116 protein-coding genes, 1 tRNA gene and 6 pseudogenes are annotated in these 113539 nt (G+C 42.5%); 105 read left to right on the top strand and 18 right to left on the bottom strand.

Features of this window, described 5'->3' with window-relative positions:
- Window positions 1-10: 10 nt before the first annotated feature.
- From rpsI to HMPREF9960_RS06335, 9 genes and pseudogenes are all read left to right on the top strand, one after another.
- Window positions 11-403, top strand: coding sequence for a 30S ribosomal protein S9 (rpsI, locus tag HMPREF9960_RS06375; protein ID WP_002902303.1), 393 nt, complete (start codon window positions 11-13; stop codon window positions 401-403).
- Window positions 404-651: 248 nt separating this feature from the next.
- Window positions 652-1101: a CopY/TcrY family copper transport repressor gene (locus tag HMPREF9960_RS06370; protein ID WP_005591732.1), complete on the top strand. Its 450-nt coding sequence runs from the start codon at window positions 652-654 to the stop codon at window positions 1099-1101.
- A gap of 19 nt (window positions 1102-1120) precedes the next feature.
- Window positions 1121-3271 (top strand): heavy metal translocating P-type ATPase, encoded by a 2151-nt coding sequence (locus HMPREF9960_RS06365; protein ID WP_005591733.1) that lies wholly within the window; start codon window positions 1121-1123, stop codon window positions 3269-3271.
- Between the two features lie 706 nt (window positions 3272-3977).
- Entirely contained in the window at window positions 3978-4592 is a 615-nt protein-coding gene (locus tag HMPREF9960_RS06360; RefSeq protein WP_005592283.1) for a CadD family cadmium resistance transporter, read from the top strand.
- A gap of 11 nt (window positions 4593-4603) precedes the next feature.
- Window positions 4604-4942: a Cd(II)/Zn(II)-sensing metalloregulatory transcriptional regulator CadX gene (gene cadX / locus HMPREF9960_RS06355; protein WP_005592288.1), complete on the top strand. Its 339-nt coding sequence runs from the start codon at window positions 4604-4606 to the stop codon at window positions 4940-4942.
- 739 nt (window positions 4943-5681) lie between these two features.
- Window positions 5682-6122: pseudogene (locus tag HMPREF9960_RS06350) on the top strand (FtsX-like permease family protein); the annotation flags it as partial.
- Between the two features lie 58 nt (window positions 6123-6180).
- Window positions 6181-6486: pseudogene (locus HMPREF9960_RS06345) on the top strand (DUF898 family protein).
- A 276-nt stretch (window positions 6487-6762) separates the two neighbouring features.
- Complete coding sequence (locus tag HMPREF9960_RS06340) at window positions 6763-7812, top strand: DUF389 domain-containing protein (protein ID WP_005592299.1); 1050 nt, start codon at window positions 6763-6765, stop codon at window positions 7810-7812.
- A 5-nt stretch (window positions 7813-7817) separates the two neighbouring features.
- The gene (locus HMPREF9960_RS06335; RefSeq protein ID WP_005591739.1) at window positions 7818-8336 is read left to right on the top strand and encodes a GNAT family N-acetyltransferase; all 519 of its coding nucleotides are present in this window, start codon (window positions 7818-7820) and stop codon (window positions 8334-8336) included.
- Window positions 8337-8707: 371 nt separating this feature from the next.
- Here the strand turns inward: HMPREF9960_RS06335 and HMPREF9960_RS06330 are convergent, their stop codons facing one another.
- The 3 genes from HMPREF9960_RS06330 to HMPREF9960_RS06320 form a co-directional block, all read right to left on the bottom strand.
- Window positions 8708-8911 (bottom strand): CsbD family protein, encoded by a 204-nt coding sequence (locus HMPREF9960_RS06330; protein WP_005591741.1) that lies wholly within the window; start codon window positions 8909-8911, stop codon window positions 8708-8710.
- Window positions 8912-9047: 136 nt separating this feature from the next.
- Window positions 9048-9677, bottom strand: coding sequence for a DUF421 domain-containing protein (locus HMPREF9960_RS06325; protein ID WP_005591742.1), 630 nt, complete (start codon window positions 9675-9677; stop codon window positions 9048-9050).
- Window positions 9677-10129, bottom strand: coding sequence for a DUF3290 family protein (locus HMPREF9960_RS06320; RefSeq protein ID WP_005591743.1), 453 nt, complete (start codon window positions 10127-10129; stop codon window positions 9677-9679). The genes HMPREF9960_RS06325 and HMPREF9960_RS06320 overlap by 1 nt, the downstream gene beginning before the upstream one ends.
- Window positions 10130-10341: 212 nt before the next feature.
- On the opposite strand from HMPREF9960_RS06320, the gene HMPREF9960_RS06315 reads away from it, so the two are divergent.
- Window positions 10342-10414 (top strand) — tRNA-Thr (locus tag HMPREF9960_RS06315).
- A 53-nt stretch (window positions 10415-10467) separates the two neighbouring features.
- On the opposite strand, the gene HMPREF9960_RS06310 is transcribed toward HMPREF9960_RS06315, so the two are convergent.
- Entirely contained in the window at window positions 10468-10731 is a 264-nt protein-coding gene (locus HMPREF9960_RS06310; RefSeq protein WP_005591744.1) for a SemiSWEET family transporter, read from the bottom strand.
- A 403-nt stretch (window positions 10732-11134) separates the two neighbouring features.
- On the opposite strand from HMPREF9960_RS06310, the gene HMPREF9960_RS06305 reads away from it, so the two are divergent.
- The 18 genes from HMPREF9960_RS06305 to HMPREF9960_RS06225 all read left to right on the top strand — a co-directional run bounded on the left by HMPREF9960_RS06305 (window position 11135) and on the right by HMPREF9960_RS06225 (window position 25502).
- On the top strand, window positions 11135-11581 hold the full coding sequence (locus HMPREF9960_RS06305; RefSeq protein ID WP_005591745.1) for a LytTR family DNA-binding domain-containing protein: 447 nt from the start codon (window positions 11135-11137) through the stop codon (window positions 11579-11581).
- A 5-nt stretch (window positions 11582-11586) separates the two neighbouring features.
- Window positions 11587-12252, top strand: a complete 666-nt coding sequence (locus HMPREF9960_RS06300; RefSeq protein WP_005591746.1) for a LiaF transmembrane domain-containing protein — start codon at window positions 11587-11589, stop codon at window positions 12250-12252.
- Between the two features lie 135 nt (window positions 12253-12387).
- Window positions 12388-12576: a 50S ribosomal protein L28 gene (rpmB, locus tag HMPREF9960_RS06295; RefSeq protein WP_001140948.1), complete on the top strand. Its 189-nt coding sequence runs from the start codon at window positions 12388-12390 to the stop codon at window positions 12574-12576.
- Between the two features lie 145 nt (window positions 12577-12721).
- Window positions 12722-13087: an Asp23/Gls24 family envelope stress response protein gene (locus tag HMPREF9960_RS06290; RefSeq protein ID WP_005591747.1), complete on the top strand. Its 366-nt coding sequence runs from the start codon at window positions 12722-12724 to the stop codon at window positions 13085-13087.
- A gap of 2 nt (window positions 13088-13089) precedes the next feature.
- Complete coding sequence (locus HMPREF9960_RS06285; protein WP_005591748.1) at window positions 13090-14754, top strand: DAK2 domain-containing protein; 1665 nt, start codon at window positions 13090-13092, stop codon at window positions 14752-14754.
- Between the two features lie 263 nt (window positions 14755-15017).
- On the top strand, window positions 15018-15614 hold the full coding sequence (locus tag HMPREF9960_RS06280) for an SP0191 family lipoprotein (protein WP_005591749.1): 597 nt from the start codon (window positions 15018-15020) through the stop codon (window positions 15612-15614).
- Between the two features lie 147 nt (window positions 15615-15761).
- Window positions 15762-15938 (top strand): hypothetical protein, encoded by a 177-nt coding sequence (locus HMPREF9960_RS10665; RefSeq protein WP_005592309.1) that lies wholly within the window; start codon window positions 15762-15764, stop codon window positions 15936-15938.
- Between the two features lie 2 nt (window positions 15939-15940).
- Entirely contained in the window at window positions 15941-16135 is a 195-nt protein-coding gene (locus HMPREF9960_RS06275; protein ID WP_005591751.1) for a hypothetical protein, read from the top strand.
- Window positions 16122-16997: an ABC transporter ATP-binding protein gene (locus tag HMPREF9960_RS06270; protein ID WP_005591752.1), complete on the top strand. Its 876-nt coding sequence runs from the start codon at window positions 16122-16124 to the stop codon at window positions 16995-16997. Before HMPREF9960_RS06275 ends, HMPREF9960_RS06270 begins: the two co-directional genes overlap by 14 nt.
- A gap of 12 nt (window positions 16998-17009) precedes the next feature.
- Window positions 17010-17744 carry an ABC transporter permease gene (locus tag HMPREF9960_RS06265; RefSeq protein ID WP_005591753.1) on the top strand — a complete coding sequence of 245 codons (735 nt, stop codon included), beginning with the start codon at window positions 17010-17012 and terminating at the stop codon, window positions 17742-17744.
- A gap of 4 nt (window positions 17745-17748) precedes the next feature.
- The gene (locus HMPREF9960_RS06260; RefSeq protein WP_005592311.1) at window positions 17749-18855 is read left to right on the top strand and encodes a sensor histidine kinase; all 1107 of its coding nucleotides are present in this window, start codon (window positions 17749-17751) and stop codon (window positions 18853-18855) included.
- Window positions 18852-19451: a response regulator transcription factor gene (locus HMPREF9960_RS06255; protein WP_005591755.1), complete on the top strand. Its 600-nt coding sequence runs from the start codon at window positions 18852-18854 to the stop codon at window positions 19449-19451. The genes HMPREF9960_RS06260 and HMPREF9960_RS06255 overlap by 4 nt, the downstream gene beginning before the upstream one ends.
- A gap of 161 nt (window positions 19452-19612) precedes the next feature.
- The gene (locus tag HMPREF9960_RS06250) at window positions 19613-21313 is read left to right on the top strand and encodes an acetolactate synthase large subunit (protein WP_005591756.1); all 1701 of its coding nucleotides are present in this window, start codon (window positions 19613-19615) and stop codon (window positions 21311-21313) included.
- Window positions 21306-21782 (top strand): acetolactate synthase small subunit, encoded by a 477-nt coding sequence (gene ilvN, locus HMPREF9960_RS06245; RefSeq protein WP_005591757.1) that lies wholly within the window; start codon window positions 21306-21308, stop codon window positions 21780-21782. The genes HMPREF9960_RS06250 and ilvN overlap by 8 nt, the downstream gene beginning before the upstream one ends.
- A 64-nt stretch (window positions 21783-21846) precedes the next feature.
- Window positions 21847-22869, top strand: a complete 1023-nt coding sequence (gene ilvC / locus HMPREF9960_RS06240; protein WP_005591758.1) for a ketol-acid reductoisomerase — start codon at window positions 21847-21849, stop codon at window positions 22867-22869.
- 66 nt (window positions 22870-22935) lie between these two features.
- Entirely contained in the window at window positions 22936-24186 is a 1251-nt protein-coding gene (gene ilvA / locus HMPREF9960_RS06235; RefSeq protein ID WP_037586260.1) for a threonine ammonia-lyase IlvA, read from the top strand.
- Between the two features lie 93 nt (window positions 24187-24279).
- A complete protein-coding gene (locus tag HMPREF9960_RS06230) occupies window positions 24280-25176 on the top strand; it encodes an SPFH domain-containing protein (protein WP_005591760.1) in 897 nt (298 codons plus the stop codon).
- Window positions 25177-25286: 110 nt separating this feature from the next.
- Window positions 25287-25502 (top strand): capsule biosynthesis transcriptional regulator, encoded by a 216-nt coding sequence (locus HMPREF9960_RS06225; RefSeq protein ID WP_001130035.1) that lies wholly within the window; start codon window positions 25287-25289, stop codon window positions 25500-25502.
- Window positions 25503-25595: 93 nt separating this feature from the next.
- On the opposite strand, the gene HMPREF9960_RS06220 is transcribed toward HMPREF9960_RS06225, so the two are convergent.
- Complete coding sequence (locus HMPREF9960_RS06220) at window positions 25596-26336, bottom strand: amino acid ABC transporter ATP-binding protein (protein ID WP_005591761.1); 741 nt, start codon at window positions 26334-26336, stop codon at window positions 25596-25598.
- A complete protein-coding gene (locus HMPREF9960_RS06215; RefSeq protein WP_005592314.1) occupies window positions 26333-27898 on the bottom strand; it encodes an ABC transporter substrate-binding protein/permease in 1566 nt (521 codons plus the stop codon). The genes HMPREF9960_RS06220 and HMPREF9960_RS06215 overlap by 4 nt, the downstream gene beginning before the upstream one ends.
- Window positions 27899-28064: 166 nt before the next feature.
- On the opposite strand from HMPREF9960_RS06215, the gene HMPREF9960_RS06210 reads away from it, so the two are divergent.
- The 9 genes from HMPREF9960_RS06210 (at window position 28065) to sufB (ending at window position 38159) form a co-directional block, all read left to right on the top strand.
- Window positions 28065-29924 carry a DUF2207 domain-containing protein gene (locus HMPREF9960_RS06210; RefSeq protein WP_231913450.1) on the top strand — a complete coding sequence of 620 codons (1860 nt, stop codon included), beginning with the start codon at window positions 28065-28067 and terminating at the stop codon, window positions 29922-29924.
- Between the two features lie 88 nt (window positions 29925-30012).
- Window positions 30013-30855, top strand: a complete 843-nt coding sequence (locus HMPREF9960_RS06205) for an undecaprenyl-diphosphate phosphatase (RefSeq protein ID WP_005591764.1) — start codon at window positions 30013-30015, stop codon at window positions 30853-30855.
- 111 nt (window positions 30856-30966) lie between these two features.
- Window positions 30967-31710, top strand: coding sequence for an adaptor protein MecA (mecA, locus tag HMPREF9960_RS06200; protein WP_005591765.1), 744 nt, complete (start codon window positions 30967-30969; stop codon window positions 31708-31710).
- On the top strand, window positions 31701-32873 hold the full coding sequence (locus tag HMPREF9960_RS06195) for a glycosyltransferase family 4 protein (protein ID WP_005591766.1): 1173 nt from the start codon (window positions 31701-31703) through the stop codon (window positions 32871-32873). The genes mecA and HMPREF9960_RS06195 overlap by 10 nt, the downstream gene beginning before the upstream one ends.
- A gap of 83 nt (window positions 32874-32956) precedes the next feature.
- On the top strand, window positions 32957-33727 hold the full coding sequence (gene sufC, locus HMPREF9960_RS06190) for a Fe-S cluster assembly ATPase SufC (RefSeq protein ID WP_005591767.1): 771 nt from the start codon (window positions 32957-32959) through the stop codon (window positions 33725-33727).
- A gap of 41 nt (window positions 33728-33768) precedes the next feature.
- On the top strand, window positions 33769-35031 hold the full coding sequence (sufD, locus tag HMPREF9960_RS06185) for a Fe-S cluster assembly protein SufD (RefSeq protein WP_005591768.1): 1263 nt from the start codon (window positions 33769-33771) through the stop codon (window positions 35029-35031).
- A gap of 41 nt (window positions 35032-35072) precedes the next feature.
- On the top strand, window positions 35073-36305 hold the full coding sequence (locus tag HMPREF9960_RS06180; RefSeq protein WP_005591769.1) for a cysteine desulfurase: 1233 nt from the start codon (window positions 35073-35075) through the stop codon (window positions 36303-36305).
- On the top strand, window positions 36292-36729 hold the full coding sequence (gene sufU, locus HMPREF9960_RS06175; protein WP_005591770.1) for a Fe-S cluster assembly sulfur transfer protein SufU: 438 nt from the start codon (window positions 36292-36294) through the stop codon (window positions 36727-36729). The genes HMPREF9960_RS06180 and sufU overlap by 14 nt, the downstream gene beginning before the upstream one ends.
- A gap of 17 nt (window positions 36730-36746) precedes the next feature.
- On the top strand, window positions 36747-38159 hold the full coding sequence (gene sufB / locus HMPREF9960_RS06170) for a Fe-S cluster assembly protein SufB (protein WP_005591771.1): 1413 nt from the start codon (window positions 36747-36749) through the stop codon (window positions 38157-38159).
- Between the two features lie 192 nt (window positions 38160-38351).
- On the opposite strand, the gene pbp3 is transcribed toward sufB, so the two are convergent.
- Entirely contained in the window at window positions 38352-39629 is a 1278-nt protein-coding gene (gene pbp3 / locus HMPREF9960_RS06165) for a D-alanyl-D-alanine carboxypeptidase PBP3 (RefSeq protein WP_005591772.1), read from the bottom strand.
- Window positions 39630-39908: 279 nt separating this feature from the next.
- Between pbp3 and HMPREF9960_RS06160 the strand changes: the two genes are divergently transcribed.
- The gene (locus tag HMPREF9960_RS06160) at window positions 39909-41867 is read left to right on the top strand and encodes a peptide ABC transporter substrate-binding protein (RefSeq protein ID WP_005591774.1); all 1959 of its coding nucleotides are present in this window, start codon (window positions 39909-39911) and stop codon (window positions 41865-41867) included.
- Window positions 41868-42157: 290 nt separating this feature from the next.
- Here HMPREF9960_RS06160 and serS read toward each other — a convergent pair whose 3' ends face one another.
- The 5 genes from serS to HMPREF9960_RS06135 form a co-directional block, all read right to left on the bottom strand.
- Window positions 42158-43435, bottom strand: coding sequence for a serine--tRNA ligase (serS, locus tag HMPREF9960_RS06155; protein WP_005592303.1), 1278 nt, complete (start codon window positions 43433-43435; stop codon window positions 42158-42160).
- Between the two features lie 213 nt (window positions 43436-43648).
- On the bottom strand, window positions 43649-44020 hold the full coding sequence (locus HMPREF9960_RS06150) for a DUF956 family protein (RefSeq protein WP_005591777.1): 372 nt from the start codon (window positions 44018-44020) through the stop codon (window positions 43649-43651).
- Between the two features lie 70 nt (window positions 44021-44090).
- Window positions 44091-45002, bottom strand: coding sequence for a PTS system mannose/fructose/sorbose family transporter subunit IID (locus HMPREF9960_RS06145; RefSeq protein WP_005591778.1), 912 nt, complete (start codon window positions 45000-45002; stop codon window positions 44091-44093).
- A gap of 18 nt (window positions 45003-45020) precedes the next feature.
- A complete protein-coding gene (locus HMPREF9960_RS06140; RefSeq protein WP_005591779.1) occupies window positions 45021-45824 on the bottom strand; it encodes a PTS mannose/fructose/sorbose transporter subunit IIC in 804 nt (267 codons plus the stop codon).
- Window positions 45825-45868: 44 nt separating this feature from the next.
- Entirely contained in the window at window positions 45869-46858 is a 990-nt protein-coding gene (locus tag HMPREF9960_RS06135) for a PTS sugar transporter subunit IIB (protein ID WP_005591780.1), read from the bottom strand.
- Between the two features lie 610 nt (window positions 46859-47468).
- On the opposite strand from HMPREF9960_RS06135, the gene glyQ reads away from it, so the two are divergent.
- The 3 genes and pseudogenes from glyQ to HMPREF9960_RS10090 all read left to right on the top strand — a co-directional run bounded on the left by glyQ (window position 47469) and on the right by HMPREF9960_RS10090 (window position 50705).
- Window positions 47469-48386 (top strand): glycine--tRNA ligase subunit alpha, encoded by a 918-nt coding sequence (gene glyQ, locus HMPREF9960_RS06130; RefSeq protein ID WP_002911276.1) that lies wholly within the window; start codon window positions 47469-47471, stop codon window positions 48384-48386.
- Between the two features lie 2 nt (window positions 48387-48388).
- Window positions 48389-50428: a glycine--tRNA ligase subunit beta gene (gene glyS, locus HMPREF9960_RS06125; RefSeq protein WP_005591781.1), complete on the top strand. Its 2040-nt coding sequence runs from the start codon at window positions 48389-48391 to the stop codon at window positions 50426-50428.
- 20 nt (window positions 50429-50448) lie between these two features.
- A pseudogene (locus tag HMPREF9960_RS10090) lies at window positions 50449-50705 on the top strand (DUF896 family protein).
- Window positions 50706-51020: 315 nt separating this feature from the next.
- Here HMPREF9960_RS10090 and HMPREF9960_RS06120 read toward each other — a convergent pair.
- Window positions 51021-51983 (bottom strand): asparaginase, encoded by a 963-nt coding sequence (locus HMPREF9960_RS06120; protein WP_005591783.1) that lies wholly within the window; start codon window positions 51981-51983, stop codon window positions 51021-51023.
- Window positions 51984-52049: 66 nt separating this feature from the next.
- On the opposite strand from HMPREF9960_RS06120, the gene HMPREF9960_RS06115 reads away from it, so the two are divergent.
- The 11 genes and pseudogenes from HMPREF9960_RS06115 to HMPREF9960_RS06070 all read left to right on the top strand — a co-directional run bounded on the left by HMPREF9960_RS06115 (window position 52050) and on the right by HMPREF9960_RS06070 (window position 58434).
- Window positions 52050-53456, top strand: coding sequence for a Cof-type HAD-IIB family hydrolase (locus tag HMPREF9960_RS06115; RefSeq protein ID WP_037586256.1), 1407 nt, complete (start codon window positions 52050-52052; stop codon window positions 53454-53456).
- A gap of 66 nt (window positions 53457-53522) precedes the next feature.
- Complete coding sequence (locus HMPREF9960_RS06110) at window positions 53523-54584, top strand: M24 family metallopeptidase (RefSeq protein WP_005591785.1); 1062 nt, start codon at window positions 53523-53525, stop codon at window positions 54582-54584.
- 61 nt (window positions 54585-54645) lie between these two features.
- Window positions 54646-55206: an elongation factor P gene (gene efp / locus HMPREF9960_RS06105; RefSeq protein ID WP_005591786.1), complete on the top strand. Its 561-nt coding sequence runs from the start codon at window positions 54646-54648 to the stop codon at window positions 55204-55206.
- 30 nt (window positions 55207-55236) lie between these two features.
- Entirely contained in the window at window positions 55237-55626 is a 390-nt protein-coding gene (locus HMPREF9960_RS06100; protein WP_005591787.1) for an Asp23/Gls24 family envelope stress response protein, read from the top strand.
- Window positions 55619-56056, top strand: coding sequence for a transcription antitermination factor NusB (gene nusB / locus HMPREF9960_RS06095; RefSeq protein WP_005591788.1), 438 nt, complete (start codon window positions 55619-55621; stop codon window positions 56054-56056). Before HMPREF9960_RS06100 ends, nusB begins: the two co-directional genes overlap by 8 nt.
- A gap of 571 nt (window positions 56057-56627) precedes the next feature.
- Window positions 56628-56921: pseudogene (locus HMPREF9960_RS06090) on the top strand (transposase); the annotation flags it as partial.
- A gap of 159 nt (window positions 56922-57080) precedes the next feature.
- A complete protein-coding gene (locus tag HMPREF9960_RS11070) occupies window positions 57081-57167 on the top strand; it encodes a hypothetical protein (protein ID WP_345908511.1) in 87 nt (28 codons plus the stop codon).
- Between the two features lie 28 nt (window positions 57168-57195).
- Window positions 57196-57732 (top strand): GNAT family N-acetyltransferase, encoded by a 537-nt coding sequence (locus tag HMPREF9960_RS06085; protein ID WP_005591790.1) that lies wholly within the window; start codon window positions 57196-57198, stop codon window positions 57730-57732.
- A 34-nt stretch (window positions 57733-57766) separates the two neighbouring features.
- On the top strand, window positions 57767-57955 hold the full coding sequence (locus HMPREF9960_RS06080; RefSeq protein WP_005591791.1) for a hypothetical protein: 189 nt from the start codon (window positions 57767-57769) through the stop codon (window positions 57953-57955).
- A 2-nt stretch (window positions 57956-57957) separates the two neighbouring features.
- Complete coding sequence (locus HMPREF9960_RS10820; RefSeq protein ID WP_005591792.1) at window positions 57958-58173, top strand: hypothetical protein; 216 nt, start codon at window positions 57958-57960, stop codon at window positions 58171-58173.
- A gap of 54 nt (window positions 58174-58227) precedes the next feature.
- The gene (locus HMPREF9960_RS06070) at window positions 58228-58434 is read left to right on the top strand and encodes a hypothetical protein (protein WP_037586275.1); all 207 of its coding nucleotides are present in this window, start codon (window positions 58228-58230) and stop codon (window positions 58432-58434) included.
- Window positions 58435-58784: 350 nt separating this feature from the next.
- Here HMPREF9960_RS06070 and HMPREF9960_RS06065 read toward each other — a convergent pair whose 3' ends face one another.
- Complete coding sequence (locus HMPREF9960_RS06065) at window positions 58785-59750, bottom strand: LacI family DNA-binding transcriptional regulator (protein WP_005591794.1); 966 nt, start codon at window positions 59748-59750, stop codon at window positions 58785-58787.
- A complete protein-coding gene (locus HMPREF9960_RS06060) occupies window positions 59731-61185 on the bottom strand; it encodes a sucrose-6-phosphate hydrolase (RefSeq protein WP_005591795.1) in 1455 nt (484 codons plus the stop codon). Before HMPREF9960_RS06060 ends, HMPREF9960_RS06065 begins: the two co-directional genes overlap by 20 nt.
- Before the next feature lie 199 nt (window positions 61186-61384).
- Here HMPREF9960_RS06060 and HMPREF9960_RS06055 point away from each other — a divergent pair, with 199 nt between their 5' ends.
- From HMPREF9960_RS06055 to HMPREF9960_RS05890, 34 genes and pseudogenes are all read left to right on the top strand, one after another.
- Window positions 61385-63271, top strand: coding sequence for a sucrose-specific PTS transporter subunit IIBC (locus HMPREF9960_RS06055; RefSeq protein ID WP_005591796.1), 1887 nt, complete (start codon window positions 61385-61387; stop codon window positions 63269-63271).
- Between the two features lie 159 nt (window positions 63272-63430).
- Complete coding sequence (scrK, locus tag HMPREF9960_RS06050; RefSeq protein ID WP_005591797.1) at window positions 63431-64330, top strand: fructokinase ScrK; 900 nt, start codon at window positions 63431-63433, stop codon at window positions 64328-64330.
- Window positions 64331-64410: 80 nt separating this feature from the next.
- The gene (locus HMPREF9960_RS06045; RefSeq protein WP_005591798.1) at window positions 64411-64821 is read left to right on the top strand and encodes a peptide deformylase; all 411 of its coding nucleotides are present in this window, start codon (window positions 64411-64413) and stop codon (window positions 64819-64821) included.
- Window positions 64822-64850: 29 nt separating this feature from the next.
- Window positions 64851-65420, top strand: coding sequence for a hypothetical protein (locus HMPREF9960_RS06040; protein ID WP_005591799.1), 570 nt, complete (start codon window positions 64851-64853; stop codon window positions 65418-65420).
- Between the two features lie 238 nt (window positions 65421-65658).
- Window positions 65659-66117 carry a MarR family winged helix-turn-helix transcriptional regulator gene (locus tag HMPREF9960_RS06035; RefSeq protein ID WP_005591800.1) on the top strand — a complete coding sequence of 153 codons (459 nt, stop codon included), beginning with the start codon at window positions 65659-65661 and terminating at the stop codon, window positions 66115-66117.
- The gene (locus HMPREF9960_RS06030) at window positions 66110-67876 is read left to right on the top strand and encodes an ABC transporter ATP-binding protein (RefSeq protein WP_037586253.1); all 1767 of its coding nucleotides are present in this window, start codon (window positions 66110-66112) and stop codon (window positions 67874-67876) included. The genes HMPREF9960_RS06035 and HMPREF9960_RS06030 overlap by 8 nt, the downstream gene beginning before the upstream one ends.
- A complete protein-coding gene (locus HMPREF9960_RS06025; protein WP_005591802.1) occupies window positions 67866-69623 on the top strand; it encodes an ABC transporter ATP-binding protein in 1758 nt (585 codons plus the stop codon). The genes HMPREF9960_RS06030 and HMPREF9960_RS06025 overlap by 11 nt, the downstream gene beginning before the upstream one ends.
- Window positions 69624-70034: 411 nt before the next feature.
- Window positions 70035-71129: a DUF4352 domain-containing protein gene (locus HMPREF9960_RS06020; RefSeq protein WP_005591803.1), complete on the top strand. Its 1095-nt coding sequence runs from the start codon at window positions 70035-70037 to the stop codon at window positions 71127-71129.
- 105 nt (window positions 71130-71234) lie between these two features.
- Entirely contained in the window at window positions 71235-72371 is a 1137-nt protein-coding gene (locus HMPREF9960_RS06015; RefSeq protein WP_005591804.1) for an amidohydrolase, read from the top strand.
- 204 nt (window positions 72372-72575) lie between these two features.
- Entirely contained in the window at window positions 72576-73409 is an 834-nt protein-coding gene (locus HMPREF9960_RS06010; RefSeq protein ID WP_005592302.1) for a transporter substrate-binding domain-containing protein, read from the top strand.
- A gap of 86 nt (window positions 73410-73495) precedes the next feature.
- Window positions 73496-74371 carry a MetQ/NlpA family ABC transporter substrate-binding protein gene (locus tag HMPREF9960_RS06005; RefSeq protein ID WP_005591806.1) on the top strand — a complete coding sequence of 292 codons (876 nt, stop codon included), beginning with the start codon at window positions 73496-73498 and terminating at the stop codon, window positions 74369-74371.
- A gap of 195 nt (window positions 74372-74566) precedes the next feature.
- Window positions 74567-75943, top strand: a complete 1377-nt coding sequence (locus HMPREF9960_RS06000; protein ID WP_005591807.1) for a M20/M25/M40 family metallo-hydrolase — start codon at window positions 74567-74569, stop codon at window positions 75941-75943.
- Window positions 75933-76997 (top strand): methionine ABC transporter ATP-binding protein, encoded by a 1065-nt coding sequence (locus tag HMPREF9960_RS05995; RefSeq protein ID WP_005591808.1) that lies wholly within the window; start codon window positions 75933-75935, stop codon window positions 76995-76997. The genes HMPREF9960_RS06000 and HMPREF9960_RS05995 overlap by 11 nt, the downstream gene beginning before the upstream one ends.
- Window position 76998: 1 nt before the next feature.
- Entirely contained in the window at window positions 76999-77691 is a 693-nt protein-coding gene (locus HMPREF9960_RS05990; RefSeq protein WP_005591809.1) for a methionine ABC transporter permease, read from the top strand.
- Between the two features lie 512 nt (window positions 77692-78203).
- On the top strand, window positions 78204-78797 hold the full coding sequence (locus HMPREF9960_RS05985; protein ID WP_005591810.1) for an MptD family putative ECF transporter S component: 594 nt from the start codon (window positions 78204-78206) through the stop codon (window positions 78795-78797).
- 228 nt (window positions 78798-79025) lie between these two features.
- Complete coding sequence (locus HMPREF9960_RS05980; RefSeq protein ID WP_005591811.1) at window positions 79026-79871, top strand: SAM hydrolase/SAM-dependent halogenase family protein; 846 nt, start codon at window positions 79026-79028, stop codon at window positions 79869-79871.
- 11 nt (window positions 79872-79882) lie between these two features.
- Window positions 79883-80446, top strand: a complete 564-nt coding sequence (locus tag HMPREF9960_RS05975; protein ID WP_005591812.1) for an ECF-type riboflavin transporter substrate-binding protein — start codon at window positions 79883-79885, stop codon at window positions 80444-80446.
- Between the two features lie 134 nt (window positions 80447-80580).
- Window positions 80581-80772 (top strand): hypothetical protein, encoded by a 192-nt coding sequence (locus HMPREF9960_RS05970; RefSeq protein ID WP_005591813.1) that lies wholly within the window; start codon window positions 80581-80583, stop codon window positions 80770-80772.
- Window positions 80756-80953 carry a helix-turn-helix transcriptional regulator gene (locus tag HMPREF9960_RS05965; protein WP_005591814.1) on the top strand — a complete coding sequence of 66 codons (198 nt, stop codon included), beginning with the start codon at window positions 80756-80758 and terminating at the stop codon, window positions 80951-80953. Before HMPREF9960_RS05970 ends, HMPREF9960_RS05965 begins: the two co-directional genes overlap by 17 nt.
- Window positions 80954-80972: 19 nt before the next feature.
- Entirely contained in the window at window positions 80973-81467 is a 495-nt protein-coding gene (locus tag HMPREF9960_RS05960; protein ID WP_005591815.1) for a DUF6773 family protein, read from the top strand.
- Between the two features lie 44 nt (window positions 81468-81511).
- On the top strand, window positions 81512-81988 hold the full coding sequence (locus HMPREF9960_RS05955; protein WP_005591816.1) for a DUF6773 family protein: 477 nt from the start codon (window positions 81512-81514) through the stop codon (window positions 81986-81988).
- A complete protein-coding gene (locus tag HMPREF9960_RS05950; RefSeq protein ID WP_005591817.1) occupies window positions 81985-82662 on the top strand; it encodes a CPBP family intramembrane glutamic endopeptidase in 678 nt (225 codons plus the stop codon). The genes HMPREF9960_RS05955 and HMPREF9960_RS05950 overlap by 4 nt, the downstream gene beginning before the upstream one ends.
- Before the next feature lie 9 nt (window positions 82663-82671).
- Window positions 82672-83163, top strand: coding sequence for a DUF6773 family protein (locus HMPREF9960_RS05945; protein WP_005591818.1), 492 nt, complete (start codon window positions 82672-82674; stop codon window positions 83161-83163).
- A gap of 136 nt (window positions 83164-83299) precedes the next feature.
- The gene (gene trhO, locus HMPREF9960_RS05940) at window positions 83300-84286 is read left to right on the top strand and encodes an oxygen-dependent tRNA uridine(34) hydroxylase TrhO (protein ID WP_005591819.1); all 987 of its coding nucleotides are present in this window, start codon (window positions 83300-83302) and stop codon (window positions 84284-84286) included.
- 157 nt (window positions 84287-84443) lie between these two features.
- Entirely contained in the window at window positions 84444-85247 is an 804-nt protein-coding gene (locus HMPREF9960_RS05935) for a helix-turn-helix transcriptional regulator (protein WP_005592268.1), read from the top strand.
- Window positions 85248-85303: 56 nt separating this feature from the next.
- Entirely contained in the window at window positions 85304-85717 is a 414-nt protein-coding gene (locus HMPREF9960_RS05930) for a VOC family protein (protein WP_005591821.1), read from the top strand.
- Between the two features lie 9 nt (window positions 85718-85726).
- Window positions 85727-86086 carry a TfoX/Sxy family protein gene (locus HMPREF9960_RS05925; protein ID WP_005591822.1) on the top strand — a complete coding sequence of 120 codons (360 nt, stop codon included), beginning with the start codon at window positions 85727-85729 and terminating at the stop codon, window positions 86084-86086.
- Window positions 86087-86512: 426 nt separating this feature from the next.
- Window positions 86513-87121 (top strand): DJ-1/PfpI family protein, encoded by a 609-nt coding sequence (locus HMPREF9960_RS05915; RefSeq protein WP_005592293.1) that lies wholly within the window; start codon window positions 86513-86515, stop codon window positions 87119-87121.
- A 162-nt stretch (window positions 87122-87283) separates the two neighbouring features.
- Complete coding sequence (locus HMPREF9960_RS05910; protein WP_005591825.1) at window positions 87284-88195, top strand: DUF4299 family protein; 912 nt, start codon at window positions 87284-87286, stop codon at window positions 88193-88195.
- A 332-nt stretch (window positions 88196-88527) separates the two neighbouring features.
- The gene (locus HMPREF9960_RS05905; RefSeq protein ID WP_005591826.1) at window positions 88528-89289 is read left to right on the top strand and encodes a nucleoside phosphorylase; all 762 of its coding nucleotides are present in this window, start codon (window positions 88528-88530) and stop codon (window positions 89287-89289) included.
- 6 nt (window positions 89290-89295) lie between these two features.
- Window positions 89296-90150, top strand: a pseudogene (locus HMPREF9960_RS11130) (ATP-binding cassette domain-containing protein); the annotation flags it as partial.
- Between the two features lie 27 nt (window positions 90151-90177).
- Window positions 90178-90981: pseudogene (locus HMPREF9960_RS11125) on the top strand (energy-coupling factor ABC transporter ATP-binding protein); the annotation flags it as partial.
- Window positions 90974-91810 (top strand): energy-coupling factor transporter transmembrane component T family protein, encoded by an 837-nt coding sequence (locus HMPREF9960_RS05895; RefSeq protein ID WP_005591828.1) that lies wholly within the window; start codon window positions 90974-90976, stop codon window positions 91808-91810. The pseudogene HMPREF9960_RS11125 and the gene HMPREF9960_RS05895, both read left to right, overlap by 8 nt.
- A gap of 45 nt (window positions 91811-91855) precedes the next feature.
- Entirely contained in the window at window positions 91856-92440 is a 585-nt protein-coding gene (locus tag HMPREF9960_RS05890) for a hypothetical protein (protein ID WP_005591829.1), read from the top strand.
- 51 nt (window positions 92441-92491) lie between these two features.
- Here the strand turns inward: HMPREF9960_RS05890 and rsmG are convergent, their stop codons facing one another.
- Window positions 92492-93205, bottom strand: a complete 714-nt coding sequence (gene rsmG, locus HMPREF9960_RS05885) for a 16S rRNA (guanine(527)-N(7))-methyltransferase RsmG (RefSeq protein WP_037586271.1) — start codon at window positions 93203-93205, stop codon at window positions 92492-92494.
- Between the two features lie 276 nt (window positions 93206-93481).
- Here rsmG and HMPREF9960_RS05880 point away from each other — a divergent pair, with 276 nt between their 5' ends.
- Together HMPREF9960_RS05880 and htpX are read left to right on the top strand one after the other, a co-directional pair.
- Window positions 93482-94039: a LemA family protein gene (locus tag HMPREF9960_RS05880; RefSeq protein WP_037586270.1), complete on the top strand. Its 558-nt coding sequence runs from the start codon at window positions 93482-93484 to the stop codon at window positions 94037-94039.
- A 9-nt stretch (window positions 94040-94048) separates the two neighbouring features.
- Entirely contained in the window at window positions 94049-94945 is an 897-nt protein-coding gene (htpX, locus tag HMPREF9960_RS05875; protein ID WP_005592282.1) for a zinc metalloprotease HtpX, read from the top strand.
- A 58-nt stretch (window positions 94946-95003) separates the two neighbouring features.
- On the opposite strand, the gene HMPREF9960_RS05870 is transcribed toward htpX, so the two are convergent.
- Window positions 95004-96227, bottom strand: coding sequence for an MFS transporter (locus tag HMPREF9960_RS05870; RefSeq protein WP_005591833.1), 1224 nt, complete (start codon window positions 96225-96227; stop codon window positions 95004-95006).
- Between the two features lie 245 nt (window positions 96228-96472).
- Here HMPREF9960_RS05870 and rsmH point away from each other — a divergent pair, with 245 nt between their 5' ends.
- The 13 genes from rsmH (at window position 96473) to HMPREF9960_RS05800 (ending at window position 109599) form a co-directional block, all read left to right on the top strand.
- Entirely contained in the window at window positions 96473-97423 is a 951-nt protein-coding gene (rsmH, locus tag HMPREF9960_RS05865; protein WP_005591834.1) for a 16S rRNA (cytosine(1402)-N(4))-methyltransferase RsmH, read from the top strand.
- Between the two features lie 5 nt (window positions 97424-97428).
- A complete protein-coding gene (ftsL, locus tag HMPREF9960_RS05860; RefSeq protein ID WP_005591835.1) occupies window positions 97429-97749 on the top strand; it encodes a cell division protein FtsL in 321 nt (106 codons plus the stop codon).
- Window positions 97742-100027: a penicillin-binding protein PBP2X gene (pbp2x, locus tag HMPREF9960_RS05855; protein ID WP_005591836.1), complete on the top strand. Its 2286-nt coding sequence runs from the start codon at window positions 97742-97744 to the stop codon at window positions 100025-100027. Before ftsL ends, pbp2x begins: the two co-directional genes overlap by 8 nt.
- 1 nt (window position 100028) lies before the next feature.
- A complete protein-coding gene (mraY, locus tag HMPREF9960_RS05850; RefSeq protein ID WP_005591837.1) occupies window positions 100029-101012 on the top strand; it encodes a phospho-N-acetylmuramoyl-pentapeptide-transferase in 984 nt (327 codons plus the stop codon).
- A 101-nt stretch (window positions 101013-101113) separates the two neighbouring features.
- Window positions 101114-102457 (top strand): DEAD/DEAH box helicase, encoded by a 1344-nt coding sequence (locus HMPREF9960_RS05845; RefSeq protein ID WP_005591838.1) that lies wholly within the window; start codon window positions 101114-101116, stop codon window positions 102455-102457.
- A 208-nt stretch (window positions 102458-102665) separates the two neighbouring features.
- Window positions 102666-103472, top strand: coding sequence for an amino acid ABC transporter permease (locus HMPREF9960_RS05840; protein WP_005592287.1), 807 nt, complete (start codon window positions 102666-102668; stop codon window positions 103470-103472).
- The gene (locus HMPREF9960_RS05835; protein WP_005591840.1) at window positions 103472-104215 is read left to right on the top strand and encodes an amino acid ABC transporter ATP-binding protein; all 744 of its coding nucleotides are present in this window, start codon (window positions 103472-103474) and stop codon (window positions 104213-104215) included. Before HMPREF9960_RS05840 ends, HMPREF9960_RS05835 begins: the two co-directional genes overlap by 1 nt.
- Before the next feature lie 94 nt (window positions 104216-104309).
- Complete coding sequence (locus tag HMPREF9960_RS05830) at window positions 104310-104534, top strand: DUF4059 family protein (protein WP_005591841.1); 225 nt, start codon at window positions 104310-104312, stop codon at window positions 104532-104534.
- A gap of 68 nt (window positions 104535-104602) precedes the next feature.
- Window positions 104603-105514, top strand: coding sequence for a thioredoxin-disulfide reductase (gene trxB, locus HMPREF9960_RS05825; protein WP_005592292.1), 912 nt, complete (start codon window positions 104603-104605; stop codon window positions 105512-105514).
- Window positions 105515-106560: 1046 nt separating this feature from the next.
- Window positions 106561-107940 carry a bifunctional UDP-N-acetylglucosamine diphosphorylase/glucosamine-1-phosphate N-acetyltransferase GlmU gene (gene glmU / locus HMPREF9960_RS05815; RefSeq protein ID WP_005591844.1) on the top strand — a complete coding sequence of 460 codons (1380 nt, stop codon included), beginning with the start codon at window positions 106561-106563 and terminating at the stop codon, window positions 107938-107940.
- An 8-nt stretch (window positions 107941-107948) separates the two neighbouring features.
- Window positions 107949-108500: an NUDIX hydrolase gene (locus HMPREF9960_RS05810; RefSeq protein ID WP_005591845.1), complete on the top strand. Its 552-nt coding sequence runs from the start codon at window positions 107949-107951 to the stop codon at window positions 108498-108500.
- A gap of 12 nt (window positions 108501-108512) precedes the next feature.
- Window positions 108513-108824 carry a cell wall synthase accessory phosphoprotein MacP gene (gene macP / locus HMPREF9960_RS05805; RefSeq protein ID WP_005591846.1) on the top strand — a complete coding sequence of 104 codons (312 nt, stop codon included), beginning with the start codon at window positions 108513-108515 and terminating at the stop codon, window positions 108822-108824.
- A gap of 82 nt (window positions 108825-108906) precedes the next feature.
- A complete protein-coding gene (locus HMPREF9960_RS05800; protein ID WP_005591847.1) occupies window positions 108907-109599 on the top strand; it encodes a 5'-methylthioadenosine/adenosylhomocysteine nucleosidase in 693 nt (230 codons plus the stop codon).
- Window positions 109600-109651: 52 nt separating this feature from the next.
- Here HMPREF9960_RS05800 and HMPREF9960_RS05795 read toward each other — a convergent pair whose 3' ends face one another.
- A complete protein-coding gene (locus tag HMPREF9960_RS05795) occupies window positions 109652-110539 on the bottom strand; it encodes a YitT family protein (protein WP_005591848.1) in 888 nt (295 codons plus the stop codon).
- A 180-nt stretch (window positions 110540-110719) separates the two neighbouring features.
- On the opposite strand from HMPREF9960_RS05795, the gene tmk reads away from it, so the two are divergent.
- From tmk to rsmI, 4 genes are read left to right on the top strand one after another with little or no spacing between them, the layout of a single operon-like run.
- Window positions 110720-111358 carry a dTMP kinase gene (tmk, locus tag HMPREF9960_RS05790; RefSeq protein ID WP_005591850.1) on the top strand — a complete coding sequence of 213 codons (639 nt, stop codon included), beginning with the start codon at window positions 110720-110722 and terminating at the stop codon, window positions 111356-111358.
- Window positions 111355-112257: a DNA polymerase III subunit delta' gene (locus HMPREF9960_RS05785; protein ID WP_005591851.1), complete on the top strand. Its 903-nt coding sequence runs from the start codon at window positions 111355-111357 to the stop codon at window positions 112255-112257. The genes tmk and HMPREF9960_RS05785 overlap by 4 nt, the downstream gene beginning before the upstream one ends.
- Window positions 112258-112266: 9 nt before the next feature.
- Window positions 112267-112584 (top strand): DNA replication initiation control protein YabA, encoded by a 318-nt coding sequence (gene yabA / locus HMPREF9960_RS10485; RefSeq protein WP_005591852.1) that lies wholly within the window; start codon window positions 112267-112269, stop codon window positions 112582-112584.
- Window positions 112585-112586: 2 nt separating this feature from the next.
- Window positions 112587-113453, top strand: coding sequence for a 16S rRNA (cytidine(1402)-2'-O)-methyltransferase (gene rsmI, locus HMPREF9960_RS05775; RefSeq protein ID WP_005591853.1), 867 nt, complete (start codon window positions 112587-112589; stop codon window positions 113451-113453).
- Window positions 113454-113539: the final 86 nt, after the last annotated feature.

Raw genomic sequence — 113539 nt, 5'->3', positions numbered from 1 at the left:
ACAATAAAGTATGTCACAAGCACAATATGCAGGTACTGGACGTCGTAAAAACGCTGTTGCACGCGTTCGCCTTGTTCCAGGAACTGGTAAAATCACTGTAAACAAAAAAGATGTTGAAGAGTACATCCCACACGCTGACCTTCGTTTGGTTATCAACCAACCATTCGCAGTTACTTCAACTGTTGGTCAATACGACGTTTTCGTAAACGTTGATGGTGGTGGCTACGCTGGTCAATCAGGAGCTATCCGTCACGGTATCGCTCGTGCCCTTCTTCAAGTAGACCCAGACTTCCGCGATTCATTGAAACGCGCAGGCCTTCTTACTCGTGATGCTCGTATGGTAGAACGTAAGAAACCAGGTCTTAAGAAAGCTCGTAAAGCTTCACAATTCTCAAAACGTTAATCGAACCGATTATATCAACGTTTACAGACATTCAAGAATTTACTCTTGGATGTCTTTTTTGTATAAAAAATAGTTGTTTTTCGGAAAGTTAGCTATTAATATTTATCAATGATAAAAATAGCATGTTTTAAGGGACTGACCCCAAAAAGTGAGAATTTAATAAAAAGACTTGACATAATTCGTTTACAATGGTAAACTTATTTTGAACATATTTGTTTACATTTGTAAACGACGAGGAGGAAAGGAGAATGAGCACAATAGAACTTAATACTTATATCACAGATGCAGAATGGGAAGTCATGCGTGTAGTTTGGGCAAATGATCGAGTAACTAGTAAAAAAGTCATTTCCGTATTGCAAGAAAAAATGGACTGGACACAATCCACTATCAAAACGATCTTAGGTCGATTAGTTGGAAAAGGCGTACTAAATACAGAGCAAGAAGGTAGAAAGTTTATTTACACTGCCAATATTGAAGAGAAAGAAGCCGTAAGGAATTATGCAGAAGATATTTTTAAACGGATTTGCAATAAGAAAGTCGGAAATGTAATAGGAAGCATCATTGAAGATCATGTTTTAAGCTTCGATGATATAGATAGACTAGAAAAAATATTAGAGATGAAAAAATCTTTCGCAGTAGAAGAAGTGGATTGCAATTGTCCAGAAGAACAATGCGAATGTCATTTGCATCATCATTAAGCATAAGGAGGAATTTAAAATGAATAATGACAACAAATATTCGTCCCATAATCACCATGATTATGACGACATGGATAAGTTAAAACACGAGCATGGAATCACAGATGAACATGGATACCATAAGGATCAACATCAAGTACATCATGCTGGGCATGATCACTGCGGGCACAGTGGACATGATCACAGCGGGCACAGTGGGCATAATCACAGCGGACACAGTGGGCATGCCCACCATCATCACGGAAGCTTTAAGGAACTTTTCTTAAAGTCATTGCCACTAGGAATCATTATTATGCTCTTAGTCCCTTTGCATGGATTTGAACTACCATTCCAGTTTACTTTTCCATATTCTGATATTGTAGTAGCTATTTTATCTACTATATTAATTATTTATGGTGGACGTCCATTCTATCAAGGTGCAGTTGACGAATTTAAACAAAAAAAACCTGGAATGATGGCACTCGTTTCTTTAGGTATAAGTGTTTCATATTTATACAGTATTTATGCTGTGATCATTACCTACGTAACGGGTGAACACGTGATGGACTTTTTCTTTGAATTTGCTTCATTACTATTAATCATGCTATTAGGTCACTGGATTGAGATGAAAGCTATTGGAGAAGCAGGAGACGCACAAGCAGCATTGGCTAAGTTAGTGCCGAAAGATGCTCACGTTGTATTAGAAGACGATTCAATTGAAACACGACCAGTTGCTGACTTAAAGATAGGTGATTTAATTCGTGTTCAAGCCGGAGAAAATGTGCCAGCAGACGGGATTATCGAGCGTGGCGAATCACGTTTAAATGAAGCTCTTCTAACTGGGGAGTCAAAAGCAGTAAAAAAAGGCCCTGGCGATGAAGTAATCGGGGGCTCAACAAATGGAGAAGGGGTTCTTTATATTAAAGTGCTTGAGACAGGTGATCAATCCTTTATCTCTCAAGTACAGAATTTAATCAGCCAAGCTCAAAGTCAGCCTTCCAGGGCAGAAAATATTGCGCAAAAGGTTGCAGGGTGGCTCTTCTATATTGCTGTTATTGTCGCGCTAATTGCTTTTGTAGTGTGGATGATTATTGGAGATATCCCAACGGCAGTTATATTTACTATTACTACATTAGTTATTGCTTGTCCGCACGCATTGGGTCTGGCTATTCCATTGGTAACCGCCCGTAGCACAAGCTTAGGAGCTAGCCGTGGCTTACTAGTAAAAGACCGCCAAGCCTTAGAAATAGCTCAAGATGCAGATGTGATGATTTTAGATAAAACGGGTACTTTAACAACTGGTGAATTTAAAGTATTAGATGTAAAACTTCTTAATGACAAATATACAAAAGAGGAAATCATTGCCTTATTGGCAGGTATTGAAGGAGGATCTAGCCACCCAATTGCTCAATCAATTATAAGTTTCGCCGAGCAGCAAAATATACGTCCAGCATCTTTTGATTCGATTGATGTGATTTCCGGTGCTGGAGTAGAGGGTAAAGCAGGTGGGCACCGTTACCAATTAATCAGTCAAAAAGCCTATGGACGTAATCTTGATATGGATACTCCAAAAGGAGCAACTCTTAGTGTCTTAGTAGAAAACGATGATGCCATTGGTGCTGTAGCTTTAGGGGACGAATTAAAACCAACGAGTAAAGAGTTAATTAAAGCTCTTAAAAAGAACAATATTCGACCAATTATGGCAACAGGTGATAATGAAAAAGCGGCTCAAGGCGCGGCAGTAGATTTAGGGATTGAATATAGATCAAATCAATCTCCACAAGACAAATATGAGTTAGTTAAAACACTTAAAGATGAAGGAAAGAAAGTTATCATGGTAGGTGATGGTGTAAATGATGCTCCTTCTCTTGCCTTAGCAGATGTTGGTATAGCTATAGGTGCTGGAACTCAAGTTGCGTTGGATTCAGCTGATGTCATATTGACTCAATCTGATCCAGGAGATATTGAATCATTCATTGAATTAGCACACAAAACAACTCGTAAAATGAAACAAAACCTATTTTGGGGAGCTGGTTATAACTTTATAGCTATCCCTCTAGCTGCAGGAATTTTGGCTCCTATTGGTATCACATTAAGCCCTGCATTAGGAGCAATCCTAATGTCTGTGTCAACAGTCATCGTCGCCATTAATGCTATGTTATTACGTTTAGATCCAAAAAATAACGGTTAACAGATCGAATGATTGAAACTCCTTAAAGTATCAAGATACAATAGTTTTACAGGAGAAAAAGAGATGTAAGTAATGGCTCTTTGTAAAATCGTGTTGGTAGAAGTAGACGATTTTTCTGCCAACACGATTTTTAATTTATTATAGAACTGATTTCTGTTAAAATCCTAAAAGCCACCTATTTCGACAGTTTTATAGCTTGTTATTCTATTTTCTTGACAATAATACCACCGTCTCCACACGTTTTTTAACCATAAAAAGACACCTCCATGAGCATTTGATTATATTGTACCAAATCCAACTTGGAGGTGTTTTTATTTAATTCTCATTTACGGGGGTCAGTGCCAATTAAAATTGCGTATTTTTTATTTAAAATGTATTAGAATTAAATTCATATAAAATATGCACGAAAAATAAATCAAAATTAAAAAGTACAAATTAATGAAGAGATTATTGATAAAAATAGTTAATAATTGGTTAAACAAAATATATAACTCGTTTATAAATTTATAGAAATGAACCATTATAAATCTCCTCTTAAATATTGAAAAAACCATTGGCAGTGGACATACTTTAAGACTATATATTTCTGAAACTAGTTTCACAATACAAATATTGACATGCAATTATTAATTGGTGGATTTTAAGTTGACATCTACAAAGTTTAATGTTAGAATACATTCAAAAATATATTTGAATGAGGTATTTTATGATTCAAAATATTGTTACTTCAATAATCCTGTATTCTGGGACAGCCGTAGACTTACTTATTATTCTAATGTTATTTTTTGCCAAAAGAAAAAGCAGAAGGGACATCATTAACATCTATTTAGGACAATTTCTAGGCTCTGTTAGTCTAATATTGCTAAGTTTGCTTTTTGCATTTGTCTTAAATTATATTCCTAGTAAAGAGATTTTAGGTTTACTCGGTTTGATTCCAATTTTCCTAGGCCTCAAAGTTTTGCTTTTAGGAGATTCTGATGGAGAAGCTATTGCAAAAGATGGTTTGCGAAAAGACAATAAAAACCTGATTTTTCTAGTCGCTATGATTACTTTTGCAAGTTGTGGCGCTGACAATATTGGTGTCTTTGTCCCATATTTTACCACCTTAAATTTAGCGAATTTGATAGTGACTTTACTTACTTTTCTAGTCATGATTTATCTCTTGATTTTTTCTGCCCAAAAATTGGCACAAGTCCCTTCTGTTGGAGAAACTTTGGAAAAATATAGCAGATGGTTTATTGCCGTTGTCTATTTAGGATTGGGGATGTATATCCTGATTGAAAACAACAGCTTTGACATGCTATGGGCTGTGTTGGGCTAGGAGAAAAAATTATGAAAAAAGATAGTATCTGTCAAGTGGATGTTATTAATCAACAAAATGTTACAACCGCAACGAACTACCTTGAAAAGGAAGAAGTCCAAAAATCACTTCGCATTTTATCAAAATTTACCGATAATAAACAGATAAATATCATCTTTTATCTCCTTGCCGTCGAAGAACTCTGTGTCTGCGATATAGCCTGTTTATTAAATCTCAGTATGGCATCTGCCTCCCACCATCTTCGTAAACTAGCCAATCAAAACATCTTGGACACTAGAAGAGAGGGGAAAATTATATATTATTTTATAAAGGATGAGGAAATCAGAGATTTTTTTAATCAACTAGGATAACAACTATTTTTACTACTTTTCCATGATTCTAGGGAGCTACTCTATGAAATTTTTTGATGAAAATTACTCACAAGAAATAATATATAGAACTGTTTAAATATCTTCAGGATAGAAAAAGAAATTGTCCAGGCACGAAGAAACTGTATATTTGTTGCTAAACTGTACATCATCTTTATGATACAGTATTTCGTATTTCTCAACTACATAAGCTCCGAAAACTAAAAAGTGATAACCCTTTGATAACCTCTCGATTTTCAAAAGGATTATATATGTAAAGATTGAGGATTTATCTCTTAAAATTACTTGATTTTAGTGATAATTTACCATAAATATCATAATGTAGAAAAAATCAGGTCTTAAGAAAGCTCGTAAAGCTAGCCAGTTCTCAAAACGTTAAGAAACGGCTACAATACAGCATTTACAACACTTCATGGTTCACACCATGGGGTGTTTTTTGACGTTTTTTAACAAAATTCACACCACTTTTCACACCAAATTCAGGCTCTTTTCTACCATTTGTCAAGTCTATCAAGGCTTTAAGTAAAAAAAGAGTTAAGACAGTAGCTATTCTGAGGTTACTGTCTTATTTTTAACACTTTTTGATCCATAAAGGGCATGCTAAAAAACACCTCATCTGGTATTTTTGTCAACTGTAGTGGGTTACCAAAAAGTCATACTCTGGAGAGGACAAGATTTGTTCTCTCCTTATAAACAATCGCTTCATTTTGAAAATCAGAAAAGCGTTGTTTACGGATCTAGTAAAGCAAATAATAGCCAAGAAGGCAATGCAATGTTTGGTGGCTTCTTCTTTATAGGTATCTTCCTATCCATTATCTTTATGGTCGATACTGTATTAGTCATCTACTACAAACAAATCTCTGAAGGATATGAAGACCGCGAACGCTTTGTAATTTTGCAAAAGGTTGGTTTGGATCAAAAGCAGATCAAGCAAACTATTAACAAGCAAATCTTGACCGTTTTCTTTCTTCCTGTAATCTTTGCCTTCCTCCATCTGGCCTTTGCTTATCATATTTTGAGCTTGATTCTAAAGGTCATTGGAGTAGTCGATGCGACCATGATGTTGACGATAACCTTATCAATCCGTGGAATCTTTGCACTCATCTATGTTTTAATCTTTATGATTACTTCAAGAAGTTATCGTAAGATTGTTCAAATGTAAAAAATAATAATGCAATAGAGTGCCTAGAATATAAACATATAAAAATAAAGGAGATAATATGAAATCTGAAAGTTATTTTGACGGAGGAATCCTAGATTATATTGGCTACTCTATCTTAGTAGCCATAATTTGCGGGCTTACCTTGGGGATCGCAACACCTTGGGCGGTTTGCATGATGCAAAATTGGAAAACCAAACACACAGTAGTGGATGGGCAACGTCTATACTTTGACGGGAATGGAGCACAACTGTTCGGTAACTGGATCAAGTAGTTTCTTCTAACCATTATCATGTTTGGAATCTATGGCTTCTGGTTGAACATAAAAATGGAGCAATGGATTGTCAAACACACTCATCATGTTTAAAGATTAAAACGGCATCTTCTTTCAGAGGAGATAACGTTTTTTCATCTTCGGATAAGGAAACAAAAATTACTTCCTTTCTCTATCTTTTAGATTAATTGATTTCTTCAGAGAAAGACTGTAAAATTTTTGATATAATGTTAAGGATGGATTGATGGATATTTAAAGGATAATTTTCAAAAGAATGACAGATGAGCATTAAAAATATGTAAGATTGGACAGAAGTCTCTCTACCATCATCCAGGCAGAAAAAATTATATGAAATAAAAGGAGTAACCAATGTCCGGAAACTATTCAACTCGTGAATACCGTGAGAAATTATATGATGATCTTCATGTTCGATTAAGAGATACAGTGATTTTGATGTGTGCGATTTTTATTGCCTCTATAGGTTTAAATATGAATTCAACTGCTGTCATTATTGGAGCCATGCTGATTTCCCCTCTTATGACATCGATTGTTGGACTCGGATTTGGTTTAGCTATTTTTGATACGCGTTTAATCAAGCAATCTCTAGAGGTTTTATTTACTCAAGTATTGGTCAGTTTACTTGTCTCGACTCTGTATTTCTGGATTTCTCCTTTATCTTATGCAAGTAGCGAGCTGATCGCACGAACCTCTCCAACCATTTGGGATGTCCTCATTGCCATTGCTGGTGGAATTGCTGGTGTGATCGGTTCAAGGAAAAAAGAAGCAAACAATATTGTGCCAGGAGTAGCCATTGCTACAGCTCTTATGCCGCCGATTTGTACAGCAGGTTATGGTTTGGCTAATGGGAACTTCCGCTTTTTATTTGGAGCTTTCTACCTCTTTTTAATCAATTGTGTTTTTATTATGCTTGCCAATATTATTGGGACAAGAATTTTGATGAGAAAATCTCCCTTATCTTCATTTAAAGAATTGAACATAAAAATGAGAGTTGTTTTACTTTCTTTGATAGCAATATTGGTTCTTCCAGCCAGCTATTCGGCAGTTACTCTGACTATAGAACAAGCGCGAAAAGAAGGTGTCAAACAGTTTGTAGGAAAAGAGTTTGCCAATTATACGGTCATCAATCAAGTCTACAAGTCAAGGGACAATGAATTGGTCTTGACAATTGTTGGTGACCCGATTTCAGAAGAAGAATTAGAAATAATTCACCAAAAACAAGCCTCTTACGGTATTCAATCTGTTCAATTGAAAGTCAATCAAGTCCATAATTCGACAAAATTAGATAGTGAAGCGACCAAGGAATTTTATGAAATCATTAACAAGTATATCGATCAAAAACTCTCTGAAAAAGATTCACAAAAAGATCTCGTAAAAGAAAATGAAGCAGACAAGGATTGAGGGCAATGAACAGAATAGGTTTAGAGTTGCTGTCTGAAGAAAATAGTCTAGATGTCTATTCTTTTGAAAAAGAAAATCGGGAGTATTTTGAGCGAAATTTACCTCCCAGACCAGCTAACTATTTTGATCTAGAAGGTTTTAAAAAAATTACAGCGGAATTGTTAATGGAACAAGAAAATCATGACACCTACATGCATCTTATTAGAGATTCGCAAGGCATGATGGTCGGAAGAATCAATTTAAGTGTTTTAGGGAGCGATAGAAAAACAGCAGAACTTGGATATAGGATTGGAGAAAATGTTACTAATTTAGGCTATGCAAGCGAAGCGGTTAAACTTGTTTTAGACAAGGCATTTCATACTTATGGTTTAAATAGAATCATTGCGGGAGCGGCAACGGATAATCTTGCCTCTAAGAGAGTGCTTTTAAAAAATGGTTTCACCTTTAGTAGGATCATAGAAAATGACCTACAAATGAATAATGAGTGGGTTCATACAGCGGTATTTGAGATAATGAATCGATAACATCATCATTCCCAGTTTAGTGACAGGACCAATGGACTCATCAATCTTTGCAGGCATTCAAGAATTTTCACCAACTGTTTGATTAGCGAATCAGCTGTAATTACATATGCTTTTGTGATTTCTTTATCACTATGAGCTAAGGTTTTAGAAATAGGCCGTAGTGAGACTCCAGCTTGTTTTGTTAACATGGCCCTTGTGTATCTCGATTTATAAGAGGATCGTAGAAAAAAATCTTAGTTTAACATTAATGAGATATTTTTATTATATTTTGAAAAATCAATGCTTTAACAATATAGAAAAACACCCTTGTCCCTAGTTCTGCTAGAAGCATAGGATAAGAGTGTTTTTTCTATAAGAACGATAGACGATGATTATTCTTCGTCTTTTTTGATAATGTTTTTAACGCCTGCGATGGCACCTTCAACAGCGCCTTTTGCGTCTTCAGCGCCTTCTTTCACTTTAGAAGCTACTTTTTCAGCAGTTCCTTCTGCTTGAGTTTTTGTATCACCAGTAAGTTTACCGAAGCCTTCTTTGAGAGAACCTTTAGCTTGGTTGAATTTTTCTTCGATTGACATGGAAATTTCCTCCCTTTATTAAGTATATTATCTAAGTTGGATGCGGTTTGATACTCATTCAACTTAGATAATAGATATAAGTATAGACTCTTTACGAAGAAAAAGCAAATAACTGCTACGAAATGACAACTAATTTTTAATAGGTCACCACATTAATTTCGCCCTTGTCATACTCTGCAATGAAGATATCGGAGACATTTTCAAAGCCTTCTTTTTGGAGTTCGGTCATCAACCATTCTTCTGACTTGCCGATAGTTTCTAAGATTTCAAGTTGGACAACTCCATCGGTAATGATTGGATATTTCGGATTTTCATCGCCAATTCTTACGATAATCAACTGACCATTTTGCTCGATAACGGCTCTTTTGACTTCTTTCAGTTGGAAGACTCCTTGGGAGCGTAATTTCAGAGCGACGTCTGATGCGGATAGCCCTTTTGAACGACAGGCTTCAGGATCTAGTTTACCGTTTTTGATGATAATGGTTGGCTTCCCGTCAATCAGATGTTTGATATAGGAAACGTTGGTGTTCAGCCATTTTAAGAGCAAAATCAGAATGGTCCAGATGATTAGGATGACTGCATATTGAAGGATAGTAATGGAGCTATTGTAGATGACCCCGCCGATAATGCCACCGAGAACAAAGTTTTGTACTTGGTCTGTTGCAGAGCTTGGTGCTAAATTTCCTTTACCTGTCACATTGATGACAAAAACGAGGGAAACAAGTCCTAAAGCTAACTTAATTGCAATTGTAATAAAAAAGCTCATTATTTTTCAACCTCCACGAGTTCAACGTCTGATTTGTACAGTTCCATTTTTTCTAATAAATAGCTATCTTGGTCGGTTCCGCTAATAGCCCGATAGAATTGTTTGCCAACCTTGATAATAGCGCCATCTGTCGTAGCTGAAGTATTGACGTAGACTTCTTCCTTCTCAACGCCTAATTTTTTTGAGACAACCTCAATAAAATGTAAGGAGCTACGGAATTGATTGTCATTTGATTGATTGTTTTGGAAATTAGTAATGCTAATCAAAACAGTGGCTACTAGGGTTAAAATAGAAATAATGGACAGTTCACGGAACTTACTTCCTCGCTTGTCTTTATAGGCCTTAAAGGCGAAAAATCCCGTCACCAAAACCAAGCAGGCTGATACAATCACCATAACCCAATTCTGCTGGCTAATCTGACTCAGTACATAGTCATATGAATAGAATTTCATAAGATCCCTCACTTTTTTGTATTCAAGCTATTATAAAATAAATCAGCAGCTACATCAATAGCTTTATCTTGAAAAATAAGTTTTTCTAGAACTTGTTTGAAATATGGAAGCTGTATCTTCTTAAGTAGAATATTTCACTTCATTCGAGTTTCCAAACTACCAATAGCACTTGACAAAATCATTCAGAATGCTAGAATAAGAGACAGGTAGAGGCCGATTTAGCTCAGTTGGTAGAGCAACGCACTCGTAACGCGTAGGTCACAGGTTCGAACCCTGCAATCGGCAAAAAGAAAACCAGCACCTTTTTTATGGGGTTGCTGGTTTTGTTTATATAATTCTTATAAAGAAGTAAGAAAAGTTAGGCCACCTAATATCACCCCCGCAGCATTGGGAATAATGAGGATCCAGTCTTTTTTAGGTTCTTTTGTCCAACCGTAGATAACCCAAATCAGGCAAGAAACTGCTGCAAATAGTGGTTGGAAAGGTTGAGCTTTGGATCCTTGTAAGTTTGCGATAATTTGTGGAATATAAGCGACGAATACAAGAATTCCAATAAAAGCTCCAATAGATCCGACAAAACGATTAATTTTTTGTTTTGACATACGATACCTCCTGAGAGTCCATTATATCAAAACGGAAAAAATTGTCAAATGAGACGTAAGCCAGTATGGAGAATAAGTTTTAGTTTTTATCTAAAACTAAGAGAAAGAGCCAAGTGTGGTTTGAGAAGGAGCGTTAGAATTCTTCATACCCGATTTATCCATTGTTAGGCTGGATAGAGAGCTTATGATCATAGAAATAGTAGTAAATCAGTATTGTCGTGTTGAAAAAATAGGTAATGATCAATTTCTTTGAAGCCTTATGTTTGGAAAATTCAAGATTTTTTATTTCATTTTAATCTTTTAAAACAACCACTTACTAGCCTATATTGACCACTTACTGAAAGTCCCTTGTTTCTTTTCAAGAAATTGTTATAATGAAGATAGAAAGAGGGGAGGAGTGCTTATGAAGATTCGGATTGAGCTAGACGATCGTTTGGCTGATACAGAATTGGTGATTCGAGTATCGCGGATTGATGAGAGGATTCAGAAGATTCAAGATGCTTTGAATGAAGCGACTGCTCCAGCTATTCTTTTTTATAAGGAAAATAGTGAGTTTTTTGTGGACTTGGCGGAGATTCTCTTTTTTGAGACTGATGGAGCCAAAATCTTTGCCCACGCGCGCAATGATGCCTATGAGGTCAAGTTGAAACTCTATGAGTTGGAGGAATTGCTGCCTCGCTATTTTTGCAGAATTTCCAAATCAACCATTGCTAATGCTAGGGCGATTTATTCTTTAGAAAAGTCTTTCTCGGGTACCAGTTCCGTCCAGTTTTCTGAGACACATAAGAAAGTGCATGTTTCAAGGCATTATTATCAACTACTAAAAGAAAAGTTAAGTGAAGTGAGGTAATCATCATGAAAAAAACAATTCTAGGCGTCGGTTTTTTGGTTTTAGCCGGCTGGATTTTGCTTCAGGGAAACTTTGGTATTCCTATGTTCAATTTTAATATCTGGCCTCTGCTTTTGGTCGGCATGTTTGCGTATTTTGCTTTGGAGAATTTCTTGGAGCGAGATTTTGGTGCTGCTCTGATCATGACGATTATTGCTCTGATAATTGCTAATTCTGTCTATCACTTCTTAGCAATCTCTACAGGCACCTTGGTAATGGGTGGTGTTTTGGCCTGCATTGGGCTTAACATGATTTTTAAACCGAGAAGGATCTGGGGTGTTCGTTATTTGTCTAGCAAGGGCTTGTCTACAACAGAAGGAGAGATTTCCTTTGGCAGCGGGACTCGCTATATCAACTCGGATAATTTTATCCATGATAAAGTAGAGTGCGCTTTTGGCAGTGCGGCCGTCTATTTTGATAATGCCAGAATTTTAGGTGATTCTGCTAGTTTTGATGTGGAAGTATCCTTCGGTAGTGCGGTGCTTTACATCCCAAGTAACTGGCGAGTAGAGCTAAATGTGGACAATGCTTTCGGTACGGTTGTCAATCCGCATAATGTCAATGAGAAAGACAAGACTTTATATGTGCGCGGTAACGTCGCCTTTGGATCTTTGAAGATTGTTTACATTTAAGAAAACGGATTATTGGTCAGAAATTGCAAAGTTTGGGAAAATTTACTTGCCAAAAGCTAAGTTTTTTGATAATATAGTACGGTATGTGGTGCTAGCACATCCGTAATATTAGATCTAATAGGAGGAAACACACTAATGGCTAAAGTATGTTACTTTACAGGTCGTAAGACTGTATCTGGAAACAACCGCTCTCACGCGATGAACCAAACAAAACGCGCTGTTAAACCAAATCTTCAAAAAGTTACTGTTTTGATCGACGGAAAACCTAAAAAAGTTTGGGCTTCAGCTCGCGCGCTTAAGTCAGGTAAAGTTGAACGCGTTTAATACATGAAAGGGATTGGAAAGATTTATTCCTTCCCTTTTTTGTTGTTGAATTTTCAGACTAGACAGTTTATTTCTGTCCTTCCTCTTTTACACCCTGTCTAAAATATGGTAAAATAAACTATAAAATACTTTTGAGGTACAAGTGATGACTGTAAAAATCAATACAAAAGATGGTCAAATTGAGCTGACTGATGACGTGATTGCAACCATCGTTGGCGGCGCAGCAACCGAAATTTTTGGTGTGGTTGGAATGGCCAGCAAAAATGCAATTAAAGATAACTTTCAAGCTCTTTTGGGTAAAGAAAACTATGCCAAGGGTGTGGTAGTAAAAACGTCTGAGGATGGTGGTATTGCAGTTGATGTTTATACCGTTTTGAGTTACGGCATTAAAATCAGTGAAGTTTCCAAGAATATCCAAGAACGCGTTAAGTTTAGTTTGGAAAATCAACTTGGGATCACTGCCCACACAGTGAATGTCTATATCCAAAATATTAAAGTTGTAGGAGAATAATCGTGTCAAATATTACTACTAGTTTATTTCAAGAAATGGTGCAGGCGGCATCAACTCGTTTAAATAAACAGGCTGAATATGTCAATTCTTTAAATGTTTTCCCAGTTCCAGATGGTGACACAGGAACCAATATGGGCATGACCATTGAAAATGGTGCCAAAGAAGTAGCTGATAAGTCAGCTTCAACAGTTGGTGAAGTGGCCGCTATCTTTGCCAAGGGCCTCTTGATGGGTGCGCGTGGGAACTCTGGTGTTATTACGTCTCAGCTCTTCCGTGGTTTTTCACAAAGCGTAAAAGGCAAAGATGAGCTTGATGGACAAGCTTTGGCCCTTGCCTTCCAGTCTGGTGTAGAAGTGGCCTATAAGGCTGTTATGAAGCCAGTTGAGGGAACGATTTTGACCGTTTCCCGCGGTGCGGCTATCGGTGCTAAAAAGAAAGCTGAAGCGACAAATGATGCTGTCGAAGTTATGAAAGCGGCTCTTGAAGGAGCAAAGACTGCCCTTGCTAAAACGCCAGATATGTTACCAGTTCTCAAGGAAGTTGGTGTTGTGGACTCTGGTGGTCAAGGTTTGGTCTTTATCTATGAAGGTTTCCTTTCTGCCCTGACTGGCGAATATATCGCATCAGAAGATTTCCAAGCGACTCCAGCTACGATGAGCCAGATGATCAATGCTGAACACCACAAATCTGTAGCAGGCCATGTGGCGACAGAAGACATAACTTTTGGTTATTGTACAGAAATCATGGTGGCTTTGAAGCAAGGACCAACCTATGTCAAGGACTTTGACTACGATGAATTCCGTAATTATTTGAATGAGCTTGGAGATTCCTTGCTGGTAGTTAATGATGATGAAATCGTGAAAGTGCACGTCCATACAGAAGATCCAGGTCTGGTTATGCAAGAAGGACTGAAGTATGGTAGCCTTGTCAAGGTAAAGGTGGACAACATGCGCAACCAGCACGAAGCCCAGCTTGAGAAGGAAGAAAAAGCTACCAAGCCAGCTGAAGAAAAAGAATACGCTATTATCGCCGTAGTAGCTGGTGACGGTCTTGCTGAAATCTTCAAGGCTCAGGGTGTGGACTATATCATTTCTGGCGGTCAGACTATGAACCCTTCTACAGAGGACTTTATCAAGGCTGTTGACCAGGTGAATGCGCGCAATATCATTTTCCTACCTAACAATAAAAATATCTTCATGGCGGCCCAATCTGCAGCAGAAGTGCTTGAGCAACCAACGACAGTGATTGAAACACGCACGCTTCCTCAAGGTTTGACAAGTCTTTTGGCCTTTGATAGTGGAAAAACCATCGAAGAGAACCATGAGCGAATGACAGCTGCCTTGAGCGACGTGGTCAGCGGTAGCATTACTACTGCAGTTCGTGATACGACCATTGATGGCCTCGAAATCCATGAAAATGATAACTTGGGTATGGTTGATGGCAAAATCCTTGTGTCAAATCCAGATATGTTAACAACTCTGAAGGCAACCTTTGCGAAGATGTTGGATGAAGACAGTGAGATTGTTTCCATCTATATCGGTGAAGATGGTGACGAGGAATTAGCAAATGGCTTGGCTCAAGATCTGATGGAAGAATATGAAGATCTAGAAGTTGAGATCCACCAAGGAAATCAGCCAGTTTATCCATATATTTTCAGTGTAGAATAATTTATTTGGGAGTGGGACAGAAATCGGTAATTCGTTAGAATTCGATTTCGTCGTCCCACCTCCGCACAGTTGAGTAGGGCTGTAAAAGCTGATGAAATCAGCGTAGTAGAGCCCACTCAACCACTGCGTCTTTGCTCGACAATCCAAAGACAATTGAGAGGCTAGGACTTTTGCCCCAGCCTCTTTAATTTTTTTATATGTAAGATTTAGACAAGATAGTGGCATTATGGTATACTGGAAAAAATAAAAAGAAAAGGTGTACTATGAAAAAGTTATTTATTCTTGTTATTTCTGCTTCTGTGTTATTGACAGGTTGCGTATTTCCAAAATCTGGCAAGCATCGTCCGAAAGTTCCAGCTGAATCAAAAGTTGCTAAAACAAGTTCTAGCTCGAGCTCAAGCTCAAGTGACTCCTCTACGAGTGCTTCTTCTGAAAGTACAGCTATTGTTTCTAAGACCTTGGTCGGAGACCTCAAAGGCATCCATCATCGTGATACGGTGACCTATCGAGGAGATAAACTCTTGAAACTTCGAATGGAGCTGTTGAGTAATTTGCCAGAAGAAGCCAGTGGTGCTGCAGCTACTATGAGCCCAGAGGAAATGACAGCTATCATTCGAGAAGGAATGGAATCAGAACCAAACTATGTGGAAGCTAAGAATATGGAGGGAGTGACGATTGAATACTCCGTAACAGCTGATAAGAAATTACAGGCCATAGTTGATCTGGATTTTGAGAAAATGGATGTAGCGAAAGCAGCAAGCCTATCTTTCTTTAAAGACTTGGGACTTAATGACATAAAAGACACCTCTCCTTCAATGTTTATTTTAGGTATGAAATTAGGCGGATTGAAAGAAGAATAAGAGTGTATAAAGGCGAGTCATCTCGTCTTTTTTTGCTGCCTAGAAACCATGACATTTGTCATATAGTCTAGTGACAAAATCATCTAGTCGGAAGAGGCAGGAAGGTCTATAATACAAGTAAGAAATGAAGAAATCAGGAGTAGTTGCATGAAAATATGGTTGATAAAAGTAGCAGTCTTGAGTCTTGTTGGGATGATATTTTATCAGTTGGCGAGAATTAGCGGAGCAGCTCTTTACCGCTTTCCTTGGGAGATTTTTGCTAGCTTGGGGCTGGCTAGCTACGTCCTAAAGGAAGTGGCTAAGTTAAGCAAGAGGAGAAAGTAGAAATGAAAAAGTACTTGTCCATCTTATTCATTGGAGTTGCAATGGATGTATGGTGTTTTCAGATGATACCGGGTTTTCTGTTAGAATTTCTACCCCAGCAATTTTATATAGGAGTAGGGGGAGTGATTCTAGTTGTCTTTGTCATCTGGCCGCTCATCTATGATTTTATTAAGGAGGAAGATCATGAAATTGATTGAAGTGAAAAAGCTATCTAAAAGCATTCGGGGGAAAGAGATTTTGCGCCACATTTCCTTTGACATTGAAGAAGGGGATTGTGTGGCTTTGATTGGCCCCAACGGAGCTGGCAAAACAACTCTGATGGACTGTCTCCTAGGCGATAAATTCCTGACTTCTGGCCAAGCGCTGGTTCAAGGCTTAAAGCCAACGGATAATCGTTTGAAAGAGATGGTTGCCATTTTACCTCAGGAAAATACAGTGGTGGGGGATTTGAAAGTCAAGGAACTCCTCTCTTTCTTTCGATCTATCTATCCTAATAGCCTGTCTGAAGAGGAAATCAATGTCTTGTTGGGCTTTTCTGACAAGCAGAAGAACCAGCTAGCTTCCAAGCTCTCTGGTGGTCAAAAACGCCTCTTCTCCTTTATTTTAGCCTTGATTGGCCGTCCAAAGATTCTTTTCTTAGATGAACCGACTTCGGCTATGGACACTTCGACGCGCCAGCACTTCTGGGAAATTGTGGATCAGCTCAAGAAGCAAGGTGTGACCATTGTCTATTCTTCCCACTATATTGAAGAAGTGGAGCATACGGCTGACCGTATTTTGGTGCTTCATAAGGGAGAACTCATCCGCGATACCACGCCTTATGCCATGCGCAAGGAAGAGCAGGAAAAACACTTCACACTGCCTCTTTCCTATAAAGAAGTTGTGGAAAAGATAGCTGGTGTGACAGAGATTGAAATCAAGCAAAAGGCCTTATCCTTTGCGACCAAGGACGCCAGTCAGGTCTGGCAAATTCTGCAGGAGCATGGCTGTACGATTGAAGAAATCGAAGTCCGCAATCGCACCCTGCTGGATAGTATTTTTGAGACGACACAAGAGTAAAGGAGCAGCATTATGAAAAATATGGTTAGTTTAATGAAAATGGAGTTGATTTTGATGAAGCGGCAGGCGGCTTACTACCTGCTCTCTATCGGGCTACCCAGCGTATTCTATCTGATCTTTTCAGGAATGATGTCAGGTTCTGATGTACCGACGCTTGTGCTCCAGACCTATCTCTTTTCTATGACCGTTTTTAGTATCATGTCCAGTGCTTTTTTCAGTATTCCCAGTACCTTGCAGTCGGATAAGACCAATAACTGGCAAAAATTGATTCAGCATTCGCCCGTTTCTATGGTAGAATATTATATATCCAAGCTTTTCAGTACTTTGCTGACCTTTCTGCTTTCCATCATCGTAGTCTTCTCTGTTGGACATTTCGTTCGTGGAGTCAATATGCCCATGATGGACTGGCTCGTGATTGCCCTAATTCTTTTGGTTGGCAGTATGGTCTTTATCGCCATGGGCGTCTTGGTTAGTCTCCTGCCCAGTGCCCAGCTCATGTCTGTTGTGGGCAATATCGTTTATATGGCTTTAGCAGTCTTGGGCGGGCTTTGGTTTCCGCTAACTATGTTTCCAGACTGGTTGCAATCTATCGGCAAGCTAACTCCGAGTTACCAGCTCATGCAGGTGGTTTCTGCCTATTTGGAACACCATGACTGGAATGTCTCTGCCATGCTAATCGTCCTAGCCTACACCATTTTCTTCAGCATTTTGGTCCTTCAGCTCAAAAAACGGATTGAGGTTAAATAATTCTATGTGGGAAAAGTTCAAAAACATACATCATATGTTTCATATTTCTCTGGTCTTTATCATCTTTCCAATAGCGGGTGTCATCAGCGGTGAATACCCGCTTTTGACTTTGCTTTGGACAGCATTGTTTATAGTGGCTTACTATACCATCCTCACAGAGAAAAAGCCTTTCTATCAGGCTCTGTCCTGGTGGGTCATGCTTGCCTACATTTTTTATACTTCCATTTGGCTGAATGGGGGATTTGTGTGGTATATTTTTTATTTATCAAATCTTCTAATTTATCATTATAAGGAAATTTCCTTTACATCTTGGCGCTTCTGGAGTTTCTTAGCTATCCAACCGGCTATTTTGTTTGGGGTTTCTATTCAAAATCAAATAAGTATAGGTGATTTGATTCTTTTCTCAACGACCTTTCTCTTTTCGGATTTCTTGACCCTGGGTCTGCATCGTATCCAAGTTGCTGAACAGCTCAAGGAAGAAAAAAGCAAGCAGAATGCCCAGCTTAATCTTTTCCTAGCGGAAAATGAGCGCAATCGAATCGGACGGGATTTACATGATAGTTTGGGCCATACCTTTGCCATGCTCAGCGTCAAGACAGAGCTGGCCCAGCAATTCCTGCAAATGAAGGCCTACGAGCAGGCGGAGAAAGAGATGGAGGAAGTGCGGCGGATCAGTAAGCAGGCCATGGCAGATGTTCGACGGATTGTAGACACTCTCAAGACGCGGACGCTGGATGAAGAATTAGCAACAATCCGAACCATGCTGGAGATGAGCGATATTGACTTGGAGCTTCATAATCAGCTCAATGTAGCCAGTATCCCTACGGAAATGCAGTTTACCATTAGTATGATTTTGTTGGAATTAGCAACCAATATTATCAAGCATGCGGAGGCCAAGAAATCCAGGATTGATTTGTATAGTCAGGATCGAGATTTAATCTTGGAAGTTGAAGATGACGGCCGAGGCTTTAGGCAAGTGACGGGCCAAGACTTGCATTCGGTACGTGAGCGCTTGGAGGGGCTTGACGGTAGCGTGGAGGTCATCAGCAATCACAAGCCAACCATTATTCGCGTGCACTTGCGATATAGGATTAGAGGAGACGAGCGATGAAGATATTATTAGCAGAAGATCAGAGTATGCTGCGGGATGCCCTTAGCCAGCTCTTGCAATTGCAGCCGGATGTTGCTAGTGTTTCTCAAGCGGCAGATGGTCGTGAAGCTATTGAGCTACTTAAGACCAATCCAGTCGATGTGGCTATCTTGGATGTAGAGATGCCCTATCAGACAGGGCTGGATGTTCTAGAATGGGTGAAAGAGCATCAGCCAGCTGTCAAGGTCATCATTGTGACGACTTTTAAGCGGCCAGGCTATTTTGAGCGAGCGGTTAAGGCGGATGTTGATGCCTATGTGCTCAAGGAGCGCAGCATTGCGGATCTGATGAAGACCATCCATACTGTCTTGGCTGGACAAAAAGAATACTCACCTGAACTCATGGAAGTGCTGATGACTCATAAAAATCCCCTCTCTCATCAGGAGCTTCTAGTCTTAGAAGCAGCAGCAACTGGGCTTTCTAATAAAGAAATTGCTGAAAAACTCTATTTATCAAATGGAACTATTCGCAACTATATGTCGACCATCCTGACCAAGCTAGCAGCAGACAATCGTACGGAAGCTGTCCGAATTGCTCAAGAACAAGGATGGATATAAAATAATTATCTCGCTACATTCGGATTTAGCGGGATTTTCTTATCTTTTTCAATCAGAATGAAAAAAAACATCCGCGATACTTGCAATTTTTTTCAAAAATGTTATCATAGTAGAAAGCTTTTTGAATTTTTAGAAAATTGTAAATAAATGAAAGGGGAAATATGGAAAGAATCCAATTAGAAACTCCTAAGTCCGGCTCGCAGCTGGTCTTGGAAACCTTGAAAAATCTTGGTGTTGATACTATTTTTGGCTATCCTGGTGGTGCAGTCTTGCCCCTCTATGATGCTATTTATAGCTTTAAAGGTATCCGCCATATTCTTGGTCGCCATGAGCAGGGGTGTGTTCATGAAGCAGAAGGCTACGCTAAGTCTACTGGGAAAATTGGTGTGGCCGTTGTAACCAGTGGTCCGGGGGCAACCAATGCCATTACTGGGATCGCCGACGCGATGAGTGACAGTGTTCCCCTTTTGGTTTTTACTGGGCAGGTAGCGACGCCAGGCATTGGTAAGGATGCCTTTCAAGAAGCCGACATTGTCGGTATTACTACTCCCATCACTAAGTACAATTATCAGGTACGGGAGACGGCAGACATACCAAGAATCATTACGGAGGCTATTCATATTGCGACCACAGGTCGTCCAGGGCCAGTCGTTATTGATTTGCCAAAGGATGTCTCAGCTCTGGATACGGACTTTATCTATGACACTCAGTTGCATCTGCCAAGCTATCAACCAACAATTGAGCCTAATGAATTACAGATTAAGAAGATTCTTAAACAGCTTTCCAAGGCTAAAAAACCTGTTCTTCTTTCTGGTGGTGGTATTAGCTATGCAGGGGCAGCAGCGGAGATGGTTGCTTTTGCAGAGCGGTATCAGATTCCAGTAGTGACCTCGTTGTTGGGGCAGGGAACGATTGCGACAGATCATCCTTTGTTCTTGGGTATGGGTGGCATGCATGGTTCTTTCGCGGCTAATATTGCGATGACGGAAGCAGACTTCATGATTAGCATTGGATGTCGTTTTGATGACCGCCTGACTGGTAATCCTAAGACCTTTGCTAAAAGTGCTAAGGTGGCCCACATTGATATCGATCCAGCAGAAATTGGCAAGATCATCAGCGTGGATATTCCTATTGTAGGAGATGCCAAGAAAGCTTTGCAAATGTTGCTTGAAGAAGAGCAAGTGCACAACAATACCAGCAAGTGGATAGAAAAGGTGACACGAGACAAGGAGCGGGTGCGCTCCTATGATAAGAAGGAACGAGTTGTCCAACCTCAGGCTGTTATTGAGCGCGTGGGGGAGTTGACCAAGGGCGATGCCATTGTGGTAACGGACGTCGGCCAGCACCAGATGTGGACAGCCCAGTATTATCCTTATCGAAACGAACGTCAGTTAGTTACGTCTGGTGGTCTTGGAACCATGGGCTTTGGTGTTCCAGCAGCGATTGGGGCTAAGATTGCCAATCCAGATAAGGAAGTAGTTCTCTTCGTTGGAGACGGTGGCTACCAGATGACCAATCAAGAGATGGCCATCCTTAATATCTACAAGATTCCGATTAAGGTTATCATGCTCAATAATCATTCGTTGGGGATGGTTCGTCAGTGGCAGGAAGCCTTCTATGATGGTCGTACCTCCGAGTCAGTCTTTGACAGTTTGCCAGATTTTCAGCTGATGGCTCAGGCTTATGGTGTCAAATCCTATAAATTTGATAATCCAGAGACCATTGCTCAAGATTTGGAAGTCCTGAAAGACGACATACCGATGTTTATCGAGGTAGATATTTCCCGCAAGGAGCACGTGCTTCCAATGGTGCCGGCTGGCAAGAGCAATCATGAGATGTTGGGGGTGAAGTTCCATGCGTAGAATGTTGACAGCTAAACTCCAAAATCGTTCAGGTGTTCTGAACCGCTTCACTGGTGTGCTTTCCAGACGTCAGGTCAATATCGAGAGTATCTCTGTCGGTGCGACCGAGGATGAAAATGTCTCTCGGATTACCATTATCATTGATGTAAATTCCCTCAATGAAGTGGAGCAGATTATCAAGCAGCTCAATCGCCAAATTGATGTGATTCGAGTGCGAGATATTACAGATCATCCTCATCTAGAGCGAGAAGTTATTTTGATCAAGGTATCGGCACCTGTTGCAAAGCGTGCAGAAATCTTGGCCATTATCCAGCCTTTCCGGGCAACGGTAGTCGATGTGGCGCCAAGCTCAATCACTATCCAGATGACGGGCGATGCAGAAAAGAGCGAAGCGCTCTTACGAGTCATCCGTCCTTACGGCATTCGAAATATCGCACGGACTGGGGCAACTGGCTTTACCCGTGATTAAACGAAACCTTTAATTTGTTAAACCAGCCTAAGAGGCAATAAAAATAGAAAAGAGAGTAAACATTATGGCAGTAACAATGGAATACGAAAAAGATGTAAAAGTAGCAGCACTTGACGGTAAAAAGATCGCCGTTATCGGTTATGGTTCACAAGGTCATGCTCATGCACAAAACTTGCGTGATACAGGTCATGATGTGATTATCGGTGTTCGTCCTGGTAAGTCATTTGACAAGGCTAAAGAAGATGGCTTTGATACATACACAGTAGCAGAAGCTGCTAAATTGGCTGATGTTATCATGATTTTGGCTCCAGATGAAATCCAACAAGAACTTTACGAAACAGAAATCGCTCCTAACTTGGAAGCTGGAAATGCCGTTGGATTTGCTCATGGTTTCAATATCCACTTCGAATTTATCAAAGTGCCTGCAGATGTAGATGTCTTCATGTGTGCACCAAAAGGTCCTGGTCACTTGGTTCGTCGTACTTTTGAAGAAGGCTTCGGTGTTCCAGCTCTTTACGCGGTATATCAAGATGCAACTGGAAATGCCAAAGACATCGCGATGGACTGGTGTAAAGGTGTTGGTGCAGCTCGTGTTGGTTTGCTTGAAACAACTTATAAAGAAGAAACTGAAGAAGATTTGTTTGGTGAACAGGCTGTACTTTGTGGTGGTTTGACTGCCCTGATCGAAGCAGGTTTTGAAGTCTTGACAGAAGCAGGCTACGCACCAGAATTAGCTTACTTTGAAGTGCTGCACGAAATGAAACTGATTGTGGACTTGATCTATGAAGGTGGATTCAAGAAAATGCGTCAATCTATTTCAAACACTGCTGAATATGGTGACTATGTATCAGGTCCACGTGTGATTACTGAGCAAGTCAAAGAAAACATGAAAGCAGTTCTTGCAGATATCCAAAATGGTAAATTTGCAAATGACTTTGTAAATGACTATAAAGCTGGACGTCCAAAACTCACTGCTTACCGTGAACAAGCAGCTAACCTTGAAATTGAAAAAGTCGGTGCGGAATTGCGTAAAGCAATGCCATTCGTTGGTAAAAACGACGACGATGCCTTCAAGATCTACAACTAAGATTGTGTGGAAAACTCAGCTGGAATCCCAGCTGAGTTTGTTTACCTCATTTGGAAAGGAAAAGGAATGTTAACAGCAAAAGATATCGTCCGTGCTCATAAGGTGTTAAAAGATGTTGTTGTCAATACACCGCTTGATTATGATCATTACTTGTCAGAGAAGTACGGGGCAAAAATTTATCTTAAAAAGGAAAATGCCCAACGTGTTCGTTCTTTCAAAATCCGTGGTGCTTATTATGCTATTTCTCAGTTGAGCAAGGAAGAGCGAGAACGTGGGGTTGTCTGCGCTTCTGCGGGAAACCACGCTCAGGGTGTTGCATACACTTGTAATGAAATGAAAATCCCAGCGACTATTTTTATGCCTATCACAACTCCTCAACAAAAAATTGGACAGGTTCGTTTCTTTGGTGGCGATTTTGTTACGATTAAGCTAGTAGGAGATACTTTTGATGCTTCTGCTCGGGCGGCTATGGAATTCACTCGGATGGAAAATCGGACTTTCATCGATCCTTTTGATGATGCTCATGTCCAAGCAGGTCAGGGAACGGTTGCTTATGAAATCCTAGAAGATACAGCTCGGGAGTCCATCGATTTAGACTTGGTCTTGGTACCAGTAGGAGGCGGTGGTCTCATCGCAGGAGTATCCACTTACATCAAGGAAAGCCAGCCACAAATTGAAGTGATCGGGGTAGAGGCCAATGGAGCCCGCAGTATGAGAGCAGCTTTTGAAGCAGGCGGTCCTGTAAAACTCAATGAAATTGACAAATTTGCGGACGGTATCGCAGTCCAAAAGGTAGGGGCCTCTACTTATGAAGCAACGAAGAAGAATGTAGAAACACTTATCGGGGTTGATGAAGGCTTGATTTCAGAAACCTTGATTGATCTTTATTCTAAACAGGGAATCATCGCAGAGCCTGCTGGTGCAGCTAGCGTGGCGGCCTTGGAAGTGTTGCGAGAATATATCAAAGGAAAAACTGTCTGCTGTATCATTTCGGGAGGAAATAATGATATTAACCGTATGCCTGAAATGGAAGAGCGTGCCCTCATTTATGATGGCATCAAGCATTATTTTGTAGTAAATTTCCCGCAGCGGCCTGGTGCCTTACGTGAATTTGTAAATGATATTTTAGGGCCAAATGATGACATCACTCGATTTGAATACATCAAGCGAGCCAGCAAAGGAACCGGACCAGTCCTGATTGGGATTGCTCTGGCCAATAAACATGACTATGCAGGCCTGATCAATCGAATCGAACATTTTGATCCTTCCTTCATCAATCTAAACGGAAATGAAACGCTTTATAATATGTTAGTCTGATCCTAAAAATATTTTAGCAAAATCCCACTTTTTAATTGCAAGTGAGTGAGGACTGTGCTAGAATATACTATATTAAATTAAGGAGATGCGCTTATGTTACTGAATTTCTTTTTCTTCTTTCTCATTTTTCTTCTTCTTTGTGGTCTATTGGCATTTAGCTCGCTTTATGTCGTGCGCCAGCAATCTGTTGCCATCATTGAGCGTTTTGGTCGTTACCACAAGACTAGTACAAGTGGGATGAATGTCCGTTTGCCTTTGGGAATTGACAAAATCGCCGCTCGTGTTCAGTTGCGTTTGCTACAAAGCGACATTATTGTTGAGACCAAGACTCAGGATAATGTCTTTGTGACCATGAATGTGGCGACCCAGTATCGGGTAAATGAACACAATGTCACAGATGCTTACTATAAACTCATGCGGCCAGAAGCGCAGATCAAGTCTTATATCGAAGATGCTCTGCGTTCCTCTGTTCCTAAGCTAACCTTGGACGAGCTCTTTGAAAAGAAAGATGAGATCGCCCTAGAAGTCCAAAAACAGGTAGCTGAAGAAATGTCGACTTATGGCTACATCATTGTCAAGACCTTGATTACCAAGGTTGAGCCAGATGCAGAAGTTAAACAGTCTATGAACGAAATCAACGCGGCTCAACGCAAGCGCGTGGCAGCTCAGGAATTGGCAGAAGCAGATAAGATTAAAATTGTAACTGCTGCAGAAGCCGAGGCTGAGAAAGACCGTCTTCATGGGGTCGGTATAGCAGAGCAGCGGAAAGCAATCGTAGACGGCTTAGCAGACTCAATTAAGGAGCTTAAAGGCGCCAATGTTGAGTTGACAGAAGAACAAATTATGTCCATCCTCTTGACTAACCAGTATCTAGATACCTTGAATAATTTTGCAGATAAGCAAGGAAATAACACGATCTTCCTTCCAGCAAATCCTGATGGAGTGGAGAGTATTCGCACCCAGATCCTTTCAGCCCTCAAAGCTAAATAAATATAGAATATTCAGAATTATTTAATTTGTTTGTTTTGGTTTTTCTAAGTTGACAAACTGTATAAAAACCATTATATTAGTATTCGAAATAAGTTAGAGAGGAGTAAGAAATGGCTAAATCAAATTTTGAAAAAGTAGAGTCAGTCGTTGGATGGGTTCGTGACAAAAAAATTACAGGTTACCGTATTAGTAAAGAAACAAACGCGCGTGAAATGTCAATTATTGCTCTTGCTCAAGGACGTGCAAAAGTAAAGAATATTTCTTTTGAAACAGCTCTTGGCTTGATTGATTTCTACGATAAGAATCATGAAAAGTTTGAAGACTAATCTTCGGAAAGTGGGGAAACCCGCTTTTTTATTTTGCGAATAAAAAAACAAGGCGGATGTATCTTTTTCCGTCTTGTTTGTTTGCTTGATTGTTTATTTCAAGAAGCGATGTAGGAATTCCTTGGTTCGTTCTTCTTTAGGATTGGTAAAGAATTCTTGTGGAGTGCCTTCTTCTGCGATGACGCCCTTATCCATAAAGATGACACGGCTGGAAACATCGCGGGCAAATTCCATTTCGTGGGTCACGACAATCATAGTCAGACCTTCTTTAGCCAATTCTTTCATGATTTTCAGGACTTCGCCAACCATTTCTGGGTCAAGAGCTGAAGTTGGTTCATCGAAAAGGATGGCATCAGGATTCATGGAAAGCGCACGTGCAATGGCAACCCGCTGCTTTTGTCCACCTGAGAGTTGTTTAGGCTTGGCTTGCCAGTAGAGCTCTCCCATGCCCACCTTTTCCAGATTTTCTTTGGCAATCTTTTCTGCTTCAGCACGCTCTCTTTTGAGCACGGTTGTCTGAGCTACGATGGTGTTTTCCAGCACATTGAGATTTTCAAAAAGATTGAAACTTTGGAATACCATGCCTAATTTTTCGCGGTAGTGAGTCAGGTCGTAGTTTTCGTCCAAGACATTTTTTCCGCGGTAGAGAATTTCGCCAGCAGTAGGTGTTTCTAGGAGGTTGATGGAGCGGAGAAAGGTTGATTTTCCGCTACCTGAACTTCCGATAATGGAGATAACCTCGCCCTTGTGGACAGTCAGAGAAATGTCTTTCAAGACTTGATTCTCTCCATAGGATTTTTTGAGATTTTTAATTTCTAAAATTGTTTCGGTCATTGTTTCAATTCTCCCGTCTGCATTTGGTTGGCACCTGTTGTGTAATGATCTGTGTCAAATTTCTGCTCGATGAAACGTAGGATTCGAGTGACGGTAAAGGTCAAGACAAAGTAAATAACTGCGATAATAGTGAAGGTTTGGAAATACTGATAAGTCTGAGTAGCAATAGTATTTCCTGAGAAGTAGAGCTCCACCACGGAGATAACATTGAGGACAGATGTATCCTTGATATTGATGACAAATTCATTCCCCGTCGCAGGCAGAATATTGCGGACCACCTGTGGGAGGACGACTTTGCGCATGGTTTGGCCATGGGTCATTCCGAGCGCAGTAGCCGCTTCGAATTGTCCTTTATCAACGGCAAAGATACCACCGCGGACAATTTCACTCATGTAAGCGCCAGTATTGATAGAAACGATGAAGATGGCTGCAGCTGTCCGGTCAATCGAAATGCCAAAAGCCTGAGCTGTTCCATAGTAGATAACCATGGATTGTACAATCATAGGTGTACCACGGAAGATTTCAATGTAAACATTGAGGAACCAACCGAATAGTTTTTGCAGGAAGGCTAGAGCCTTATTTTTTGAAATGGGCGCTGTCCGATAGACCCCAATCAACAAGCCAATAAAGAGGCCAGCGATTGTCCCTGTAATGGAAATGAGCAAGGTCAAACCAGCTCCGCGTAAGAATTGTGGCCAATTTTCCTTCCAAATCTTAAAAACTTTATTGAAGAATGTGTCTTCAGCATCGTCGGTGTCAGTATCTACAGGCTGATTCTTAATCATTTGATCCATCAGCTGGACTTGGTCATCCGTTGAGAGTTTAGCGATAGCTGCATTAGCTTGCTCGATTCGACTGTCGTCTTTACGCATACCGACGGCGATGGAAGCATCCTCTTCGCCAACCTCAAAGCCCTCTTTGAATTGAATCATCTTGAACTTAGAGTTGGCAGCTTCAGCTGTCAGAGCTTCGGGACGTTCAGAGATGTAACCGTCAATAACACCAGATTCTAGAGCTTGGCGCATTTGGGCGAAATCTCCCATAGCTGTTTCTTGCTTAGCTCCAGGCAACTGAGAAATCAGATTGTAAAGATAGACACCTTGCTGAGAGGTGATTTTAGCATCTTTGAAGTCTTTGAGGGTCTTGGCATTGGCGTAGTTGCCGTCTTTTCGAACCAGCATAACAGGCTCACTAGTATAGTAGCTGTTAGAAAAGGCGATTTCTTTTTTCCGTTCGGCAGTTGGGCTCATACCAGCGATAATCATATCGATTTTACCAGAGGTCAAGGCTGGAATCAGTCCGTTCCAAGAAGTTTTCACAACTAGAGGTTCCTTGCCCATTTCCTGAGCAATCTTCTTGGCAACTTGGACATCGTAGCCATTGGCATACTGATTTGTTCCTTCGATTTTAACAGCACCATTTGAATCATCATCTTGGGTCCAGTTGAAAGGGGCATAGGCCGCTTCCATCCCAATTCTAAGATAATCATCCGCCTGAGCTACGGTAAGGGTTCCCAGACAGACGAGGAGGGCTGTCAATAAGGTTAAAATGAATTTTTTCATATTCTCTCCTAGTCCTTCTAAAATAGTTCTTTCTATTCTACCGAAAAATATCCGACTTTTCAATCCTGGTAAGCCCTTACTTGAGAAAAATGCTATAATAGGATAAAGATTTAGAAAAGGACTTTGGTTTATGAAAAGGTACTTGTTAGGGGTTTTTATTCTTTTTTTGAGTTTATTTTTTGCTGGAACGGTGTCAGCTTTAGACTATCAAATCCAGTCATATCAAGGAGATTTGGAGATCCACGCCGATAATACAGCCACCTATACAGAAGAGGTGACCTATCATTTTGATGATGATTACAATGGCCAGATGGTCTCCTTAGGATCAGCAGGAAAGATGCCAGAAGGCTTTGCTATTGATTCAGATCCAAAAGTTTCTGTGAAAACGAATGGAGTCGTAAAGTATGACTTTGAGCCACGAGTCACAGATTTAGGAGATGGCTACGAGGTTAAGATTTACAATGCAGGTAAAGAGGGAGACACGGTCAAAGTAACAGTCACATGGAACCTGACCAATCTTCTTTTCCTCCATAAAGATATTGCAGAGCTCAAATGGACTCCAATCAGTGATTGGGAAGAAGAGCTGCAAAATGTGACGATTAAGGTTTGGGGCCTGGGAACTTGGACCTTAACGGACATGTATGTTCATACAGGTTATTTTGGCCAATCGGCTACTATAAATAGGGACCGAGGTGATTATCGGATACAGCTATCTCATTTGCCTAGCAGGAAGAAGGTCGAACTGCATGGATATTGGCATCGCCAAGCTCTGCATCAAGCAGCAGAGGATCCAAAAGCAACCAACTATCTACAGACTTTTCAAGCAGTTGAGAAAGAGATTGTAGCTAAGAGCCAGTTTTATCATCGCTTGGGGGAAGTTTATCTGCCTCTTTTGGGTTTGGTTTTGCTCATGCTTTCGGGGATATTTTATCTGATTTTTCGGATTAAGATTCATCCTAGCCAAGCTTTTCCTAAAGACGCTCGCCTCTATGAAGCTCCGCAAGATCTGGCTCCTCTCATTGTAGCGGCCAATATCTTTGCTGTGGATATGAGGGAAGTCGATCCGACCAGTGGCGGACGGGCGCATTTGAAATTTGAAAATTTGGTGCAGGCGACCTTGCTGGATTTGATGGATCGAGGCTATATCGAGCTTTTAGGAACTGCAGACAAGCCAATCTTGAAACCAACTTCTAAAAAAGGTTTGTCAGAGTTTGAAGGTCAATTCTTACAGATGGCATTTGGTGACCATAAACAGGCAGCTGTAGCAGACTTGTTTGAATCTTATCAGATTTCAGAAGATCTTTATAAAAATAAAAAATCAACAGATGAAGCACGAATCCGCCAAATTGGAAATCGAATAAAAAATCGCTTTTCAACTGATTTAAACCTTTTGTCTGAGCAAGTATTAAAGGAGATTCGGGAGCTAAACTTGCTGGATCACTATCGTCCTTTGAAACGAGGAGAAAAGCTTCTCTTGTGGTTGGCTCTAATGGCAAGTTTCCTTGCTTTTGGCTTGACTCTCTTGACATTTTTTGTCTATTTGATCAAGCTAGACGGTTTTATTTGGTCTTATCTTCCACTTGCAGCTGTCGCTTCGGTGTTGACCGTTCTGCTGGGCAGAGCCTTGCAGTTATATCAGCGGGATGGTGTCTTGAGCGATGAGGGAGCCCATGATTTCTATCTCTGGAATAGCTTTGCGAATATGCTACGCTACATCGCTCGCCTATATGATACCGAGGTGGAGGGCATTGTCCTGTGGAACCGACTTTTGGTCTATGCTACCCTATTTGGTTATGCGGATCGGGTTAGTCGGGTCATGAAGCTGCGTCAGATTTCCTTGGAAAACGCGTCTATGAATACTTATCTACAATATAATCTTCATCCTATTTTCTACGCAAGTTCCCATAGTTTTTCAAATTATGGACACATTGCCTCGACGGCCAGTCATTTTTCTGTTTCATCAGGAGGCGGAGCAGGAGGTGGCTTCTCTGGTGGCGGTGGAGGCGGAGGTGGCGGAGCCTTTTGATAAAAAGCTTGCTAAAGCCCTTGAGAAAGCTTTTCCTCTCCTCCAATATGTGGTATAATAAATGCTAAAGTTGTTTTAGGAGTTATCTATGTTTATTATTGAAATTTTAAAGTCCATTATTTATGGAATTGTTGAAGGAATTACAGAGTGGCTACCCATTTCGAGTACCGGCCACTTGATTCTGATTCAAGATTTTATCAAGTATAAAAATGAAAATCCAGCCTTCATGGAAATGTTCAATGTAGTCATTCAACTGGGAGCCATCTTGGCGGTTGTGGTGATTTATTTTGATAAGCTCAACCCTTTTAAACCAGGGAAAACAGCTCGTCAAATTCAGCTGACATGGCAGCTCTGGGCCAAGGTAGTCGTTGCTGCTTTGCCAGCTGCAATCATCGGTCTTTTCCTAGACGATTGGTTTGAAGCACATTTTTATAATCTGGTATCCGTCGCAATCATGCTGATTATCTACGGGGCTGCCTTTATCTATCTGGAAAAACGAGAGCAGGTGGAACCGACTGTTACAGAATTGAGCAGACTTCCTTATCAAACAGCTCTTTATATCGGTCTTTTCCAAGTCTTGTCCCTCTTTCCAGGAACCAGCCGTTCAGGTGCGACCATTGTCGGTGGTCTCTTGAATGGTGTCAGCCGACCAGTTGTGACAGAGTTTACTTTCTACTTGGGGATTCCAATCATGTTTGGTGCAAGTGGGCTGAAAATCCTGAAATTTATTATCAAGGGTAATTCTTTAGGTTTCGATCAATTATTCCTTTTATTGGTAGCGATGGGAGTGGCTTTCGGAGTCAGTCTTTATGTGATTCGCTTCCTGACAGACTATGTCAAGAATCATGACTTTACAATCTTTGGTAAATATCGGATCGGACTCGGAGTTTTGCTGTTGGTTTACGGTCTGATTAAGGTTATTATTGGCTAATCAAGGCTTGGGGAATTTTCCCAGCCTTTTCTTATTTGACCAGTTATTTTTTTGAAATAAGTTTAGAATTTTAGTATAATAGAAAGACTATGAAAGTATGAGGTTGATGAGATGGAAGTGAAACAGATTAATGATTCGACGATTAAAATCACCATCCAGTTGGAAGATTTGGAAGAACACGGAATGGAAATTGCAGATTTCCTAGTGCCCCAAGAAAAAACAGAAGAATTTTTCTATACTATTTTGGATGAGTTGGAAATGCCGGAAAGCTTTTTAGACAGTGGCATGCTCAGCTTTCGAGTGACGCCTAAGCCAGACAAGTTGGATGTCTTTGTGACGAGATCCAAGATTGATAAGAATTTGAATTTTGAAGATTTGGGAAATCTACCGGATATGGATGAGCTCAGCCAGATGTCGCCAGATGAATTCTTAAAGACTTTGGAAAAAAACATCTTTGAAAAGAGTAAGGATGACCTTGAGGCGGTCAAATCTTTAGAAGCAGCAGAGGCTGATCAGGAGGCCTCTGTAGATTCTTCAGAAGATAGGGAAGAAAATCTAGACCGTTATGTCTACTATATTTTGTCATTTACTGATTTGCAGAGTGCAGTTTCTTTCGCCAAAACGGTTGACTACCCAATAGACCTATCAGAACTTTATAAATATGACTCTGCCTACTACCTGACTATTTTGGTAGATTTGGAAGATCAACCTGCTCTTTATCCAGCTTGGTTACTGGCTAAAATGCGTGAATTTGCTGAGGATACAGATATTACACGTTCTGTCCTACAAGAACACGGGCGTCTGCTTTTGGTGACAGAAGCCATCCAACAGTTGCAGAAAGTTGAATGCGTATGATTGCTTTTCCATTGAAATTCATTTTGGTGCTACTAGCAACATTTTTTGTCGGAGTTTTGCTGACTCCCCTCGTTCGCCTCTTGGCTTTTAAAATGGATGCAGTCGACTATCCTAATGCTCGACGAATCAATAAAAAGCCCATGCCGAGTGCAGGCGGTCTGGCGGTTGTAGCGGCTTTTACCTTGGCAACTTTGGTCTTCATGCCGCAGATTGTTGGCGTCACTTTTTTTGAACAGACTTATTTTGACTATATTTGGCCGGTTGTGTTGGGGGGCTTGATTGTTGCCCTGACGGGGCTTATCGACGATATTAAAGAATTAAGTCCTTTGATGAAGTTAGGGGGGATTGTGCTGGCTGCCTGCCTGATTTGGTGGCTGACGGATTTCCGATTGGATGATTTTAAGATTCCTTTTGGTGGTCCCCATCTCTTTTTCCCACCTTGGCTATCTTTTATTTTGACCATTCTCTGGATTGTCTCTATTACTAATGCAGTCAATCTCATGGATGGTTTAGACGGCCTTGTTAGCGGGGTCTCCATTATTTCCTTGCTAACCATGGGTATTGTTTCCTACTTTTTCTTGCCGGGTCATAATTTATTCCTGACTTTGACAATCTTGGTCTTAGTAGCGTCTATTGCTGGCTTCTTTCCTTACAATTATCATCCAGCCATTATATATGGCGGGGATACGGGGGCTCTTTTCATCGGTTTTATGATTTCGGTCCTGTCTCTACAAGGCTTGAAAAATGCGACGGCGGTAGCGATTGTCACGCCTATGATTATCTTGGGTGTACCAATTACAGATACCTTTTTAGCAATCGTTCGTCGGACTTTGTCAGGTCAGAAATTTTACCAGCCTGACCGCCACCACCTTCACCATAGGCTCTTGTCCTTAGGATTGACACATCGGGGAACGGTTCTGGTTATCTATGGAATTTCGATGATTTTCTCAATGATTTCCCTCCTGCTAAATGTATCGACTCGCATCGGTGGACTCCTCCTCGTAGTTGGACTTCTGCTAGGTGTCGAACTCTTGGTAGAACTAATAGGTGTTCTGGGTCCACAGAGGACGCCTCTGCTCAATATCCTGCGCTTTATTGGAAACTCTTCTTATCGAGAAGAAGTTCGAGAGAAGAGATACCAAAAGAAACACAAACAAGAATAGTTCTAAACAAAATAAAAGCCTTTTGGGCTTTTTTTTGGTATACTAAAGTATGTAAATCAGCTAAGCAAAGAAAGGAAAAAGAAATGTCTGTCTTAGAAATAAAAGATCTTCATGTTGAAATTGAAGGGAAAAAAATTCTCAAAGGGGTAAATCTTACTCTGAAAACGGGAGAAGTTGCAGCGATCATGGGCCCAAATGGAACAGGGAAATCTACCTTGTCTGCAGCCATTATGGGCAATCCTAACTACGAAGTGACTCAAGGAGAGGTGCTTTTTGATGGGGTTAATATCTTGGAGCTAGAAGTGGATGAACGGGCTCGCATGGGACTCTTCCTTGCGATGCAGTATCCTAGTGAAATTCCTGGTATTACCAATGCAGAGTTTCTCCGTGCGGCCATGAATGCTGGCAAGGAAGACGATGAAAAAATCTCTGTCCGCGACTTCATTACTAAACTAGATGAAAAGATGGAACTGCTCAACATGAAGGAAGAGATGGCTGAGCGCTACCTTAATGAAGGCTTCTCAGGTGGTGAGAAAAAACGCAACGAAATCCTGCAGTTACTCATGCTAGAGCCAACCTTTGCGCTCTTAGACGAGATTGACTCAGGTCTGGATATCGATGCGCTTAAGGTCGTTTCTAAAGGAGTCAACGCTATGCGCGGAGAGGGCTTTGGCGCTATGATCATCACCCACTACCAACGCCTGCTCAACTATATCACTCCAGATGTAGTTCATGTCATGATGGAGGGGAAAGTTGTTCTTTCTGGCGGTCCAGAATTGGCAGTTCGCTTGGAAAAAGAAGGCTATGCCAAATTGGCTGAAGAGTTGGGCTTCAACTATACTGAAGAAGTCTAGTCAAACATTCTTTTGACTTTGATAAAAGATAGGAGAATGACATGACGAAAGAATTAATTCACGAATTTTCACAAGTTCACGCAGAACCAGTATGGTTGGCTGATCTCCGTCAGCAGGCTTTTGACAAGATGGACCAACTGGATTTGCCAGTTATTGAGCGGGTTAAGTTCCATCGCTGGAATCTGGGAGACGGACGACTTTCTGACAGCGAGCCTTTGACCAATGTGCCAGATTTCACGGCTCTTGGAGACAATCTCAAGTTTATCCAAATGGGAACCCAAACTGTCCTTGAGCAATTGCCGGCTGATTTAGCAGAGCAAGGTGTGATCTTCACAGATTTCCACACAGCTTTGGAAGAGATACCAGAGCTGGTAGAGAAGCATTTTATGTCTGCAGTCAAGTATGACGAGGACAAATTAGCAGCTTACCATACAGCCTACTTCAACAGTGGTGCGCTTCTTTATGTACCGGACAATGTTGAGATTGACCAGCCGATTGAAGGAATTTTTTATCAGGATAGCGAAAGCGATGTTCCTTTTAACAAGCATATTTTGATTATCGCGGGCAAGCATTCAAAGGTTAGCTACTTGGAACGTTTGGAAACTTACGGCGAGGACTCTGTTCCAGTAACAGCCAATATCACTGTCGAAGTTATTGCTCAGGCGGGCGCTCAGATTAAGTTTTCAGCTATTGATCGTTTGGGCGAAAATGTCACGGCTTATATCAGTCGTCGTGGCAAGCTGGATAATGATGCCATGATTGACTGGGCTATCGGCGTTATGAACGAAGGCAATGTCGTGGCTGACTTTGATAGCGACCTTTACGGTAATGGAAGCCATGCGGATATGAAAGTAGTGGCGCTCTCAAGTGGCAAGCAGGTTCAGGGAATTGACACCCGCGTAACTAACTATGGCTGCAACTCTATCGGAAATATCCTGCAGCACGGGGTTATCCTGGAAAAAGGGACTCTGACCTTTAATGGTATCGGCCATATTATCAAGGGTGCTAAGGGTGCAGATGCCCAGCAGGAAAGCCGGGTTCTCATGCTGTCTGACCAAGCGCGCTCAGATGCTAACCCCATCCTCTTGATTGATGAAAACGATGTGACAGCTGGTCACGCGGCTTCTATCGGTCAGGTGGATCCAGAAGATATGTATTACCTCATGAGTCGGGGTCTTGATAAGGCAACGGCAGAGCGCTTGGTCGTGCGCGGTTTCTTAGGGTCAGTGATAGTAGAAATCCCTGTTAAGGAAGTCCGTGATGAAATGATTGAAAATATCGATATTATTCTCGCAAAAAGATAAAAAGCTGGGCCTTGTCCCGTATTAGTTAGATAGGAGTCTTCATGTCTGGATTTAATGCAGAAGCAATCAAGCAAGATTTTCCCATTTTGGACCAAATTGTCAATGATGAGCCTTTGGTTTATTTGGACAATGCGGCGACAACTCAGAAACCTAAGCAGGTGCTGGCAGCTATTGAAAACTACTATCTTAGAGACAATGCCAATGTCCACCGCGGTGTGCATACGCTAGCCGAGCGGGCGACAGCAGCCTATGAAGCAGCTAGAGAAAGAGTTCGGTCTTTTATCAATGCAGCTTCTAGCAGACAAGTTCTCTTTACACGAGGAACCACGACAGGACTTAACTGGGTGGCTCAGTTTGCGGCTGAAAGGCTGCAGCCTGGTGATGAAGTGATGATCTCTATCATGGAGCACCATTCCAATGTCATTCCTTGGCAGGAAGCTTGTAGGAAGACAGGAGCCAAGTTGGTCTATGTTTATCTCAAAGATGGTGCTCTGGATATGGAGGATTTCCGTGCCAAGCTCAATGAGCGGACCAAGTTTGTCTCTCTGGCTCATGCTTCTAATGTTCTCGGTATCATCAATCCCATCAAGGAGATTGCCCAGTTGGTTCATCAGCAAGGAGCGCTTTTGGTGGTAGACGGGGCTCAATCCATTCCGCACATGAAGATTGATGTACAGGATTTGGATGTGGACTTCTTCGCCTTTTCGGGACATAAGATGGCCGGACCTACTGGAATCGGCGTTCTCTATGGCAAGGAAGAGCTGCTGGAGCAGATGTCGCCAGTCGAATTCGGTGGCGAGATGATTGATTTCGTCTATGAGCAGGAGGCGACATGGAAGGAACTACCTTGGAAGTTTGAGGCCGGAACGCCAAATATGGCAGGAGCAATCGGTCTTGCGGCGGCCATTGATTATTTGGAAGACTTGGGGATGGATGCCATTGCTCAGCATGAGCAGGACCTGATTGCCTACGTATTTCCTAAGCTTCAGGCAGTGGAAGGTTTGACCATTTATGGCTCTCAGGATTTGGCTCAACGCTCAGGCGTGATTGCCTTTAATCTGGATAGTCTCCATCCGCATGATGTCGCGACAGCTCTGGACTACGAAGGAGTAGCTGTTCGGGCGGGTCACCATTGTGCCCAGCCTTTGCTCACCTATCTACAGGTGCCAGCGACTGTGCGTGCCAGCTTTTATATCTACAATACCTATGCAGATTGTGACAAGCTGGTAGATGCTTTAGAAAAGACAAAGGAGTTTTTCAATGGCGCTTTCTAAGTTAGACAGTCTTTACAAGGCGGTTGTGACGGACCACTCGGCTCACCCCCATCACCATGGGAAACTGGAAGATGTGGAGCAGGTAGTCCTCAATAATCCGACCTGCGGTGATGTCATCAGCCTGTCTGTGAAGTTTAATGCTGAAAATCAGATTGAGGATATTGCCTTTGTGAATTCCGGCTGTACCATCTCAACGGCTTCGGCCAGCATGATGACGGATGCGGTTCTGGGCAAGACAAAAAAGCAGGCGCTGGAATTAGCAGAAGTCTTCTCGCAGATGGTTCAGGGCCAAGAAGACAGTCGCCAGAAAGAATTGGGAGATGGAGCCTTTTTAGCTGGCGTTGCCAAATTCCCGCAGCGGATTAAGTGTGCGACCTTGGGTTGGAATGCCCTCAAGCGAGCAATTGAAGAAGATAAAAAGTAAGAATGTGAAAGGAAATTATGTCAGAAGAAAGAGTAGAACCAAAACCAATTGATCTTGGTGAGTACAAGTTTGGTTTCCATGACGATGTTGAGCCTGTTCTCTCGACAGGGAAAGGGCTGAATGAAGCGGTTATTCGCGAGCTCTCTGCAGCCAAGAATGAACCAGAATGGATGTTGGATTTCCGCCTTAAGTCCTACGAGGTTTTCAAGAAAATGCCGATGCAGACTTGGGGCCCAGATTTGTCAGAAATTAATTTTGATGACTTGATTTATTACCAAAAGGCCTCTGATAAGCCAGCTAGAAGCTGGGATGAAGTGCCTGAGAAGATCAAGGAAACCTTTGAGCGGATTGGGATCCCAGAAGCGGAGCGAGCTTACCTTGCTGGTGCAGCTGCCCAGTATGAGTCCGAAGTGGTCTACCACAATATGAAGGAAGAGTTCCAAAAGCTTGGGATCGTCTTTACGGATACCGACTCAGCTCTTAAGGAATATCCAGAGCTTTTCAAGCAGTATTTTGCTAAGTTGGTTCCGCCGACAGATAACAAGCTAGCAGCTCTCAACTCCGCCGTCTGGTCTGGTGGTACCTTTATCTATGTGCCAAAAGGTGTTAAGGTAGACATTCCGCTTCAAACCTACTTCCGTATCAACAATGAAAATTCCGGTCAGTTTGAACGGACTTTGATTATCGTTGATGAGGGAGCAAGTGTTCACTACGTAGAAGGATGTACAGCGCCTACTTATTCAAGTAACAGCTTACATGCGGCTATTGTCGAAATCTTTGCCCTTGACGGTGCCTATATGCGCTATACGACGATTCAAAACTGGTCAGATAATGTCTACAACCTTGTAACCAAACGAGCGCGGGCTATGAAGGATGCAACAGTTGAGTGGATTGATGGTAACTTGGGTGCTAAAACAACCATGAAATACCCATCTGTTTATCTAGATGGAGAAGGAGCGCGTGGTACCATGCTCTCTATCGCCTTTGCTAATGCTGGGCAACACCAAGACACGGGTGCTAAGATGATCCACAACGCTCCACATACAAGCTCGTCTATCGTTTCTAAATCCATCGCTAAAGGTGGAGGAAAGGTTGACTACCGTGGACAAGTAACCTTTAACAAGAACTCTAAGAAATCTGTTTCTCACATCGAGTGTGATACCATTATCATGGATGACTTGTCAGCATCAGATACTATTCCATTTAATGAAATTCACAACTCGCAAGTGGCTTTGGAACATGAAGCTAAGGTTTCTAAGATTTCAGAGGAGCAGCTCTACTACCTCATGAGCCGTGGCCTATCGGAATCCGAAGCAACAGAAATGATTGTCATGGGCTTTGTCGAGCCCTTCACCAAGGAACTGCCAATGGAATACGCTGTTGAGTTGAACCGTCTCATCAGCTATGAAATGGAAGGGTCTGTTGGATAAAAAGAGGCGTTGGCCTCTTTTTAATTGTGAATAAATCTTTGCTTAAGCAAAGTGTTTAAAAAATTCAGAGGACCTGTTAAACAGTAGCAGAATACTATATTGCTAATTATCCCTCAAAGAACTTTTTTTTGATTACTTTAAACGTTTACGACTATAGAAATACCGCGAATCAATTGATTCGCGGTATTTCTTTTATAACTTCTCATTGACAAAGCGGATGAAATCGTTCCACCAGACTTTGAAAATGATAGCTTTTTCAACCTTTTTTTCTGTAATCATAGAAATAGAAGTTTTCTTATTTTCGATGTAGCCCTGACCGATTGGCTCAGAATCTGTATAAGTGAGAGTGCCCACTACACTACCCTTTTTCAAGGGTGCCTGCAGCTCCTGTGGACTTGGAGTAAAGGTGACTTTATGTTCAGCCTGATTGGCTATCCGTTCTAAGATTACCAAGTCCTCACTAGCAACTGCAGCGACCTTATCCTCTTGGCTGTCTCTAACAGCTACTTGTGAGTTATTATATCGTTCGCCTTTTTTGACCAAGACTGTCGGAGAAAAATTTTGCGTAACGTAGGTCATTAGACTAGATGTAACGCCAAAACGGGTATTAGGGTCGTTATCTTCCTGTGCGACTCCTAAAACGACTGTGATCAATCGCATCCCTTTTTCACTTGTCACACCGACAAATGAAACACCACTCTGCTCAGATCCTCCTGTCTTCAAGCCTTTCACTCCTGTCCGAAAACTAGGAGAGCCTTCCAACATTAAGTTGGGATTTTCTAGTTGGATTCCTGCAAAATTCACATGAGATTTGGAAGTGATGCCAAGGACCTCTGGGTAGTCATCGATCAGATGTGAGGCAATCACAGCTATATCATAAGCACTGAACTTATTGACAGTCTCTTGTTTTTTCTTGCTTTTAGAATTCTCCGCTGCCTCTTCTTCGGTATTGGTAGTTTCTAGCGAACCATCTAGTAAACGAATATCCGTACCAGTAGCATTTACAATGGTTGCATCAGAGATATTCCATTCCTTGAGTTTAGCTTTCATCATCTTGACAAAATTTTCCTCGCTTCCACCAACTTTTTCTGCCAGAGCGATAGTGGCGCTGTTGGCACTGGCCAAAAGAGAGGCATTCAGCAAGTCCTTTACCTTGTAGCGTCGCGCTTCCAGAGGTAGGTTCGCGATAGAGGGATTTACTGTCAGCTGGTAAGCATAATCAGAAATATCAACCTCAGTTTCTAGGCTCAGTTTGCCATTAGCAATGGCTTCGTAAACCAGATAAGCAGTCAAAATGTTAGTAATAGCACCGACTTCTAGTGGGCTTGTAGCCTCCTTTTCATAGAGGATTTTTCCTGAGTTTGCATCGACAGCAATGGCGCTTTTAGCGGCAATTTCATAGTCATCTGCCAGAACAGGCTTGGCAATCAGGCCAAAGAATAGCAGTAAGAATACAAAAAGTTTTTTCATTTCTTTCCCCTAGATTAGTAATAAATCTATTGTAACATAAAAAAGCCGATATTTTTGATAATCCTATTCAAGAATCCTTGTAAAATATTGAACAAATTTTTATTTATAAGATTTTCTGCATGTTTATGAAAATATATGAAAATGCATAAAAATTTTCCTATACTTTGTTTCAATAAAAATAAGAAAAATGCATAGAATTTTAAAATTTTCTTAAATAAGACTTGTTTTTGTCTGGAAATGATGTATAATAATACATAATCTAAAGAAGGAGATTTGCTCATGAAAAAATCTAAATGGTTGGCTATTACTGGTTTGGTTGCAGCATCAGCGCTATTCTTAGCTGCTTGTGGCAAGTCAAGCACCAGCTCGGCAAAGACATATTCTTATGTCTATAATACAGATCCAGATACATTGGATTATGTAAACTCCAATCGCTCCTCCACTTCTGACGTTATTGCCAATTTGGTCGACGGTCTTTTAGAAAATGATCAATATGGGAATCTTATCCCTTCATTGGCTGAAGACTGGACTGTGTCTAAAGATGGCCTAACTTATACTTATAAGTTGCGTAAGGACGCTAAATGGTACACAGCAGAAGGTGAAGAATATGCTGCTGTCAAGGCACAAGACTTTGTAACAGGGCTCAAGCACGCTGCAGATGAAAAATCGGAAGCATTACCAATCGTGCAAAACTCTATCAAGGGATTAGATGCTTATATCAAAGGAGAAAGCAATGATTTCTCTACTGTAGGTGTCAAGGCAATCGACGATTATACAGTCCAATACACCCTGAATCAGCCAGAAAGCTACTGGAATTCTAAGACAACGATGGGCATTCTCTTCCCAATTAACGAAGAATTTCTGAAGAAAGAAGGCAAGGACTTTGGTACCGTGAAACCTTCCGGTATCCTCTACAATGGTCCATATGTATTAAAGTCATTTACTTCTAAGTCTGTTATCGAATATTCTAAAAACCAAAACTATTGGGACAAGGATAATGTGAAGATCGAAGATGTCAAGCTGACTTACTATGATGGTTCTGACCAAGAGTCATTGATCCGTAACTTTACTGATGGTGCTTACACACAAGCTCGTCTCTATCCGACTAGCTCAAACTACGCATCAGTAGAAAAGAAATACAAAGACAACATCATTTTTACTCCACAAAACTCAACTAGCTATTTCTATGCCTTTAACTTGAATCGTCTGGCTTATAGCCACACTTCTAAGACAGATGCCCAAAAAGCTGCCAGCAAAGAAGCAATTCAAAATAAAGACTTCCGCCAAGCAATTAACTTCGCTTTTGACCGTAAATCCTTTGGTGCCCAGATGAATGGTAATGAAGGAGCAACGAAAATTATCAGAAGCTTGCTTGTGCCTCCTAGTTTTGTGCAAGTAGATGGCAAGGACTTCTCGGATGTCGTTGAATCACAGTTGGCTTCTTATGGCGATGAATGGCAAGGTGTCAAATTAGCTGATGCCCAAGATAGCATTTACAACCCAGAAAAGGCCAAGGCAGAATTTGCTAAAGCTAAAGAAGCTTTGCAAGCCCAGGGAGTTGAATTCCCAATTCATCTAGATGTACCAGTTGACCAAACTGATAAAATCATGGTGCAGCGGACCAATTCCTTCAAACAATCTGTTGAGGCAGCTCTAGGCCAAGAAAACGTTGTGATTGACGTACATCAAATGTCATCAGACGATTTTGATAACTCTACTTACTTCGCAGAAACAGCTGCCCAAAAGGACTATGACCTCAACATGTCTGGTTGGTCAGCAGACTACCAAGATCCAGTGACTTATCTGAATATCTTTAACCCAGAGACAGGGGATATCTTGGACAATATTGGTCTGACAAAAGGCCAAAACCAAGACCTTGCTTCCAAGGTTGGTTTAACGGACTACAAAGCGCTTTTGGATCAGGCAGATGCAGAAAAGCAAGATACCAATGCTCGCTATACGAAATATGCAGCAGCGCAGGCTTGGTTAACAGATAGTTCTATTGTGATCCCATCTATTTCTGCAGGCGCTTCACCAACGGTTCAAAAGGTCGTACCATTTACCAAAGCCTACTCTTATGTAGGTATCAAGGGCGATACCTATGTATTTAAGGGAATGGAGCTTCAAGATAAGGTCTTAACAGTGGCTGATTATCAAAAAGCATTGGAAAAATGGGAAAAAGAAAAAGAAGAATCAAATAAAAAAGCTCAAGAAGAGTTAGCAAGTCACGTTAAGTAAAAGAAAAGAGGCTGGGACAAAAGTCCTAGCCTCTCAATTGTCTTTGGATTGTCGAGCAAGACGCAGTGGCTGAGTGGGCTCTAGCTCTACTACGCTGATTTCATCAGCTTTTACAGCCCTACTCAACTGTGCGGAGGTGGGACGACGAAATCGAATTCTAACCAATTACCGATTTCTGTCCCACTCTCTTTTAAAGTAGAAAATCCTATATTTCCTTTATCTTTTTGAACTGTTGGATTTCTCCTTAAGTAAAATAAGAAAAGGTCCGATTGTTTCGGACCTTTCATTGTTTATTTTGGTGCGATGACTTCCAAGCCACCCATGTACGGACGTAGGACTTCAGGAATGGTCACAGAACCATCTTCATTTTGGTAATTTTCTAAGATAGCAGCCACTGTACGTCCGACAGCCAGTCCAGATCCATTGAGAGTGTGGAGGAGTTTGACCTTGCCATCTGCTTCGTCACGGTAGCGGATTTGAGCTCGACGAGCTTGGAAATCTTCTGTGTTAGAGCAGCTAGAGATTTCACGGTAGGTATTTTGCGCTGGAATCCAGACTTCCAAGTCGTAGGTTTTAGCAGCTGAGAAGCCCATGTCGCCAGTAGAAAGAGCAACGACACGGTAAGGCAGATTGAGCTTTTGCAGGATGTTTTCTGCATTGGCAGTCATCTTTTCCAGCTCTTCATAAGATTCTTCTGGCTTGGCAAATTTTACCATTTCAACCTTGTGGAATTGGTGCAGGCGGATCAAACCGCGTGTGTCACGACCAGCAGAACCAGCTTCAGAGCGGAAAGACGGGCTCATAGCTGTGAAGTAGATTGGTAATTCCTTGCCATCTAGAATTTCATCGCGATAGTAGTTGGTCAGTGGAACTTCAGCAGTCGGAATCAGAACGAAGTTAGTATCGCTTAGCTCAAAGGTATCTTCTTTGAACTTAGGATATTGGCCAGTACCAAACATAGAGTCGTGGTTGACCATATAGGGAGTGATGACTTCTGTATAGCCTTCTTTGCCATGCTCATCCAGCATGAAGTTGTAGATAGCACGCTCTAATCGAGCTCCTAATCCCTTGTAGAAGAGGAAGCGAGCTCCCGTAACTTTTGCGCCACGTTCCCAGTCTAGAATATCCAAGTCTTCGCCCAAATCCCAGTGAGCCTTAGCTTCAAAGTCAAATTGGCGAGGTGTACCCCAGCGGCGAACTTCTACATTGTCATCCTCGTCTGCTCCGACTGGCACGCTATCGTGTGGAATATTTGGCAGGGTTGTGGTGAACTCGGTCAACTTAGCATCCAATTCAGCTAAAGTAGCATCCAAGTCCTTGACTTGGGCAGATAGTTTTTGCATGGCTGCAATCTTGTCATCTGCATTTTCTTTGTTGCGTTTGGCTTGGGCAATCTCTGCAGAAACGGTGTTGCGTTCTGCTTTGAGATTTTCTACTTTCACCAGCAAATCACGTCGCTGCTCATCAATTTCCTTCATTTGATTGAGCACATCAGCTGCTACGCCACGGGTAGCTAATTTCTCTGCGACAGCATCAAAGTCTGTCCGAATACGTTTTAAATCTAACATAAAACCTCCAAAAAATAAAAGCACACCGAGGAAACTGTTGGAGCGGCTAGGCCGCGGTTCCATCCAACTTCACAGGTGTGCACTTGATTATGTATGTAGTTGTATTGCAACGGTAGAATTTCACACTAGGCTCCTATCTGCTCGCAGCACCCGCAGACTTTCTGAAAGAAGCGATAGTCTTACTTATCCGTTTCCTAGATTATACAGGATTTTCTATTTTTTTGCAAATAGATTTTTAAAGAATTGGCCAATTGTTTGGATCAAGGTAGGCAATTTGACAACTTTCTCATTTCCGATATGTTGCCGTGCAATTTTGAGAATCTTTCCAGTGTCCTTGGAGGCAAAGAGAAACTTGCCCTTGTCTGTAAAGACTTCAAAATGGCGACTGACATTTTTTCCAGAGACATTGGCACCGATCTGCTGGATGCTAGACCAAGGTAGCTGGATATAGTCTTCTACATTAGCGTCGGCGTAGAATTCCAGTGCAACATCACCAACTAAAAACTTCCCAACCTTGCCACCTAAACCCAGATAGGAAACCCCTGTCGTTTGAAATTCAATCGATTTATTTTGCGATTGCGCCATAGAACATCTCCCTTTTAAATACTATAGCTATTATACCATAATAAAAAGAAGGCCGAAACCTTCTTTTTGATTACATCAAACCAATAACGCGGGCAACGATACCAACAACGAAAAGTCCGATGATGATTGTGATTGGAGAAACTTTCTTCTTAAGCAACCACATGCAGAGGAAGGTAAGGAGAAGTCCCATCAAACCTGGAATCAAAGAGTTAATTTGTCCTTGAAGGGTATTTGCTTTTTCAGGAGTCAAACTCAGTCCGCCTGCAACATCACCCAAGATTTTTTGAAGTTGCTCGCCAGTTACAGCACCTTTAGGGAAGTTGATGTAAGCTCCCTCAGAGAGTTTTGTAGATGGCAATTGAAGCGCAAAGCTAACGTTTACCCAGCGTGCTACCAAAACAGCCAAGATAAACATACCAAGGATTGAAGCACCTTTAGTGATGTCTTGGAGGATACCACCAGACATGTCTTTAGTGATTTCAGAACCAGCCTTGTAACCCAATTCTTGAGTGTACCACAAGAAGGCCATACGGATCGCATTCCAAAGAACGAAGAAGAGGAGTGGGCCGATGATATTTCCTGACAGAGCAAGAGATGCACCGAGTGCTCCAAGGATCGGACGAACGGTGAACCAGAAGACTGGGTCACCGATACCAGCCAAAGGTCCCATCATACCGATTTTAACCCCTTGGATAGCTGCATCGTCAATTTCTGCACCGTTTGCTTTTTCTTCTTCAAGGGCGAGTGTTACACCGATGATTGGAGCAGCAACGTATGGGTGAGTATTGAAGAATTCCAAGTGACGCTCAAGAGCAGCAGCTTGATCTTCTTTTTTAGTGTAAAGTTTCTTGAGAGCTGGAATTAAAGAATAAGCCCAACCCAAGTTTTGCATACGTTCATAGTTCCAAGAACCTTGCAAGAAAGTAGAACGCCACCAAACTTTTTGACGGTCTGATTTAGATAATTGAATTTTTTCAGTCATGATATAGCAGCTCCTTTCTTAGTAGTCTTCTAGGATATCGCCGATTGGGTCGTTAGATGTAGCAGAACCGCCACCACCGTTTCCGCCTTTCTTAGAAAGGTTGAGGTAGATAAGGGCGATTGCTACACCGATAGCACCGAGGGCAATCAAAGTCAATTGGCTAACAGCAGCAAGAGCAAAACCGATAGCAAAGAATGGCCATACTTCGCGAGTTGCCATCATGTTGATAACCATAGCGTAACCAACGGCAACAACCATTCCCCCGCCGACAGCCATACCGCCTGCCAACCAATCAGGCATCATAGCAAGCAATTTTTGTACTGCTTCTGCAGGGATAGCAAGAAGAAGGGCTGCAGGGATAGCGATACGAAGTCCTTGGAGAAGGAGAGCTACAAAGTGCGCGCGTTCAACGCTAGCAAAGTCGCCTTTTTTAGCAGCAGAGTCTGCAGCATGAACCAAGGCAACAGAGATAGTACGCACAATCATAGTAAGGAAGAGACCAGCTACGGCAAGAGGAATCGCGATTGTAGTTGCAACTGTGATACCTTTGTCAGTGAAATCTCCACCTTGAACCATGATGATAGCAGCAGCAACTGAAGCCAAGGCAGCGTCAGGAGCAACGGCAGCACCGATGTTAGCCCAACCAAGAGCGATCATTTGAAGAGATCCGCCAAGGATAACACCAGCAGTTAAGTTACCAGTTACAAGACCGATCAAGGTACATGCAACCAATGGTTGGTGGAATTGGAATTGGTCCAAGATACCTTCAAGACCAGCTAGGAAGGCAACAAAGACTACTAAAACCATAGAAATAATAGACATGTTTTAAATCCTTTCATAATAATATGAGAGCGAAACGGTTCAGATTATTGAACGTTGGCTTTGTTAATTAAGTCAAACAAATCTTTCTTAGAATCATTTGGTACTTTACGTACGTCGAATTCAACTCCGAGGTCACGCAATTTTTCGTAAGTTGCCACATCGTCCTTGTCCATTGACAGAACGTTGTTGACCATTGTCTTACCAGTTGAGTGAGCCATTGAGCCGACGTTGAGGGTCTTGATTGGCACACCACCTTCGATAGCGCGTAGGGCATCTTGCGGAGTTTCAAATAAGATAAGAGCGTGCGTATTACCAAAGCGTGGATCTTTTGAAACAGCAATCAATTTATCAATTGGAACAACGTTTGCTTTAACATTACCGGGTGCAGCTTGTTTGATGAGTTCTTTACGAAGTTCATCCTTAGCTACAGAGTCAGAAGCAACGATGATACGGTCTGCTTTTGAATCTGGAGTCCAAGCCGTTGCAACTTGTCCATGCAACAAACGTGTATCGATACGAGCAAGGTTGATTTTGAGCTTGCCGTCTCCGATAACAGTTCCTTCTGGGATAGCCGCTTGAGCAACTGGTGCAGCAGCAGGAGCAGCGCTTTCTAGGACTGGATTTAGCTCTTCTGGAAGTGCTTTTACGCCTTCCTTAGCTTCCTTGATAATGTTTGCAACGACAGCATCTACGCCAGCGTTTGCATCCATCATGCGCTCTGTGTAGGCTTGAATTAGCATAGGCAGGTTCAAACCTGTAATAATCGCGAACTTGCGGTCTGGATTTTCACCCATGACACGGCTAGCTTGGTTAAATGGAGACCCACTCCAAAGGTCAGCCAAGACCAATACCTCATCGTTCGCATCAAACGAAGCCACAGCGTCATTGAATTTTGCATACAGATCATCAGGACCTTCGTTTGGCATGAAAGTTACAACTTGAACTTTTTCTTGCTCACCAAAAATCATAGAACCTGACTGATGAATGCCGGCAGCAAATTCACCGTGGCTGGCAATAATGATTCCAATACTCATTATTGTTTTTCCTCCTTATAAAATGTTTGACTTAAGTTTAAGAAAACTTTAAGGCTAACTATTATTATAAAACGTTTTCATGAAAAATGCAAGTACCTGAATCGAGGCGACAATCATTTTCAAATTCTATTTCCCTTGGGAAACGCTGTTATATCAGTCTTTTTTGATCTTTTCTTCTCACTAAATAATTAGATGAAGATTAGATTGTCAATGTAACTAGGTTAATATATGAAAGTAGATGAAAATTTCTATGAAAATGCTTATCTGCTTTCTTGATAGAAAGTAAATTTATATAGGAGGAATTTATAGTTGAAGTCCAAGAAGTATTTTACAAATTATCTATTTTCTGCTATAATCTTTTTTAGAAAGAATTCTCATTGTCTACTTTTTAGCGAGTCTGGGTTGGTGGGAGCCAGATAGGGAAGCAGTGCAGATGGCGCTTTCGATAAACATTTTTAAACGTAATGAAGTAATAAATTAGGGTGGAACCGCGTTTTGACGCCCCTAGGTTGAAGAGCCTAGGACTGTCGGATGTGGTTCTTTTACTTGTTCAAAGAGAACAGAGGACAGACCTAGCGCAAGAAATCTCAAGAAACTAAAGGAGTAAAAAATGTCTAAGAAACTTACCTTTCAGGAAATAATTTTGACTTTACAGCAGTTCTGGAACGACCAGGGTTGTATGCTTATGCAGGCTTATGATAATGAGAAGGGGGCGGGAACGATGAGTCCTTATACTTTCCTGCGGGCTATTGGGCCAGAGCCTTGGAATGCGGCTTATGTAGAGCCATCTCGTCGGCCAGCAGATGGGCGTTATGGAGAAAATCCCAACCGTCTTTACCAGCACCACCAATTTCAGGTGGTTATGAAGCCATCTCCAAGCAATATCCAAGAACTTTATTTGCAGTCTTTGGAACTCTTGGGCATCAATCCGCTGGAGCACGACATCCGCTTTGTCGAGGATAACTGGGAAAATCCGTCAACTGGTTCAGCTGGTCTGGGCTGGGAAGTTTGGCTGGATGGTATGGAAATCACGCAGTTCACTTACTTCCAGCAGGTCGGAGGTCTGCCAACTCAACCGGTGACAGCTGAGGTGACTTATGGTCTGGAGCGTCTGGCTTCTTATATCCAAGAAGTGGACTCAGTTTACGACATTGAGTGGGCTGATGGTGTTAAGTACGGTGAAATTTTCACTCATCCTGAGTATGAGCATTCCAAGTACAGCTTTGAGGTCAGCGACCAAGACTTGCTCTTGGGGAATTTTGAGAGGTTTGAAGCAGAAGCCAAGCGCTGTCTGGACGAACATCTGGTGCACCCGGCCTATGACTATGTTCTCAAATGCTCACATACCTTTAACCTCTTGGATGCGCGTGGAGCAGTATCTGTGACAGAGCGGGCTGGTTATATCGCTCGTATTCGTAATCTAGCTCGTGTTGTCGCTAAGACCTTTGTGGCTGAGCGCAAGCGTCTGGGCTATCCACTTTTGGATGCAGAGACTCGCGAGAAACTCTTGGCAGAGGAGGGAGAATAATCATGGTAAAAAATTTATTAGTTGAATTAGGCTTGGAGGAAATGCCAGCCTATGTCGTGACACCGAGCATGAAGCAGCTGCGCGACAAGATGGGAGCCTTCCTGACAGACCATCGTCTGACCTTTGAGAAAATTGAAATGTTCTCCACACCTCGTCGTCTGGCGGTGCGCGTGGTTGGCTTGGCGGACAAGCAGTCTGATTTGACCGAAGATTTCAAGGGCCCTTCTAAGAAAATTGCTCTGGACGCAGATGGCAACTTTACCAAGGCTGCCGAAGGTTTTGTCCGTGGCAAGGGCTTAACGGTTGAGGACATTACTTTCCGTGAAATCAAGGGCGAAGAATACGTCTATGTGACCAAGGAAGAAATCGGCCGCCCAGTAGAGGAAATCATCCCAGCAGTAACGGAAGTTCTGCAAGCTTTGACCTTCCCTGTCAGCATGCACTGGGCTAATAACACCTTTGAATATATCCGTCCAGTTCATACTTTGACTGTACTCTTAGATGAGCAGGCCTTTGATTTGGAATTCTTGGACATTAAGAGCGGTCGTACTAGCCGTGGACACCGTTTCTTAGGGCGAGAAACGGAGATTGCTTCAGCAGATTCTTATGAAGATGACCTGTGGGCTCAGTTTGTCATTACCAGTCCTCTTGAGCGGGAAAAGATGATTATCGAACAGATTCGGGCCTTAGAGCAGGAGCACGGGGTTTCTATTGAGATTGACGAAGACTTGCTTAATGAAGTCTTGAATCTGGTAGAATATCCAACTGCTTTCCTAGGTAATTTTGATGCCAAATACTTAGAAGTGCCTGAAGAAGTCTTGGTAACTTCCATGAAAGAGCACCAGCGTTACTTTGTTGTGCGCGATGCTGAAGGCAAGCTTTTGTCGCACTTTATCTCTGTCCGCAACGGAAATGCAGAGCACTTAGAAAATGTCATCAAAGGAAATGAAAAAGTCTTGGTGGCTCGTCTGGAAGATGGGGAATTCTTCTGGCGGGAAGACCAAAAACTAGCTATTGCCGACTTGGTTGAAAAGCTGAGCAATGTGACCTTCCACGAAAAGATTGGCTCTCTGGCGGAGCACATGGAGCGGACTGGCAAGATTGCTGCTCTCTTGGCGCAAGAAGCAGGATTGGATGCTGATGAGACAGCCGACTTGGCTCGTGCCGCGGCTATTTATAAGTTTGACTTGCTGACTGGCATGGTTGGTGAGTTTGATGAGCTGCAAGGAATCATGGGCGAGAAGTATGCTCTTCTGGCTGGTGAGAATGCTGCGGTGGCGGCTGCCATTCGGGAGCACTATATGCCGACATCAGCCGATGGCGAATTGCCTGACACCAAGGTCGGTGCGGTTTTGGCTCTGGCTGATAAGTTGGATACTATTCTGTCCTTCTTCTCAGTTGGCTTGATTCCGAGCGGTTCCAATGACCCGTATGCACTACGCCGTGCGACTCAAGGTGTCGTGCATATCTTGGACAAGTTTGGCTGGAACATTGACTTGGCTCAGCTTCTTGGTCGACTTTACGAACTGAAGTTTGATAGTCTAAGTTATGAAAATCAAGAGGCCGTGCTGGACTTCTTCCGTGCCCGCGTTGAGAAAATGATGGATCGCAGCATTCCAAAAGACATCGTGACAGCTGTTCTTCAAAGCACTAACTTTGTCGTACGCGATTTGGTAGAAACAGCTGCACTTCTAGCTGAGAAAGCTCAGGAAGACAACTTTAAGTCAGCAGTCGAAAGCCTGTCTCGTGTCTTTAATCTAGCTGAGAAAGCCCAAGGGCAGACAGCTGTTAATTCAGCACTCTTTGAAAATCAAGAGGAAAAAGACTTGGCAGCTGCTATTGAAAAAGTGGAGCTGACGCCTGACTTAGCTGCTAATCTGGATCAACTTTTTGCCCTCAGTCCAGCTATTGACGCTTTCTTTGACCATACCATGGTTATGGCAGAAGATGAGGCTGTGCGTAACAACCGTCTAGCTCTCCTGTCTTCTTTGACAGCCAAAGCGGGACAGCTGGCGCAGTTTAATCAGATTAATACCAAATGAAAGGTAAGAGAGGTAGAATCATGGATCCTAAAAAAATTGAACGCATCAACGAACTGGCTAAAAAGAAAAAACAGAAGGCCTAACTGCTGAGGAAAAAGTAGAACAAGCCAAGCTTCGTGAAGAGTACATCGAAGGCTACCGTCGTTCTGTTCGCCATCATATTGAGGGCATCAAGATCGTTGATGAGGATGGCAATGATGTGACGCCTGAAAAGTTGCGCCAAGTTCAGCGCGAGAAAGGTCTTCATGGCCGCAGTCTAGATGATCCAAATTCATAAAAACAAGAAAAAGAGAGAGTGGGACAGAAATCGGTAATTCGTTAGAATTCGATTTCGTCGTCCCACCTCCGCACAGTTGAGTAGGGCTGTAAAAGCTGATGAAATCAGCATAGTAGAGCCCACTCAACCATTGCGTCTTGCTCTACAATCCAAAGACAAAAAAAGAGTCTAGGACTTTTGTCCCAGACTCTTTTTTTGAATTTATAACTTAGCTTAAGGCTAAGAATATTTATGGACTTTATATCGAGGGATACAGCATTTATAAAGGAAAATCAAGAAATAATGCCTAGCAAGCGAGTAGACAAGCTTGGTTTTCTATCCTTCTATATAGTCTCTTAATGCTTGACCACTTAGGCCGACATTGAGGGCGATCAGCAACTTGATGCGAGCCTTCGGTGCATTGAGCTCTTTGACAAACATGATTCCGGCTTGGTGCAGCTTGACACCGCCGCCTTCATAGGCGTAGACAGGCTCAGCAATGCCGTTGAAACAGCGTGAAACGAGAGCGATGGGGAGGCCAGATTCTGCCATCGCTGTTAATGTTTCCGCAGTTTCTTTTGGCAGATTGCCTGCGCCAAAGGCTTCGATGATGAGGCCGTCTAGCTTTTGCCAATCCAGCATATCAAGCACTTCTGTTTTCATACCGGCATAGGCTGGAATGATGGGTACCAGCCCTGAAATGCTAGTCAGGTCAAAGCGGACGCGAGGTTCTGCTGTTTTGAAATAGAGAATTTCCTGCTTCATGACCAGGCCTAGAGGACCGTGCGTCGGAGTTTGAAAGGTGCTGACATTGGTGGTGTGGGTTTTGGTGACATACTTGGCAGCATGCACCTCATCATTCATGACGACGAGAACGCCCTTGCCTCGACTCTTCTCGTCGCTGGCTACCCGTAAAGCAGTCAGGTAGTTATAAACTCCGTCACTGCCGAGTTCATTTGAACTTCTCATAGCTCCGGTCAAAACGACAGGGATGTCAGGCAGGTCCATGGTATCAAGGAAGTAGGCAGTCTCCTCTAGAGTATCGGTTCCGTGGGTAATGACCACACCGTCGTATTGGTCAGCGTCAGCCTTGATTTTTTGGTAGAGTTCGAGCATGTGCTGGGGAGTGATGTGAGGACTGGGAACGTTGAAGAAATCAACTACCGTCACTTCAATACCATCTAAAGGAACAGCCACATGATTCATGGGATTGTCTTGGCTGCTATTGACGGCACCACTTCCGTCAGCCTGCATGGAAATGGTTCCACCAGTATGTAAAACTAAAATCTGCTTATTCATAGATGTGCTTCTCCGTGAATTGTGTTATAATTTATTGTATCATAAAAGGAAAGAATGAGAAAATCAATGGAAATAAAAGCCGTCTTTTTTGATATAGATGGAACCTTGATTAATGACAGTCGAACCGTCTTGAAATCGACAGAGGCTGCCATTAAGAGTTTGCAGGAACAAGGGATTTTGGTCGGTTTGGCAACAGGTCGGGGCCCCTTCTTTGTCAAGCCTTTTATGGACAAGCTAGATTTAGACTTTGCTGTCACCTACAATGGTCAGTATATTTTTTCAAAAGATAGGGTCATCTCTGCCACACCGATTGATAAGCAGAGCCTGCGTGATCTGATTGCCTATGCCAAGGAACACCGAAAAGAGATTTCCTTGGGGACAGAACAGGCCATGCAAGGTTCAAAAATTATGACCTTTGGTATGAGTTCCTTTTCTCAGTGGGCTACCCAGTTTATTCCTAGGAAGATGACTCGGACGGTGAGCCATGGTTTTAACAAGATTGTAAGTAAGGCCCTGCCTCAGCATGAAGAAGATCTGTTGAAATTGATTCAAGAGCCTATCTATCAAGTTCTGATTTTGGCGGATCCGGCTGAGAGTGCAAAGATTGAAGCGGATTTCCCACATTTGAAATTTACTCGTTCGAGCCCTTATGCGGCGGACATTATCAATCAAGGGATGTCCAAGCTGGAGGGGATTCGTCTAGTCGGTCAAGAGTATGGCTTTGATATTCATCAGGTCATGGCCTTCGGCGACTCTGACAATGACTTGGAAATGCTGTCGGGAGTTGGCTTGTCTATTGCTATGGGAAATGGCACCAGCTCTGTCAAAGAAGTAGCCAAGCATACGACTAGCAGCAATAGTCAGGATGGGATTCATCGGGCGCTAGAACATTTCGGTATTTTGGCCAGTGAGAAAGTCTTTGTATCCAGCGATCACCATTTCAATAAGGTCAAGACTTTCCATGGTGTCATGGATGAGTCTACGCAGGAAGAACCCATCGCTTGGACACCAGAGGAAGCTCGGCACCGTGCTGACTTCAAGTTGGAAGAGTTGGTTGAATTTCTCAGAGCTGCCAGCTCTTCAGAGGAAGAATTTGATCAGTCGATGGCTAGAATGCACGAGGCTTTAGATAAGGCTGCTGCCAAGGTTCGTAGTAAGAGCAAGGCAGAAATTTCTTTAGTTGGTCAAGTTGATGCTCTGATCGATACGCTCTACTTTACTTACGGTAGCTTTGTCTTGATGGGAGTTGATCCTGAGCGGATTTTCGATATTGTCCATCAGGCCAATATGGGGAAAATTTTCCCAGATGGAAAAGCGCATTTTGATCCAGTGACCCATAAAATCCTCAAACCAGATGACTGGGAAGAAAAATATGCGCCAGAACCAGCGATCAAACGGGAGTTGGAACGACAGATTCAGGCCTATCAGCGCAATGTGGAAAAGACGCAAAAAGAAACAAAAGACGAAGAGTAACGACTCTTCATCAGCAGAATTTCTATTTTACGATACTCAATCGAATTATTTTACGGAGGTTTTCTCATGTTATCAAGAGTTGAAAAATTTGAAGCAGCCTTGGCTCAGACAGAATGCGATGCTGTTTTAGTAACCAATCTGAAAAATATTTACTATCTGACTGGTTTCAGCGGGACAGAAGCGACGGTTTTCATCAGCAAGTCACGACGAATTTTCCTGACAGATTCTCGTTATACCTTGATTGCCAAGGGCGTGGTTGAGGGCTTTGATATTGTTGAAACACGGGATGCAGTTGGAGAAATTGCTAAAATCATTACAGACGACAAGTTGGCAAAAATCGGTTTTGATGATGAAATTTCCTATGCTTACTTCAAGATGCTGGAAAGTGTGTTTGCTGGTCATGAGCTGGTGCCGATGACAGCCTTTATCGAAAATTTGCGCATGATCAAGGATGAGCAAGAAATCGCGACTATTCGCAAGGCTTGCCAGATTTCTGATCAAGCCTTCCTAGACGTGCTGGACTTTATTAAGCCTGGTCAGACGACAGAGCTGGCTGTCATGAACTTTTTGGATGCTCGTATGCGCCAGTTAGGTGCTTCAGGTGCCTCCTTTGACTTCATCATCGCTTCGGGCTACCGTTCTGCTATGCCGCACGGTGTGGCTAGTGACAAGGTCATCCAAAATGGTGAAACCCTGACCATGGACTTTGGTTGCTACTACAATCACTATGTCAGCGATATGACGCGGACTGTTCATGTGGGGCAGGTGACGGATGAAGAGCGGGAAATTTATGATATTGTCCTGCGTAGCAATCAAGCCTTGATAGAAGCGGCTAAAGCTGGACTCAGCTGTATTGATTTTGACCGGATTCCTCGTCAAATTATCAACGATGCAGGCTACGGACCTTACTTCAGCCACGGAATTGGCCATGGTATTGGGCTGGATATCCATGAGATTCCTTACTTTGGCAAGTCAGAAGATCCGATTGAGGCCGGCATGGTTCTGACGGATGAACCGGGTATCTATCTGGATGGCAAATATGGCGTTCGGATCGAAGATGACCTTCTGATCACAGAGACTGGTTGTGAGGTCTTGACCCTTGCTCCAAAAGAATTGATTGTGATTTGAGAATTATCAAGCTTTATGGTAGAATAAAGAGTAAATTATTTATTAAAGAGGTAAAAAACAAATGATTGAAGCAAGTAAGCTGAAAGCTGGAATGACTTTTGAAACTGCTGATGGTAAATTGATCCGCGTCTTGGAAGCAAGTCACCACAAACCAGGTAAGGGAAATACTATCATGCGTATGAAATTGCGTGATGTTCGTACTGGTTCTACATTTGAGACTAGCTACCGTCCAGAAGAAAAATTTGAACAAGCGATCATCGAAACAGTACCAGCACAATACTTGTACCAAATGGATGGCACTGCCTATTTCATGAATACTGAGACTTATGACCAATACGAAATCCCAGTAGTCAACGTAGAGGAAGAATTGAAATACATCCTTGAAAACTCAGATGTGAAAATCCAATTCTACGGATCAGAAGTGATCGGTGTGACAGTACCTACAACTGTTGAATTGGTGGTAACAGAAACACAACCATCTATCAAGGGTGCTACTGTAACAGGTTCTGGTAAACCAGCAACTCTTGAAACAGGTCTTGTTGTTAACGTACCAGACTTCATCGAAGTTGGACAAAAATTGGTCATCAATACAGCAGAAGGAACTTACGTTTCTCGTGCGTAATTTCAATCTTTCATATAGAAAGGAATTCTTATGGCAAACGAACAATTAGGCGAAATCGTTATTGCGCCACGAGTCTTGGAAAAAATTATTGCCATTGCTACGGCTAAGGTAGAGGGCGTTCATTCTTTTGCAAATAAAAGCATGTCAGATAGCCTTTCTATGCGTACGCTTGGACGCGGTGTTGCGCTGCATACGGATGAAAGTGGCGACATATCAGTTGATATCTACCTATATCTGGAGTACGGTATCAGTGTACCAACAGTTGCAGTTGCAATTCAAAAAGCAGTCAAGAGTGCTGTAAGCGATATGGCTGAAGTGGAGCTGTCTGCTGTCAATATCCATGTGGCAGGCATTGTTCCAGAAAAATCACCAAAACCAGATTTGAAAGATCTATTTGATGAGGATTTCCTCAATGACTGATGTTTTGTTAGAATCTAGAAGAGAGCTACGTCAGCGGGCTTTTCAGGCTTTGATGAGTCTGGAGTATGAGGGTGATGCCATTGAGGCTTGCCGCTTTGCCTATACCTATGATAAGGACGAAGAAGAGACGGATGCTGAGGTCAATATTCCAGCATTTCTACTCAATTTGGTCACAGGAGTGCTCCAGTCCAAGGAAGAGTTAGATAAGAAAATCGCCCAGCACTTGAAAGCAGGCTGGACAGTTGAGCGTCTAACTTTGGTGGAAAAGAATATCCTGCGATTAGGCATCTTTGAAATGACAGAGTTCGATACTCCCGAGCGAGTAGCGGTCAATGAAGCCATTGAACTTTCCAAGCAATTTTCTGATGAAAAATCAAGTAAGTTTATCAATGGTATTTTAAGCCAATTTATAACAGAAGAAAAAGACTGAGACGACTGTCTCAGCTTTTTTGGTTTTTGATAGTTGCAGTTGCTGATAATTCTTAAAAAGTTTCCATTATAGCAACCTAGGTCTCGGCTGTTCACTTTTCCTATAGAATCATGGCAATCTAGGTCTCGGCTGTTCACTTTTCCTATAGAATCATGGCAATCTAGGCCTCGGCTGTTCATTTTTCCTATAGAATCGTGGTAATCTAGACTTCGAATGTGCTTTTCATCTTTATTTATAGGATAAATCGCTTTCGTTTCTTAGGATTTTTACTAGGTTTTTTAGAGATGAGGAATGGTCTAGTCAGTCTAAGTAAGAAAAGAAAGAGATAAGAGAAAAACGCCTTAAAAGCAGCCTCTTTAGAAGAGAGTTTTTGAGGGGAATCTTTGGATTTAATAACTATTTGAATAGGGCTATACGGGGAAATTTAAACTGATAGTAAACTTGATAATGTTGAAAAAATTCCTGTCTGTTTTTGTATAGTGGTAGTGTAAAATAAGTTGTGTAAACACAAAAAAGGAATAAATCCGTTATAGTAGAGTTGCGAAACATTACTAGAAAGAGATTTATTTCTATGACTCAGTTTACCACAGAACTACTTAACTTCCTAGCCCAACAGCAAGATATTGATGAATGTTGCCGTTCTTCTCTTGAAACAGCCATGAATGATCTTCTTCAAGCGGAGTTATCAGCCTTTTTAGGGGATGAGCCTTACGATAAAGTAGGCTATCATACTGGAAATAGTCGTAACGGAACCTATTCACGGAAATTTGAAACCAAATATGGGACTGTTCAGTTAACCATTCCAAGAGATCGTAATGGGAACTTTAGTTCAGCTTTGATCCCCGCTTATGGACGTCGCGATGACACTTGGAAATGTTCTGACACCCTTGAAAGCTTATTTGATTAACACTTCGTAACTCTACTTGAGCGTTTACACAGAATTATGGAATATATCTACAATTATCTAAAAGCTTGTAAGAAATAATAAAATAAAGTAATAAGAATGGTATAATAGGTAGAATACATATTTAGTCCTGATGGTCTTCCGATGAGAGGAGCGACTGTGATCGCTTTTATTGAATTGATAAATGAGAAGATTAAAGCGGTGTAGACAAATTAGAGATTGTAGGTGTGTTGAAATGGAAAAAGATATACAGTTATGTTTGATGGAAAAAGATGACCGAGAGCTGTTTATTTTGGATAATCAGGAAGCTTTTAACTACGGGGCTTTGGAGGAGTTTGGGTGTAGAGATAACCACTTTGAAGAAGATGGTCAAATCATTTCACGAGAGACCATCGAACAGTCCATTGACCACGGAAAGGCTTATCGTATTATTCTTGAAGAGAAAAAAGTTGGCGGTGCTGTAATTAAAGTTGATGGAGAAAAAGGAAGTTTAGACCTGCTATTCGTTTCCCCAGATGCTCACGGTAAGGGAGTTGGATATGCTGCTTGGTGTCAAATTGAAAAGTTACATCCAGAAGTCAAAATTTGGGAGACTATGACACCATACTTTGAGCAGCGTAATATACATTTTTATGTAAATAGATGTGGGTTTCATATTGTTGAATTTTTTAATAAATTTCATCCTGACCCAAATGAGCCAGAAGCGGATGTTAAGGAATTTGATGAGCAATTTCCAGACGGAATGTTTCGGTTTGAAAAAAGAATAGATTAAATTAGAAGTTGGAATTGCAATAGAGCGGTGCTTAATGACTATCTTAAAGATAATGCTAATAACGGTCAGTGTTGCATTTATTATGTTTGGATATGAGATCGCCCCAAGGGAGTATCTAATAGATTGTATTGTTAAAAGTTTTAAGGTACTTGAAAAATTCCAAGAAGGGGAAGAGCTTGGAGCAGGTGAATACATGGATTATTTGCAGATTACAGGAGGATAAGCATGACGATTGTTTTGATTTCAGTTATTATTGCATTTCTATATCATAAAATCGCAGAACATTTTAAGAATAGTTATATTGATTGTATTTTATTTCTATCATTGATTTTGTCTCATTTTATATGGGATTACTATTTCTTACCAATTGACATAGTAATAGCCCTCAGTGGAGTACATTTACTATCAAATTTCTTTGAAAAGGTAAGAAGTAAACAATGAAACTGATTTAGAGAGAGTCACCATGAAATGAAAGGTAAAAAGTTGGGTATTGAAATGAAACATTTTTTTGCAGGTCTTGGTGCCATAAACTTTGCTAGTTATCTAATTGCTATAGGTGTAGGATTGGCACCTCTCTTTCACATTTTTATAATCCGTTCGGAAATAAGTTTTGGGAAAATAGTATTGTCTATAATAGCTATACTTTTAATCATAATTTTAACGATTGCGCGAATTTATAGAAGATTTTTCTATGTAGATTAGTTTGATTTCCTTTAGAATTTGGGAAAACCTAATCTTTCTAAAAGAACGAACAATGATATTGAATGCAGGTGATAGCCTAAGGAAAACGGTAGTGACTATGAGACCAAAAAGTAATCAGGGATTGAACTGTGCAACTTAGGCCTCGGTTAGTTACTTTTCCTATAAAATCATTGCAGCCTAGGTCTCGGCTAGCTACTTCAAACTTAGTTATAAAAGAAAATCTTCCTAGACGGAGCTAACATTGAAGTAATTGCTAGGGATTAATGATATTAAAAGTCCCCCAAAAGTTGGTTTCTGCCAAACCTTTGGGGGATTCGTCAAGATGAAGGAATTTAGTGAGATCAAAAAAGTTATACGCTTTTGCCAGGCAAGAGGTTCACAGGCAGGAAGTAGCCGGTCGTTGTGACTTCTTGCTTGTCAATTTTTTGTAGCAATAAATCCACCAGAAGTTTGGCAATATCCTTCAGCGGCTGTTTAATAGTCGCTAATTGAGGATAATAGTTCTCCACAAAGTAGGTTCCGTCGTAGCCGATGATTTTTAAATCTTTTGGAATCTGGATGTTCAGCTCCTGAGCGACTTTCATCACTAAAATGGCTGTTAAATCATCTGAAGCAAAGATAGCATCTGGCTTCTCATGGGTTAAAATATGCTTGATTTCCATTTCCTTGCGGACGGGAGAATAATCGCTAGAGACATTGATGATTGGAGCGTCTGGTAGAACAGAGGCGAAGCCAGCATGGCGCAGCCCAGTTGGGGAATTGGAGTTGTCATTACCAGTAATCATGATGATATTTTGAGCGCCAGCCTTGACCAAGGTCTGAGCAGCCAGCACTCCACCACCATAGTTGTCTGAGGAGACAACTGGAATATCTGGTGAAAGGTTACGGTCAAAGGAAATGATAGGAGCAGTTACGCGATTATAGTCTTCGATGCCTAGATTATGACTGCCGGAGATGATACCATCCACCTGATTGGCCTCCAGCATCTCAAGGTACTCACGCTCCTTGTCTGAGTCATGCTCGCTATTGCAGATGATGGTTTTATAGCCCTGTTTAAAGAGCTCATGCTCTAGCTTGCCAATCAATTCTGCATAAAAGACATTGCTGATATTTGGGAAAATGAGTCCAATTAGCTTGGCTGATTTTCCTTGGAGGCTGCGCGCCAGATTGTTGGGCTTGTAGGCCAATTCTCGCATGGCTGCTTCAACCTTGGAAATCGTTTTGTCGGATAAGTAGCCCTTCCTATTGATGACGCGGGAAACAGTTGTAGGGCTGACTCCTGCTAGTTTTGCTACATCAGTTAGCTTTGCGACCATAATCTAATTCATAGTAAGTACCGGTTGGATTGCCCTTGGTAATGGCAATGCCTGTCTGGTCTTCTCTCGGGAAGACACGGCCGGAAAATACTTTCTCTCCTTTATTGATGAAAATTTCAAAAATCGATTTATCGATGAAGATAGTAGCGCTCGTTGCTTCCTTGCCAATATCACAGCTTCGGCTGGTTCCAAAGTCCAGAGCGAATGGCTCGCCCGCTTGACTGCGATCAACTGTCACTTGTCCTTCCTTGAGGTCGAAGTTGATGCGTAGCCCCTTGCCGTCCTTGTCTGCAAAGAGGACGATTTCATGTTCGGTGTCCGTAGCGAGCTTTAGCTTTAGTTCGTAGCTGTTCTTGCTTTCTGCCAGAGGAGTGAAAGGCTGTTCCTCTGCTCGCAAATTCTTGATAGCAGGCACTGGGTATTGGTAGAGCTTGCCGTCTTTCAGGGTTAATTCCTTGACGAGAGAGAAGACACCCTGATGGTCGAAGCGGTCAGATGGGTATTCGACATCAGGCAAACCTAGCCAGCTGACAGCCAGAGCACGACCGTCAGGTGCGTTAAAGGCTTGGGTCGCGTAGCAGTCGAAACCATAATCCAGATTTTGGATAGGGCTAGGATTAATCATAGCAGCTTGATTTGTGTCAAACGATTGACCTATTTTATACATATTTGGATAAATGTTGCCATAGTCCAGTACGTCCTTAGACAAACCTTGAGGGCAGTAGAGCAGGATTGGCTGGTCATTGATAAAGACTAGATTAGGACACTCCATCATATAGGCCGTCTTGTCATTGGCAAAGTCCAAATCGCCAACGGCTTCCCAGTTGGTATAGTCGTTATCAATTGCCTTGTAAAGCTTGACATAGCCTTGTTTATCTAGATTTTGCCCACCGACAATGGCATAGAATTGCCCTTTGTAATTGAAAATCTGTGGATCGCGGAAGTGGTCGGTCGCTTCAGCAGGCTGCTCAATCAAAACCTTGCCGATTTTTTCGAGCTTGCCTGATTTGTCTAACAAGGCACCGATTTGATAGGGGTGACGCACCCAATTTTCATCACGAACATTGCCAGTGTAGAAGAGAAAGAGCTTGTCGTCAAACTGCATGGCAGAGCCTGAGTAGGCACCGTGGCTGTCCAGAGCAGTATCTGGCAGCACCCGAAGGCCGGTTTCAGTGAAGTGAACTAGGTCATCGCTTTCTAATTGAACCCAGCACTTGAGACCGTGGGCAGCCCCGAAAGGAAAGTTTTGGTAGAAAACCACCCACTTGCCGTCAAAATAAGAGAAGCCGTTGGGGTCATTGAGCAGACCTGTCTGAGGCTCCACATGGTAGTTAGTCCGCCAAGGAGATTTAGCGATGTTTTCTTTGATCTGCTGTAGCTCTTCCTGAGTCCAGTCTTCATAGCGTTTGTAGCGTTTTTCAGTCGTCCAAGCCAATCTTTTGTCCTCCGAATCATATTATTTCTTATTACTATAGTAAACGTTTTCTGCTGAAAAATCAACATTTAATAGTAAAAAAATATTTTTTCTGCAAAACGCTTGACATATCTCTGAATCATGGTAAAATAATATTCGTAAAGGTGATAAAATCGCTTTCAAAAAGTTTTACAATATTTTTATAAGGAGATTTTTGCAAATGAACAATACTGAAATTGCAAAAAAGGTCATCGAAGCCTTGGGTGGACGTGAGAACGTTAACAGTGTAGCCCACTGTGCGACTCGTCTGCGCGTTATGGTTAAAGATGAAGGAAAGATCGACAAAAATACTGTCGAGAATCTAGAAAAAGTTCAGGGAGCTTTCTTTAACTCAGGCCAATACCAAATCATCTTTGGTACTGGTACGGTTAATAAAATCTATGACGAAGTTGTAGCCTTAGGTTTGCCAACTTCATCAAAAGATGACATGAAAGCAGAAGCTGCTAAGCAAGGGAATTGGTTCCAACGTGCCATCCGTACTTTCGGTGATGTCTTTGTACCAATCATCCCAGTTATCGTAGCAACTGGTCTCTTCATGGGTGTTCGTGGTCTCTTGAACGCTCTTGGAATGACGCTTCCAGATGATGTAACGACCTATACTCAAATCTTAACAGATACAGCCTTCATTATCCTACCAGGTTTGGTGGTTTGGTCAACCTTCCGTGTATTCGGTGGAAATCCAGCCGTTGGTATCGTTCTTGGTATGATGCTTGTTTCAGGCTCACTTCCAAATGCTTGGGCTGTTGCTTCTGGTGGTGAAGTGACTGCAATGAAATTCTTCGGCTTCATCCCAGTCGTTGGTTTGCAAGGTTCTGTTCTTCCAGCCTTCATTATCGGGGTTGTCGGAGCTAAGTTTGAAAAAGCTGTCCGTAAGGTTGTGCCAGATGTCTTGGATCTTTTGGTCACACCATTTGTAACCCTTTTGGTGATGTCAATTCTTGGACTTTTCGTGATCGGACCAGTCTTCCACGTTGTTGAAAACTACATCCTTATTGGTACAAAAGCTATTCTTGGTTTGCCATTCGGTCTAGGTGGTTTGCTGATCGGCGGAGTTCACCAATTGATTGTCGTATCAGGTGTACACCATATCTTCAACTTGCTTGAAGTACAATTGCTCGCAGCTGACCATGCTAACCCATTCAACGCTATCATCACTGCAGCTATGACAGCTCAAGGTGCTGCAACCGTTGCTGTTGGTGTCAAAACTAAAAATCCTAAACTTAAAACTCTTGCCTTCCCAGCTGCTCTCTCTGCCTTCCTTGGTATTACAGAGCCTGCCATCTTCGGGGTTAACTTGCGTTACCGCAAACCATTCTTCCTTTCATTGATCGCTGGTGCTGTCGGTGGTGGATTGGCTTCTATCCTTGGACTTGCTGGTACTGGTAATGGTATCACCATCATCCCAGGTACCATGCTTTACATCGGTAATGGACAGCTCTTCCAATATCTCTTCATGGTAGCTGTATCATTTGCTCTTGGTTTTGCTCTTACTTACATGTTTGGTTACGAAGATGAAGCTGAAGTTGCTACAAATGCTACTACAGAGCGCCTTGTCGAAGAAGAAACAACTGGTAATGTTCCAGCAGCTCTCCAAGATGAAACAATCATTTCTCCAATTGTTGGTAGTGCAGTAGCTTTGAGCGATGTAAATGATCCTGTTTTCTCAAGCGGAGCTATGGGTCAAGGGATTGCGATCAAACCAACTGAAGGTGTCGTTTATGCCCCAGCCGATGCGGAAGTGACAATTGCTTTTGCGACAGGCCATGCCTATGGTTTGAAGACAGCTAATGGTGCTGAAATCTTGATCCACGTTGGTATTGACACAGTTTCTATGAATGGCGAAGGATTTGATCAAAAAGTTTCTCAAGGTTCTAAAGTCAAAGCTGGCGATATTATTGGAACTTTTGATTCAGCTAAAATCGCAGCAGCTGGTCTGGATGACACGACTATGGTTATCGTGACTAACACAGCTGACTACGCATCTGTGACTCCAGTAGCAGAAGGAACTGTTGCTAAAGGCGATGCGATTATTGAAGTGAAAGCTTAATCTTAGCTAGACAAAGTCAACAAAGTAAAACGAACAACTTATGTTTGTTCGTTTTTTACTTGATTGCTAAGATTTACAGAGGAAAATCTAAAATATAGAGCCATTTCCAATAGGGAAATATGCTATAATGGAGTATAAAGAATACAAGAGGTGTTTGAAATGACAAAATTGTACGGAAGTTTAGAAGCCGGTGGAACGAAGTTTATCTGTGCTGTGGGCGATGAAAATTTTAATGTTGTAGAAAAAACACAGTTTCCTACGACCACGCCGATTGAGACGTTAGATAAAACGGTTGAGTTTTTCTCTCGTTTTGATAATTTAGCAGGTCTGGCAGTGGGCTCTTTCGGTCCTATTGATATTGATCCTAATTCAAAAACATATGGCTACATTACGACAACTCCAAAACCACATTGGGCCAATGTAGACATCGTAGGAGCGCTTCGTCGTGCTTTGAATGTGCCTATTTACTTTACGACAGATGTCAACAGCTCTGCCTATGGTGAAGTTGTAGCCCGTAATAATGCTGGCGGTCGCATTGAAAATCTGGTTTATTATACGATTGGAACGGGAATTGGCGCTGGTGCTATCCAACGTGGTGAATTTGTTGGGGGGACAGGCCACCCAGAAATGGGTCACTACTATGTGGCTAAGCACCCGATGGATGAAGAAAAAGGCTTTAATGGCGTTTGTCCTTTCCACAAGGGATGTTTGGAAGGCTTAGCAGCTGGTCCTAGCTTAGAAGCGCGGACTGGTGTGCGTGGTGAAAATATTGAGCTCAATAATTCTGTCTGGGATATTCAGGCTTACTATATTGCGCAGGCAGCTATTCAAGCAACGGTGACCTTCCGTCCAGATGTCATTGTCTTTGGTGGTGGTGTGATGGCGCAGCAGCACATGTTGGATCGTGTTCGTGAGAAATTCACTGTTCTGCTCAATGGTTATCTGCCAGTGCCAGATGTGCGTGACTACATTGTCACACCGGCTGTCGCAGGAAATGGCTCAGCCACACTAGGAAATTTTGTCCTCGCAAAAGATATTAGTGAACGCTATGCAAAATAAGTAAACAAGGCGTTGAGAGTGTTCAAATAAACGAAGGAGGCTGAGATAGGGAATCCAGCCTCTTCCATTTGAGGTGAAGTATGCAAAAATCAATTGTGAAAGATCCTTTCTTTTTACAGCAAAAATCAGTCCCTGCCACGAAAGTTGATCTATTTTTGGCTCAGGACTTGCAGGATACCTTGTTGGCTCATAGAGAGTCTTGTGTCGGTCTTGCTGCCAATATGATCGGTTCCCAAAAGCGGGTGATTATTTTTATGTATGTCATGCTGCCCATGGTCATGTTTAATCCAGTTCTCATTCAGAAGTCTGGCCCTTATGAAACGGAAGAAGGCTGTCTGTCTTTGGCTGGAAGTCGACCAACCATTCGCTATCAGAAAATCACGGTCGAATATCTGGATCAGAATTGGCTGAAGAAGACCATTACTTTAGAGGATTTTCCAGCGCAAATCTGCCAGCACGAATTGGACCATTTGGAAGGAATTCTCATATAGGCAATGTATCTGGAAAGGATAGGAATAGAATGAAAGTATATCAGCGCGATGGAGCAAGATTTTATGCCATAGGCTTTTTCTTACTCTTTGCTATCTTTTTTATCATGTCTTTTGTATCTATGGATAAGGCCTCCCTTGAGTCAACAAGTCAAAATAGTAGCAATCAACTGGTTCATAGGAGTCCTACCAGCAAAGAAGACCAAAGAAGCAGGCAGACTACTGAAGAAAGTAACAATATCTTCAATCCGCTCTATTTTGGAATGGGCATAACCGCTATTTTTATGATCGTTCTAGGCTATATTTCGAATCATAAACCACCAATTTTAGAGATGGATGAGATGGGAATAAGGCTGAGAGGCTTATCTGCTAAAAGAGAGAAGTACTTCTTGTGGCAGGAGATTGAGCAAATTGAATACGACATATCTCGACCTAGGATGAGATCTTCCGAACCGACCAGTCGAATTTTATATTTCTATCCTAAAAATCAAGAGGAGAGTGCGGTCTCTTTGGACTTGGCTGATGTGAAAAATACTAGCTTCAATGAACTTCATCAAGAAATTTCCCAACTTGCTCCTCATGTCAAGTGGCTATTTCCATAGAATGAATGATGAGGAAGATTATTCTAGAGCAGGGATTTGCTATTCTTGTTTCGATTAAAAATATTAAGATTAAAAAGCCTTTGGATTGGTAGAACTGGGACTCTTGGTTCCAGTTTATTTTTTTATTAAAAATAGTTCTCATAGAAACTTTTTCTTGACATCTGCTTTTCATGTGGTAAAATAGTTCTCATGAAAACTAATTAGTTCTCGTGAGAATTAATTTAGAAAGGAAGAATTGATGGAAAAGCCTTTATTAGAAATGAAGCGTTTTGGCCGAAAGATTCATCTCATGGTAGAGAAACTTGCTAAGGAGCAAGGGATTGAGTCCATGGCTGGGCCGCAGGGGCAGGTCTTGCATATTGTTGCCCATCGCGCGGAAGAAGGCAAGGACACGCTTATCAAGGATATTGAGCAGGAGTTGGATATTTCCAAATCGGTGGCCTCTAACTTAATGAAACGGATGGAGAAGAATGGCTTTATCCAGCTGGAAGTTAGCAAAACGGACAAGCGGGCCAAGTATATCCGCCTTACTCCGCAGTCGCAGGAAAGAATGAAGAAAATCCGTGACTTTTTTGGTGAAATAGATCGGTCTATTTTGAATGGTGTTTCTGAGCAGGAGCTGTTGATTTTTTCTCAAGTCATGGCCAAGTTTTATCAGAATATCGAAAGTTTAGAAAATGGAGGGAAAGATGATTAAGCTATTTAAACGGCTGACGGTAAGGGAAGTGAGCATGATTGTTCTCAGTGTGCTCTTCACCTTCCTGACGGTTTATTTGGAATTAGAGGTTCCAACCTATATTTCGACGATTACAGAGCTACTACAAACGCCGGGAACAGTTTTAGCAGATTTGTGGGAACCGGGATTGAAAATGCTCGGCTTATCCTTTGCTAGTTTGCTGTCAGCTATTGTGGTTGGCTTTTTTGCCGCTCGTATAGCAGCTAGCTTTACTCAGAGTTTGCGGAGCGATATTTTCAACCGTGTGCTGGATTATTCGCAGACAGAGATTAAGAAATTTTCAATTCCTAGTTTGCTGACTCGGACAACGAATGACATTACTCAGGTACAGACCTTAATCACCATGGGGTTGCAGGTGGTGACCAGGGGGCCGATTATGGCGATTTGGGCCATTACTAAGATTATCGGTAAGTCCGAGAACTGGCTGATTGCTGTTCTTATTGCTGTGATTGTCAATGTTCTAATGACAGTAGTTTTGGTTACACTGGCCTTTCCCAAGCAGTCAGTGGCGCAGCGTTTGGTCGATAAGCTAAATAGCGTCACTAGAGAGAGTCTGACTGGGATTCGCGTGGTTCGAGCTTATAATGCTGAGGATTATCAGGATGAGAAATTTGCGGTGGCCAATGATGAAGTGACTCGCCTTAACCTCTTCATTAATCGTTTGATGGCTATGATGAATCCAGTTATGATGGGGATTTCTAGCGGTTTGACACTGGCTATTTACTGGATTGGTGCTTATTTGATTCAGGAGGCTGGGCTGCAGGAGCGTCTCCCGCTCTTCAGTGACATGGTCGTCTTTATGTCCTATGCTATGCAGGTTGTGATGGGCTTCTTGCTCATGGGTGCCCTCTTTATCGTCCTGCCTCGGACCATTGTATCGGCTGACCGGATTAATGAGGTGCTGGATCTGCATTCTTCTATCACCAGTCCAGAACATCCTAAGGCAGCAACAGATAGCAAAGGAGAGGTGGTCTTTCGAGATGTGTCCTTCCGCTATTCCAAGAATTCTGAAGCGGTCATTGAGCATGTCAGCTTTACAGCGCATGCTGGTGATACTGTAGCCTTTATCGGCTCAACTGGTTCAGGGAAATCTACTCTTGTCAATCTCATCCCTCGTTTCTACGATGTGACAGAAGGAGAGATTCTGGTAGATGGCGTCAATGTTCAGGATTACCAGCTAGAAGACCTACGCAATAAGGTTGGCTACATCCCGCAAAAGGCGGTGCTTTTCTCTGGTGATATCGAGAGCAATCTGGACTTCGGTCAAAGCAAAGAAAGCCCGCTGAATGAGCAGAAAATGTGGGAAGCTCTTGACCTAGCTCAGGCCAAGCCTTTTGTTCAAGAGAAGGAAAAGGGGCTGAAAGCAGAAGTGGCTCAAAGCGGGACCAACTTCTCTGGTGGTCAGCGTCAGCGTTTGGCCATTGCCAGAGCTTTGGCTCGTAAGCCAGAAATCCTCATCTTTGACGACTCCTTCTCAGCGCTAGACTATAAGACAGACCGCATTTTGCGCAAGGAACTGGCTGAGCGAACGCAGGATATGACCAAGCTGATCGTAGCACAGCGGATTTCTACCATCATGGATGCGGATCAAATCTTGGTCTTGGATGCTGGTAAGGTAGTCGGTCAAGGTACCCACCGAGAGCTTTTGGCAAATAACGCGGTTTATCAAGAAATTGCCTACTCACAACTATCCAAGGAGGAATTAGAAAATGGAAAATAAGAAGTCTTCATTATTTAACCAGATGCGGCCTTATCTCAAAGGCTTCCAGCTTCCTCTTGCTTTGGCATTTGTGGGAGCTATCTTGTCGAATATTATCACGGTTTATGGACCAAATAAATTAAAAGAAATTACTAATCTTATTTCAGAAGGTCTGGGCAGCAATATTGATTTAAAAGCTGTGTCTCAGATTGCCTTTCTCCTCGCTATTCTATATGCAGTCGGAGCTCTGCTCAACTACGGTCAGTCCTTTATCATCAGTACGGTTGTCCAGTATTTCTCCAAGCGGTTACGGACGGCCATTGCGGAGAAAATTAACAAGCTTCCCTTGAGCTATTTCGATGGGCATTCTCAGGGGGATACGCTGTCGCGCGTGACTAACGACGTGGATACGGTTGGCCAATCTCTTAACCAGAGTTTGGGAAGTGTTATCTCTTCTAGCTTGCTTTTGGTGGCTGTGGTTTTGACTATGTTCTTCATGAACTGGATTTTAGCTTTGGTGACCATCTTGGCTACTGTAGTCGGTTTTGTCTTTGTCGGCCTCATCATGGGCAAGTCTCAGGGCTATTTCACTGCTCAACAAAACGATTTAGCTGCTGTTAACGGCTATGTGGAGGAGATGTACTCCGGTCATAATGTTGTTACCAGTTATAATGCCATTGAACAGTCAAAGGAGCGTTTTGCAGTTCTCAATCATAATCTCTATAATAGTATTTGGAAGTCTCAATTTATCTCTGGCATGATGATGCCGCTCATGTTCTTTACGGGGAATTTTGCCTATGTGCTGGTTATTTTGGTCGGTGCTGCTCTGGCGATTAATGGTTCTATTAGCATTGGGATAATTGTTGCCTTTATGGTTTATGTGCGGACCTTCTCTCAGCCTTTGTCACAGATTGCACAAGGAATCACTGTTTTGCAGCAGGCCGGTGCAGCACTGGTTCGTGTCTTTGAATTTCTAGCTGAGCCTGAGATGGAAGACGAGCAGCATAAAGAGCAGCAGCTTACTGCTGTCAAGGGAGATGTTGCCTTTGAAGATGTCTTCTTTGGCTACAAGCCAGACCAGACGATTATTCATAATTTCTCAGCCCAGGCCAAGGCTGGACAGAAGATTGCTATTGTCGGCCCGACGGGTGCTGGTAAGACGACCATTGTTAATCTGCTCATGAAGTTCTATGAAATTGACAAAGGGCGTATTAGCATTGATGGTATAGATATTAAGGATATGAAGCGCTCAGAGGTTCACGATGCTTTTTCAATGGTCTTGCAGGATACCTGGCTCTTTGAAGGAACTATCCGAGAAAACTTGATGTACAATCAGGAGCATGTGACAGATGAAGCAGTTATTGCCGCAGCGAAGGCGGTCGGTGTTCATCACTTTATCATGACTCTGCCGCAGGGCTATGATACGGTGCTGGATGACACGGTCAACTTATCGGTTGGTCAGCAGCAGCTATTGACAATCGCTCGTGCTCTGCTGAAAGATGCGCCGCTCTTGATATTGGATGAGGCAACTTCGTCAGTCGATACGCGGACGGAGGAGCTGATTCAAAAAGCCATGGACAAACTTATGGAGGGGCGGACTTCCTTTGTTATTGCTCACCGCCTGTCCACTATCCGTAATGCAGATCTTATCTTGGTCATGCGCGATGGAAATATCATTGAGCAGGGCAACCACGATGAACTCATGGATCACAATGGCTTCTATGCGGACCTCTATAATAGTCAGTTTGAGGAAGGTGAAGTAGCTTAAGGATAGCAATGGAATATTCTACTAAAAAAATGGAGGCTGGGACAAAAGTCCTAGCCTCTCAATTGTCTTTGGATTGTCGAGCGAGACGTAGTGGTTGAGTGGGCTCTACTACGCTGATTTCATCAGCTTTTACAGCCCTACTCAACTGTGCGGAGGTGGGACGACGAAATCGAATTCTAACGAATTACCGATTTCTGTCCCACTCTCTTTTTTGTAAGCAATTCTTTATATGGGCGATAGGCGTTTTGCATGTTTTATTTAAGATTGCACTTTTCAAGTTTTTCAGATGTTTGGTCATTCTAGCGATTGCGAAGGTACATTTTTATATATCTATAATTTCAAACGCTATTTACCAGTTTAGCCAAGTATGATAAAATAGAAAAGTCACAGCATTAAGAAATTAAGGAGACAATGATGAAAAAAGTATTTAAATACACAGCCTTGCTTGTGGCAGGTGTGAGCTTAACAGCCTGTGCCTTGCTTCCAAGTCCAAATAAAAAACATTCTGGTAAGCCAAGCCAGGAAACGACTGTCAAAAAATCAGCCAGCAATGGGCAGGTTGATATCCAGATTAAGGATGGTCAGTTCATTATGCCAAGCAACGGATCAGCTGATGCCAAATACTTGGCCTTGTCTTTGGAAATTAAAAATAAAACAAATGATAAGATTATGATTTCCTCCTCAGACATTGCTTTTTATGATTCAGAGGGAGAAAAGATCCAGCCGGTCGGAGTCTATGATGACAAAGAAAATTTTAAAACACTGAGCTATGAAGATTTAGCGGAAGGAAAGACTCTTTCTGGTAATCTGGTCTTTAAGGTTGAAGATGGCAAGAAATATGAACTTCACTATGAGAAGAAAACCTATAGCTCGGATGAAAAAGTAGAAGCTATCAAACTAAAGGTTGATCCTGCGAAATATCCTAATCACGTTGACGAATCAAAGAAATTAGCTTCTGATTACCTCAATGCTGTTTTCTTGGGAGGAGAAGCAAAGACAAAATCTTCTAAAGACAAAGGCGATTTGGTCTTAGGCGGCGATTTGGAGCAAGATAAAAAAGATTATAGAGCAGCTTTTGCAGCAGATTTTACACGTAAATTGCATGATTATCCCTTTAGTGAGGATGAAATCAATGCTTTCATTGATGCCTATGTGAAAAGTAATGCCAAACGCTCAGAAATTGATTACACAGTAGCCCAGTACATGCCAAATTCAATCGTTATCAAGATCAAACCGAGAACGGTCAGTCTAAATAAAACCATGTATACCTACCGTCAAGATTTTTATGATAAGCATCGTTCTGAATATGGAAGTCTGAGTGACGTCTATAAAGCTACCGATAAGAGCTATGCTAATGATATGATGGCTGGAATGGATTCACGTCCTCTCCTCACGCCAGAGCGAGATTATCAGTTGAAATTTGTCAAAACAGATGGCAAATGGGTTCTAGAACGTGATTATTCTTATGAATCCATCGTCAGAGCTTTTGAAGGTGATATATCCTAATAGCAAGATGAGAGGGCAGATTCTTCATTCTGCTCTCTATTTTTGTTTCCTAGTCTAGCTTTGTGTTATACTGGAGGATAAATATGTAGAATAAAGGAGCCTGCCATGAAACAATTCTATGATAAATTAGTAAAAACACGTCATTATCTTCATCAGCATCCAGAGTTGTCTGGCCAAGAATATGAAACGACGGCCTTTCTAAGCCGTTATTTGCAAGACTTGGGGATAAAAATCTTGGACTCTGGCCTAGAGACGGGCTTGATTGCCGAAATCGGTCAGGGAGAACCAGTTATCGCCTTGAGAGCAGATATTGATGCCCTGCCCATTTTAGAGCAGACAGGTCTGCCTTACGCTAGCCAAAATCCTGGTGTCATGCATGCCTGCGGTCATGATTTTCATCAGACTAGTCTTCTGGGAGCGGCGGAGTTGCTTAAGGCTATGGAAGAAGATTTACAGGGAACCATTCGCCTGATTTTTCAGCCAGCTGAGGAAACCTCCCAAGGAGCCAGTCAAATTCTGGCTACGGGTTTGCTGGACGATGTAGTTGCGATTATCGGTTTTCACAATATGCCCCAGTTAAAAGCTGGGCAATTGGCCTTGAAGCCGGGAGCTATGATGGCAGGCGTGGAAAAGTTTAAGGTGACTGTGGAGGGAGTCAGCAGCCATGCGGCTCGGCCGGACCTGGGAGTGGATACGGTGCTGACCTTGACCAGCATGATTCAAAATCTCCAAGCTCTAGTTTCTCGGACTGTTTCGCCCTTTGAGCCAGTTGTTTTATCGGTGACCCACATTGAAGCTGGGGCGACTTGGAATGTTCTGCCGCAAAATGGCTTCTTTGAAGGCACGATTCGTTGTTTTAATCCTGATTTGCAAAAGCGTTTGAAGGCAGATTTTATCCGTATTGTGGAGCATACGGCGGAGAATTTCGGTGCTAAGGTCACTATTGTCTGGGATCAGACTCCGCCAGTGACCTATAATGATCCAGAATTAGCCGAGCTTGTTTTTAAAAACTCCCAGAACATCGGGGAGTTACTGCCTGCTCAGCCGTCTTTAGCTGGCGAAGACTTTGCCTTTTATCAAGAAAGAATCCCTGGTGTCTTTGCTTTTATCGGCTCAAATGGTGCAGCAGATGCGCCTGATCTGCACCATGATAGCATGATGATTGATGATGCAGCCTTTCAGGTTTCTGTTCCTTACTATGTCGAAAACGCTCTCTTTCTCCTCAAACACTATAAGAAATAACTATAGTCTTTCATAGAAAATAAGAACTAGGCAAGCTCCTCTTCTTTTGTTATCATAGAAAAACAAGATTTCGATATTTTCAAATAGTTTGAATAATCGAATCAGTGATAAAGAAAATCTATCACCTTGATAAAAAATATATAATGGTCAGGATTTTCGACTTTTGGTATGATAGAAACATGCTCTTTAGGAGGAGATAGAGATATGAATATTAAAAAAATATTGAAATACACTGCTACTGCTGTGGTAGGAAGTCTTGCAGTTGGGTTGCTTGTAGCCTGCTCATCTTCTGCAAGTAAAGATAGTGCTACAAAGAAAAAGACGATTGAAGTCGGAACGGTTGGAACAACTAAGCCTTTCTCTTATGAGGATAAGGACGGAAAACTAACTGGTTACGAAATTGAAGTGCTTCGTGAAATCTTTAAAGGTTCAGATAAGTACGAAGTCAACTTCAACAAAACCAAATGGGCTTCTGTTTTCTCTGGCTTGGATAGTGACCGCTACCAAATCGGTGCCAATAACATCAGTTATTCAGAAGACCGTGCTGGTAAATACCTCTATACCAACCCTTACGCTAAAAACCCAACCGTCTTGGTGGTTCGTAAAGGAGTGAATATCAAGTCGCTGGACGATATCGGAGGCAAGTCTACTGAGGTTGTTCAAGGTACTTCAACAGCCAAACAACTGGAAAAGTACAATGAAGAACACAGTTCAAATCCAACAACCATCAACTATACAGATGGTACAATCCAGCAAATCTTGGCTAATTTGAATGATGGCCGCTCAGACTACAAGATCTTTGAACGTATCACAGTAGATACTATCATCAAAGACCAAGGTTTAGATAATGTCGAAGTGATTGAACTTCCAAGTGACCAACAACCGTATGTCTATCCGATCCTTGCTTCAGGACAAGAAGAGCTTCAAACCTTCATGAACAAGCGGATCAAGGAACTCTACGAGGATGGAACACTTGAAAAATTATCAAAAGAATTCTTTGGCGGCACTTATTTGCCAGATGCCAAGGATATTAAGTAAGTTCTGATGTTCTTTGCCCTAAACAATCAGAAATAACTTACAACCCTTTCATTAGAAAAAAATATATTTTATAAGGAGATTATCTCATGAAATTGAAAAAATGGTTTGGTGCAACGGCACTCTTAGCTGTAGCAGCATTTGGTTTGGCAGCTTGCTCGTCTTCAACATCTAAAGACGCTAAGTCAGCAGACAGTGCAACAGTGACTGTAAAAGTTGGTGTGATGAGCCTCAGCGATACAGAAGAAGCGCGCTGGAACAAGGTTCAGGAAATCCTTGATAAGGATAAAGCAGGTGTTAAATTGGAGTTTACCCAATTTACAGACTATTCTCAACCTAACCAAGCAGTTCGTGACGGCGATGTAGATATCAATGCCTTCCAGCATTACTACTACCTGAAAAACTGGAATAAAGAAAACAATGCTGATTTGGTGTCTGTAGCAGATACATATATCGCACCAATCCGCCTTTACTCTGGTACTAAAGATGGTAAAAACAAATATACTGATGTAAAAGATATTCCAGAAAACGGAAGCATTGCCGTACCAAACGATGCAACAAACGAAAGCCGTGCCTTGAACCTTCTTCAAGCAGCTGGTTTGATTAAGTTGGACGTAGATTCAACGAAGCTTGCGACTGTTGCTAACATCAAAGAAAATAAGAAAAACTTGAAAATTTCTGAATTGGATGCTTCTCAAACAGCAGCTTCTCTTACTTCTGTAGATGCAGCGGTTGTCAACAATACCTTCGTTCGTGAAGCTGGTATTGACTACAAGAGCGCTCTTTACAAAGAAAAGACAGATGAAAATTCTAAACTGTGGTACAACTTGATTGCTGCTAAGAAAGATTGGGAAAAATCTGACAAGGCAGACGCTATCAAGAAAATCATCAAGGCTTACCATACTGACGAAGTTAAAAAAGTCATTGAAGAGTCTTCAGATGGTATGGATCAACCAGTTTGGTAAGATTTTATAGAAAATAATTGAAGATAGAAAGGGCGGGGAATGGATTTCTCCAGCCCTTTATCTGCTATTAGTTAGAGTTTTTATTGGCAGAGATGATTTGGCAATTTTTGATGGAGAGCTGTAGACTTACAAGATAGCAGCTTTCGTGAATCATCGCAGATCATCTTTAAACAGTGCGATTAGTAGGAGTTATACATGCCTTTCTCAACTGAGAGTGAACAAATTAAAAAGTTTGAAAATGACGAGGTGGCCCAACACTATTTTGAGGTGTTGCGGACTTTGATTTCTAAAAAGTCTATCTTTGCCCAGCAAATTGGGCTCAAGGAGGTAGCTACCTATCTGGGAGAAATTTTCACTGCCGCGGGTGCTAAAGTGATGATTGATGACAGTTACACGGCTCCCTTTGTATTGGCAGAGTTTCAGTCGGACAATCCTGAGGCCAAGACTATCATTTTCTATCACCACTATGATACAGTGCCGGCCGATAATGACCAGCCTTGGACCAACGCCCCCTTTACTCTATCGGTCCACTACGGTGTCATGTATGGCCGCGGTGTCGATGATGACAAGGGACACATCACTGCACGTTTGACAGCGGTGCGTAAGTATATCCGAGAGTACGGTTCGCTGCCAGTCAATATCATCTTCATGATGGAGGGAGCAGAGGAGTCGGCTTCGACAGACTTGGATAAATATCTGGCTAAGCATAAGAAACATTTGCGGGGAGCAGATTTGCTGGTCTGGGAGCAGGGCACACGTAATAATCTAGGCCAGCTAGAGATTTCTGGTGGAAATAAGGGCATTGTCACCTTTGATATGTCTGTTCGTAGTGCAGAAGTCGATATCCATTCTAGTTATGGGGGCGTCATCAATTCTGCTTCTTGGTACTTGATGGATGCTATCTCTAGCCTGCGTAGTGCTGACGGTCGAATTTTGGTTGAGGGCATCTATGAGCAAGTAGAGGAGCCCAATGAGCGAGAGCTGGCTTTGATTGCCCAGTACGCTCTGAAAACACCAGAAGAGTTGAAGGAAATTTACGGCCTCCAGCTTCCAGTCTTGAAGGAGGAAAGGCAGGAATTTCTGCGTCGCTTCTATTTTGAGCCAGCCATTAACATTGAAGGCTTCGGTTCGGGCTATCAGGGACAAGGAGTCAAAACCATCCTCCCAGCATATGCATCTGCCAAGATGGAAGTACGCTTGGTACCAGGCTTGGAGCCCCATGATGTCTTGGACAAGATTCGCAAGCAACTGGACAAAAATGGCTATGATAAGGTAGAATTAACTTATACATTGGGAGAAATGAGCTATCGTAGCGATATGAGTGCCCCTTCTATCCTGAATGTGATTGAACTGGCCAAGGATTTTTATCCAGAAGGCATCTCAGTGCTTCCAACATCGGCAGGAACAGGGCCTATGCATACAGTCTTTGAGGCTTTGGAAGTTCCGATGGCTGCCTTTGGCTTGGGAAATGCCAACAGTCGAGATCATGGTGGCGATGAAAATGTCAAGATTGCCGATTATTATACCCATATTGAATTAATCAAGGAGTTAATCAGAAGTTATGAGCAATGAAATTATCAAATTAGACCGTATTGATGTCACTTTCACGCAGAAAAATCGTGTCATCAAGGCGGTTGAAGATGTGACCATTCACATCAATCAGGGAGATATTTACGGTATCGTGGGTTATTCTGGTGCCGGAAAGTCAACTTTGGTGCGGGTTATTAATCTTTTGCAGAAGCCATCTGCTGGTCGCATTACTGTGGATGGAACAGTGTTATACGACAAGGAGACTGTCCAGCTGAATGCGGCTCAACTGCGGGAAAAGCGCAAGGACATTGGCATGATTTTCCAGCATTTCAATTTGATGGCTCAGATGACGGCCAAGGAAAATGTCGCGTTTGCCTTGAAGCACTCAACTCTGTCTGCTGCTGAAAAAGAGGAGAAGGTTCGCAAACTTTTAGAACTGGTTGGTCTGGAAGATCGAGCGGATAATTATCCGTCTCAACTGTCTGGTGGGCAGAAGCAGCGCGTGGCGATTGCTAGAGCTCTGGCCAATGATCCAAAAATCTTGATTTCAGATGAAGCGACTTCGGCATTGGATCCTAAAACAACCAAGCAAATTTTAGCCTTGCTTCAGGATTTAAATCAAAAGTTGGGGCTGACGATCGTACTCATCACGCACGAAATGCAGATTGTCAAAGATATTGCTAATCGTGTAGCTGTTATGCAGAATGGAAAACTGATCGAGGAAGGATCGGTCTTGGATATCTTTACCAATCCACAGAACGAATTGACCCAAGACTTTATCACAACGGCAACAGGTATCACTGAAGCGATGGTGAAAATCAATCAGCAGAAGATTGTGCAAGATCTGCCTGCGGATTCTGTTTTGGCGCATTTGAAGTATGCTGGTACGGTGACAGATACAGCTATTATCAACGATATTTACAAGCAGTATCAAGTTTCAGCCAACATTTTACATGCTAACATTGAGATTTTAGACAATGTGCCTGTTGGGGAAATGGTAGTCATTTTGTCAGGAAATGCAGAAAATCTTGCGTCTGCTCAAAGCAATTTACAAGCTGCTGGCGTAGAATTAAAGGTGCTTAAGGGAGGAATTTAGATTGATAGACTTGATTAAAACATTTTTGCCTAACGTCTATAAGATGGGCTGGGCTGGTCAGGCTGGCTGGGGCACAGCGATTTATCTGACCCTTTATATGACAATTATTTCCTTCCTGATCGGTGGGATTCTAGGCTTGATTGCTGGACTTTTCCTGGTATTGACAGCGCCAGGCGGCATTTTGGAAAATAAAACAGCCTTTTTCATCTTGGACAAGGTCACATCCATCTTTCGGGCAATTCCCTTTATCATCCTCCTAGCTTTGATCAATCCTTTCACACGGATGATTGTAGGGACAGGGATTGGACCAACAGCAGCTTTGGTGCCACTATCTTTGGCGGTCTTTCCTTTCTTTGCTCGTCAGGTGCAGGTGGTCCTATCAGAATTAGACCGCGGTGTGATTGAAGCAGCGCAGGCAGTTGGGGCTAACTCATGGGATATCATTGGCGTTTACCTGCGTGAAGGCTTACCAGACTTGATTCGGGTGACAACAGTGACTCTAATCTCGCTAGTAGGTGAAACGGCTATGGCGGGAGCGATCGGTGCAGGCGGCCTTGGGAACGTAGCGATTGCCTACGGTTATCAACGTTTCAACCAAGACGTGACCATTTTAGCGACTGTTTTGCTCTTGCTTCTTATCTTCTTTATCCAGTTTCTGGGAGATTTCCTAACTAGAAAGATCAGTCATCGCTAGACAGAGAGTGGGACAGAAATCGGTAATTCGTTAGAATTCGATTTCGTCGTCCCACCTCCGCACAGTTGAGTAGGGCTGTAAAAGCTGATGAAATCAGCGTAATAGAACCCACTCAACCACTGCGTCTTGCTCGACAATCCAAAGACAATTGAGAGGCTAGGACTTTTGTCCCAGCCTCCTTTTGTCAGCTATCTTCCTTTGAAAAGTCTGAAAGTTTAATTTACATTCTATTTTCATAATGCTATAATAAATAAAGCTAAGTATAGAAAAATAGCATAATATATTACTTATTGGCAGTGCTGGATTTTGCCCATGCCGAGGAAAGTTGATTTAATAAACAACTAGTTTTCCTAGGAAGAAAGCTTATCAAGGATGCTAGATCTACAAACCTTGCTAGAACTTCCTCCTGCAGGAAGGATGGCAAAGCATGAAATGCGCATTTGCACGTATCAAGGATATAGCTATCAATAGTTTTATGAAGTTTTAGCTTCACAATTAGAAAGGATTCAATAATGACATCGTTAACGCTGAAAGAGTTGAAATGGACGGGAGTCTTTGCTCTGCTCTACTTTCTCTGTGTCGGACTAGGAGTACTAGTAGGGCACTTTTTTGACAATGCTGGCAATATGCTCTATGCTCCAGTCTTTGCTGCAGTTTTTGGCGGAAGCGTTTATATGTTGCTGCAAAGCAAGATTAAAAAATTTGGAGCGATCAGCTTAGTAGGCCTAATAATGGGAGGATTTTTCCTCCTATCTGGTCATTTTATGATTGCTGGTCTGCCGGGCTTGGTGTTCGGTCTCTTGGCAGACACGATTGCAGGCTTGGGCAAATACGAAAATAAATTCTGGAGTCTGCTTTCCTTTGTTTGTTTCTCTTTTGTCAATTCGGGGCCTATTATCCTCATGTGGTTAGCGCGTCAGGCTTATATTGATAGCTTGGTGACGCGTGGGAAGACAGCGGAATACATCAATCGGATTTTGCTGCCGTTGGATTTCCCGACCATTGCTAGTTTTATCGTGATGGTAGTGGCAGGTGCTTTAATCGGTGGCCTGCTGGGTCAATATCTGGTAAAGAAACGCAGTGAAAAAGCTGATTTTCAGTCATAAAAAAGTTAAGCAAGACGAAAGCTGCTGGATTTTCCTATTTTAGCTTGCTCAAGGAATTATTCTGACATAAGTCCGATCCTGAAAAATGCTTTCATCTTGCATGCTATATCCTTGAGAAATAGACGGTTATAAAAAAAATCTATGCCTCCAGCTCTAGCGAAAAGAGCCTAATTTTGGTAAGATTAGAAGACTTGGAGAATATCAGGCTCAAGGCCTGGGAGGAATAAGATGAACAATATATTAGTGCTGCAGTCGGACTTCGGTCTGGTAGATGGAGCAGTGTCGGCTATGATTGGAGTGGCTTTGGAGGAATCACCAACGCTGAAAATCCATCATTTGACCCATGACATCACCCCTTACAATATTTTTGAGGGCAGTTACCGTCTCTTTCAAACGGTAGATTATTGGCCAGAGGGAACAACTTTTGTTTCAGTCGTGGATCCGGGAGTGGGTTCCAAGCGGAAAAGCGTAGTTGCTAAGACCAGCAAAAACCAATATATCGTGACACCTGATAATGGTACTCTGTCCTTTATCAAACAGCATGTCGGTATCGTAGCTATTCGTGAGATTTCAGAAGTGGAAAATCGCCGCAAGAATACCGAGCATTCTTATACCTTCCACGGGCGAGATGTCTATGCCTACACGGGTGCCAAGCTAGCTAGCGGCCATATTAGTTTTGAGGAAGTTGGCCCAGAGTTGAGTGTCGAAGAAATTGTTGAAATCCCTGTTGTCGAAACACGGATAGCAGATAATTTGGTCAGTGGAGCCATTGATATTTTGGATGTTCGCTTTGGCTCGCTTTGGACTTCGATTACGCGCGAGGAATTCTGCACCTTGGAGCCAAACTTTGGCGACCGTTTTGAAGTCACTATCTACAACAATGACATGCTGGTTTATCAAAACCAAGTGACCTATGGCAAGTCCTTTGCGGATGTCCGCATTGGTCAGCCGATTTTGTACATCAATTCCCTCTATCGAGTGGGCTTGGCTATCAACCAAGGTTCCTTTGCCAAGGCCTACAATGTCGGTGTCGGTGCTCAATGGCATATTGAGATTAAACGTATAGAGAATTAAAGGAGAATATTATGAAAAAGAAGTTTTTAGATACAAAGTTTACCATTAAAGAAGTCGTTGCAACGGGGATTGGAGCTGCACTTTTTGTAGTTATCGGAATGATTAGCATTCCAACACCTGTCCCAAATACCAGTATTCAGCTGCAATATGCGGTTCAGGCCCTCTTCAGTGTCGTTTTTGGTCCCTTTGTTGGCTTCCTGATGGGCTTGATCGGCCACATTATCAAAGACGCTATGGCTGGCTACGGTCTCTGGTGGTCATGGATTATCGCTAGTGCCTTCTTTGGTTTCATTCTTGGTTTGTTTAAAAATCGCATTCGTGCAGCAGAAGGTGTTTTTGAAGTGAAGGACATCGTCAACTTCAATATCTTCCAGCTTTTGGCCAATGCTTTTGTCTGGCTCTTGATCGCTCCGATTGGCGATATCTTGATTTATAGCGAGCCAGTCAATAAGGTCTTTGTGCAAGGCTTTGTAGCAACTCTGTCCAATGGAGTGACAGTTGCCGTAGCAGGAACCCTGCTCTTACTAGCCTACGCCCGTACTCAGACTCGCTCAGGCAGCCTTAAGAAAGATTAATCAAATTAGATAATTAAAGATTGGGAAAGTCCCAATCTTTTTTTGTACAAAATAAAAAACAAAATGTAATTTATATATTGCATTATTTAAAATATATTGTATAATGTACTTATGAAGATGAAAGGAGCGCAGATATGAATAAGAAAGTAAGTGTCCTGCTTATCTGTCTTGTATCGGCGATAGTTCTACCAGTTGTTGGCACGATTCAGAAAAATCAAACCTTTATCATACTTGCTTTTAGTAATGTCGCCCTTTGCTGTACTTTCTATGCCGTAGGTGAGCAAAAGAAATACGAAAAGGATGGTGGCCATGGCAAAAAATCTTAGGTTAAAAATGGCAAGGGCTGAGCATGACATGACCCAAGGAGACTTGGCTGATGCTATTGGTGTGACTCGTCAGACCATTGGCCTGATTGAGGCAGGCAAGTACAATCCCAGTCTCAGTCTATGCTTGGCCATTTGCAAATGTCTCAATAAAACGCTGGATCAGTTGTTTTGGGAAGAATAGGAAGAAAGTGAGAAAGAAAATGAAGGACAAACCACAAAAAGTCTATACAGACGAGCGGACTTTACAACTTGAGCGAAAATTAGGAAATGAAGTTGCATTTTTTGCGATTATCTGGCTCCTTATCTCTATTTTTATCAAAATCATGATTTGGCATGTGCCAGTAGAAGGCTACTTACCAGAAATTCTGATTATTTTGGCTATGGAAATCTATGCTGGCATTCGTAGCTGGCAGTTGGGCCTTGACATCAGACGCGACAAGCCATCTATTGGGCATAGGAGTTTCAGAAGTCGTTTGGCTAACGGAGCTATCTTAGCGATTGTAATCGTGGCTGTTCAGATGTGGAGTGGAAATTCAGCTCTTCGACCATTCTTTCGCCATCATCCAATCTTGCAATTTATTTTTATTGTAGCTTTGATAACTGCCTTTTCTAGTATATTTGATCAGTTGGTCGATTATTTTTATCAGAAGAGACAGGTTTTATTGGACCAAGAACTAGAAAATGATGAGAATTAGAATCAATGAATCTTTAACTTATAAATAAGAAAGTGAGAAAGAAAATGAAGAAGCAGCCTGTTATAAAAGATGAACGAACAGAAAAATTGGACGGCAAAGTTGCGGGAGAGTTAGTACTAGGAATGTTCCTCTTCTTGGCTATCTCTGTATTTTTCAAAGCCTATATCCTCCATCTAAGCTTGCTGGCCTATCTGCCAGAGGGTATTCTGCTTACGCTAGTAGGTCTATATGCCTTGCTTCGTCGCGTAAGCCTAGGCGTTGATGTTCGCGATATGGTGAGAGAGGAAAAATGGCCAGAGCGTTTTGGCGGTGGCATTGTCTTCGTTCTCATCCTTATAGGCATTGATTTCTTGGGTCAGCGAGAAAGTCTGGCCAGCATGTTCAGCATTTTGTATCTGCTCAAGCTGGCTCTTGCAATGCTACTGTTTATGCTTGGAAGCTTGACCATGGACAAGATCAGTCTTTACCTAAACGGCAAAGGTCAGGCAAAGCTCGATCAGGAATTGGAGGATGAAGAATGACTTGGTGGAAACGATTGATCTGGGGTAGTTGCGCTTTCTTAGCCTTAGGCTTGTATGTCCTCCCTATGCTGTTTCAGCAGATAGCAATCATTTATCAATTTCCCAAACAGTGGACCATCGGTCTTGGGCTTTTGCTGATTTTCCTGGTCTGGCTGGTCTTTGTCGTGGTAGCAAAGAAAACTGGAATTTTATTTCCGTCTGGGAAAATCTTTCAAAAAGGAGATGGGAAGCGAATTGCTCTAGGCCTCTTAGGCATGTTGCTCATATCTGTCCTTGGGACGGTATTACTCCGATGGCTGCATGGAGAAGTGACAACGGCTAATCAGGCGTCTCTGATGGAGGAGTTCCGAAGAGGAGATATAGTTTTATTGTCCATCATGCTTGGAGTTTTAGCGCCTATCGCAGAAGAAATTATTTTCCGCGGCATTATTCCTCTAAAAATCTTTAAAGGCTATGAAAGCTGGGGCTACATCATAGGCGGACTGCTTTTTGCGATTTTTCATGGTCCAACCAATATCATGTCTTTTGTGATTTATGGCGGTGCTTCTGTGATTTTGACCTTGCTGGCTTATCGAACTCGGCGCTTGGAAGTCAGTATTGCAGTTCACATGTTAAATAACGGACTTCCTGCCATTCTTATGTTGTTAATCCCTATTTTTGGAGTAGAAGTATAGGAGCTTGAAATGAAAATGAAACTTATTAAACGTCAAATTTTAGACGAACGGGAAGAGCAGCTGGTCAACAAAGCTGGTATGGAGAGTTTCAGTCTCATGCTATGTGGTAGTTTAGCTTTATATATGGGTTCTGTAGCTATGAATGGGGGAGTCGTTCACTATCAGCCCTTCTTGGTACTGATTCTCATCACCAGCTTTTATTTTATGTGTCGAGCTCAGTATCTGGGGGCTAATTATTACAATAGTTTCAGTCTGACCATCTGGGGTGTGCTGGCTGCGACAGTATTTCTGACTCTTTTGATTGCCTGCCAGAATTTTCAGCTCAATCATACTATTTATCATAATAGTATTTTTCACCCCATGTTTCTTTTGGTCATTTTGGTTACATTTTGCATTCATCTTCCCTTGATGCTGCTGGTCAATATTTTCTTGGAGTATATAAACAAATGGCAGAAAAAACGCTTTGAGAAGTATTTGGAAGAATTGGAGAAAGAGGGCTAATCTGCTTCTCTGCGTAGAGATTCCAGCTCTGCTATTTTCCAAACAAATTTTTTGCCCAGTTTTTTCAATCAGGTTATAATAAATAGATGAATTAAAAAATTCAGAAAATTTATAGAGAAATGAGAGTTGAAATCTTATGGCAAAAGATATTCGCGTCCTACTTTACTACAAATATGTTCCGATTGAGAATGCTGAGAAATTTGCAGCTGATCATCTGGCCTTCTGTAAATCCATCGGTCTGAAAGGCCGTATTCTAGTGGCAGATGAGGGAATCAACGGAACGGTTTCTGGCGATTATGAAACCACTCAAAAATACATTGATTATGTGCACAGCCTTCCGGGCATGGAAGATCTTTGGTTCAAGATTGACGAAGAAAATGAGCAAGCTTTCAAGAAAATGTTTGTTCGCTACAAGAAAGAAATCGTGCACTTGGGCTTAGAAGACAATGATTTTGACAATGACATCAACCCACTTGAAACAACGGGTGCTTACTTGTCTCCAAAAGAGTTCAAAGAAGCCCTTCTTGATGAAGACACTGTTGTCTTAGACACTCGTAACGATTACGAGTACGATCTAGGACATTTCCGTGGTGCCATTCGCCCAGACATCCGCAACTTCCGCGAATTGCCGCAATGGGTGCGTGATAATAAAGAGAAGTTCATGGACAAGCGCGTGGTTGTTTACTGTACCGGTGGTGTTCGTTGTGAGAAATTCTCAGGCTGGATGGTACGTGAAGGATACAAGGATGTCGGTCAGCTTCATGGTGGTATCGCGACTTACGGCAAGGATCCAGAAGTCCAAGGTGAGCTTTGGGACGGTAAGATGTATGTCTTTGATGAGCGTATCTCCGTTGATATCAACCATGTTGATCCAGTTGTGATTGGGAAAGACTGGTTTGACGGTACTCCTTGCGAGCGCTATGTCAACTGTGGCAATCCAGAGTGTAACCGCCGCATCCTGACCTCTGAAGAAAACGAAGACAAGTATCTCCGTGGCTGCTCTCATGAATGCCGTGTTCACCCTCGCAACCGTTATGTGGCTGAAAACGGCCTGAGCCAAGCAGAAGTGATGGAGCGTTTGGCTGCGATTGGAGAAAGCTTGGAAACACTGGTAGCTCAGTAATTTAATCGTGAAGATAAAAAACTTTAGATGTTTCAAGTGTCTAAAGTTTTTCATTATTTATTTGCAGCTTAGCTTTTCTTTATTCAGGTTTTGATTTTTTGTCCTTTCTTTTTGATGTGATATAATGGGCTTAAATAAATGGGAAAGGAGCAAGTCTATGTCTAAAACTATCATGGAAGAAGTGGCAGCCTATCTTCGTCAGCATGCAGATGAAGAGCTGAGTCTGACTGATTTGGCTCAGCATTTCCACTATAGTCCTTCCCATCTATCCAGAACTTTCAAGAAAAAGATGGGCTTTTCTATCAAGCAATATATGGAAGCTCTTAAGATGGAAAAAGGGATTCAGGAGATTGTGGAAGGTCGGCAAAATGTGACGGAGACCTCCATGGAAGCTGGTTATGATAGTTTAGGCAGTTTTTCCAATACTTTTAAGCGGCATACTGGACTTTCGCCTAAAAAATATTACATGGAATCAACCAAGGCTTATGATTTTATGGTCAAACAGCTGGATGAGAAGGGAGCTTTGTTGCATCAGGATCCCGACTGTAAAAGTGGCAATCGGTTGACAGTGGCGCTATCTTATCCTGAGGGGTATGAACCACGCATTAGCTGTGTCGGGCTTTTTAAAACCCGCATTCCCAAAGAAGAGCCAGTTATCGGAGTAGCACTTAGTCAGGAGAGACAGTTTACTTTTGAAAATGTACCCGATGGCCACTACTATCTTTTGGCTTGTGAATTGCTGGAGGATTTACGCCTAACTAAAAACTATGTCTTAAAGCATAACTTTCGCTGGGGCAGCGATGAGTCTCTCACTTTTTCAGGCGATAGCATCTATCAGGAGGAAATCAGCATGCGCAGGCCCTTGCCCAGCGATCCACCTATTACAGTTAATCTTCCAGTTTTAATCATGCGTTCCCTAGCCAAACAAGCGCAATTGAGAATAAGAAAATTTTTATCTTAATTGATAAACTGATACTAGAGATTTATTCTCAGTTATAAACAATTGGAGGAACAATAATGAAATTAGACGTGTTTTTAAGTTTTAATGGTCAGGCCGAAGAAGCTTTTCGTTTTTATGCAGATCTTTTTCAGACTGAGATAAAGGGACTTGCACGAGCCAGTGAGATGATGGATCCAGCAAACCTTCCCGCAGAAAAACGGGATAAGCTTGCCTGGATTGCCTTAGATACGGGAAACTTGACCCTGAATGGTGAGGATGTAGGTGTTTTTAATGACCTATCTATTCCTAGCAATCATCAGCCCAATCAATGGTTGGTTCTGAGTCCAGATAGTAGAGAAGAAGCCGATGAGCTCTTTGCTAAGCTTGCTGAAGATGGGCAAATTCTCTATCCTTTAGAGGAACAAGCTTTCGCAGAGTTTTATGGTCGCTTGATTGACCGTTTTGGTATCGGCTGGGATGTGATGAAATGAGGCAGAAGGATGGCTTATAGTGAATCCTTAGCCCAGCAAGTCCGTGCCATTTTAGCTACTGAACTTCCTCCTCATGTTTTTGAAGAAGAGGTAGAAGAGAAGAAGATGTTTGGTGGCTTGGCTTTTATGGTCCGAGGGAAGATGACCGTTACTGTGAGTTCGAGAAGTCAAGAGCTTGTCATGGTACGCATCGGTAAGGAATTGGAAAAGCAGGTTCTGCCTAAAAATGGTGCTAGCGTGACTTTAATGAAGGGTAGGCTTTATCATGGCTATATTGATTTAGATGGCGAAGGACAAAAAGAACTGTCTTACTGGATTAAGCTAGCTTTGGCCTACAATCAGGAGTTGAGCCAATCGTCTGAAACTTAATAAAGAAATAATAAAGAAGAAAGTCTAGCTAAATTTTGATTCAGCAGGCTTGTCTTCTTTTTTAATACAAATGTTTATATACTTTTGCACTAGATATCCCGTTAATTGAGAGTCTAGAAGATTATTAGACTTGTTGGTATAAAAAATGAGTTTTGCCTTACTATGATATGCTAAGAATAAGCAAAAACTATCCCAATCTCGTTATTTTAGGTATAATAGTAGCCAGAGGTGATCTTATGGGAATTCTATTATTTCTATTTATTTTAGGTTTAATCTTTTTATTCTATTTTGTAGGTTTTATAATTAAGCTGATTCTAGGGATCGTCTTCTTTGTTATTGGTTTGGTGGTACTTTTATTCCTACTGGGGCGTTATCGAAAGTAGAATAAGTGACTGCTATGAACCAATGGAAAATGAGAGGAGATCAATGTTAAAAATAGAGCAACCAATTACGATGGTTTCATTTCTCTTTGATGATTTTGAGACCCTAGATTTGATGGGGCCAGTAGAGTTTTTAGCTACTTTACCCAATGTAGAGACGAAATATGTCTCCCTTGATGGTGGTCTGATTTCTAGTCGGCAAGGTTTTCAAATCATGACGGATAATTTTAAAAGCTTACCTCCCAATTCTCTTCTCTTATTGCCTGGTGGTCAAGGTGTCAGAAAGATGGTGGAGGATAAGATTTTCCTATCTTCGCTAGAAAAGGCTGTCCAGCAAGCTGAGTTGGTCTTAAGTATTTGTACAGGAGCAGCTCTTTTAGCTCAGATTGGTCAACTCAAGGGGCGTAAAGCCACTAGCAACAAGCTTGCCTTGTCTTGGGTCGCTTCACATGATAGAGAAGTCCTTTGGCAAGATCAAGCACGCTGGGTCGTAGATGGGAAGTTCTACACTTCGTCAGGTGTCTCGGCTGGTATGGATATGTCCTTAGGCTTTGTGGCTAATTTCTGGGGTCAGGACTTGGCAGAAGAATTGGCTAAAAAAGCAGAATACGTGTGGCAAAACAAGGCTGACCAAGACCCTTTTTCTAGTAAATAAAGAGCAATCTGAGGAGATCGGATTGTTTTTTTAGTGATTGTGTAATTTGTACTGCCATGTCAAAATGAAGAATTAAAAATGGAAAAGCTTGTTTCATATTCTAATTTTCCCCATAGCAATTTATGCTATAATATAGTTAAAATATGGTAGGGGCATTATTTTATGAGTATTACATTTTCTATTCCAAATAAACGGGGGTTTCTAGGATTTCAGAAAGTTTTAAAAATCAGTGAATTGCTTGGATTTGTTGATGGACTGGAACCCCACCCTATACAGAAAGAGTTTATGTACCTTGGACTAGATAAGCTTGCTCTATTGAAATGCTGGGTTCCTGCAAAGTCAGGCCGTTATATTGACTTGGAATATGATAAGACTCAACAAACTTACAATGTGCGGATTCTGACTCCTTCAAGACTTGCTGATTGGTCTCAGACCCTTACTTTGATTTCTAAGTTATCAAGTCGTTTGGGGACAAGCATCCGTGATGAACATGGTAGAGAATATAGCAGTTCAAGTGTCTGGGACTACCCTTATCAAGAGGACATAGTTTTTGGCTTGGAGGACTTTCTAAAATCAGGCTATGAGCTTGTGTATCAAGATGGTATTCGGAGAACGCTTGCCCTGAGTCCACATCTGGTGGAAGGTTTATTGAAGGCAGATAATCCTGCTCAGAGTTATAGTGATTTTTTCACCACTCGACAGTATATTGGTGCCTATGACGCTCAAAGTAAATTTTATGGAAGTGAGCAGAGTGAAAAAATTTTAGGGACCTATACGCTAACTGCTGGTGTTGATACAATCCTTCCTCTCGTACCTACTCTCGCACCAGAAGATACTGAATATATTGATGAATCAAAACTTAGCTGGTGCTGTAATCTGGTCGGATGTGATGATGCAGACCCGGACAATCTGGAGAAATTCTTTATTTACAAGAGAATTTCATATTCAGATTTTTTGGACAAGCTTCCTGAAAATATGACACAATTATTTGATGCTGAGAAAGTTCTTGTTTCTGCTATGACTTTTGCCCAAATGAAAGCTCTCTTTGAAGATTGCCAGGAGTTTGTTTTGTAGTCTTTGTTCATGCCAAAACTGGACTCAGCCAGTTTAGCTTCAGCTTCTATTATGGATAAATAATCTTTTTATGTGAAAATTCTTGTTCAGATTGACTGCCCTCCGATAGCTAGATATTAATCTAGCGCATGGGGGCAGTTGCTTTATCCCAATTTTTTTGTTTTGAAATGCGCTTGAGCCCATCCTTGCTATAGAGTCTGCCTATATCCTTGGCTAGCTAGAAAATATGCTGGTGATAGTCAGGAGCCTGCTTTTTTATGATACAATAGTAGGATAGAGTCAGTGGAGATTAACTGGCTATTTTATGCTAAAGAAATGGACAAAAGAAGTTTATGATTCTTGAAGAGTTTGACCAAAACCGTAAGGCCATCATCAATCCAGAGGATTTGATAGAGCCTATTGAAGGCTTTCCTCAGACGGCAGTGTCCTGCTTTGCTCGGGAGACCTTTGCCCGAATGTTGGCGGATTTTGACCATGAGTTGATTACGACGACGTCTATGGCTAACATTGAAATTCCTATCTATCGGGTTTTTGCGGATGGGCAGGAGCTAGCTCTTTTCAACGCTCCAGTTGGGGCTTCTGCTTGTGTGGCTATTCTGGAAGATTTGATTGCTTTTGGTATGAGAAAGCTGGTTCTCTTTGGGACTTGTGGTGTGCTGGACGAGGATATCAAAGCAACATCCGTCATTATTCCGACAGCAGCCTTGCGCGATGAGGGGACTAGCTATCATTACCAGCCGGCTAGTTCGGAGATAGCGGTCAATGTCGGCTTGCAGGATTTTCTCGTGAATTTCCTTGAACAGCGAGGGATTTCCCATAGCTTGGGAAAGGTTTGGACGACCGACGGTATTTTCCGAGAAACTGCGGACAAGCTGCGCAGGCGAAAAGAGGCGGGAGCTATCTGTGTGGATATGGAGTGCTCGGCTGTAGCAGCTCTGGCGGCCTTTCGTGGCGTTCAAGTTTGCCAGTTCTTTTATGCGGCGGATCATCTGTCTGAGGAGGCTTGGGATATGCGCAACCTGGCTAATCACGCGGACTTAGACGAGAAAGACAAGGTGGCCAATCTGGCGATTCAGATCGCTCTGGCCTTATAGAAAAACATGAAAAAACCAATTATTCAATTTGAAGATTTTAGTTTTCAATATCAGGCTCAGTCGGAGCCAACTTTGAAGCATATCAATCTGACCATTTATGAAGGGGAAAAGGTGCTGCTGATTGGGCCGTCTGGCTCTGGTAAGTCAACCTTAGGTCAGTGTCTCAACGGCATTATTCCCAATATTTACAAGGGACAGGCCAGTGGCCAACTCTTGATTAAGGGGCAGCCAGCCTTTGATAGCAGTATTTATGACAAGTCAAATCTTGTCAGCACGGTTTTGCAGGACACGGATGGTCAGTTTATCGGACTCAGTGTAGCAGAGGATCTGGCCTTTGCTCTGGAAAATGATATGGTGGAATTGCCCTTGATGCGGGAGAAAGTCATCCGTTGGGCGAAGCAACTAGACCTAGAGCAGCTTTTGGACCATCGTCCTCAAGACTTGTCTGGTGGGCAGAAGCAGCGGGTCAGTCTAGCGGGTGTCTTGATCGATGAGAGTCCAATTTTGCTGTTTGATGAGCCTTTAGCTAATCTCGATCCCAAGTCTGGTCAGGACACGATTGACTTGATTGATCAGATTCACAGGGAAGCTGCGACCACGACCATCATCATCGAACATCGCTTGGAAGACGTTCTTTATCGACCTGTTGACCGAGTTGTCCTTGTCAATGATGGGCAAATCCTCTTTAACGGCGCGCCGGATGATCTGCTCAAGACAGAGCTTTTAGCGGAAAATGGGATTCGAGAACCTCTCTATATCACAGCCTTGCGGCAGCTTGGTTTCGATGTGGCAAGCGCGACTCATCTGGCTGATTTAACAAAGCTGGAACTTACAGGACTTTCGCAGAATCTGACCGACCAAAAAGCAGAGCAGGTTGACAATCGTCACGAAGCTCTTTTAGAGCTCGATCATGTTTCCTTTGCATATCAGAGTAATCAACCTATTTTGCAGGATATCAGTCTGAAGATTTTCAAGGGTGAGCGGATAGCCATCGTTGGGAAAAATGGTGCTGGCAAGTCTACTCTAGCCAAGACTCTCTGTCGTTTTATTGATACAGAAGGGGAGTATCGTTGGCAGGGACAGGATATCAAGGGAGACTCTATCAAGGAGCGAGCGGAGCGGATTGGCTATGTCTTGCAAAATCCCAATCAGATGATTTCGACCACAATGATCTTAGATGAAGTGGCTCTGGGACTGCGGTTGCGTGGTTTGGCAGAGGTAGAAATTGAAGAAAGGGTTCATGCTGTTCTCAAAACTTGCGGTCTCTATGAATTCCGCAGTTGGCCGATTTCAGCCCTGTCTTTTGGTCAGAAGAAGCGGGTGACCATTGCTTCTATTTTGGTGCTGAATCCAGAGATTATCCTTTTGGATGAGCCAACAGCTGGTCAGGATCAGCGCCATTATACAGAAATGATGGACTTTCTCGATGAGCTAAACCAGCAGGGGCACACGATTATCATGATTACCCATGATATGCAGCTCATGCTGGATTATTCGGATCGGGCCATCGTGGTGGTGGACGGCCAGATTTTAGCAGACCAGTCGCCTGCTCAGGTCCTGTCCGATCATGAGTTGATTGCAGCGGCCAATTTAAAGGAAACATCGATTTTTAGCCTAGCTGAGAAGCTGGGAGTGGATCCGCTAGCTCTGACTCAATTTTACATGCGAAAAAAGGAGGAAAGTCATGTTTAATCAACAGAAATTGATTGGCTACCATGCCGGAAAGACTTTTCTCCATACTCTTTCTGGTGCTAGCAAACTAATCTTTTTTATCCTGGTTTCGGTGGCAGCCATGATGAGCTACGATACGCGCTTCCTCCTTCTTGTGGCGCTAGCTTCCCTGATTTTATTTCGAGTGTCTGAGATTCGGCTGAAAGACATTTCTTTCGTTTTGGCTTTTGCGGGAACCTTTGCAGGGCTGAATATTCTCATGGTCTATCTCTTTGCCCCTCAGTATGGGGTGGAAATTTACGGAGCCAAGGATTTGCTCTGGACAGGCTGGGGAGCTTATAATCTCACGCTTCAGGAGCTCTTTTATCTCTTGAATCTTTTGCTCAAGTATTTCTCAACGATTCCCCTAGCGGTGATCTTTCTCATGACCACCCATCCCAGTCAATTTGCTTCCAGTCTGAATCAAATCGGCCTTTCTTATAAGATTGCTTATGCGGTCAGTCTGACCCTGCGGTATATTCCAGATTTACAGGAGGAATTTTACCTCATCAAGATGTCTCAAGAGGCGCGTGGGCAAGAATTATCCAAAAAGGCTCCCCTTAGCAAGCGGGTCAAGGGCAATCTGCAAATCGTCATTCCCCTGATTTTCAGCTCGCTCGAGCGAATCAATACTATCGCAACGGCCATGGAGCTGCGTCGCTTTGGGAAAAACAAAAAGCGGACCTGGTACACCCAGCAAGCCTTCGGAAAACTAGACAAACTTGTAATCATGGTATCCGTCCTTCTACTAGCCCTCAGCCTTCTTCTTTTCGTTGTCAATCAAGGACGGTTTTATAATCCTTGGGCCTAGGATCGAGGTGGGAAACGAGCCATGTTTGGATTGAGAGGATAATTGGTGCAAGAAAAAATAAATCTTAAATTTTATAAGGAATTACTTTTTCCTGTTTTTTGTGGTCTAGGGGCTTTCGTTTTGCTCTTGGCTTTGTCACAGACAGATGAAGTCGGGGGGAGAATGACCCTGATTTCAATCATCTTGCTAATGGCGATGAGCGGTCTCTTTACTTGCCTTGCTATAGTCAATAGGGAAAAGAGTTTGCGACGCTGTCAAGAACTTTATTCTCACTTTCCAGAGCTGGAAAAGGATCTTCAACTGATTTATAGCGACTCTCGTTATGCGCGTGAAAGCTTATCTCTCTATCTCTACAAGGATGCCATCATACGGGTGGATGCTTATTTCCAATTTCTCATGCTTTCTGATTTAATTGATGTGACCATTAAGATTGAGGAAGTGCAAGAAACAAAGTATGCAAAAGTTCATCACCTGTATCTGTATTACAATCCAATGAGTTCTAACAAAGATATTCGTCTGGCTTTTGGACCTTATACGGATCAAAAATATATTGACTTATTACAGTTTTTAGATGTGATAAATCAAGTTGCTCCTCGGATTCGAATCTATAATGAAGCTGTGGAAAAATAATATGGTTTAACAAACATAAAAAATCAGGCAAGGATTGCCTGATTTTTCTTTTTATAATGGTCTTTTATTTGGCATACCGGCCTTGCGGGGGTATTTATTGGGCGTTTCTTTCTTCTTTTCAACCACTGTGATAAAGCGGGGATCACCGTTTGGTAGGGCATAACTGAGGTTGTCTTGGACCTTGCTAAAGAGTAAGTTGAGGGCATTTTTTGCTTCTTCCAGTTCTTCAGGAGCGTTGGAAGCCTTGAGTGCTAGGAGCTTCCCGCCAACTTTTAGATAGGGAATGGTCAGTTCAGATAGGACTTGCATCCGAGCGACTGCACGGGCAGTCACTAGGTCAAATTGAGCTCGAAAGGCCTTGTCCTGAGCAAAGTCTTCTGCACGGCCGTGGTAGAAGTGAACCTTGTCCAACTCCAGCTCTTCTGCAAGTAGTTTTAGGAAGTTGATTCGTTTGTTAAGGGAGTCAATGATGGTTACATCCAGCTGGGGACAGATGATTTTCATAGGGAGGCTAGGAAAGCCGGCACCGGCTCCGATATCTAATAGCTTAAGCTCTTGATTATCAATCAGGCCTTGCAAAACGGGTGCAATTGAATCATAGAAATGCTTGAGATAGACCTCATTTTTTTCTGTGATAGCTGTCAGATTGATTTTTTCATTCCATTCGACCAAGAGTTCAAAATAACGCTCAAACTGGTCTTTCTGGCGATCGGTCAGCTCAATTCCCTGCTGGCTTAGTAGCTGGTAAAATTCTTGCGGTGTCATAGTTTCATCCTTGTTTTCAGTATTCATCCTATTATATCATAAAACGGGGCAGGGTGCTTCTGATGATTGGCTTCTTGGGTACCCAAGGATTAGATACTGACTTGCTCTGATTTCTAGAAAAGTGAAGAAGCTTTTTCTAGATTTCTGACTATTTTAGCGCTTGAATATTATTTAAGATAAGCCTATTTTACTAGATGACATGTCAAGAAAGACAGGTTGAGCTTTTTTTGTTATAATAGGTGCAATCAAATCATAAGGAGTATCTTTATTATGTCCATGTTTTTAATTATTATTGCAGTTGTGGCAGTTGTAGCTATTTTCGTGATTTCTGTTTACAATGGTCTTGTTAAAAGCCGTATGCAGACTCAGGAAGCTTGGAGTCAGATTGATGTCCAGCTCAAGCGCAGAAATGACCTGATTCCCAACCTTTTAGAGACGGTTAAAGGTTATGGGAAATATGAGAAATCAACCTTTGAAAATGTTACTCGATTGCGTAACCAAGTAGCTGCTGCCTCATCACCTGCCCAAGCTATGGAGGCTAGTGATGCCCTGACTCGTTCGATTTCTGGTATCTTTGCAGTTGCTGAAAATTACCCAGACCTTAAGGCAAATACAAACTATTTGAAACTTCAGGAAGAGTTGACAAATACAGAAAATAAGATTGCTTATTCTCGTCAGCTTTACAATTCAGTAACCAGCAACTACAATGTCAAAATGGAAACTTTCCCAAGCAATGTTATTGCAGGTATGTTTGGCTTCAAAGCAGCAGACTTTTTGAAGACACCAGAGGAAGAAAAGGCTGTTCCTAAAGTGGATTTTAGCGATTTGGGGTAGGTGGCCACTATGTTGTTTGACCAAATTGCCAGCAATAAAAGGCGCACTTGGGTTCTCCTCGTCGCCTTCTTTGCTCTTTTAGCTTTGATTGGGGCAGCTGTCGGCTATCTTTGGCTCGATTCTCCCTTTGGTGGGATGGCCATTGCTTTCATCATCGGTGGTATTTATGCTGTCAGTATGATTTTTCAGTCCACAGAGATTGTCATGTCAATGAACGGTGCAAGGGAAGTTTCCGAGCAGGAAGCGCCTGAACTTTATCACGTTGTGCAGGATATGGCTATGGTGGCTCAGATTCCTATGCCTCGGGTCTACATCATAGAAGATGCTTCACCCAATGCCTTTGCGACTGGCTCAAAGCCTGAGAATGCGGCAGTGGCTGCCACAACTGGCTTGCTTGCCCTCATGAATCGTGAAGAGCTTGAAGGTGTAATGGGGCATGAAGTCAGTCATATTCGCAATTATGATATTCGCATTTCGACGATTGCAGTGGCACTTACAAGTGCTGTCACGATGCTGTCTAGCATGGCTGGGCGCATGATGTGGTTTGGCGGTGGTGGCCGTCGAAGAAACAATCGGGACAATGACAATGGCTTAGGAATTGTTTTGATGATAGTCTCTCTGCTGGCTCTTCTCTTGGCGCCGCTTGCTGCAACATTGGTGCAGTTGGCTATTTCCCGTCAACGTGAGTATCTGGCAGACGCTTCAAGTGTTGAGCTGACCCGCAATCCTAAGGGCATGATCAATGCCCTGCTGAAGTTAGACAATAGTCAACCTATGGAGCACCATGTAGATGACGCCAGTGCAGCCCTCTATATCAATGATCCTAAGAAGAAGGGTGGCTTGCAAAAGCTCTTTTATACTCACCCACCAATTTCTGATCGGGTGGAAAGATTGAAAAATATGTAAGAAAGAAGGAAGCCTAGGCTTCCTTCTTTTTTGTATTAAATTATGACGATTTTTAACTCTAGTTATTTTTGAGACTGAGTAGAAGGCAGACACCGCTAAGCAGAGAGAAGACCAACCAAGCGCTTCCCATATTCCACAGACCAAGGCTGGTAAAAAGCATGCTTCCCAGTGGAATGGAAAAGGTAAAGAGCATGGTAAGAAAGTTGGAGGTTTGGGCTAATACTTCCGCGGGAAGTTTACTCAGTAGCATGCTGTTGATTTTAGGATTGATTTTTCCAGAGATGTACATGAGAAAGGTAAGAAAGAAAATTCCTAAGAGAGCAGGAGCTTGGAGTAAATTGCTGAGTCCTAGGAGGAGCAGAGCTAGCGAGCACCAAACGACGAGTCTCATCAGAGAGAGCTTGGAAAAATAATCATTTGAGAAGGCACTGGCAGAGATAATCCCAATCACTGTGCAGGACTCGATGACTAGCAGAGACTGGCTCAGATTCAGCCCCCAAAATGGGTGATCCAATAAATAGAGGTTGTAGAGTCCCATGATAGAGCCGGCCAATGCGTTTAAGAGGAGGACTTGAAGCAGCACTAGCAGGAAGTTTCCGATTTTTTCTTGTTCAAAAATCATTTGGACATTCTGGTAAAGGTCTTTCATCTGAGTCTTGAAAGGGAGTTTTTTCTCTGCAATGGCTGGGGCATCATGGGTGAGTTTTTGGCGGATCAGATAGAGGGTACTTGAGGAGAGTAGGAAGCAGAGGGCGTTGATGAGGGCGACCATAGCGAAATTCTGCTGGCTGATACTAAGTAACCAGACGCCCAAGGCTTGCCCAGCAAAATTTCCTAAAAAAGTGAGAAGTTGAGTGAAAGAGTAAGCTTCCATCAAATCTTTCTCTTCTATATTTTTCTGTAAGATAGGCATCTGTAAGCCACTGCGATAGTCGCTGATAATGTCAGAAAAAATATTGAGAAAGCAGACGGTAGCAAAGGCGAGGTAGGAGGCAGACTTGGTCAGGAGGGCGACTAGAATGAAGAGGAAGGCTTGCAGATAACCTAGATGGATAAGCCAGCGAGCCTTTTGACGGGTTTTGTCAGCTTGCATACCGACAAAGACCGTGAAAAAGGTAGGAACAAGAACGATAAAGTTGGCAATACCGACTGCAAACTTGGGTTGGGGCATGCTAGAAGCAAATACGATAAAAACGATATTATAGATAGAAGAGCCTAGGATATTAAAGATCCGTGACAGACTGATAAAGGAAAATAGTCTATTTCGTAAAGCAAGTTTCATAATAAATCTCCTTGGGGACGAATTAATTTTGGAATGTGAAAGAATTCCAACTCGCAATGCATTGGTAGTTATGATTATAGCAGAATATGGCATGCCCGCAAGGTCTTTTCGCTGACTGGTAGAAGCTGGTAAGCTAAGTGGTAAAAATCTAAAAGTGACTTGCAAAGGCTATAAGGTGGCCTATCAAAAGCTGATATATTCTTTTAGATTTTTTTTATACATGAATGTGATATAATAGATAGGATATGACAAAAGAATTTCATCACATTACTGTACTTCTTCACGAAACGATTGACCAGCTTGATGTTCGATCAGATGGCATCTATGTTGATGCGACCTTGGGCGGAGCTGGTCACAGCGAGTATCTTTTGAGTAAGCTGGGAGATAAGGGACATTTGTATGCCTTTGACCAAGATCAGACTGCGATTGATAATGCAAAAAAACGTCTGGCTCCCTATATTGAGCGGGGCATGGTGACCTTTATCAAGGATAATTTCCGCAATCTCAAGACTCGTTTGAATGAAGTAGGGGTCGAGAAGATTGATGGAATTTGTTACGACTTGGGCGTATCTAGTCCGCAGCTAGATGAGCGGGAGCGCGGTTTTTCTTATAAGCAGGACGCTCCGTTGGATATGCGGATGAATCAAGAAGCTGCCTTGACAGCTTACCAAGTTGTAAATCAATATCCTTACAACGATTTAGTCCGTATTTTTTTCAAATATGGTGAAGATAAGTTTTCCAAGCAGATTGCCCGTAAGATCGAGCAAGCGAGAGAAATCAAACCCATCGAAACGACGACAGAGCTGGCCGAAATTATCAAATCAGCCAAACCTGCTAAGGAACTGAAGAAAAAAGGTCATCCAGCTAAGCAGATTTTTCAGGCTATTCGGATTGAGGTCAATGATGAGTTGGGGGCGGCCGATGAATCCATTCAGCAGGCCATTGATTTGTTGGCTGTAGGTGGTCGTATTTCAGTGATTACCTTTCATTCGCTGGAGGATCGTCTGACCAAGCAACTGTTTAAAGAAGCCTCAACCGTAGATGTTCCCAAGGGACTGCCTTTCATTCCAGATGATTTGCAGCCCAAGCTGGAGTTAGTTTCACGCAAACCTATTTTACCAAGTAAAGAAGAATTAGAAGCCAATAATCGCGCCCATTCTGCGAAGTTGCGCGTGGCTAGGAAGGTGCATGAGTAAGTTTCATGGCAGAAAGAAAGCAACACCCTATTCAAAAACGGATTCGGAAATTTTCTCGAGTCGAAAAAGCCTTCTATGGCTCCATTATTTTAACAGCGATTATCCTTGCAGTCAGTATTGTGTTTATGCAGACCAAGCTATTGCAGGTCAACCATGATTTGACTGAAGTTAATGCTCAGATTGAGTCAGAGCAGGCTGAATTGGATAATATTAAGCAAGAAGTGAATGAATTGACACGTTATGAAAGGCTGTCCCAGTTGGCCAGCTCTCAGGATATGAAACTCCAAAAGGGAAATCGTAAGACAGTGAGTACAACCAATGAGTAATAGATTTTTAAAAAACATTCAGCGATATGCTTTAAAAAACAGACAGACACCTGAATACAATCGAAAAAGAGTGGGAAAAAGCATGAGTGCCTTGGCCGTCTTTCTTTTTTTCATTTTCTTGATTAATTTTGCGACCATTATCGGGACAGATCAGAAATTCGGTGTTAATTTGTCAAAAGGTGCTAAGCAAGTGCACCAAAAGACAGTCGTGGTCGCTGCCAAGCGAGGAACTATCTATGACCGCAACGGTGTCCCGATCGCTGAAGATGCAACGACTTATAACATTTATGCTGTTATTGATAAAAAATACAAATCCGCTGCTGGCAAGGTCCTCTATGTAGAGGAGTCCCAGTATGAAAAGGTTGCTGAGATTCTTAATCAACATCTAGGAATGGATAAGGACTATGTTAAGCAGCAACTTGCGCAAAAGGATTTAAAACAGGTTTCTTTTGGTTCCCAAGGAAATGGGATCACTTATAGTACTATGAGCTCTATCCGACAAGCGATGGAAAAGGAAAAGATAGAGGGGATTGATTTTACAACCAGCCCTAACCGTAGCTATAGTAATGGTATCTTTGCTTCGCAATTTATCGGTCAGGCTCAGATGCAAGAGGATAAAGATGGTAACAAAACTCTTGTAGGGAAATCAGGGATGGAGCAGTCGCTAGATCGTATTTTAGGTGGTCAGAATGGTCTGGTTACCTATGAAAAAGACAGCAAAGGAAACATCATCCCAGGTTCAGAGGAAGTTTCTGTTAAGACAGAAGACGGAAAAGATGTATATACAACCCTCTCTGCCCAGCTACAGACATACTTGGAAACGCGGATGGATGCCTTCCAAGAAACAGCTAAAGGAAAATTTGTCAGTGCGACTTTGGTCAGTGCCAAGACAGGCGAGATTCTAGCAACGACCCAGCGTCCGACTTATAATGCGGATACTAAAGAGGGCCTGAATGTAGATCATTTGAAAACTTGGAATAACTTCCTTTACCAGACGCAGTATGAGCCTGGATCAACGATGAAAGTTATGACTCTAGCCTCAGCGATTGATAATGGATCCTTTAATCCAACTGGAACATACGATAACTCGGAATATAAGATTGCAGATGCTACCATCCGCGACTGGGATGTAAACATGGGGTTATCAACAGGACAAGTCCTGACCTATGCTCAAGGTTTTACTTACTCTAGTAATGTTGGGATGACACGCATTGAGCAAGACATGGGAGATGCCAAGTGGATAGACTATCTATCAAAATTCAAATTTGGCTTACCGACTCGTTTTGGAATGGGCTATGAAGAATATGGTGCCTTGCCTACAGACAATGCTGTAACTATTGCTATGAGTTCCTTTGGACAAGGGATTGGGGTAACCCAAGTGCAGATGTTACGTGCCTTTTCGGCTATTTCAAATGATGGTGTTATGTTAGAGCCGAAATTTATCTCTGCTATTTATGATTCACGAACAGGTAGTGCCCGTAAATCCCAGCCAGAAATCGTTGGTCATCCAGTTTCAGGAAAAGCAGCGAAAACGACTCGGGACTATATGATTCAGGTCGGAACGGTCCCTTATTATGGAACACTGAATATCGGCGGAGAACCAGTTATCAAGGTTTCTGGGCAAGATGTGGCCGTAAAATCCGGAACAGCCCAAATTGCTACAGATAAGGGCTATTTGGAAGGGGAGAATAATTACATTTACTCCGTGGTAGCCATGACGCCAGCTGAAAGTCCAGATTTCATTATGTATGTCACTGTTCAGCAGCCTGAAGTTAAATTTTCACCACTTTTCTGGCAGGAAGTTGTTAATCCAGTCTTGGAAGAAGCTGTGGCGCTTAAAGACAGTTTGAATCTGACTGGTGATAGCCCTGCTTTGGAACTGGTTGAAAAAGAAACAACCTACAAAATGCCATCTATCGATGGTTTGACCAAGCAACTGAAGCTGAAAAATCAAATTAGCCCAGGAGGCTTGGCTGATGAGCTTCGCCGCAATCTAGTGCAGCCCGTCATCCTAGGAACAGGCAGTGAAATCAAGAAAATTTCTGTAAAAGAAGGGCAAGAACTGAAAGCTAATCAACAGATTTTGATTTTAAGTGATAACTTTGAAGATTTGCCAGATATGTATGGCTGGACTAAGGAAAATGTGGAGCAATTTGCTGAATGGCAAGGGCTGGAAGTCAATTTTAAAGGCAAAGGCTCAAAAGTTGTCAAGCAGAAGGAGAAGGTCAATACAGACCTGAAAAAACTGAAAAAAATAACCGTTACATTGGGAGACTAGCATGTTAACAGCAATTATTGCAGGAATTCTGACCTTTATCCTAACCCTTGTTGGGATTCCTGCCTTTATCCGTTTTTATCACAAGGCTCATATTTCAGGCCAGCAAATGCACGAGGATGTCAAGCAGCATCAGGCTAAGGCTGGAACGCCGACGATGGGGGGAACCGTCTTTCTGGTTGCTTCTGTTTTGGCTAGTTTTGTGACAGCCTTGCTTTCCCAACAACTGTCCAACGGCTTGATTATGATTCTCTTTATCTTGGTTCTCTACGGAATCGTTGGCTTTTTTGATGATTTCCTCAAGATCTTCCGTAAGATCAACGAAGGCCTGAATCCTAAACAGAAACTAGCTCTGCAGCTGGTAGGGGGAGTTATCTTTTACTTCTTCTACAATCAGCACGGGGCAGGCGACTCTCTCAATGTCTTTACGATTCCAGTGCAGCTGGGCTTCCTCTATATCTTCTTCGTCCTCTTTTGGCTGGTTGGTTTCTCCAACGCTGTCAATCTGACCGATGGAATTGATGGCTTGGCTAGTATCTCCGTTGCGATCAGCTTGGTGGCTTACGGAGTCATTGCTCTGGAGCAGAAGCGCTTTGACCTTCTTATTGTCATTATCAGCATGATTGGTGGTTTGCTAGGCTTCTTTGTCTTTAACCATAAGCCAGCTAAAATCTTTATGGGGGACGTGGGAAGTCTTGCCTTGGGTGGTATGCTTGCAGCCCTCTCCATTGCCTTGCACCAAGAGTGGACCTTGCTTCTGATCGGAATCGTCTATGTCTTTGAAACGACTTCTGTTATGATGCAGGTGACTTATTTCAAGTTGACGGGTGGCAAGCGGATTTTCCGTATGACGCCAGTCCATCACCACTTTGAACTGGGTGGCTTTTCTGGGCATGGTCAGCCTTGGAGCGAATGGAAGGTTGACTTCTTCTTCTGGGGCGTAGGTCTCTTAGCTAGCTTGCTGACGTTGGCCATTCTATATTTGTGATATGAAGGTGGGTGTAAGCCCGCCTTTTCTTGTCCTGAGCCGAGCAGAAAAGATATTTTTCTGGTATAATTAGATAAGATTAAGAGTAAACAGAGGAAAAAATGAAATTTACAGAATTTAACTTTAAAGATTATATTCAGGAAGCCCTCAAGGACCTGAACTTTGTGGAGGCGACAGAGGTTCAAGAAAAGCTGATTCCGGTTGTGTTATCTGGCCGAGACTTGGTCGGTGAATCTAAGACAGGATCAGGCAAGACGCATACCTTCTTGCTGCCCATCTTCCAAGAGCTGGACGAAGAGGCTGATAGTGTCCAAGCAGTGATTACAGCACCCAGCCGAGAATTAGCAACTCAGATCTATCAGGCTGCCCGTCAGCTAGCTAGCTTTTCAGAGCAAGAGATTCGAGTGGCCAACTATGTCGGCGGGACTGACAAGGCTCGCCAAATTGGCAAACTAGAGTCCAGCCAGCCCCATATCGTCATTGGAACACCGGGGCGGATTTATGACTTGGTCGAGTCAGGTGATTTGGCTATCCATAAGGCTCATACCTTTGTCGTGGACGAGGCTGATATGACGCTTGATATGGGATTTTTGGAGACGGTAGACCGGATTGCGGCTCGCTTGCCTAAAGACCTGCAGTTTTTAGTCTTCTCGGCTACCATTCCGCAGAAGCTCCAACCTTTCTTGAAAAAATACCTGTCCAATCCAGTCATGGAGCAGATTAAGACCAAGACAGTGATTGCGGATACTATTGATAATTGGCTCCTGTCAACCAAGGGGCGGGATAAGAATGCCCAGATTTATGAGATTAGTCAGATCCTCCAGCCTTATCTGGCTATGATTTTCGTCAATACTAAGACTCGGGCGGATGAATTGCAGGTCTATCTGACTGCGCAAGGGCTAAAAGTAGCTAAGATTCACGGTGACATCCCGCCGCGGGAGCGCAAGCGTATCATGAATCAGGTCAAGAATCTGGATTTTGAATACATCGTAGCGACGGACTTGGCGGCTCGGGGGATTGACATCGAGGGCGTTAGCCATGTCATCAATGATGCCATTCCGCAGGATTTATCTTTCTTTGTCCATCGCGTTGGTCGGACTGGACGAAATGGTCTTCCCGGCACAGCCATTACCCTCTATCAGCCGAGTGACGATTCTGATATTCGTGAGTTGGAAAAGCTGGGCATCAAGTTTACTCCTAAGATGATCAAAAATGGCGAATTTCAAGATACCTACGACCGGGATCGCCGCGCTAATCGGGAGAAGACCAAGGAGAAGCTGGACACAGAAATGATTGGTCTGGTCAAGAAGAAAAAGAAAAAAATCAAACCAGGCTATAAGAAGAAAATCCAATGGGCAGTTAATGAAAAGCGCCGTAAGACCAAGCGAGCTGAGAACCGCGCACGTGGTCGGGCAGAACGCAAGGCTAAGCGCCAGACTTTTTAGCTATAAATTCTTTCTATGGACGATATAGAAAAATTATATTTTAAAGACCAGTGAAACTATGATAGACTAGGATTACTGGTCTATTTTATTGTTATTTCCCATCTATCTATTAAAGGTTTAAAGATTACCTATTCTTGATGCCAAATAGTTTTCATCTGGGCCAAATTATGATAGAATAATGCATTATCGAGAAAGAGAAGTAATTGAAATGTTTACAACTTATATCCTAGCTGCAAACTGGTATGAAGAGCTCTTGAAGCTCCTTCCAGACGGTAAACTGTTTAGTCTACGGGCTGTTTTTGATGCCATTCCAGCGATCCTGAAAACCTTGCCTGTCACACTTTTGTTGACGCTGGGTGGGGCATTTTTTGGCATCATCTTGGCCATGATTTTTGCAGTGGTCAAGATTAACCGCACGAGAATTCTGTATCCTATTCAGTCTCTCTTTGTGAGCTTCCTCCGTGGGACGCCTCTTTTAGTTCAGCTCATGTTGACTTATTTTGGGATTCCGCTCCTGCTGAAAGCTATCAATCAAAAATATGGGACGGCCTTTAATATCAATGCCATTCCTGCCTCAGTCTTTGCTATTATCGCCTTTGCCTTTAATGAAGCGGCCTATGCCAGCGAGACGATTCGGGCAGCGATTCTTTCGGTGGATCCGGGTGAGATTGAAGCAGCTCGCAGTCTGGGAATGACTAATCGCCAAGTCTATCTGCGGGTCATCATTCCTAATGCAGCAGTTGTGGCAACACCGACTCTGATTAACTCCCTCATCGGCTTGACCAAGGGAACTTCTCTGGCCTTTAGTGCGGGTGTCGTAGAAGTCTTTGCCAAGGCTCAGGCTATCGGTGGTTCGGATTATCGTTATTTTGAGCGCTTCATTTCCGTTTCGATTATTTACTGGATTGTCAATATCGTGATTGAGCAAATCGGTCGTGCGATTGAAAAGGCTATGGATATCAAGGCGCCAGCCAATCTGGACAAAATGGAGCAAGCGCAAGGAGGTAGGATTTGATGATTAAAATTTCCCAGTTAAGTAAGGAATTTTCTGGACAAAAGGTCTTGGATAATCTGAGTTTGGAAATTCAAAAAGGCGAAGTCATTGCTCTAATAGGCTCTTCAGGTGCTGGTAAATCAACCTTCCTGCGTAGCCTTAACTATCTGGAACAGCCAGACAGCGGAAGGATTGAAATTGATAACTTTAAAGTGGATTTTTCAACTATTTCACCAGATAAAATTTTGACTCTGCGTCGAAAATTGGCCATGGTTTTCCAACAGTTCAATTTATTTTCCCGTCGGACGGCTCTGGAAAATGTCAAGGAAGGTCTGCTGGTAGTTAAAAACTTATCTGATCAAGAAGCGACTAAAATTGCCAAGGAAGAGTTGGCAAAGGTTGGCCTGTCTGACCGTGAGAATCATTATCCCAAGCATTTATCAGGCGGTCAAAAACAGCGAGTGGCTTTAGCGCGGGCCTTGGCCATGAAGCCAGATGTTCTCTTGCTGGATGAGCCGACCTCAGCCCTTGACCCAGAGCTAGTCGGTGAGGTAGAGAAATCCATTGCTGACGCTGCTAAAGCAGGACAAACCATGATTCTGGTCAGCCACGATATCTCTTTTGTTTCTCAGGTAGCAGATCGGGTGCTTTTCTTGGATAAGGGGCATATTATCGAGTCAGGCAGTCCAGAGGAGATTATCAATTATCCCAAGGAAGCGAGAACCAAAGAATTCTTTGCTAGTTACAAACGGACTTATATTTGATATAATAGAAAAAGTGAAAGCTCAGTTGGCTAGACCAGCTGGGTTTGTTTTCGACTAAAACCTTTTTAAGGCAACTGATTATTGAGGAGCTGACATGTTAATTAAGATTTTTTCTCTCTATATCCAAAGTCTCATCTATACGACGATTCTGGTAGGACTTGTCGATGGCTTCTGGTTTCTATTGCAGAGACTTGGCCGCAAGGATCGGACGCTTGCGGTAGGCCAAAGCCAAATTTACGATCTTCTTTTGATTACAATTATGACGATTCCAATTTTGTCTTTTACGATTTTTGGTTTACTGGTTGTTCTTAAAGCCTAAATACTTGTAAAAGATACGCTAGTTTGTTAGAATAACAGTAGTTACAACAAAGAGAAAGGAAAAAGATGATGTACGATACAATGATTATTGGAGCTGGTCCTGCGGGAATGACAGCAGCCCTCTATGCTGCTAGAAGTAATCTAAAAGTGGCCCTGCTGGAACGCGGTATTTACGGCGGCCAGATGAATAATACTGCGGAGATTGAAAATTATCCCGGTTATGCTCGTATCAGCGGACCAGAGCTGGCTGAAAAGATGTTTGAGCCCCTAGAAAATCTAGGCGTAGAGCATTTGTTTGGTCAAGTTGAAAAAATTGAAGACCATGGCGACTATAAGAAAATCATTACTGAGGATGAAGTATTTGAGACCAAGACAGTGATTTTGGCTCCTGGTGCCAACCATCGTCATCTAGGAGTTCCTGGCGAGGAAGAATACAATAGCCGCGGCGTTTCCTACTGTGCGGTCTGCGATGGTGCCTTTTTCCGTGATGAGGATCTCTTAGTGGTCGGAGGCGGCGATTCTGCCGTTGAGGAAGCGATTTTTCTCACGCGCTTTGCAAAGTCTGTGACCATTGTTCACCGTCGTGACCAACTGCGGGCGCAGCAGCTCTTGCAGGAGCGAGCCTTTGCCAATGAAAAAATCAGCTTTATCTGGGATTCTGTCGTAAAAGAAATCAAAGGAGACGACCGCAGGGTAACCAGTGTGGTTTTTGGAAATGTCAAAACAGGACAGAGCAGCGAGTCAGACTTTGGTGGCGTCTTTGTTTATGTCGGCCTAGATCCTGTTAGCGACTTTGTCAAAGATCTGGGTATTTGCAATGAAGATGGCTGGATTGTGACGGATCAACATATGAAAACAGCTATTGACGGCATTTATGCTATTGGTGATGTTCGTCAGAAAGACCTACGCCAAATCACCACAGCCGTTGGAGACGGAGCAGTAGCAGGCCAAGAAGTTTATAAATACATCACAGAGCATTAAACAGGAAGAGGATGGGAATAAGACCAAGAATGATTGATTTTTGATCCAGTTCTTTCTACTATGGGGCTAATTTTGAATTGTAGTGGATTGAAGAGAAGTCATAATATGGAGAAGATCAACTTGGTCTTCTCTTTTTTATGGCTAAATTGTAAATATCGTACAAGAAAAAAACTCATAGAACCTCAATTAGTGTGAACGGTAAGTCATCAGACTAACAGTTCCACTGGGAGATTCTATGAGTTTTTATCGTCGCACACTTCCCCAATAATATTTCCATCTTGTTTTTTCAAGGTATTTTTTGAATGCGATCAATTCATCGGACTTATTCTTGAGCACCTCGTCACATACAAAAGGGTACAACTTAAATGCTAAATAACTAATTTGGTCCCCCTTCTGTAGCCCCTTGGCACTATTTAGGAGCTCTTCACGTAGCTTTGAGCTAATGATGATACTATCGCTATTATAGATTCTGTCAATCTGTTGGTAGTATTCATCTCTCTTCTTGCGATTTTTAGTAAATATCATAACCAAGATCTCCTTACAAGTTTAAATATATAATTAGCCAGATAAAAACAAGAAAACTAGAAAGTGGAGCTCACAATCCTTGGACCCTATCATCCCAAAGTGGTTCACATAAAAATGGTATTGCCCTAGCAGATTTGTAGAGCTTTCTGCACTTCATAAGGCAGGGGTGAACATTTGATTTTATGTCATTATAGCAAATATTTCATTACTTATCAATTTTAAATGTGTAATCGCCAACCAAATTTTGATAATAGAAGCAATAGACCTATAGTGTTTAAGGAGAACAATTTGCTGGTCATTCGCTGCTATCAAAAGCTAGTATAAACGAAGGAAAAAAACGTTTTCCGCTAAAAGAACTTTAAAGAATTGGTCTGGATGGAGTGGATTGCAAATTGAGCAGAGTGATTTGGTTCATAAATCTTTTTCTCTAAGTGCGATTCCCTGCTTCTGCAATTAGCATTTTAAAAAATTCTCTTTTAGTGGTATAATAAGGGTAATATCTTAGAGAAAAGAGTTCATTTATGACAAATTATGCCGTTATTTTGGCTGCGGGTAAGGGTACCCGCATGAAATCAGATTTACCAAAGGTATTGCACAAGGTAGCAGGAATTTCCATGCTAGAGCACGTTTTCCGCAGTGTTAGTGCGATTGAGCCTGAGAAGACTGTTACTGTTATCGGGCACAAGGCGGAGCTGGTCGAGCAAGTCTTGGCTGGTCAGACAGAGTTTGTCCGTCAGACCGAGCAGCTGGGAACTGGTCACGCGGTTATGATGGCCGAGCCTGTTTTGGAAAATCTAACTGGTCAAACCTTGGTCATTGCTGGCGACACTCCCCTGATTACGGGAGAAAGCTTGAAAAATTTGATTGATTTTCATATCAATCACAAGAATGTTGCGACAATCCTGACAGCAGAAGCGGACAATCCATTTGGTTATGGCCGGATCGTGCGCAACCAGCACGGAGAAGTGATCAAAATCGTTGAGCAAAAAGATGCTTCAGATTTTGAGCAGCAAATCAAGGAAATCAATACGGGTACTTATGTCTTTGATAATGCCCGTCTCTTTGAGGCCCTCAAAAATATCAATACCAACAATGCTCAAGGCGAATACTATATCACAGATGTGATTGGCATTTTCCGCGAGAATGGTGAAAAAGTTGGTGCTTATACGCTGAAAGACTTTGATGAAAGCCTCGGTGTCAATGACCGCGTGGCTTTGGCGACAGCTGAAAGCATTATGCGTCGCCGAATTAACCAGCAGCACATGATTAACGGTGTCAGCTTTGTCAATCCAGATGCGACCTATATTGATGTAGATGTAGAAATCGCACCTGAAGTGCAAATTGAAGCCAATGTGACTCTGAAAGGTCAAACCAAGATTGGGGCAGAGACGATCCTGACCAATGGGACTTATATTGTAGATTCAGAAATTGGAGAGCGAGCTGTCATTACCAGCTCCATGATTGAAGAGTCTAGCTTGGCAGATGGTGTGACGGTCGGGCCTTACGCTCACATTCGTCCAGGTTCTAGTCTGGCTAAGGATGTCCATGTCGGCAACTTTGTAGAAGTTAAGGGTTCTTCTATCGGTGAAAATACTAAGGCTGGACATCTAACCTACATCGGGAATGCTGAGGTTGGCGCTAATGTCAACTTTGGTGCGGGAACAATTACGGTCAATTATGATGGTCAGAAGAAGTACAAGACTATCATTGGCGATAATGTCTTTGTTGGTTCCAACTCGACCATTATTGCTCCAGTTGAGCTGGGTGACAATTCACTGGTCGGTGCGGGTTCTACGATTACGAAGGATGTGCCAGCAGATGCTATCGCTCTGGGACGTGGCCGTCAGATTAACAAGGAAGATTACGCTAAGCGGCTTCCTCATCATCCTCAAAATAAGTAGGTTTAGTCATGGAATTTGAAGAAAAGACCGTCCAACGGACGGAGATTTATCAAGGACCGATTTTTAAAGTGGTTCAGGACCAGGTAGAGCTGCCAGAGGGCAAAGGCCAAGCCCAACGGGATTTGATTTTTCATAATGGCGCGGTAGCCGTGATTGCTATCACTCCGGAAAATAAGATGATTTTAGTCAAGCAGTACCGCAAGGCAATTGAAGCGACTTCTTACGAGATCCCAGCTGGCAAGCTGGAGCTAGGAGAGAATGCTGATCCCCAAGCAGCGGCCCTCCGAGAATTAGAAGAAGAGACAGGCTACACAGGACAGCTGGAGTTGGTCTATGATTTCTACTCTGCCATCGGTTTTTGCAATGAAAAAATCAAGCTCTACAGCGCCAGCCATTTAACAAAGGTCGAAAACCCTCGTCCCCAAGACGAGGATGAAACATTGGAACTTTTTGAAGTTAGTCTGGAAGAGGCGGAGCAGTTGCTGCAAAACGGTGACATCTGCGATGCCAAGACCATCATGGCTCTTCAGTACTGGCAACAAAAAAATCTGAATAAATAGGAATGTAGATCAATGGGAAAAGCTTTATTAACAGATGAAATCATTGAGCGGGCTAATCGTGGAGAACATATTGATGGTCCCTTGCTGATGGACGATGAAGAAACTAAGGTCATTTCTATTGCTAGAAAAGGAACTTTTGGCTATGCTGCTCCACGGCGAGCTGTCAATCAGGATACTCTGCAGATTGAAGTTGAACCGACAGTTATCAAAAGTCGTCGAATCGAAAATCAAAAACGAAGTATTTTTCAGGCTAAGTTAAACAAAATCCTGTTCTGGATTGTGCTTCTTTTGATTGGATTAATTGCGGCTATTATTTGGCTATGATAAAGAAGGGGAGTGACGGAAACGAGAAAATGAAACTCTGCTTCCTCTCCCTCTTTTTAATGTAAAAAGGAAAGAATGAATCATGAAAATCGGAATTATCGCAGCTATGCCTGAGGAGTTGAAACTGCTGGTGGAGCATCTGGAAATGGCTGAAAAACACCAGCGCCTAGGGCATGTTTATTATACTGGTCGGATTGGCCATCATGAGGTTGTCCTGGTGGAAAGTGGAATTGGCAAAGTCATGTCAGCCATGAGTGTAGCTGTTTTAGCCAATGACTTTGAGGTGACGGCGGTCATCAATACGGGTTCCGCTGGAGCAGTAGCTTCGGGCTTGGAAATCGGAGATGTAGTGGTGGCAGATCGTTTGGTCTACCATGATGTGGATGTGACAGCTTTTGGCTATGACTACGGTCAAATGGCACGGCAACCTCTCTACTATGAAGCCAGTCGCTACTTGGTTGAGGAGATGAAAGCAGTGCTGGAAAAGAACCAGCAGGTGAGCCAAGTCGGCTTGATTGCGACGGGAGATAGCTTTATCGCTGGGCAGGACAAGATTGACCAAATTAAACAACATTTTCCTGATGTTTTGGCAGTCGAAATGGAGGGAGCAGCCATTGCCCAAGCCGCTCATTCTCTTGGATTGCCTTTTATGGTCATTCGTGCGATGAGCGATACAGCCAGCCATGATGCCAATATCACTTTTGATGAATTTATCATAGAAGCAGGGAAGCGCTCAGCTGAAACTCTCATTCAATTATTGAATAACTTAGAATAAAAAAGACTTCAGAATGATTGTTCATTCTGAAGTCTTTTCGTTTAGGATAAATTTATTTGACGATAGGCTGTTTGTTAGAGTCTAAGGTAAAACCTTCTCCTAAGATTTCATGGGCCTCTGTAATGGTTGTAAAGGCAAATGGATCGATATCATTGATGAGTTTCTTCATTTGCTGCATTTCGTTACGAGAGACAACGCAATAAACGATTTGCAAATCTTGCTTGCTATAGAAGCCCTGTCCTTGCAGATAGGTAACGCCTCTTCCAAGTTTTTCATTGATGGCTTCAGCTAGTTCTATTGGTTTGCTGGTGACAATTAGGAAGCCTTTGCCCGCGAAGCCACCCTCAGCAATCAAGTCAATAACACGAGAGGTGATAAAGACAAACATGAGTGTATAAGAAACCATGCGTAGATCTTTAAAGACTAAAAGAACCAGAGAGATCACGATGAAGTCCACTGTCAGCATGAGGCGGCCCATGGAGATGCTGGTATATTTATTGAAGATACGAGCTACGATATCGGTACCACCAGTCGTTCCTCCGGCATTGAAAATGATGCCTAGGCCAACTCCAAGGATAATTCCCGTTCCAAGGCAGGCCAGTAAGACGTCGCCATCCAAGGAAGAAAAGAAATAGTCTTGCAAGTGTTTGGAAGCAGGCAGCATCTCGAATACTTTGAGCCAAGCTGATACAGAAAAAGTCCCTAAAATACTAAGGTAAAGGGTGCGATTTCCCAGTAATTTCCAAGCGAGAATAAAGAGTGGAATATTGATGACCAAATTGGTGGTTGATACAGGGATCCTGAAGAGGTAGTAGACAATCAAGGTGATCCCCGTTGCTCCGCCCTCATATAAGTGAAAAGGAATTACTAAATAATGAATCCCAAAAGAAAAAATTCCAGCCCCCAGAATGATGGCTAGTATATTTTTAAATTTAAACATCAGACTCTCCTAAGAATTTTCTGACTCTATTTTATCAAAAGTTTTCATTTTTGAAAATAATATGAAATAGTTTTCGAGAAATTCTTCTATGGGCTTTTGGGATAATTTTTGGTACAATAAAGCATAGACTAAAATAGGAATTTCTGTATCCATTGGCAGAATGAATGTAAAAGGAAAACAATGAAAAAAGGTGTTTTTATATCGCTAGAAGGACCAGAAGGTGCTGGGAAGACCAGTGTTTTAGAGGCTTTGCTGCCTCAGCTGAAAGAGATGGGCTATGAGTTGCTGACGACGAGAGAGCCTGGCGGTGTCGCTATTTCTGAAAAAATCCGCGAGGTGATTTTGGATAAGGGGCACACAGCCATGGATGCTAAGGCCGAGCTGCTGCTTTATATTGCTAGCCGACGTCAGCATCTGGCGGAGAAGGTTCTGCCTGCTTTGGAGCAAGGGACATGGGTCTTGCAAGATCGTTTTATTGATAGCTCGGTGGCCTACCAAGGCTACGGACGGGGCTTGGCGGTTGACGATGTGGAATGGCTCAATCAGTTTGCGACTGATGGACTCAAGCCAGATTTGACCCTCTATTTCGATATTGATGTCAAGGAAGGTCTGGCTCGCATTGCTCGAAATAAGGAGCGCGAAGTCAATCGTTTGGATCTAGAAGGCCTCGACCTGCATGAGCGCGTGCGTCAAGGCTATCTGGCTATTTTAGAAAAGGAACCAGGACGTGTCGTCAAGATAGATGCTAGTCAGCCACTGGAGCAAGTCGTGGCCGACAGTTTGGCAGTTATTAAAGAACGTTTTATCAAAGAAAAATGACAGTAGAAGAATTACGTCAGGCCCAGCCTCAGCTTACAGAAACTTTTCAGCAAATCTTAGAATCAGGGCGGCTCAATCATGCTTATTTATTTTCGGGGAATTTTTCCAGTTTTGCCATGGCTTTGACCTTGTCCCAGAGTCTCTTTTGTGAGAATCGTCAGGGAGTTTGGCCCTGCGGTACTTGCCGGTCCTGTCGCTTGATTGAGAGTGAGGATTTCTCGGATGTGACGGTTGTGCGGCCGGTGAATGGCATTATCAAAACGGAGCGCATTCGTGAGTTAGTGAGAAATTTCTCCCAGAGCGGTATGGAGGGCAACAGACAGGTCTTTATCATCTGTGATGCAGATAAGATGCACGTCAATGCCGCTAATTCCCTCCTCAAAGTCATCGAAGAGCCCCAAAGTGAGATTTATATTTTTCTTTTGACGGCCGATGAGCATCTGATTTTGCCTACTATCAAGAGCCGAACGCAGATTTTCCACTTTCGGAAGAATCAGGCCACTCTCCAGTACCAGCTGGAAGAGTCTGGCTTGATCAAAAGTCAGGCTGAGTTGCTGGCTGCATATAGCCAGACCCAGGAAGAAGCCGATCAGCTGGCTTCCAACAGGTCTTTCTTTGAGCTGGTCAGTGAGAGTCAGCGATTTGTCAAAGCTGCCCTGACCAATGAGAATCAGGCTTATCTCCAAGTGGCCAAGCTGGCTAAACTGGCTGAGGACAAGGATAAACAGGAGCAGGCCCTTAAAGTCTTGGAAGTCTTGCTGGCCAAGGAACTTGGAAGCGAGGCAGGTCGCAAGAAACTGGAAGATCTCTTAGAAGCAAAGAAGATGTGGCGAGCCAATGTGTCTTTTCAAAATGCTCTGGAATACATGATTTTAAAAGCCAGTGCCCAAGCAAGATAGGAGCAGATAATGAATAAAAAAGAACTATTTGATGCCTTGGATGATTTTTCTCAGACGCTTTTAGTGACCCTTGCCGAGGTAGAGGCCATCAAGAAAAATCTCAAGAGTGTCGTAGAGGAAAATATCGTCCTCCAGCTAGAAAATGACAAGCTGAGAGAGCGACTAGGTGAGGTAGAGCAAGCAGCACCGGTTAAAATCAATAAAAATCGGGACAATCTCCGCAAACTGTACTACGATGGTTTTCATGTGTGTACAGATTTTTATGGTCAACGCCGAGAAAACGATGCGGAGTGCATGTTCTGCGACGAGTTGTTATTCAGGGAGTAGAAATGCAGATTCAAAAGAGTTTTAAGGGACAGTCGCCTTACGGTAAGCTGTATTTGGTGGCGACGCCCATTGGAAATATGGATGACATGAGCATTCGCATGGTCAATACCCTCAAGGAAGTGGATGTCATTGCGGCTGAAGATACTAGAAATACGGGCCTTCTGCTCAAACACTTTGGGATTGAGACGCGGCAGATCAGCTTTCATGAGCACAATGCTCAGGAAAAGATACCGGTCTTGCTGGACTTGCTCAAGTCAGGTCAAAATCTAGCCCAGGTTTCCGATGCAGGCTTGCCTAGTATTTCGGATCCGGGTCATGATTTGGTCAAGGCGGCTATTGCTGAGGACATTGCTGTGGTGACGGTTCCGGGGCCTAGCGCCGGGATTTCCGCTCTGATTGCCAGTGGTTTAGTGCCTCAGCCTCATATTTTTTATGGTTTCTTGCCTCGTAAGTCTGGGCAGCAGAAGGAATTTTTCGAGAGTAAAAAGACTTATCCAGAGACACAGATCTTTTACGAGTCTCCCCACAGGGTCAAGGCTACGCTGGAAAATATGCTAGAAGTTTACGGCGACCGCTCGGTGGTCTTGGTTCGGGAATTAACCAAAATCTATGAAGAATACCAACGAGGAAGGATTTCTGAGTTGATAGACTATCTGGCGGAGACTGCACTCAAGGGCGAGTGCCTCCTGATTGTGGCTGGTGCAAGCTTGGAGAAGGAAGACAAAGCGGATGCGGATCTTTTGGCTGAAATTGACAGCTTGGTCCAATCCGGTAGCAAGAAAAATCAGGCCATCAAAGAAGTAGCCAAAAAATACGGGCGCAATAAGAGTCAGCTCTATGCCCTTTATCATGATGAAGGCAGAAACTAGTCCTATCGGGCTAGTTTTTTTGTTCAAAATCCTCCTTTTGTTCGGGAATTTCCCCAAAAGAAAAATATCTTTGAAAGAATTATAGA

The sequence above is a fragment of the Streptococcus cristatus ATCC 51100 genome (assembly GCF_000222765.1).
Classification (GTDB): domain Bacteria; phylum Bacillota; class Bacilli; order Lactobacillales; family Streptococcaceae; genus Streptococcus; species Streptococcus cristatus.
This window is presented reverse-complemented; position numbering and strand designations above follow the sequence as displayed.

Coding starts and splice junctions, on each gene's coding strand:
- rpsI (WP_002902303.1), top strand. CDS start 11: ATGTCACAAGCACAATATGCAGGTACTGGACGTCGTAAAAACGCTGTT.
- HMPREF9960_RS06370 (WP_005591732.1), top strand. CDS start 652: ATGAGCACAATAGAACTTAATACTTATATCACAGATGCAGAATGGGAA.
- HMPREF9960_RS06365 (WP_005591733.1), top strand. CDS start 1,121: ATGAATAATGACAACAAATATTCGTCCCATAATCACCATGATTATGAC.
- HMPREF9960_RS06360 (WP_005592283.1), top strand. CDS start 3,978: ATGATTCAAAATATTGTTACTTCAATAATCCTGTATTCTGGGACAGCC.
- cadX (WP_005592288.1), top strand. CDS start 4,604: ATGAAAAAAGATAGTATCTGTCAAGTGGATGTTATTAATCAACAAAAT.
- HMPREF9960_RS06340 (WP_005592299.1), top strand. CDS start 6,763: ATGTCCGGAAACTATTCAACTCGTGAATACCGTGAGAAATTATATGAT.
- HMPREF9960_RS06335 (WP_005591739.1), top strand. CDS start 7,818: ATGAACAGAATAGGTTTAGAGTTGCTGTCTGAAGAAAATAGTCTAGAT.
- HMPREF9960_RS06330 (WP_005591741.1), bottom strand. CDS start 8,911: ATGTCAATCGAAGAAAAATTCAACCAAGCTAAAGGTTCTCTCAAAGAA.
- HMPREF9960_RS06325 (WP_005591742.1), bottom strand. CDS start 9,677: ATGAGCTTTTTTATTACAATTGCAATTAAGTTAGCTTTAGGACTTGTT.
- HMPREF9960_RS06320 (WP_005591743.1), bottom strand. CDS start 10,129: ATGAAATTCTATTCATATGACTATGTACTGAGTCAGATTAGCCAGCAG.
- HMPREF9960_RS06310 (WP_005591744.1), bottom strand. CDS start 10,731: ATGTCAAAACAAAAAATTAATCGTTTTGTCGGATCTATTGGAGCTTTT.
- HMPREF9960_RS06305 (WP_005591745.1), top strand. CDS start 11,135: ATGAAGATTCGGATTGAGCTAGACGATCGTTTGGCTGATACAGAATTG.
- HMPREF9960_RS06300 (WP_005591746.1), top strand. CDS start 11,587: ATGAAAAAAACAATTCTAGGCGTCGGTTTTTTGGTTTTAGCCGGCTGG.
- rpmB (WP_001140948.1), top strand. CDS start 12,388: ATGGCTAAAGTATGTTACTTTACAGGTCGTAAGACTGTATCTGGAAAC.
- HMPREF9960_RS06290 (WP_005591747.1), top strand. CDS start 12,722: ATGACTGTAAAAATCAATACAAAAGATGGTCAAATTGAGCTGACTGAT.
- HMPREF9960_RS06280 (WP_005591749.1), top strand. CDS start 15,018: ATGAAAAAGTTATTTATTCTTGTTATTTCTGCTTCTGTGTTATTGACA.
- HMPREF9960_RS10665 (WP_005592309.1), top strand. CDS start 15,762: ATGAAAATATGGTTGATAAAAGTAGCAGTCTTGAGTCTTGTTGGGATG.
- HMPREF9960_RS06275 (WP_005591751.1), top strand. CDS start 15,941: ATGAAAAAGTACTTGTCCATCTTATTCATTGGAGTTGCAATGGATGTA.
- HMPREF9960_RS06270 (WP_005591752.1), top strand. CDS start 16,122: ATGAAATTGATTGAAGTGAAAAAGCTATCTAAAAGCATTCGGGGGAAA.
- HMPREF9960_RS06265 (WP_005591753.1), top strand. CDS start 17,010: ATGAAAAATATGGTTAGTTTAATGAAAATGGAGTTGATTTTGATGAAG.
- HMPREF9960_RS06260 (WP_005592311.1), top strand. CDS start 17,749: ATGTGGGAAAAGTTCAAAAACATACATCATATGTTTCATATTTCTCTG.
- HMPREF9960_RS06255 (WP_005591755.1), top strand. CDS start 18,852: ATGAAGATATTATTAGCAGAAGATCAGAGTATGCTGCGGGATGCCCTT.
- HMPREF9960_RS06250 (WP_005591756.1), top strand. CDS start 19,613: ATGGAAAGAATCCAATTAGAAACTCCTAAGTCCGGCTCGCAGCTGGTC.
- ilvN (WP_005591757.1), top strand. CDS start 21,306: ATGCGTAGAATGTTGACAGCTAAACTCCAAAATCGTTCAGGTGTTCTG.
- ilvC (WP_005591758.1), top strand. CDS start 21,847: ATGGCAGTAACAATGGAATACGAAAAAGATGTAAAAGTAGCAGCACTT.
- ilvA (WP_037586260.1), top strand. CDS start 22,936: ATGTTAACAGCAAAAGATATCGTCCGTGCTCATAAGGTGTTAAAAGAT.
- HMPREF9960_RS06230 (WP_005591760.1), top strand. CDS start 24,280: ATGTTACTGAATTTCTTTTTCTTCTTTCTCATTTTTCTTCTTCTTTGT.
- HMPREF9960_RS06225 (WP_001130035.1), top strand. CDS start 25,287: ATGGCTAAATCAAATTTTGAAAAAGTAGAGTCAGTCGTTGGATGGGTT.
- HMPREF9960_RS06220 (WP_005591761.1), bottom strand. CDS start 26,336: ATGACCGAAACAATTTTAGAAATTAAAAATCTCAAAAAATCCTATGGA.
- HMPREF9960_RS06215 (WP_005592314.1), bottom strand. CDS start 27,898: ATGAAAAAATTCATTTTAACCTTATTGACAGCCCTCCTCGTCTGTCTG.
- HMPREF9960_RS06205 (WP_005591764.1), top strand. CDS start 30,013: ATGTTTATTATTGAAATTTTAAAGTCCATTATTTATGGAATTGTTGAA.
- mecA (WP_005591765.1), top strand. CDS start 30,967: ATGGAAGTGAAACAGATTAATGATTCGACGATTAAAATCACCATCCAG.
- HMPREF9960_RS06195 (WP_005591766.1), top strand. CDS start 31,701: ATGCGTATGATTGCTTTTCCATTGAAATTCATTTTGGTGCTACTAGCA.
- sufC (WP_005591767.1), top strand. CDS start 32,957: ATGTCTGTCTTAGAAATAAAAGATCTTCATGTTGAAATTGAAGGGAAA.
- sufD (WP_005591768.1), top strand. CDS start 33,769: ATGACGAAAGAATTAATTCACGAATTTTCACAAGTTCACGCAGAACCA.
- HMPREF9960_RS06180 (WP_005591769.1), top strand. CDS start 35,073: ATGTCTGGATTTAATGCAGAAGCAATCAAGCAAGATTTTCCCATTTTG.
- sufU (WP_005591770.1), top strand. CDS start 36,292: ATGGCGCTTTCTAAGTTAGACAGTCTTTACAAGGCGGTTGTGACGGAC.
- sufB (WP_005591771.1), top strand. CDS start 36,747: ATGTCAGAAGAAAGAGTAGAACCAAAACCAATTGATCTTGGTGAGTAC.
- pbp3 (WP_005591772.1), bottom strand. CDS start 39,629: ATGAAAAAACTTTTTGTATTCTTACTGCTATTCTTTGGCCTGATTGCC.
- HMPREF9960_RS06160 (WP_005591774.1), top strand. CDS start 39,909: ATGAAAAAATCTAAATGGTTGGCTATTACTGGTTTGGTTGCAGCATCA.
- serS (WP_005592303.1), bottom strand. CDS start 43,435: ATGTTAGATTTAAAACGTATTCGGACAGACTTTGATGCTGTCGCAGAG.
- HMPREF9960_RS06150 (WP_005591777.1), bottom strand. CDS start 44,020: ATGGCGCAATCGCAAAATAAATCGATTGAATTTCAAACGACAGGGGTT.
- HMPREF9960_RS06145 (WP_005591778.1), bottom strand. CDS start 45,002: ATGACTGAAAAAATTCAATTATCTAAATCAGACCGTCAAAAAGTTTGG.
- HMPREF9960_RS06140 (WP_005591779.1), bottom strand. CDS start 45,824: ATGTCTATTATTTCTATGGTTTTAGTAGTCTTTGTTGCCTTCCTAGCT.
- HMPREF9960_RS06135 (WP_005591780.1), bottom strand. CDS start 46,858: ATGAGTATTGGAATCATTATTGCCAGCCACGGTGAATTTGCTGCCGGC.
- glyQ (WP_002911276.1), top strand. CDS start 47,469: ATGTCTAAGAAACTTACCTTTCAGGAAATAATTTTGACTTTACAGCAG.
- glyS (WP_005591781.1), top strand. CDS start 48,389: ATGGTAAAAAATTTATTAGTTGAATTAGGCTTGGAGGAAATGCCAGCC.
- HMPREF9960_RS06120 (WP_005591783.1), bottom strand. CDS start 51,983: ATGAATAAGCAGATTTTAGTTTTACATACTGGTGGAACCATTTCCATG.
- HMPREF9960_RS06115 (WP_037586256.1), top strand. CDS start 52,050: ATGGAAATAAAAGCCGTCTTTTTTGATATAGATGGAACCTTGATTAAT.
- HMPREF9960_RS06110 (WP_005591785.1), top strand. CDS start 53,523: ATGTTATCAAGAGTTGAAAAATTTGAAGCAGCCTTGGCTCAGACAGAA.
- efp (WP_005591786.1), top strand. CDS start 54,646: ATGATTGAAGCAAGTAAGCTGAAAGCTGGAATGACTTTTGAAACTGCT.
- HMPREF9960_RS06100 (WP_005591787.1), top strand. CDS start 55,237: ATGGCAAACGAACAATTAGGCGAAATCGTTATTGCGCCACGAGTCTTG.
- nusB (WP_005591788.1), top strand. CDS start 55,619: ATGACTGATGTTTTGTTAGAATCTAGAAGAGAGCTACGTCAGCGGGCT.
- HMPREF9960_RS06085 (WP_005591790.1), top strand. CDS start 57,196: ATGGAAAAAGATATACAGTTATGTTTGATGGAAAAAGATGACCGAGAG.
- HMPREF9960_RS06080 (WP_005591791.1), top strand. CDS start 57,767: ATGACTATCTTAAAGATAATGCTAATAACGGTCAGTGTTGCATTTATT.
- HMPREF9960_RS10820 (WP_005591792.1), top strand. CDS start 57,958: ATGACGATTGTTTTGATTTCAGTTATTATTGCATTTCTATATCATAAA.
- HMPREF9960_RS06070 (WP_037586275.1), top strand. CDS start 58,228: ATGAAACATTTTTTTGCAGGTCTTGGTGCCATAAACTTTGCTAGTTAT.
- HMPREF9960_RS06065 (WP_005591794.1), bottom strand. CDS start 59,750: ATGGTCGCAAAGCTAACTGATGTAGCAAAACTAGCAGGAGTCAGCCCT.
- HMPREF9960_RS06055 (WP_005591796.1), top strand. CDS start 61,385: ATGAACAATACTGAAATTGCAAAAAAGGTCATCGAAGCCTTGGGTGGA.
- scrK (WP_005591797.1), top strand. CDS start 63,431: ATGACAAAATTGTACGGAAGTTTAGAAGCCGGTGGAACGAAGTTTATC.
- HMPREF9960_RS06045 (WP_005591798.1), top strand. CDS start 64,411: ATGCAAAAATCAATTGTGAAAGATCCTTTCTTTTTACAGCAAAAATCA.
- HMPREF9960_RS06040 (WP_005591799.1), top strand. CDS start 64,851: ATGAAAGTATATCAGCGCGATGGAGCAAGATTTTATGCCATAGGCTTT.
- HMPREF9960_RS06035 (WP_005591800.1), top strand. CDS start 65,659: ATGGAAAAGCCTTTATTAGAAATGAAGCGTTTTGGCCGAAAGATTCAT.
- HMPREF9960_RS06030 (WP_037586253.1), top strand. CDS start 66,110: ATGATTAAGCTATTTAAACGGCTGACGGTAAGGGAAGTGAGCATGATT.
- HMPREF9960_RS06025 (WP_005591802.1), top strand. CDS start 67,866: ATGGAAAATAAGAAGTCTTCATTATTTAACCAGATGCGGCCTTATCTC.
- HMPREF9960_RS06020 (WP_005591803.1), top strand. CDS start 70,035: ATGATGAAAAAAGTATTTAAATACACAGCCTTGCTTGTGGCAGGTGTG.
- HMPREF9960_RS06015 (WP_005591804.1), top strand. CDS start 71,235: ATGAAACAATTCTATGATAAATTAGTAAAAACACGTCATTATCTTCAT.
- HMPREF9960_RS06010 (WP_005592302.1), top strand. CDS start 72,576: ATGAATATTAAAAAAATATTGAAATACACTGCTACTGCTGTGGTAGGA.
- HMPREF9960_RS06005 (WP_005591806.1), top strand. CDS start 73,496: ATGAAATTGAAAAAATGGTTTGGTGCAACGGCACTCTTAGCTGTAGCA.
- HMPREF9960_RS06000 (WP_005591807.1), top strand. CDS start 74,567: ATGCCTTTCTCAACTGAGAGTGAACAAATTAAAAAGTTTGAAAATGAC.
- HMPREF9960_RS05995 (WP_005591808.1), top strand. CDS start 75,933: ATGAGCAATGAAATTATCAAATTAGACCGTATTGATGTCACTTTCACG.
- HMPREF9960_RS05985 (WP_005591810.1), top strand. CDS start 78,204: ATGACATCGTTAACGCTGAAAGAGTTGAAATGGACGGGAGTCTTTGCT.
- HMPREF9960_RS05980 (WP_005591811.1), top strand. CDS start 79,026: ATGAACAATATATTAGTGCTGCAGTCGGACTTCGGTCTGGTAGATGGA.
- HMPREF9960_RS05975 (WP_005591812.1), top strand. CDS start 79,883: ATGAAAAAGAAGTTTTTAGATACAAAGTTTACCATTAAAGAAGTCGTT.
- HMPREF9960_RS05970 (WP_005591813.1), top strand. CDS start 80,581: ATGAATAAGAAAGTAAGTGTCCTGCTTATCTGTCTTGTATCGGCGATA.
- HMPREF9960_RS05965 (WP_005591814.1), top strand. CDS start 80,756: ATGGCAAAAAATCTTAGGTTAAAAATGGCAAGGGCTGAGCATGACATG.
- HMPREF9960_RS05960 (WP_005591815.1), top strand. CDS start 80,973: ATGAAGGACAAACCACAAAAAGTCTATACAGACGAGCGGACTTTACAA.
- HMPREF9960_RS05955 (WP_005591816.1), top strand. CDS start 81,512: ATGAAGAAGCAGCCTGTTATAAAAGATGAACGAACAGAAAAATTGGAC.
- HMPREF9960_RS05950 (WP_005591817.1), top strand. CDS start 81,985: ATGACTTGGTGGAAACGATTGATCTGGGGTAGTTGCGCTTTCTTAGCC.
- HMPREF9960_RS05945 (WP_005591818.1), top strand. CDS start 82,672: ATGAAAATGAAACTTATTAAACGTCAAATTTTAGACGAACGGGAAGAG.
- trhO (WP_005591819.1), top strand. CDS start 83,300: ATGGCAAAAGATATTCGCGTCCTACTTTACTACAAATATGTTCCGATT.
- HMPREF9960_RS05935 (WP_005592268.1), top strand. CDS start 84,444: ATGTCTAAAACTATCATGGAAGAAGTGGCAGCCTATCTTCGTCAGCAT.
- HMPREF9960_RS05930 (WP_005591821.1), top strand. CDS start 85,304: ATGAAATTAGACGTGTTTTTAAGTTTTAATGGTCAGGCCGAAGAAGCT.
- HMPREF9960_RS05925 (WP_005591822.1), top strand. CDS start 85,727: ATGGCTTATAGTGAATCCTTAGCCCAGCAAGTCCGTGCCATTTTAGCT.
- HMPREF9960_RS05915 (WP_005592293.1), top strand. CDS start 86,513: ATGTTAAAAATAGAGCAACCAATTACGATGGTTTCATTTCTCTTTGAT.
- HMPREF9960_RS05910 (WP_005591825.1), top strand. CDS start 87,284: ATGAGTATTACATTTTCTATTCCAAATAAACGGGGGTTTCTAGGATTT.
- HMPREF9960_RS05905 (WP_005591826.1), top strand. CDS start 88,528: ATGATTCTTGAAGAGTTTGACCAAAACCGTAAGGCCATCATCAATCCA.
- HMPREF9960_RS05895 (WP_005591828.1), top strand. CDS start 90,974: ATGTTTAATCAACAGAAATTGATTGGCTACCATGCCGGAAAGACTTTT.
- rsmG (WP_037586271.1), bottom strand. CDS start 93,205: ATGACACCGCAAGAATTTTACCAGCTACTAAGCCAGCAGGGAATTGAG.
- HMPREF9960_RS05880 (WP_037586270.1), top strand. CDS start 93,482: ATGTTTTTAATTATTATTGCAGTTGTGGCAGTTGTAGCTATTTTCGTG.
- htpX (WP_005592282.1), top strand. CDS start 94,049: ATGTTGTTTGACCAAATTGCCAGCAATAAAAGGCGCACTTGGGTTCTC.
- HMPREF9960_RS05870 (WP_005591833.1), bottom strand. CDS start 96,227: ATGAAACTTGCTTTACGAAATAGACTATTTTCCTTTATCAGTCTGTCA.
- rsmH (WP_005591834.1), top strand. CDS start 96,473: ATGACAAAAGAATTTCATCACATTACTGTACTTCTTCACGAAACGATT.
- ftsL (WP_005591835.1), top strand. CDS start 97,429: ATGGCAGAAAGAAAGCAACACCCTATTCAAAAACGGATTCGGAAATTT.
- pbp2x (WP_005591836.1), top strand. CDS start 97,742: ATGAGTAATAGATTTTTAAAAAACATTCAGCGATATGCTTTAAAAAAC.
- mraY (WP_005591837.1), top strand. CDS start 100,029: ATGTTAACAGCAATTATTGCAGGAATTCTGACCTTTATCCTAACCCTT.
- HMPREF9960_RS05845 (WP_005591838.1), top strand. CDS start 101,114: ATGAAATTTACAGAATTTAACTTTAAAGATTATATTCAGGAAGCCCTC.
- HMPREF9960_RS05840 (WP_005592287.1), top strand. CDS start 102,666: ATGTTTACAACTTATATCCTAGCTGCAAACTGGTATGAAGAGCTCTTG.
- HMPREF9960_RS05835 (WP_005591840.1), top strand. CDS start 103,472: ATGATTAAAATTTCCCAGTTAAGTAAGGAATTTTCTGGACAAAAGGTC.
- HMPREF9960_RS05830 (WP_005591841.1), top strand. CDS start 104,310: ATGTTAATTAAGATTTTTTCTCTCTATATCCAAAGTCTCATCTATACG.
- trxB (WP_005592292.1), top strand. CDS start 104,603: ATGTACGATACAATGATTATTGGAGCTGGTCCTGCGGGAATGACAGCA.
- glmU (WP_005591844.1), top strand. CDS start 106,561: ATGACAAATTATGCCGTTATTTTGGCTGCGGGTAAGGGTACCCGCATG.
- HMPREF9960_RS05810 (WP_005591845.1), top strand. CDS start 107,949: ATGGAATTTGAAGAAAAGACCGTCCAACGGACGGAGATTTATCAAGGA.
- macP (WP_005591846.1), top strand. CDS start 108,513: ATGGGAAAAGCTTTATTAACAGATGAAATCATTGAGCGGGCTAATCGT.
- HMPREF9960_RS05800 (WP_005591847.1), top strand. CDS start 108,907: ATGAAAATCGGAATTATCGCAGCTATGCCTGAGGAGTTGAAACTGCTG.
- HMPREF9960_RS05795 (WP_005591848.1), bottom strand. CDS start 110,539: ATGTTTAAATTTAAAAATATACTAGCCATCATTCTGGGGGCTGGAATT.
- tmk (WP_005591850.1), top strand. CDS start 110,720: ATGAAAAAAGGTGTTTTTATATCGCTAGAAGGACCAGAAGGTGCTGGG.
- HMPREF9960_RS05785 (WP_005591851.1), top strand. CDS start 111,355: ATGACAGTAGAAGAATTACGTCAGGCCCAGCCTCAGCTTACAGAAACT.
- yabA (WP_005591852.1), top strand. CDS start 112,267: ATGAATAAAAAAGAACTATTTGATGCCTTGGATGATTTTTCTCAGACG.
- rsmI (WP_005591853.1), top strand. CDS start 112,587: ATGCAGATTCAAAAGAGTTTTAAGGGACAGTCGCCTTACGGTAAGCTG.